This is a genomic window from Pedobacter sp. (assembly GCF_965249885.1).
GTDB lineage: Bacteria > Bacteroidota > Bacteroidia > Sphingobacteriales > Sphingobacteriaceae > Pedobacter.
The window spans coordinates 1,441,786-1,557,128 of sequence record NZ_OZ252254.1 but is presented as its reverse complement, the minus strand read 5'-3'; the positions used below and the strand labels follow the sequence as shown (position 1 = coordinate 1,557,128).

General features: G+C 38.4%; 97 protein-coding genes, 1 pseudogene and 1 riboswitch (2 of these 99 only partly in view). Of the genes and pseudogenes, 53 read left to right on the top strand and 45 right to left on the bottom strand.

The features are described from left to right. From ACY2A0_RS06585 to ACY2A0_RS06570, 4 genes and pseudogenes are all read right to left on the bottom strand, one after another. Positions 1-133 carry the 5' portion of a type III pantothenate kinase gene (locus ACY2A0_RS06585; protein ID WP_461788772.1) on the bottom strand. 605 nt of this gene lie to the left of the window's left edge, so only the first 133 of its 738 coding nucleotides appear in the window; its start codon is at positions 131-133; its stop codon lies beyond the left edge, outside the window. 182 nt (positions 134-315) lie between these two features. Beyond that, positions 316-1,293 (bottom strand): DUF6427 family protein, encoded by a 978-nt coding sequence (locus ACY2A0_RS06580; protein ID WP_461788771.1) that lies wholly within the window; start codon positions 1,291-1,293, stop codon positions 316-318. 88 nt (positions 1,294-1,381) lie between these two features. After that, positions 1,382-2,368 carry a glycosyltransferase family protein gene (locus tag ACY2A0_RS06575; RefSeq protein ID WP_461788770.1) on the bottom strand — a complete coding sequence of 329 codons (987 nt, stop codon included), beginning with the start codon at positions 2,366-2,368 and terminating at the stop codon, positions 1,382-1,384. A gap of 78 nt (positions 2,369-2,446) precedes the next feature. Further along, positions 2,447-3,298, bottom strand: a pseudogene (locus tag ACY2A0_RS06570) (UDP-2,3-diacylglucosamine diphosphatase). Between the two features lie 325 nt (positions 3,299-3,623). Here ACY2A0_RS06570 and ACY2A0_RS06565 point away from each other — a divergent pair. From ACY2A0_RS06565 to ACY2A0_RS06550, 4 genes are all read left to right on the top strand, one after another. After that, positions 3,624-4,697, top strand: a complete 1,074-nt coding sequence (locus tag ACY2A0_RS06565; RefSeq protein WP_461788768.1) for an acyltransferase family protein — start codon at positions 3,624-3,626, stop codon at positions 4,695-4,697. A gap of 46 nt (positions 4,698-4,743) precedes the next feature. Next, on the top strand, positions 4,744-5,250 hold the full coding sequence (locus tag ACY2A0_RS06560) for a GbsR/MarR family transcriptional regulator (RefSeq protein WP_461788767.1): 507 nt from the start codon (positions 4,744-4,746) through the stop codon (positions 5,248-5,250). Positions 5,251-5,331: 81 nt separating this feature from the next. Then, complete coding sequence (locus tag ACY2A0_RS06555; RefSeq protein WP_461788766.1) at positions 5,332-6,144, top strand: thiol-disulfide oxidoreductase DCC family protein; 813 nt, start codon at positions 5,332-5,334, stop codon at positions 6,142-6,144. Between the two features lie 11 nt (positions 6,145-6,155). Continuing rightward, positions 6,156-7,085 (top strand): TIGR01777 family oxidoreductase, encoded by a 930-nt coding sequence (locus ACY2A0_RS06550; RefSeq protein WP_461788765.1) that lies wholly within the window; start codon positions 6,156-6,158, stop codon positions 7,083-7,085. A gap of 3 nt (positions 7,086-7,088) precedes the next feature. Here ACY2A0_RS06550 and ACY2A0_RS06545 read toward each other — a convergent pair whose 3' ends face one another. From ACY2A0_RS06545 to ACY2A0_RS06535, 3 genes are all read right to left on the bottom strand, one after another. Continuing rightward, the gene (locus tag ACY2A0_RS06545) at positions 7,089-7,343 is read right to left on the bottom strand and encodes a DUF4834 family protein (protein WP_461788764.1); all 255 of its coding nucleotides are present in this window, start codon (positions 7,341-7,343) and stop codon (positions 7,089-7,091) included. A 106-nt stretch (positions 7,344-7,449) separates the two neighbouring features. After that, complete coding sequence (locus ACY2A0_RS06540; RefSeq protein WP_113638409.1) at positions 7,450-7,650, bottom strand: YwbE family protein; 201 nt, start codon at positions 7,648-7,650, stop codon at positions 7,450-7,452. A gap of 112 nt (positions 7,651-7,762) precedes the next feature. Next, the gene (locus ACY2A0_RS06535) at positions 7,763-8,362 is read right to left on the bottom strand and encodes a hypothetical protein (protein ID WP_427527653.1); all 600 of its coding nucleotides are present in this window, start codon (positions 8,360-8,362) and stop codon (positions 7,763-7,765) included. A gap of 191 nt (positions 8,363-8,553) precedes the next feature. On the opposite strand from ACY2A0_RS06535, the gene ACY2A0_RS06530 reads away from it, so the two are divergent. Together ACY2A0_RS06530 and ACY2A0_RS06525 are read left to right on the top strand one after the other, a co-directional pair. Beyond that, positions 8,554-10,992, top strand: a complete 2,439-nt coding sequence (locus tag ACY2A0_RS06530; protein ID WP_461788763.1) for a PIG-L family deacetylase — start codon at positions 8,554-8,556, stop codon at positions 10,990-10,992. Positions 10,993-11,170: 178 nt separating this feature from the next. Next, entirely contained in the window at positions 11,171-12,895 is a 1,725-nt protein-coding gene (locus ACY2A0_RS06525; RefSeq protein ID WP_461788762.1) for a sodium:solute symporter family protein, read from the top strand. A 376-nt stretch (positions 12,896-13,271) separates the two neighbouring features. Here the strand turns inward: ACY2A0_RS06525 and ACY2A0_RS06520 are convergent, their stop codons facing one another. After that, a complete protein-coding gene (locus ACY2A0_RS06520; RefSeq protein WP_461788761.1) occupies positions 13,272-14,117 on the bottom strand; it encodes a DUF2911 domain-containing protein in 846 nt (281 codons plus the stop codon). 172 nt (positions 14,118-14,289) lie between these two features. Between ACY2A0_RS06520 and ACY2A0_RS06515 the strand changes: the two genes are divergently transcribed. Then, complete coding sequence (locus ACY2A0_RS06515; RefSeq protein ID WP_461788760.1) at positions 14,290-15,111, top strand: SDR family oxidoreductase; 822 nt, start codon at positions 14,290-14,292, stop codon at positions 15,109-15,111. Between the two features lie 18 nt (positions 15,112-15,129). Here ACY2A0_RS06515 and ACY2A0_RS06510 read toward each other — a convergent pair whose 3' ends face one another. From ACY2A0_RS06510 to hutU, 4 genes are all read right to left on the bottom strand, one after another. Then, positions 15,130-16,440: an alpha/beta fold hydrolase gene (locus tag ACY2A0_RS06510; RefSeq protein WP_461788759.1), complete on the bottom strand. Its 1,311-nt coding sequence runs from the start codon at positions 16,438-16,440 to the stop codon at positions 15,130-15,132. 182 nt (positions 16,441-16,622) lie between these two features. Beyond that, positions 16,623-17,252 (bottom strand): hypothetical protein, encoded by a 630-nt coding sequence (locus tag ACY2A0_RS06505; protein ID WP_461788758.1) that lies wholly within the window; start codon positions 17,250-17,252, stop codon positions 16,623-16,625. Positions 17,253-17,437: 185 nt separating this feature from the next. Further along, positions 17,438-18,742: a voltage-gated chloride channel family protein gene (locus ACY2A0_RS06500; protein ID WP_461788757.1), complete on the bottom strand. Its 1,305-nt coding sequence runs from the start codon at positions 18,740-18,742 to the stop codon at positions 17,438-17,440. 27 nt (positions 18,743-18,769) lie between these two features. Next, a riboswitch (Fluoride riboswitch) is annotated at positions 18,770-18,835 on the bottom strand. A 147-nt stretch (positions 18,836-18,982) separates the two neighbouring features. Continuing rightward, a complete protein-coding gene (hutU, locus tag ACY2A0_RS06495) occupies positions 18,983-20,671 on the bottom strand; it encodes a urocanate hydratase (protein WP_461788756.1) in 1,689 nt (562 codons plus the stop codon). Positions 20,672-20,813: 142 nt separating this feature from the next. Here hutU and ACY2A0_RS06490 point away from each other — a divergent pair, with 142 nt between their 5' ends. Together ACY2A0_RS06490 and ACY2A0_RS06485 are read left to right on the top strand one after the other, a co-directional pair. Further along, positions 20,814-21,149, top strand: a complete 336-nt coding sequence (locus ACY2A0_RS06490; RefSeq protein WP_461791296.1) for a hypothetical protein — start codon at positions 20,814-20,816, stop codon at positions 21,147-21,149. Positions 21,150-21,256: 107 nt separating this feature from the next. Next, positions 21,257-23,560, top strand: coding sequence for a TonB-dependent receptor (locus ACY2A0_RS06485; protein ID WP_461788754.1), 2,304 nt, complete (start codon positions 21,257-21,259; stop codon positions 23,558-23,560). A 73-nt stretch (positions 23,561-23,633) separates the two neighbouring features. Here ACY2A0_RS06485 and ACY2A0_RS06480 read toward each other — a convergent pair whose 3' ends face one another. Both ACY2A0_RS06480 and ACY2A0_RS06475 read right to left on the bottom strand, forming a co-directional pair. Next, positions 23,634-24,290 (bottom strand): DUF1579 domain-containing protein, encoded by a 657-nt coding sequence (locus ACY2A0_RS06480; RefSeq protein ID WP_461788753.1) that lies wholly within the window; start codon positions 24,288-24,290, stop codon positions 23,634-23,636. A 106-nt stretch (positions 24,291-24,396) separates the two neighbouring features. Beyond that, positions 24,397-25,482 (bottom strand): DUF4407 domain-containing protein, encoded by a 1,086-nt coding sequence (locus ACY2A0_RS06475; RefSeq protein WP_427527675.1) that lies wholly within the window; start codon positions 25,480-25,482, stop codon positions 24,397-24,399. Between the two features lie 180 nt (positions 25,483-25,662). On the opposite strand from ACY2A0_RS06475, the gene ACY2A0_RS06470 reads away from it, so the two are divergent. Beyond that, positions 25,663-25,980 (top strand): rhodanese-like domain-containing protein, encoded by a 318-nt coding sequence (locus ACY2A0_RS06470; RefSeq protein WP_461788752.1) that lies wholly within the window; start codon positions 25,663-25,665, stop codon positions 25,978-25,980. Positions 25,981-26,064: 84 nt separating this feature from the next. Beyond that, a complete protein-coding gene (locus tag ACY2A0_RS06465) occupies positions 26,065-26,262 on the top strand; it encodes a DUF6358 family protein (protein ID WP_461788751.1) in 198 nt (65 codons plus the stop codon). 458 nt (positions 26,263-26,720) lie between these two features. Here ACY2A0_RS06465 and ACY2A0_RS06460 read toward each other — a convergent pair whose 3' ends face one another. After that, entirely contained in the window at positions 26,721-27,020 is a 300-nt protein-coding gene (locus ACY2A0_RS06460) for a helix-turn-helix transcriptional regulator (RefSeq protein WP_461788750.1), read from the bottom strand. Between the two features lie 236 nt (positions 27,021-27,256). Between ACY2A0_RS06460 and ACY2A0_RS06455 the strand changes: the two genes are divergently transcribed. The 9 genes from ACY2A0_RS06455 to ACY2A0_RS06415 all read left to right on the top strand — a co-directional run bounded on the left by ACY2A0_RS06455 (position 27,257) and on the right by ACY2A0_RS06415 (position 35,885). After that, on the top strand, positions 27,257-27,847 hold the full coding sequence (locus ACY2A0_RS06455) for a hypothetical protein (protein ID WP_461788749.1): 591 nt from the start codon (positions 27,257-27,259) through the stop codon (positions 27,845-27,847). Between the two features lie 237 nt (positions 27,848-28,084). Next, positions 28,085-29,206 (top strand): HlyD family secretion protein, encoded by a 1,122-nt coding sequence (locus tag ACY2A0_RS06450; protein WP_461788748.1) that lies wholly within the window; start codon positions 28,085-28,087, stop codon positions 29,204-29,206. A gap of 17 nt (positions 29,207-29,223) precedes the next feature. Next, entirely contained in the window at positions 29,224-31,380 is a 2,157-nt protein-coding gene (locus tag ACY2A0_RS06445; protein ID WP_461788747.1) for a peptidase domain-containing ABC transporter, read from the top strand. 105 nt (positions 31,381-31,485) lie between these two features. Continuing rightward, entirely contained in the window at positions 31,486-31,800 is a 315-nt protein-coding gene (locus tag ACY2A0_RS06440) for a hypothetical protein (protein WP_461788746.1), read from the top strand. Positions 31,801-31,901: 101 nt separating this feature from the next. Then, positions 31,902-32,081: a class IIb bacteriocin, lactobin A/cerein 7B family gene (locus ACY2A0_RS06435; RefSeq protein ID WP_461788745.1), complete on the top strand. Its 180-nt coding sequence runs from the start codon at positions 31,902-31,904 to the stop codon at positions 32,079-32,081. A 33-nt stretch (positions 32,082-32,114) separates the two neighbouring features. Next, entirely contained in the window at positions 32,115-32,309 is a 195-nt protein-coding gene (locus ACY2A0_RS06430) for a hypothetical protein (protein WP_461788744.1), read from the top strand. 551 nt (positions 32,310-32,860) lie between these two features. After that, positions 32,861-34,567 (top strand): carboxypeptidase-like regulatory domain-containing protein, encoded by a 1,707-nt coding sequence (locus ACY2A0_RS06425; RefSeq protein ID WP_461788743.1) that lies wholly within the window; start codon positions 32,861-32,863, stop codon positions 34,565-34,567. Positions 34,568-34,586: 19 nt separating this feature from the next. Further along, complete coding sequence (locus ACY2A0_RS06420) at positions 34,587-34,718, top strand: hypothetical protein (RefSeq protein WP_461788742.1); 132 nt, start codon at positions 34,587-34,589, stop codon at positions 34,716-34,718. Positions 34,719-35,000: 282 nt separating this feature from the next. Next, positions 35,001-35,885, top strand: a complete 885-nt coding sequence (locus tag ACY2A0_RS06415) for a lysostaphin resistance A-like protein (protein ID WP_461788741.1) — start codon at positions 35,001-35,003, stop codon at positions 35,883-35,885. A gap of 23 nt (positions 35,886-35,908) precedes the next feature. Here the strand turns inward: ACY2A0_RS06415 and ACY2A0_RS06410 are convergent, their stop codons facing one another. Then, positions 35,909-36,940, bottom strand: a complete 1,032-nt coding sequence (locus ACY2A0_RS06410; RefSeq protein ID WP_461788740.1) for a dipeptide epimerase — start codon at positions 36,938-36,940, stop codon at positions 35,909-35,911. A gap of 74 nt (positions 36,941-37,014) precedes the next feature. On the opposite strand from ACY2A0_RS06410, the gene ACY2A0_RS06405 reads away from it, so the two are divergent. Continuing rightward, the gene (locus tag ACY2A0_RS06405; protein WP_461788739.1) at positions 37,015-38,145 is read left to right on the top strand and encodes a hypothetical protein; all 1,131 of its coding nucleotides are present in this window, start codon (positions 37,015-37,017) and stop codon (positions 38,143-38,145) included. Between the two features lie 926 nt (positions 38,146-39,071). Beyond that, positions 39,072-40,031 (top strand): hypothetical protein, encoded by a 960-nt coding sequence (locus tag ACY2A0_RS06400; RefSeq protein WP_461788738.1) that lies wholly within the window; start codon positions 39,072-39,074, stop codon positions 40,029-40,031. Here the strand turns inward: ACY2A0_RS06400 and ACY2A0_RS06395 are convergent. Continuing rightward, complete coding sequence (locus ACY2A0_RS06395; protein ID WP_461788737.1) at positions 40,014-40,634, bottom strand: rhomboid family intramembrane serine protease; 621 nt, start codon at positions 40,632-40,634, stop codon at positions 40,014-40,016. The two genes, ACY2A0_RS06400 and ACY2A0_RS06395, sit on opposite strands and share 18 nt — an antisense overlap. Positions 40,635-40,666: 32 nt before the next feature. Then, the gene (locus ACY2A0_RS06390; protein ID WP_461791295.1) at positions 40,667-41,947 is read right to left on the bottom strand and encodes a glycosyltransferase; all 1,281 of its coding nucleotides are present in this window, start codon (positions 41,945-41,947) and stop codon (positions 40,667-40,669) included. A gap of 132 nt (positions 41,948-42,079) precedes the next feature. On the opposite strand from ACY2A0_RS06390, the gene ACY2A0_RS06385 reads away from it, so the two are divergent. Both ACY2A0_RS06385 and ACY2A0_RS06380 read left to right on the top strand, forming a co-directional pair. Next, positions 42,080-45,262: a S41 family peptidase gene (locus ACY2A0_RS06385; RefSeq protein WP_461788735.1), complete on the top strand. Its 3,183-nt coding sequence runs from the start codon at positions 42,080-42,082 to the stop codon at positions 45,260-45,262. A 111-nt stretch (positions 45,263-45,373) separates the two neighbouring features. Next, on the top strand, positions 45,374-46,126 hold the full coding sequence (locus ACY2A0_RS06380; RefSeq protein WP_461788734.1) for a class I SAM-dependent methyltransferase: 753 nt from the start codon (positions 45,374-45,376) through the stop codon (positions 46,124-46,126). Here ACY2A0_RS06380 and ACY2A0_RS06375 read toward each other — a convergent pair. From ACY2A0_RS06375 to ACY2A0_RS06320, 12 genes are all read right to left on the bottom strand, one after another. Further along, positions 46,119-47,018, bottom strand: coding sequence for a glycosyltransferase (locus tag ACY2A0_RS06375; protein WP_461788733.1), 900 nt, complete (start codon positions 47,016-47,018; stop codon positions 46,119-46,121). The genes ACY2A0_RS06380 and ACY2A0_RS06375 overlap by 8 nt on opposite strands. Positions 47,019-47,588: 570 nt before the next feature. Next, on the bottom strand, positions 47,589-47,999 hold the full coding sequence (locus ACY2A0_RS06370) for a GxxExxY protein (RefSeq protein WP_461788732.1): 411 nt from the start codon (positions 47,997-47,999) through the stop codon (positions 47,589-47,591). Between the two features lie 53 nt (positions 48,000-48,052). Beyond that, positions 48,053-48,814 (bottom strand): class I SAM-dependent methyltransferase, encoded by a 762-nt coding sequence (locus tag ACY2A0_RS06365; RefSeq protein ID WP_461788731.1) that lies wholly within the window; start codon positions 48,812-48,814, stop codon positions 48,053-48,055. Between the two features lie 16 nt (positions 48,815-48,830). After that, positions 48,831-50,609 carry a gliding motility-associated C-terminal domain-containing protein gene (locus ACY2A0_RS06360; protein ID WP_461791294.1) on the bottom strand — a complete coding sequence of 593 codons (1,779 nt, stop codon included), beginning with the start codon at positions 50,607-50,609 and terminating at the stop codon, positions 48,831-48,833. A 142-nt stretch (positions 50,610-50,751) separates the two neighbouring features. Then, the gene (locus tag ACY2A0_RS06355) at positions 50,752-51,399 is read right to left on the bottom strand and encodes a class I SAM-dependent methyltransferase (RefSeq protein ID WP_461788729.1); all 648 of its coding nucleotides are present in this window, start codon (positions 51,397-51,399) and stop codon (positions 50,752-50,754) included. Next, on the bottom strand, positions 51,396-52,727 hold the full coding sequence (locus tag ACY2A0_RS06350) for a flippase (RefSeq protein WP_461788728.1): 1,332 nt from the start codon (positions 52,725-52,727) through the stop codon (positions 51,396-51,398). The genes ACY2A0_RS06355 and ACY2A0_RS06350 overlap by 4 nt, the downstream gene beginning before the upstream one ends. An 18-nt stretch (positions 52,728-52,745) precedes the next feature. Then, positions 52,746-53,270, bottom strand: a complete 525-nt coding sequence (locus tag ACY2A0_RS06345; protein WP_461788727.1) for a DinB family protein — start codon at positions 53,268-53,270, stop codon at positions 52,746-52,748. A 44-nt stretch (positions 53,271-53,314) separates the two neighbouring features. Next, positions 53,315-54,004, bottom strand: coding sequence for a YjjG family noncanonical pyrimidine nucleotidase (locus tag ACY2A0_RS06340; protein ID WP_461788726.1), 690 nt, complete (start codon positions 54,002-54,004; stop codon positions 53,315-53,317). 35 nt (positions 54,005-54,039) lie between these two features. Continuing rightward, complete coding sequence (locus tag ACY2A0_RS06335) at positions 54,040-54,795, bottom strand: hypothetical protein (RefSeq protein ID WP_461791293.1); 756 nt, start codon at positions 54,793-54,795, stop codon at positions 54,040-54,042. Positions 54,796-54,799: 4 nt separating this feature from the next. Further along, positions 54,800-55,444, bottom strand: a complete 645-nt coding sequence (upp, locus tag ACY2A0_RS06330; RefSeq protein ID WP_461788724.1) for a uracil phosphoribosyltransferase — start codon at positions 55,442-55,444, stop codon at positions 54,800-54,802. Between the two features lie 76 nt (positions 55,445-55,520). Then, positions 55,521-56,831 (bottom strand): polysaccharide deacetylase family protein, encoded by a 1,311-nt coding sequence (locus ACY2A0_RS06325; RefSeq protein WP_461788723.1) that lies wholly within the window; start codon positions 56,829-56,831, stop codon positions 55,521-55,523. Between the two features lie 20 nt (positions 56,832-56,851). Next, positions 56,852-57,367: a DUF6702 family protein gene (locus tag ACY2A0_RS06320; protein ID WP_461788722.1), complete on the bottom strand. Its 516-nt coding sequence runs from the start codon at positions 57,365-57,367 to the stop codon at positions 56,852-56,854. A gap of 76 nt (positions 57,368-57,443) precedes the next feature. Between ACY2A0_RS06320 and ACY2A0_RS06315 the strand changes: the two genes are divergently transcribed. The 4 genes from ACY2A0_RS06315 to ACY2A0_RS06300 all read left to right on the top strand — a co-directional run bounded on the left by ACY2A0_RS06315 (position 57,444) and on the right by ACY2A0_RS06300 (position 65,530). After that, positions 57,444-58,028, top strand: coding sequence for a HupE/UreJ family protein (locus ACY2A0_RS06315; protein WP_461788721.1), 585 nt, complete (start codon positions 57,444-57,446; stop codon positions 58,026-58,028). 7 nt (positions 58,029-58,035) lie between these two features. After that, positions 58,036-60,405: a M1 family metallopeptidase gene (locus ACY2A0_RS06310; RefSeq protein ID WP_461788720.1), complete on the top strand. Its 2,370-nt coding sequence runs from the start codon at positions 58,036-58,038 to the stop codon at positions 60,403-60,405. A 187-nt stretch (positions 60,406-60,592) separates the two neighbouring features. Beyond that, entirely contained in the window at positions 60,593-62,635 is a 2,043-nt protein-coding gene (gene uvrB, locus ACY2A0_RS06305; protein WP_461788719.1) for an excinuclease ABC subunit UvrB, read from the top strand. A gap of 114 nt (positions 62,636-62,749) precedes the next feature. Further along, positions 62,750-65,530: an outer membrane beta-barrel protein gene (locus tag ACY2A0_RS06300; protein ID WP_461788718.1), complete on the top strand. Its 2,781-nt coding sequence runs from the start codon at positions 62,750-62,752 to the stop codon at positions 65,528-65,530. Between the two features lie 93 nt (positions 65,531-65,623). Here ACY2A0_RS06300 and ACY2A0_RS06295 read toward each other — a convergent pair whose 3' ends face one another. Beyond that, positions 65,624-66,040: an OsmC family peroxiredoxin gene (locus ACY2A0_RS06295; protein ID WP_461788717.1), complete on the bottom strand. Its 417-nt coding sequence runs from the start codon at positions 66,038-66,040 to the stop codon at positions 65,624-65,626. Between the two features lie 131 nt (positions 66,041-66,171). Between ACY2A0_RS06295 and ACY2A0_RS06290 the strand changes: the two genes are divergently transcribed. Next, positions 66,172-66,648 (top strand): nuclear transport factor 2 family protein, encoded by a 477-nt coding sequence (locus tag ACY2A0_RS06290; protein ID WP_461788716.1) that lies wholly within the window; start codon positions 66,172-66,174, stop codon positions 66,646-66,648. Here ACY2A0_RS06290 and ACY2A0_RS06285 read toward each other — a convergent pair. Continuing rightward, positions 66,635-66,916: an ATP-dependent Clp protease adaptor ClpS gene (locus ACY2A0_RS06285; protein WP_138723034.1), complete on the bottom strand. Its 282-nt coding sequence runs from the start codon at positions 66,914-66,916 to the stop codon at positions 66,635-66,637. The two genes, ACY2A0_RS06290 and ACY2A0_RS06285, sit on opposite strands and share 14 nt — an antisense overlap. 525 nt (positions 66,917-67,441) lie before the next feature. Here ACY2A0_RS06285 and ACY2A0_RS06280 point away from each other — a divergent pair. Beyond that, positions 67,442-68,488: a 3-oxoacyl-ACP synthase III family protein gene (locus ACY2A0_RS06280; RefSeq protein ID WP_461788715.1), complete on the top strand. Its 1,047-nt coding sequence runs from the start codon at positions 67,442-67,444 to the stop codon at positions 68,486-68,488. Positions 68,489-68,711: 223 nt separating this feature from the next. Next, a complete protein-coding gene (locus tag ACY2A0_RS06275) occupies positions 68,712-69,656 on the top strand; it encodes a Smr/MutS family protein (RefSeq protein ID WP_461788714.1) in 945 nt (314 codons plus the stop codon). Positions 69,657-69,679: 23 nt separating this feature from the next. On the opposite strand, the gene ACY2A0_RS06270 is transcribed toward ACY2A0_RS06275, so the two are convergent. From ACY2A0_RS06270 to dcd, 5 genes are all read right to left on the bottom strand, one after another. Beyond that, the gene (locus ACY2A0_RS06270) at positions 69,680-70,555 is read right to left on the bottom strand and encodes an SDR family oxidoreductase (protein ID WP_461788713.1); all 876 of its coding nucleotides are present in this window, start codon (positions 70,553-70,555) and stop codon (positions 69,680-69,682) included. 46 nt (positions 70,556-70,601) lie between these two features. Continuing rightward, positions 70,602-71,384: an enoyl-CoA hydratase/isomerase family protein gene (locus ACY2A0_RS06265; RefSeq protein WP_461788712.1), complete on the bottom strand. Its 783-nt coding sequence runs from the start codon at positions 71,382-71,384 to the stop codon at positions 70,602-70,604. A gap of 59 nt (positions 71,385-71,443) precedes the next feature. Continuing rightward, positions 71,444-73,696: a hypothetical protein gene (locus tag ACY2A0_RS06260; RefSeq protein ID WP_461788711.1), complete on the bottom strand. Its 2,253-nt coding sequence runs from the start codon at positions 73,694-73,696 to the stop codon at positions 71,444-71,446. A 7-nt stretch (positions 73,697-73,703) separates the two neighbouring features. Beyond that, on the bottom strand, positions 73,704-76,391 hold the full coding sequence (locus ACY2A0_RS06255) for a TonB-dependent receptor plug domain-containing protein (protein ID WP_461791292.1): 2,688 nt from the start codon (positions 76,389-76,391) through the stop codon (positions 73,704-73,706). Between the two features lie 208 nt (positions 76,392-76,599). Then, a complete protein-coding gene (dcd, locus tag ACY2A0_RS06250) occupies positions 76,600-77,136 on the bottom strand; it encodes a dCTP deaminase (RefSeq protein ID WP_461788709.1) in 537 nt (178 codons plus the stop codon). A 171-nt stretch (positions 77,137-77,307) separates the two neighbouring features. Between dcd and ACY2A0_RS06245 the strand changes: the two genes are divergently transcribed. From ACY2A0_RS06245 to ACY2A0_RS06210, 8 genes are all read left to right on the top strand, one after another. Then, the gene (locus ACY2A0_RS06245; protein WP_461788708.1) at positions 77,308-77,955 is read left to right on the top strand and encodes a 4'-phosphopantetheinyl transferase family protein; all 648 of its coding nucleotides are present in this window, start codon (positions 77,308-77,310) and stop codon (positions 77,953-77,955) included. Between the two features lie 101 nt (positions 77,956-78,056). Continuing rightward, positions 78,057-78,752: a lipoyl(octanoyl) transferase LipB gene (lipB, locus tag ACY2A0_RS06240; RefSeq protein ID WP_461788707.1), complete on the top strand. Its 696-nt coding sequence runs from the start codon at positions 78,057-78,059 to the stop codon at positions 78,750-78,752. Positions 78,753-80,161: 1,409 nt separating this feature from the next. Then, positions 80,162-81,286 carry a hypothetical protein gene (locus tag ACY2A0_RS06235; protein WP_461788706.1) on the top strand — a complete coding sequence of 375 codons (1,125 nt, stop codon included), beginning with the start codon at positions 80,162-80,164 and terminating at the stop codon, positions 81,284-81,286. Between the two features lie 9 nt (positions 81,287-81,295). Beyond that, positions 81,296-84,721: a hypothetical protein gene (locus ACY2A0_RS06230; protein WP_461788705.1), complete on the top strand. Its 3,426-nt coding sequence runs from the start codon at positions 81,296-81,298 to the stop codon at positions 84,719-84,721. Positions 84,722-84,749: 28 nt separating this feature from the next. Beyond that, entirely contained in the window at positions 84,750-88,370 is a 3,621-nt protein-coding gene (locus ACY2A0_RS06225; protein WP_461788704.1) for an RHS repeat domain-containing protein, read from the top strand. 1,463 nt (positions 88,371-89,833) lie between these two features. After that, complete coding sequence (locus tag ACY2A0_RS06220; protein ID WP_461788703.1) at positions 89,834-90,307, top strand: DUF5684 domain-containing protein; 474 nt, start codon at positions 89,834-89,836, stop codon at positions 90,305-90,307. Positions 90,308-90,316: 9 nt separating this feature from the next. After that, positions 90,317-90,649, top strand: coding sequence for a DUF2752 domain-containing protein (locus tag ACY2A0_RS06215; protein WP_461788702.1), 333 nt, complete (start codon positions 90,317-90,319; stop codon positions 90,647-90,649). Between the two features lie 3 nt (positions 90,650-90,652). After that, entirely contained in the window at positions 90,653-91,267 is a 615-nt protein-coding gene (locus ACY2A0_RS06210; protein WP_461788701.1) for an SGNH/GDSL hydrolase family protein, read from the top strand. Here the strand turns inward: ACY2A0_RS06210 and ACY2A0_RS06205 are convergent. Next, the gene (locus tag ACY2A0_RS06205; RefSeq protein WP_461788700.1) at positions 91,248-91,982 is read right to left on the bottom strand and encodes an RDD family protein; all 735 of its coding nucleotides are present in this window, start codon (positions 91,980-91,982) and stop codon (positions 91,248-91,250) included. The two genes, ACY2A0_RS06210 and ACY2A0_RS06205, sit on opposite strands and share 20 nt — an antisense overlap. A 207-nt stretch (positions 91,983-92,189) precedes the next feature. On the opposite strand from ACY2A0_RS06205, the gene ACY2A0_RS06200 reads away from it, so the two are divergent. The 6 genes from ACY2A0_RS06200 to ACY2A0_RS06175 all read left to right on the top strand — a co-directional run bounded on the left by ACY2A0_RS06200 (position 92,190) and on the right by ACY2A0_RS06175 (position 98,481). After that, positions 92,190-93,146, top strand: coding sequence for a stage II sporulation protein M (locus ACY2A0_RS06200; protein ID WP_461788699.1), 957 nt, complete (start codon positions 92,190-92,192; stop codon positions 93,144-93,146). Between the two features lie 11 nt (positions 93,147-93,157). Beyond that, positions 93,158-94,045 (top strand): hypothetical protein, encoded by an 888-nt coding sequence (locus ACY2A0_RS06195; RefSeq protein ID WP_461788698.1) that lies wholly within the window; start codon positions 93,158-93,160, stop codon positions 94,043-94,045. Then, complete coding sequence (locus ACY2A0_RS06190) at positions 94,032-94,811, top strand: hypothetical protein (RefSeq protein ID WP_461788697.1); 780 nt, start codon at positions 94,032-94,034, stop codon at positions 94,809-94,811. Before ACY2A0_RS06195 ends, ACY2A0_RS06190 begins: the two co-directional genes overlap by 14 nt. Then, positions 94,808-95,995, top strand: a complete 1,188-nt coding sequence (locus ACY2A0_RS06185) for a DUF4350 domain-containing protein (protein ID WP_461788696.1) — start codon at positions 94,808-94,810, stop codon at positions 95,993-95,995. The genes ACY2A0_RS06190 and ACY2A0_RS06185 overlap by 4 nt, the downstream gene beginning before the upstream one ends. 61 nt (positions 95,996-96,056) lie before the next feature. Next, on the top strand, positions 96,057-97,040 hold the full coding sequence (locus ACY2A0_RS06180) for an AAA family ATPase (protein WP_461788695.1): 984 nt from the start codon (positions 96,057-96,059) through the stop codon (positions 97,038-97,040). A gap of 94 nt (positions 97,041-97,134) precedes the next feature. Next, positions 97,135-98,481 (top strand): DUF58 domain-containing protein, encoded by a 1,347-nt coding sequence (locus ACY2A0_RS06175; RefSeq protein WP_461788694.1) that lies wholly within the window; start codon positions 97,135-97,137, stop codon positions 98,479-98,481. 266 nt (positions 98,482-98,747) lie between these two features. Here the strand turns inward: ACY2A0_RS06175 and mfd are convergent, their stop codons facing one another. Further along, positions 98,748-102,080 carry a transcription-repair coupling factor gene (gene mfd, locus ACY2A0_RS06170; RefSeq protein WP_461791291.1) on the bottom strand — a complete coding sequence of 1,111 codons (3,333 nt, stop codon included), beginning with the start codon at positions 102,078-102,080 and terminating at the stop codon, positions 98,748-98,750. A gap of 415 nt (positions 102,081-102,495) precedes the next feature. Here mfd and ACY2A0_RS06165 point away from each other — a divergent pair, with 415 nt between their 5' ends. Further along, complete coding sequence (locus ACY2A0_RS06165; RefSeq protein WP_461788692.1) at positions 102,496-103,578, top strand: hypothetical protein; 1,083 nt, start codon at positions 102,496-102,498, stop codon at positions 103,576-103,578. 64 nt (positions 103,579-103,642) lie between these two features. Here ACY2A0_RS06165 and ACY2A0_RS06160 read toward each other — a convergent pair whose 3' ends face one another. Next, the gene (locus ACY2A0_RS06160; RefSeq protein WP_461788691.1) at positions 103,643-104,674 is read right to left on the bottom strand and encodes a T9SS type A sorting domain-containing protein; all 1,032 of its coding nucleotides are present in this window, start codon (positions 104,672-104,674) and stop codon (positions 103,643-103,645) included. Between the two features lie 260 nt (positions 104,675-104,934). Between ACY2A0_RS06160 and ACY2A0_RS06155 the strand changes: the two genes are divergently transcribed. From ACY2A0_RS06155 to ACY2A0_RS06135, 5 genes are all read left to right on the top strand, one after another. Then, on the top strand, positions 104,935-105,243 hold the full coding sequence (locus ACY2A0_RS06155; RefSeq protein WP_461788690.1) for a DUF2752 domain-containing protein: 309 nt from the start codon (positions 104,935-104,937) through the stop codon (positions 105,241-105,243). 20 nt (positions 105,244-105,263) lie between these two features. Then, complete coding sequence (locus ACY2A0_RS06150) at positions 105,264-105,605, top strand: TM2 domain-containing protein (RefSeq protein WP_461788689.1); 342 nt, start codon at positions 105,264-105,266, stop codon at positions 105,603-105,605. A 172-nt stretch (positions 105,606-105,777) separates the two neighbouring features. Then, a complete protein-coding gene (locus ACY2A0_RS06145) occupies positions 105,778-106,875 on the top strand; it encodes a Nif3-like dinuclear metal center hexameric protein (RefSeq protein ID WP_461788688.1) in 1,098 nt (365 codons plus the stop codon). Next, a complete protein-coding gene (locus ACY2A0_RS06140; protein WP_461788687.1) occupies positions 106,875-107,618 on the top strand; it encodes a zinc ribbon domain-containing protein in 744 nt (247 codons plus the stop codon). Before ACY2A0_RS06145 ends, ACY2A0_RS06140 begins: the two co-directional genes overlap by 1 nt. Before the next feature lie 308 nt (positions 107,619-107,926). After that, entirely contained in the window at positions 107,927-109,273 is a 1,347-nt protein-coding gene (locus ACY2A0_RS06135; protein ID WP_461788686.1) for a tetratricopeptide repeat protein, read from the top strand. Positions 109,274-109,362: 89 nt separating this feature from the next. On the opposite strand, the gene ACY2A0_RS06130 is transcribed toward ACY2A0_RS06135, so the two are convergent. The 5 genes from ACY2A0_RS06130 to rsfS all read right to left on the bottom strand — a co-directional run bounded on the left by ACY2A0_RS06130 (position 109,363) and on the right by rsfS (position 114,131). Further along, complete coding sequence (locus ACY2A0_RS06130) at positions 109,363-110,433, bottom strand: 3-oxoacyl-ACP synthase III family protein (RefSeq protein WP_461788685.1); 1,071 nt, start codon at positions 110,431-110,433, stop codon at positions 109,363-109,365. Between the two features lie 129 nt (positions 110,434-110,562). Next, positions 110,563-110,871: a nucleotidyltransferase family protein gene (locus ACY2A0_RS06125; protein ID WP_461788684.1), complete on the bottom strand. Its 309-nt coding sequence runs from the start codon at positions 110,869-110,871 to the stop codon at positions 110,563-110,565. An 86-nt stretch (positions 110,872-110,957) separates the two neighbouring features. Continuing rightward, positions 110,958-111,602: a LutC/YkgG family protein gene (locus tag ACY2A0_RS06120; RefSeq protein ID WP_461788683.1), complete on the bottom strand. Its 645-nt coding sequence runs from the start codon at positions 111,600-111,602 to the stop codon at positions 110,958-110,960. Positions 111,603-111,662: 60 nt separating this feature from the next. Further along, the gene (ftsH, locus tag ACY2A0_RS06115) at positions 111,663-113,735 is read right to left on the bottom strand and encodes an ATP-dependent zinc metalloprotease FtsH (RefSeq protein WP_461788682.1); all 2,073 of its coding nucleotides are present in this window, start codon (positions 113,733-113,735) and stop codon (positions 111,663-111,665) included. Between the two features lie 21 nt (positions 113,736-113,756). After that, positions 113,757-114,131: a ribosome silencing factor gene (gene rsfS, locus ACY2A0_RS06110; RefSeq protein ID WP_461788681.1), complete on the bottom strand. Its 375-nt coding sequence runs from the start codon at positions 114,129-114,131 to the stop codon at positions 113,757-113,759. Positions 114,132-114,176: 45 nt separating this feature from the next. Here rsfS and ACY2A0_RS06105 point away from each other — a divergent pair, with 45 nt between their 5' ends. Then, the gene (locus ACY2A0_RS06105; protein ID WP_461788680.1) at positions 114,177-114,947 is read left to right on the top strand and encodes a biotin--[acetyl-CoA-carboxylase] ligase; all 771 of its coding nucleotides are present in this window, start codon (positions 114,177-114,179) and stop codon (positions 114,945-114,947) included. A gap of 38 nt (positions 114,948-114,985) precedes the next feature. After that, on the top strand, positions 114,986-115,343 hold the 5' portion of the coding sequence (locus ACY2A0_RS06100; RefSeq protein WP_461788679.1) for a protein-disulfide reductase DsbD N-terminal domain-containing protein. Its footprint extends 92 nt past the window's final position; only the first 358 of its 450 coding nucleotides appear in the window; its start codon is at positions 114,986-114,988; the stop codon falls past the right edge of the window.

The following is a 115,343-nucleotide window of genomic DNA, read 5'->3' as shown; positions in this document are numbered from 1 at the left end:
TAAACTTAGAAATGAATTCCAAGATTATTTCTTTCCCCAAGTGTTCATTTCGCTCGAAATGAATGAGTTCTTTTTTTGCGAATACAGCTAACTTGCTATATGTGTTACCAATATCTATAACTAGGTTAGGCATTAGTGCTAAGCGGCAAAATAATTATCTCGAACAAAATTAACCATCAACTCTATTTCCACTTCACAAAGCTAACCATCTTTGTCAAGTTTCGAGGAATCAATTTGTTAAAAAAGGTTAAAGAGGGATGCGAACTCTTGTTCTCCATATGAGAGATAATTGCCAACGATTATCGAAGTAACTCGTTAAACAAGTAAAAAATACTGAATGCAAATGATCAGAATGGCAAAAAGGGTTTCGTAAAACCATCTTTTTTTTGCCACTTGGAAATAATAAGCTAACAGCACTGCGCCTGAAGGCACGCCCAGCAGGAAATGAGCAACGGTTACACCTCGTTTAGTATAAAAGCTGAGCATGCATACTAAAAACATGAAAAATAGCATCTGAAATGCCTTCCGAGTGCTAATAAAGCTCCTAAAAAAATTATCTCTTAATTGGATCGCAGCTAAAACCATCGTTATGGACAATGGTATAAGCACCAAGTAATCATTAATGTTGATTTGTAGGTTGCTAGGGAATTTGTTTGTTAAGGGATGCCAAATATCAAAAAAGCGGTCTAAATGATCATTCCAGTAATAGTAAACAGCAACAAATAAAAAGATAGCTAAGAAGCCAAATACACCTGCAATCCATTCTCTCCAATTGAATGCCCTATACATTAAAAGACTTAGCCAAAGCATTAACAAGAGTAAAATGAAGGGAAAATAAATGAGCGTCCCAACCGCAATCAACATACCGGCATCAAACATAATGCTCATGGCTGATGACGTTTTTGATAGTTTTAGGAACTTGTCAATAATTATGATAATGAGGAAGTTACAAATTAAAGGTGAGCTCAAAACTAAAAATTGCATGAACAGACTTGTGCCAGTGATGTACAGTAATGCGGGCATGTAGCTGGGCTTTGGAAGTAGTGCATGATTGTTGACGATGCGGTTAAATATAAGGGATTGAACAAATACCACCACTGCAGCAAAAAATACATTTGACATTGGAGAGAGCGCATTGGGCGAAATGGATATGAAGATCTTGGTATAAGATTCTAAAATATCTAGGTCTAATTGAGAAGGCAGGTTGATGAAAATGGCGATGCGCATAAAAATAGTGTATGCCGCCAGCAGAAGGAGATTTATAGGTTGTAAACTTCTGAATTGATTAATCATGCCATCTTATTGCGTTAAAAACCCAGTAGTCAAAATTCGGAGTGATTTACTAACTGATTGCTTAACTTTTGCAGCAAAGTAAAGAAATTTATCTGGCAAATGTGTTCACGGTATGTGCAATAATCTCGGCTGTTTCGTCGGGGAAGTTGAAAACATGTTCCTGCGGATGATTCACAAATTCTTTTAACTTGGGAATCCAGTTTTTATCGCTACCCCAAATTACTGGTAGCCCAAATTGCTTCAGGGCAAATGCGTTGCATTGCTGTTCGTATTGAAAACGCATAGGCGCAACCAACAGCTTTTTGCCTAAGTGTAGTGCTTCGGCCGGTCCCTCAAAGCCGCCTCCGGTAAATAAGCCCTCACAACTTGCCATGCTTTGATTAAACTTTTCGTTGTTAATTGGTTCCACAAAAACATTGGCGTCTTGGTAAGCTGTTTTGGTATGTTTAGAGAAAACTTCCCAGCGCACCTGCGGAATTTCCTTCAGCACATTTACCAAGTCTTTATCATCTATTGCAGGGAGGTAAACCGTATAGTGTCCTAAATTGCTTTTGTTGAGTTGTCTAATTTCACTGCGAATGACAGGAGTGTAAATAAAATCATCGTACCTGTCGAAATGAAACCCAATGTGATGTGTAGTTGGGGCATACCTGCTCAAAATCAACTTTCCCCAGTCTATGGTTTTGGGACGAGGTACGTTCTTCGATTTGAAGGAAGCTTGGTGACTTAGCGACACACTTTCGATTCCCTGCATGCGGCAAGCCCAAGCAGAAATAGGTTCGAAATCGTTAAGTATTAAATTATAGTCACGTAATGGGATGGAATCCATGTCTTTTTTAAACTGGAAAAGATTCATGTTTTTCCAAGTTTTGTAATGATCTACTCCACCTTTTTTACCGAAAATGAAACTAAAGCCATGGAAATTATACTTTATTTCTTGCGCCAGTTTTACGTCTACCTGCGTTCCAGAAATCAGCAAATCCACCTCTCCATGTTGTTGTAAAAGAGGAACTATTTCTCTGGCTCTGCTTACATGTCCATTGCCAGTTCCCTGTATCGCATAAAGTATTTTCATTCGCTCCTAATATCACTATTTTTCGGCAGTATTTATAGTTTTTATTGAGTTCCGCTTATTCAAAACGGAATTGCTGTATCAGTCGATACCGAGTTTAATTTTTTGCAATAAGATATTTACGTCCAATTTTCCGTGAAGATCCTCCCCATCAGAAAGCTCTCCTTGTTCAACTTCATCTCTTATGAAATTTTTAGCCTCGTACTTAAAAATTTCCCATTCTCCATTATTGTATTCCAAGGCTGTTAGGTTTTCAACCCAATCTCCGCTATTCAGGTAAATTACTTTTCCGTCGTCGGTCAACACTTCCCTCTTTTCTGGGTGATGAATATGTCCACAAACAACGTAATGATACCCATTGGTTACGGCTAATTCTGCAGCTGTAGTTTCAAAACTATTGATAAACTTTACTGCATCTTTAAATTTGGCTTTTATCTTTTTAGAGAAGCTCATTTTTTCTCTGCCCAGTATTTTCAGGCACCAATTTGTAAAGCTGTTGATCAGGATCAAGCTGTCATATCCAATAGCACCCAACTTAGCTAGCCATTTAGAGTGCTGCATCGTGACATCAAAAATATCTCCATGAAAAAACCAAGCCTTTTTCCCATCTAGCTCCAATACCAATTTTCATTGCAAATGAAAGGAGCCCAAGTTCATGTCGGTAAATTTGCGCAACAGTTCATCGTGATTTCCTGTAAGATAATAAACGTTAACTCCCTCCACCACAAATTTCATCAGCTTTCGGAGAATTTTCATGTGTGTTTCGGGCCAGTAGCGCTTGCTGAATTGCCAAATGTCAATAATGTCTCCGTTTAATATCAGCGTTTTAGGCTTGATGCTCTTGAGATATTTCAGCAACTCTTTGGCGTGGCAACCATAAGTCCCCAAATGCACATCAGAAATTACCGCAATTTCTAATTCCCTTTTCTCCATAAATCTCTAGCAAATTAATCTTCGTCCTCGCCAACTGTTAACTCGTAAGGACTAAAGAAAAAAGCTAAAAAAGCAAGTACACATACAACAACAAACAATTCTAACATCTTGAAAGATTTTTGATATGGCTAAATTAATCCACTTCAATTAACTGATTGTTAAGCTACTATTATGTTTTTGAGGATTTTACGTGGGTTTTAAAGTTGGAAAAGCCGACATGCTAAATGTAAATTGTTAATGCTATTTTAAAAATTACTGAAATACTTTGAAGCCAACACCTAATTTAGCTGAATTGCCCAATTGTAAATTTTATTAGCCAATTAACATGAATCATTCTTCTGCATTACCTTTAACTACCAAAAAACATTTTGAAGTTTTAGATGGCTTAAGAGGCGTTGCAGCTCTTGCAGTAGTGGTTTTTCATTTTATGGAGATGTTTATTCCCAATCCTGAAAACGCAATAGCGCATGCTTACTTGGCAGTGGATTTTTTCTTTTGCCTTTCCGGATTTGTTATTGCGTATGCTTACGATGATCGGATGCAGCAAATGAGTATCGGCCAATTTTTCAAAGCTCGATTAATTAGATTGCATCCTTTAGTAGTTTTAGGTACCATATTGGGTCTGTTAGCTTTTGTATTTGATCCGTTTGGGAACCAATGGCAAGCCTATGGAACTGGGCAATTGTTATTACTTTTTTTAACGTCCATTTTGTTGATTCCTTATCCAATTATTGGAGAAAGAGCCTTTAATAACTTTGGTTTAAATGCTCCGGCTTGGACGCTATTTTGGGAGTACATCGCCAATATTTTATATGCACTAGTTTTACACCGCCTTAAAAGAAGGGTTATTCTAATTTTAGCTATTGTAGCAGCACTTACGTTAGTGTATGTAGCTAAGTCGGCAGGTAATATTAGTGGCGGTTGGTCGAAAGACAATTTTTGGCACGGTGGGGCTAGGGTAGCTTGTTCATTTCTATTAGGAATGTGTGTGTTTCGCTATCAATTATTTATCAAAAATCGATTTGGCTTTTTGCCATCAGCGTTGTTGCTGGCATTAGCCTTTTTTGTTCCTTTTAATGAGCACTATAACTGGCTTACTGAACCTATGCTGGTAGTGTTTTATTTTCCGTTGATTATTGCATTGGGTGCTGGCACAACTAACAGTACAAAGAGTAATTTAGTGTGTAAATTTTCAGGGGAGATTTCTTATCCACTTTATATCACGCACTATTTCGTGCTGTGGTCATTCCTTAATTATTATCAGGAAGCGCATCCAAGTAATCAAACACTTGCATGGGTAATACCAATGTTGATTTTAGGCCAAATTACCATTGCTTACTTAGCATTAAAACTTTACGATCTGCCATTGAGAAAATGGTTAAATAAAAATCTTCATTAATTTTCAAAAATATTTGAAAGTTTAGAAATTAATACTACATTTGGCTATGAAATTAGCTGAAGGTAAACAGAAATTCATTGAATCATGGGGAAGGTTGGGATCCGAATGGGGGGTTAACAGAACAATGGCACAAGTACATGCGCTTTTGCTTATTGCCCCTGAGCCGTTAACCACCGAGGAAGTGATGGAGCAACTGAATATTTCCAGAGGTAATGCTAACATGACCCTACGTGATTTGATTAACTGGGGGCTTGTTGAAAAGCAGCACAAACCCGGCGAACGTAAGGAATATTTTTTTGCTGAAAAGGATATTTGGACAGTAGCCAGACAGGTGGCTAAAGAACGTAAAAAAAGAGAGCTGGATCCCATGTTAAAAGTCTTGAATGAGTTATCGGCGGTAGAGGGAGATCAAAACGATAAGGAGTTTGCCGCTTTCAACAAATCAATAACTGATATCCACAAGCTGGCACGTAATTCCGATAAGATGATGGAAACAATGCTCAAAGCTGATGAGAGTTGGTTTTGGGGATCGATACTTAAAATTTTTAAATAAGCTATAGCAAATTAAAGCCGAAAAGGCTTTAATTTTTAACTAAAAGTTTCATTTTTTATTGAAAATTCAAAAAATTAAATCATGAAAACATTAGCCAATCATGTAATCCTATACGATGCCAACTGCCCTATGTGTCATCTTTACACAGGTGCTTTCGTTAAAACAAAAATGTTAGATAAACATGGTCGGGTGCCTTACCAACAGTTACCAGAACAATTATGCCCTTATGTTGATATGAAGCGGGCAATAAATGAAATCGCATTAGTAAACGTTAACACCGGAAAGGTTACCTACGGTGTGCAAAGTCTGCTAAAAGTGATTGGAAATGCAGTTCCATTTTTAAATCCGTTGTTCAGTTTTAAGCCATTTGTTTGGATCATGAGTAAAGCTTATGCATTAGTTTCTTATAATAGAAAAGTAATTGTGCCGGCCAAAGCAGCTCCAAATGAACTAATGCCAAGTTTTAAACTGCATTACAGGTTGCTGTATTTGATAATCAGCTGGTTGGTTGTAGCCTATGTTTTAACTGACTACGCCAAATTAATTAGTCCAGTTGTTCCTTTGGGTGGTAGCTACAGAGAGTACTTTATTTGTGGTGGGCAAATTCTTTTCCAAGGATTGGTTTGCCTGTGCTACAAACCCACCAAAGCTTGGGACTATTTAGGAAATATGATGACCATCTCACTAGCCGGAAGCCTATTGTTACTGCCCATCATTTGGATTGGCGCTATCTTCAACTTTAGTAACAATACCTACATCATTTTATTTTTAGCAACTGCTGGTTTAATGTTTTTGGAACATTTGAGGCGCTGTAGTTTATTAAGTTTAGGTTTGCTTTTAAGTGCTAGTTGGATGGTTTATCGTATGGCGGTTTTAGGTTTCATTGTGTATTAAAATTAGCTGATATGAAAAAGTTTGGAAAAATAGTTTTAACTGGAGGAAGCGGATATTTAGGAAAGGTATTGGCAAAGCACTACAGCGATTTGGCTACCGAGGTAGTCATTTTGAGCAGGCATCAAATTGCTTGCAGCGCAAACATCAGATGTGAAATTTGGGATGCCAAAACAAAAGGTAGTTGGGTTGATAGTTTAGTTGATGCTGATATGCTGATTAATTTGTGCGGTAAAAACGTTAATTGCAGATACAATGAGCAAAACAAGGCTGAAATCATCGCATCTAGGGTTACACCCACTCACTTATTAAATGCGGTGGTTAGTGAAATGCCACAGCCTCCTAAAGTTTGGATTAACGTCACCTCTGCAACTATTTATCGCCATGCGGAAGATTACCCACAAACTGAAGCCAACGGTGAGATAGGCTATGGCTTTTCTATAGAAGTTTGTAAGCAGTGGGAAGCAAGTTTTTTCGATGTTGCAACTCCTAAAACCCGCAAAGTGGCTTTGCGTATGGGCATTGTTTTTGGCAGGGCAGATGGGGCTTTCCCTCGATTATTAAACTTGGTGAAATTTGGCCTTGGTGGCAAGCAAGGTGATGGGAAACAAATGGTAAGTTGGGTGCATGAACAAGATGCTGCACTTTGTACGCAATGGATTTTGGAAAATGATATAATGAAAGGTGTGATCAATTGCACTGCGCCAAATATAGTCAGCAACGAAAGCTTGATGCAAAACATTAGAAACGCTTACGGCATTAGTTTTGGCTTACCCTGTCCCACTTGGATGTTAAGTTTGGGCGCATGGCTAATTGGTACCGAAACAGAGTTGATTTTAAAAAGTAGATGGGTTAAACCGCAGGTGTTGCTAGATAGTGGCTTCAAATTTCAATATCCTGAATTGCCTGCTGCCGTACGAGATCTGTTAAGTTTAAGGGTTTGATTGCTATTTAACCTCCTCGTAATCTACAAAATCGCCAAGGTTGTCCGTATTGCCTTTTTTCTTTTCCTTTTCGGGCATGTAGTCAATGGATATGCTACCTTCTGGACGGTTAGGGCGCTGCTGGTATTGCTGCTGTGCCTGCTGTTGCATATTTCCGAAAGCATTTCTAATTACCGCTGGAAAAATTAAACGCACCAATAACCTTATTACCCATAAAATGATAATTGCTGTGAAAAGAAAAGTTATAATAAATTTCATCTTTTTAAATCTCAGTTGTTACAAATATAGACTTAAGCCAATAGTTTTTGTTTCATCTTGCGGTTTTCATTGCAATTTCATTACAAATCAGCGGAGATGTTGTAAACTAGTTTTCCTCTACAATCTCACACACTCGTCCAATTTGTCCATCTTCTAATCGAACTTTGATACCTCTGGAATGGAACGCTGAAGAGGTCAACAAATTTTTAACTACGCCATAAGTAACGTTACCTGTCCGCTGATCTTTCTTAAGGATAATCCCAACTTCTAAACCAGGATAAATATCTTTTCTGTTTTGTCCCTGCATGTCTATTCCAATTTTCAAAATTGGGTCGAATTTAGAAATAATTATTGCTTGGGGGCTAATTTTGTATGCAATTAAGCCGTAAAGCCCATCGCATACAAAATTAAAACGCTTTTTATAGCAAAATCTTACTACTTACTTCTTTGTCGATGGTAATGTAACCCGGATATTTAACTAAGCCATTTCCAACTTTTATTGAAGGACGAATTTTTAAGGTTACCAAACCTTTTTGTTCTTTACCATTAGTAGCGCCGCCAATAAAAGCTCCAATATCATCAATCATTTTATTATCAGTTAAGAATTGATAAATATTGGCATTAATTTGAACCGGAACTTTAACGGCTTGTCCGGCACCAATGTTTACGCTTTGATTTACCGCACCGTTAAAAACTTCCTTTTTGTTAATTAGAACGATATAATCGAAGTTATTAATTGCCGCTAAAGCATTGGTTGGGTTGGTGATCTCTAAATTAAGTTGAGCTCTAAGCGGAATATCTTTTCTAAGCAGGCCTAAAGCAATACCCGGTATGCTCATGGCCTGCGTTGTTTTGCCTTCGATGATTTTTTTAACGTCAGAACCAGCGATGGTTACTCTATCTACATCCGAAATGCGGTAATCACAGTTTTCTAAAGCCTTTATTTGCTGCGCTTGTTTATTAATGCCACATGATCCCAAACCAAGGATAACGAAGCAGGCTAAAAGTAATTTTTTCATTAAAATAAGTTTTGTGTGTTGTTAAATAAGCCACAAATGCTTCTTGCTTTCCCCTCTTCCGTTAATCTACATCGCCTGAAAGTAGTTTAACATCTGTGGCTTGTAAAAATATAGTATCACTTACGCAAACAGCGTTCCATTTCTAAATCCTTTTACAAAAATTACCTAATTTAGCCATACAACCAAAATATATGAGCATCAAAAAAAATCTACTTTCCCTATTGTTCATCAGCTTATTAACACTTGCAAAAGCACAGCAAAACAGTTTCGAACGCCCGTTTAGCGCTGCTGATATAGCTCAAGGTATTGCGGGCTTATCGGTAAAAGGTAGCGTACTTTATATTGCTGCACATCCAGATGACGAGAATACCAGACTGCTAGCCTACTTAGCAAAGGAGGCCAAAGTGCGCACTGCATATTTATCTTTAACCAGAGGTGATGGCGGACAGAACTTAATTGGTAATGAGCAGGCTGAGCTTTTGGGACAAATTAGAACACAAGAACTTTTAGCTGCCAGAAAAGTAGACGGCGCTGAACAGTTTTTCAGTCGGGCAAATGATTTTGGTTTTTCTAAAACTTCAGATGAAACGTTTAAAATATGGGGTAAGGAGCAAATACTGGCAGATGCAGTTTGGATCATCAGAAAGTTTAGGCCAGACGTGATCATTACCCGCTTCCCAGAAGATAGTAGGGCTGGTCACGGTCATCATGCAGCATCGGCAATTATTGCTAGGGAAGCCTTTGTTGCTGCCGCCGACCCTAATCGGTTTCCGGAACAACTAAAAATGGGCGTTAAGGCTTGGCAGGCAAAACGAATTTTGTGGAACACCTATAATTTCGGAGGAAATAATACCACCGCTGCTAATCAGTTAAAAATTGACGTAGGCCTGTTTAACCCACTTTTGGGTCAAAGTTACGGTGAAATAGCGGCGATAAGCCGTACTAATCACAAGAGTCAGGGTTTTGGATCAACCTTGCAGCGTGGAGAAGCTATAGAATACTTTAGTCATACTGCAGGTGAGCCAGCAACAAACTCTTTATTTGATGGTTTGAACATTAAAGTTACTAATCAAGCCATACTTGATTTAATCGCTAAGATCCAATCGGGATTTGACGTAAATAAACCAGCTACCATTGTTCAAGATTTGCTTCGGTTAAAGAAATTGGCTGTAAACGAACCTGGTTTCAAACATCGGTTACTTGATGAATTGATTTTGGCCTGTACTGGTTTTTGGGCTGAAGCGGTTACTACACAACAAAGCTATGCCGTTGGCGATGAGGTGCCTTTTACCATCAATGCTATCTACAGAAATGGCGAAATTGCTCCGAAAATCAACTACTTAGCGGCAGCGCAAACGGTAGCGATGCAAAACAATAAAACGGCGACCATCAACTATCGTCTGCTTGCTGATTCGAACGCAATTGCACAACCTTACTATCTGCAAAAAGACCATCCAATAGGTTACTATAGTGTTAATAAACAGCAAGATGTTGGCTATCCAGAAAACCCGAATGCTTTGGAAGCGAAATTGGATGTAGACATTGGCGGAGAGCTGATTAGTTTGCGTCTTCCGTTAAGGTACAAATTTACAGATCCAATTAAAGGCGAGCAGTACCAGCCTTTGGTAATTGCGCCTAAAGTAACGGCTACTTTGAGCGATCAGGCCTATCTATTCCTTAACAATCAGCCAAAAAACATTGAGGTAAGTTTAAAAAGTTTTACGCAAAACGTAAGTGGTGAACTTATACCGGTTTTACCTGCCGGATGGAAAAGTAATCCTGACAAAATAGCTTTCAATTTTGCTCAAAAAGGTGAAAATAAGATAGTGACATTTAATGTTGTACCTTCCGCAAAATCAACTAACGCAACTGCCTTGAATTTGCAGGTTAAAATTAATGGACAGATGAGCAACAGAGGATATAAAGCCATCCGTTACGATCATATTCCAAACATCAATTTATTTCCAATGGCAGCCGCCAAGTTAACATTAGTCGATTTAAAAGTGGTTGGGAAACGTATTGGCTACATTGATGGCGCTGGAGATTTGGTAGCGCAAGCTTTACAGCAAGTGGGTTACGAAGTAGTACAATTAACTCCAAGCCAAATTATGTTAACTGATTTAGCATCTTATGACGCTATTGTTACTGGGGTGAGGTTTTTTAACGTGAGCGACGAGGCGAAGGAAGTATATAGCAAATTGATGGATTACGTGAAAAACGGCGGTGTTTTGTTGGAGCAGTATAACGTAAATAACGGATTAAAATCTACAAATTTTGGACCGTATCCATTTAAATTGGTGAACAAGAGAGTTACAGAAGAAGATGCGAAGGTTACGTTTACCAACGCAAATCATGCTGTGTTGAACTATCCAAATAAGATAAACCAAAAGGATTTTGAAGGATGGGTGCAGGAACGTGGATTGTATTTTGCAGATGAAATAGATGCGAAATATGAAACCGTTTTGAGTATGAGTGATACAGGCGAAGCGCCAAATGCCGGCTCGTTATTAGTTGCGAATTATGGAAAGGGTAGGTTTGTTTACACATCACTATCGTTTTTTAGGCAATTACCAGCTGGCGTACCTGGAGCGTTTAGGTTGTTCGCAAATTTATTGGCTAAGCCACAGTAGTTCGATGGAGGCGTAATTTATGACAAGGTTTTCAATAATAGGCAATATAAATTAAGATAATTACCAATATGGATGAACTCCCACCATTCGTTAAAAGCTGGAAACAGTTCTACTACCTTCTATTATTTTGGTTGGTAATCCTCATTGCTTTGTTTTACGCTTTTACTAAATATTTCGAATGAGCAGTTTAGATTGGGCGGTGTTGGCAATTACACTATTAGGCATTGTTGGCTACGGGGTGTACAAAAGTCGCGGTACTAAAAGCATGGATGCCTATTTACTGGGGAACCAAAGCATGCCTTGGTACACGGTTTGCCTTTCGGTAATGGCTACGCAGGCAAGTGCAATTACCTTTCTTTCGGCTCCGGGCTTGGCTTATTCGTCGGGTATGAGCTTTGTACAGTTTTATTTTGGTTTGCCCTTGGCGATGATTGTCTTGTGTATCACTTTTGTGCCGATTTTCCATCGTTTAAAAGTATATACTGCTTATGAATATTTGGAACAACGATTTGATTTCAAGACCAGGGCATTGACTGCATTCTTGTTTTTGGTTCAGCGAGGCCTGTCTACAGGAATCACCATTTATGCGCCGGCAATTATACTTTCTACCATCTTAAATATCAATGTTACCTACACTACCTTATTTATGGGTGGACTGGTGATATTTTATACCGTTTTTGGAGGAACAAAGGCTGTTTCTTATACGCAATTGCTGCAAATGAGCATTATTTTTTGTGGCTTGTTTGCTGCCGGGGTGATGGTGGTACATTTACTGCCTGAAAGTGTAGGCTTTGGCAAAGCGGTAAGCATTGCAGGTAAAATGGGACGTACCAATGCCATAGATTTCAATTTCAGCTGGACTAACCCATACAATGTTTGGAGCGGAGTAATTGGCGGATTTTTCTTGCAGCTATCTTATTTCGGTACTGATCAAAGTCAGGTGGGAAGGTATTTAACGGGCTCGTCGGTAGCGCAAAGCCGATTGGGTCTGTTGATGAACGGTTTAGTGAAAATACCAATGCAGTTTTTGATATTGTTAATTGGTATTCTGGTGTTTACGTTTTACCAGTACAATAAAGCTCCGCTATTTTTTAATAGTTACGAACTGCAGAAACTCGAAAAAAGCGAATACAAAGCTGAGCTGGCTCAAATTCAATTGAAGTACGACCAGCTGTTTGAGAAAAAGAAAATAGAGATTGAAAAACTGGATCAAGCACTAGCTAGTAATAACGATCAGTTAGTTGACAGGCAACGTGTGCTTGTGAAGCAATACGATGAGGACGGCAAAGGAATTAGAGAGGAGTTGACAACCTTGATAAAGAAAAACGATGAGAATGCCTCGGTTAATGATAACAATTACGTTTTCTTAAGCTTCGTTACTGAATATTTACCCAAAGGATTAATAGGATTGCTCATTGCGATTATCTTTTTGGCATCAATGGGTTCCACAGCGAGTGCCTTAAACTCGCTTGCCTCAACTACCGTGGTAGATATCTATAAAAGATTGATCAACAAGCAAGGTCAAGACCATGCTTATGTAAATGCGTCGAGGTGGGCTACCATTGGCTGGGGTTTAGTTTGTGTGATAATGGCCTTGTTTACCAGTAAAATAGGCAACCTCATTGAGTTCGTAAATATTTTAGGTTCTTTTATTTATGGGACTATTTTGGGAGTGTTCCTTGTAGCATTTTATCTGAAACGAGTGCAAAGTAAGGCGGTTTTTTATGCGGCTATTTTGGCCGAAGCGATTGTTTGTTTTTTAGGTTTCAAAGAGTTGGTGGCTTATCTGTGGCTAAACGTCGTGGGCTGTTTGGCTGTTGTTATTTTCGCATTGATTTTTCAGATGTTGACGGGTGAGAAATTAGTGCCTGTCAAGCAAGATGTTGCCAAAGTGGAGGATTAGGATTTAGATTAGAAAGTTCGTAAGTTTTCGCTCAGCGTACTTTGCGTGTACTTTAAAACTTTGCGTTAGATTTTTATGGGGTTGGTGTGTTATTTTTTAACGCAAAGTACGCAGCGTCTTCGCAAAGAAAAGAGAAGTTTTAAAGCGGAGGATTAGAATGTAGATTAAAACTTCGTAAGAGTTTGCTCTCAGCGTACTTTGCGATTACTTCAAAACTTTGCGTTAGATTTCTAATGGTTATTTGAAGTTTGGCGTGTTATTTTTTAACGCAGAGTACGCAGCGTCTTCGCAAAGAAAAGGGAAGGTAAAAAAAATGGAGAAACCCAGTTAAAGATTTCTCCACTTCTTTTAATCAGTTGAAATGACAACGAACGATTTATTTTTTCGTTTCTTCCAACAATTGAGTGTTCAAACGAATATACTCTTCGTTTTTAATTTTTGTAGCAATTTCAACACCTTCTTTTGCACTTTTAGCGGCACCGACTTTATCGCCCATTTTCAACTGCATACGGCCTTTCCAAAGTTTTACCCAAGGCGCATCAACCATTTCTTTCTCTGCCTCGTTCATCCAAGCTAACGCTGTTTTTAAATCTTTACCATTGTTAAAATAATAAAGTGCCGACTGGAAGTAAGGTTTTTTGTCTCCTTTCATTGCTTCTGCAATATTTGCCATAACCCTATCATCAAATGACGTAGTTAAGTTTACGGTCACCAACGTGTTTTCCCAAGCCAATTGTAGTTGTGCCGAAGTATCATAAACGCTTGCAAACTGGATAGTAAACGTTTCTACTTTGTCTTTTAACACTGATGGTTTTACTTTCACACGTAGCACATCATTTGCTTCGCTGTAAGTATACGCACCCCACTCTTTGGTTCCTTTGTTAAAAATGATGGTCCACTCTGTTTTACCGGGAATAGTAAATAAAGCATACTCGCCAGCTGCAAGGTCTTTGCCTTCTACTTTAACTGCCTCTGTAAATTTAACTACTGTAGCCGAATTTGCTCCTGTACGCCAAACCTTATCGTAAGGTTCAAGTGCACCAAAAATTTTACGCCCCTTTACATTTGGACGAGAATAAACCACGCTAATTTTGCCTAAGCCAAAATCTTGTGTTAAAGTTTGTGTGGTACTTGGTTGAGGAAGCTTTAAGCCTTGCGCTTGACTATTTTGTCCCAAGACAACCAATACAAATAGTACGAAAATGAGTTTGATTGATTTCATTTTTTTAAATGGTTTGATAAATTAATTTTTGAAGCAGTTTTGTGCTTGCAATGGCATAAAATTAAGTAATAATTATTTCGAGTTTATCATGCTTTTGTTATTTAGCGATCACTTGAGCTTGGTTTAGCAATTAAAGCATTGTGTTTTGGTGTGTAAATCCTATTTTGCGGCGATGGAAATTGAAAAAGTAAGTATTTTAGGCTGTGGATGGTTTGGTTTACCGTTTGCTAAACATCTGGTAGCCAAAGGTTATCAGGTTAAAGGCTCTACTACAAGCGAGCAAAAGCTAAGCGAATTAAAACATGATGGTATTGCTTCTTTTTTAATTGACCTGAACCAAAGTGGCGATTTGCCAGCCGATTTTTTCGACACTGATGTTTTGTTGGTGAATGTGCCGCCGAGGGCTAAATCAGCCGATGCGGTAAATTATGTGACCAAACTAAAACCAATTGCGGAGGCAGCGAAAGGAAAGATCAAGCACTTGGTTTTTATCAGCTCCACGGGCGTTTTTGAGGACGGCAATTTTACCGTAGATGAAACAGATTATCCGCAACCTGCTACAGAAGCCGGTAAAGTACTCTTGGAAGCAGAAAATTTATGGAAAGCCTATCCGCAGTTTTCAGTAACCATTATTCGTTTTGCTGGTTTGCTTGGTCCCGGAAGGAACTTGGCAAAGTTTTTTGCTGGCAAAACCGATATTCCTAATGGTAAAGCACCAGTAAACCTCATTACGCTGGATGATTGCATCGGCGTTTGTACGCACTTGCTGGAAACACAGAAGTTCGGTGAAATTTACCATGCTGTAGTGCCACATCATCCAAGTAGATTGGAATTTTACACCAATTTATGCGAAGTATCTGGTATGCAGCCGCCCCATTTTAAAGATGAGCTGCTGGAATGGAAACAAATTAATGCGGTTGCCCTGCCCGAAAAACTGGGCTACGTTTTTAAAGTTCAAAATTGGTTTGAATGGATGAAGCAACCAACGCTGTAACACGCTTAGCGAGGGTAACTACAATTCCTTAATCCAGTTGGAAAGATCCTCGATGGTACGTTGCTCAACGCTTGCAGGTGTTTGGTACTGCAGCATATTACCTTTCTCTTGCTGCTGACTAAACAAGTGGTTAAAATCTGGGTAGAATTTAAAGCTCACATTGGCGTTGCCGCTTAAAGCTTCTTTCCATAAATTGAAATCCGATTCTGGCACTTGGAAGTCATATCCTCCCTGCATGATGAAAATACGTTGTTTTAATTTCTTCGCAGTTTCTACTTGATTGTAATTGTTCAAATCTACCCAGTAGCTCGCAGGCAAGCCTAACAATAGCGAGTCGGGTTTCATATTATTTCCCAATTTATTGATTTTCGTTTTTTCTATCTCAGCAATAGCATTTTTTAAGTTTTGTTGCATGGCTGCGGTGGTGTCTTTACTTTGGGCTACCATGTATTTGTTTTGCTCAATGATGATGTCAGTAAGGCTTTTAGCTGGTGCTGCGGCTAAAATGATTCCTTTTAAATCTGGAGCTAACGTAGCAATACGCGGAGCCAACATACCGCCTAAGCTGTGCCCTAACACATAAATCTGTTTCTTGTCAACACCTTCAACAGTTTTGGCTAATTCGATGGCCTGTAGGGCATCGTCTAAAACTTCTTCTTTAACGGTATAAGGACCACTAAATTCGCCCGCATATAGTAGTGTACGTTTCACATATCTAACAGTAGCAATGCCATTTGCTGCTAACCCAGCAGCAATATCTTTGAAAGGCTTGTTTGGGCCAATGGTTTCGTCCATATCATTGGGTCCTGAGCCATGCACCAATACCACTATCGGAAAGCTGTTGCCATCCTTAGGCACCGTAACAACAGCCGCCAGCTGATGATTGCCAGACTTAACATACGTAGGAGTTTCTTTGAAAAGTGTTACATCAGCGTAACCTGGTGAGCGATAAGTCGCTAATTTAGGAGGTAAATGCATGCCCACCAACTTTTCAGCTTTATCAAATAGCAGTACAAAATCTTGAGCGCCATATTGAAACTCGCCACTTACTGTCACTGCATAAAACTCACCTTGATTTTTGCTGCCTGTGGCATCTAAAGCTTTCGCTTTTCCCAACTTTGATTCAATGTTGGTCCAAAACTGCTTTAAATTTTCAGCAGTAACTTTCGTTTTGCCTTCTTCAGAAAAATAGCTATGTGCTTCTTCAAATTTGCCAGCTACAAACAAATCGAAAAAATTATTGGCTTTGCCAAATAAGCTAAAAACATTTTGAGAAAAACTATGGAATGCAATTAGCATTAACAGCAACAGAAAAGCGCACTTCTTCATCAGTACAAATAGAATTAATTGGATACAAGAAAGTCAAATGTACTATTTTTTGAAAAAAATCAACGTTGTTTTTAGTTAAAAGAAGTTAAGTACAGTTGTAAGATGTTTTCGGCACATACACTCCTATACAAATGCAAATCGATTTCCAATAAAAAACCCCAGCATTACGTTGGGGTTCCTAGTTATATTTTTTCGCCTTTTTCTAGCTTTTCTTTTCTGTGCTCTTGCGATAGATAATGCAATAAGGTGTTTAACACAACAGCGTTCCAATCGTTATGCAAACTTACGTTGGTGTTCTTTTTCTTATCGTACATGTCCTGAACATGCAACACGCCTTTATCCAAGAAATATTTGATTTGGCTCCAAGGCACAATAGTTGTTTTTGTTTTGCCGAAAAACCATGTTTTGTACGACATTTCGAAGCCTTGATAATTGAACTTAGCAGCACCCACCTCCAATTGTTTTTGCTCGTTTAATTGCTCAATAAAATCATTTACCAAGTGTTTTTTTACATATTGCCATAAGCCCGACATGATATAGTAGTAAGTGTGGTCTTCCTCAAGCAACTCTTCCACTTTGCTGCTCTCAAACTGAACGCTTACGGTTTTTCCATCCTTGCTTTTTACATCAATGGTATATTTCTTTTTAATTGGTTTATTAACTGGGCCAATTAATGATACACCATATTTTACCGCGGCAACATCGTTGCAAGCAATTCGGGTTTGATTCACCTCGATAGCATCGGCTGTAATTTTTACTTTTTGTTTTGATGAAGGAATGACGATATCTACGTCGAAATTATGATGTTGCATGGGTTCGAATATACAGATATTTTAGAAATCAATGGGAGGATTTATTAAAAATTAGCTTAGCTTTTGATCAATTTAAGTTGCTTAAAACTAATGGTTAAACAACAACGGCGTTGTTAAGTTTAACTTTATTTTGTTAACTGAAAAGCGAAAGGGTTGGTGTAGATAATTGATTTGACAAGGCGTATTTAAAGATCATTAATCAGTTTGTTTTGATCTTTTGACCAACGTGGATTTTTAGCCTCGCCAATAATTTGTCGGCCGTAAATACCCGTATGGCCTGATAGAAAATAAGCTACAATACAAGCCACGGCTACATAAACCCCGCATTGACTGCCAAATAGTTCCAAGGCCATTAGCGTACATGCTAACGGTGTATTTGTAGCGCCCGCAAAAACGGCTACAAAGCCCATTCCAGCTAGTAATGCAACGGGTAATGGTAATACGACTGCTAAAGCGCTACCCAAAGTTGCGCCGATGAAAAATAAAGGTGTTACTTCGCCACCTTTAAAGCCCGCTGCTAAAGTAATTACAGTTAATGCTATTTTAATGGCAAAAGCATAAACTGGCATTTGTTGTTCAAACGAGGTTACAATAGTTGGAATACCTAAGCCAATGTATTGCGTTGTACCCATCGAATAAATGATCAGTGCTAAAACAGCTCCCCCTACTAATGGTCTAAACGGAGGATATTTAATTCGAGCCTTAAAAAACTGACCCGAAAATTTTAGTGTTTTGCTAAAGGTTGCGGCACAAATCCCGAAAACGATTCCAGCAATTACGGCGTAGCCTAAGTTTAGTAATGTGGTTGGTGGCACCGAAGGAATATGGTAAACAGTATGTTCTGCATGCCACAAATGCGTAACCTGATTGGCTAAAATTGCAGCGGCAAAAGCAGGGAAAATAGAATTATACCTCAATTTACCTACGAAAAAGAATTCCATCGCAAATATTGCTCCTGCTAATGGAGTTCCAAATACCGCTCCGAAGCCAGCTGCCACAGCCGCAATGATGAGCGTTTTTCTGTCTTCATCTGATAAGCGTAGTGGCTTGGTAAGTTGATCGGCGATGCCTCCAGCCATTTGTAGGGCGGTACCCTCCCGGCCAGCAGAACCTCCGAAAAGATGTGTAGCTATTGTTCCCAAATAAATGAAAACCGTCATTTTAAGTGGAATTTTTTGTGCAGGCTGATGAATGGTATCGATTAATAAGTTGTTTCCCCCTTCGATATCTTTACCATAATAATGATAAAGTAAGCCAATGAGCAAACCAGCTATTGGCAATAAGGCAATGAGCCACAAGTTTTGCTCACGGATTTGCGTTGCCCATTGTAAAGAGAAAAGGAAAAAGGCCGAAGCGCTACCTATTAAAATACCTAGTAAAGCAGTAATTGAAATCCACTTTGCCAAATAGGGAATAGCAGGAAATTGATTAAAAAACTTGCTAAAGCGATTGTTGCTTGCTTGCACTGGTTGTGTTTTTGTTGAAGACATACTGATCCTGATTAAATGTTAAAGCATTTATAACCAGGCGCCATCAGCTTTTTAGGGCGGTTCAAATAGGAAGACACCATTTCCTTATTACAAAGTAAACAAAAATTAAGCACAGATACACAGCTAATTTGTTTTCTTCTCGTCTTAGCCGCATTAATCCTCAAATTTCTACTGGCTCCTCTTTTCTAAATAAAAAAGAGAGCGACTTTTAGCATATTATCTGCGTATCTGTGGCTGGAACTATAGACCCAACCTGTATTTTCTTAACGTGTCCTGTGCAATATCATAGCCTGCATCAGCATGTCTTATTACGCCCATTGCTGGGTCATTGTGCAGTACTCGTTTTAATCTTTTGGCTGCATCATCTGTGCCATCTGCTACTATGACCATGCCTGCGTGTATCGAATAACCTATGCCCACGCCACCACCATGGTGCAAAGAAACCCAACTCGCACCGCCAGCGGTGTTAATCAAAGCGTTTAAAATTGGCCAATCGGCTACTGCGTCTGAGCCATCCAACATGGCCTCGGTTTCCCTATTTGGTGAAGCTACTGAGCCAGTATCCAAGTGGTCACGGCCGATTACAATTGGTGCTTTCACTTTGCCATCAGCTACTAATTTATTGAAAGCTAACCCAGCCTTTTCCCTTTCGCCTTGTCCCAACCAGCAGATGCGGGCAGGTAGGCCTTGGAAGGCAATGCGCTCTTGTGCCATGTTGATCCATCTTTTCAGGCTTTCATTTTCTGGAAAAAGTTCCAAAATCAGTTTGTCCGTTTCGTAGATGTCCTGTGGGTCGCCACTTAATGCTGCCCAGCGGAATGGACCTTTTCCTTCGCAAAACAACGGACGAATATAGGCCGGAACAAAGCCCGGGAAATCAAAGGCATTTTTGATGCCTACCTCCAATGCCCTGCCACGTAAATTGTTGCCATAGTCAAAAGTAATGGCGCCTCGTTTTTGCAACTCAAGCATTTGCTGCACATGCTTAGCCATGGTCGCATAGCTTCTTTTGGTATATTCTTCTGGAGCTTTGGTGCGTAAATCGGCAGCTTCTTCTACTGATAAACCTTCGGGAAAGTAACCAATTAACGGATCGTGTGCAGACGTTTGGTCAGTTAAGGTATCAGGCGTAATGTGTCTATCAATCAGTCTTTGCAGTAAATCCACTGCATTACAAACCACGCCGATGGAGATTGCCTTTTGTTCTTCTTTATATAACAGGGCTTTATCGATGGCTTCATCTATATCATAAGCAATTTCATCAATGTATCTTGTTTCCAAACGCTTTTTGATGCGCCATTCTTCCACGTCAGCAGCTAAGCATACCCCTTCGTTCATGGTAATAGCCAAAGGTTGTGCGCCGCCCATGCCGCCTAAGCCAGCGGTTACATTTAATTTACCTTTCAAACTCCCATCAAAATGCTTTTTTGCCAAAGCTGCATAAGTTTCGTAGGTGCCTTGCACTATGCCCTGCGAGCCAATGTAAATCCACGAACCTGCCGTCATTTGTCCATACATCATCAAACCTTTGTCTTCTAGTTCGTCAAAATGTTGTTGAGTTGCCCATTTTGGTACCAACTGCGAATTAGAAATCAAGACTCTCGGGGCATCTTTATGTGTCGGCAGCACACCTACAGGTTTTCCAGATTGGATGAGAAGTGTTTCATCTTCCTCTAAATTTTTTAAAGCTTTAATGATGAGTTCTAGGGCTTCTTTGTTTCTAGCTGCTTTTCCTCTGCCGCCGTAAACAATCAAGTCTTCAGGTCTTTCGGCAACTGCCGGATCAAGATTGTTCAATAACATACGTAAGGCGGCTTCCTGCACCCATCCTTTACAATTTAAAGTGCTACCCCTAGGAGTTTGGCTTTCTTTCAGGTTCATATATTTGGTGGTTATATTTGTTTTACTATCTAAGATGGCTTTTTGCATAGCACATTTGTATGTATAAAGACTCTCAGATGGCGTTGTTTGGTCATAGAAATCTAAAATCGTGGATTTAAATTTCAAATACCTTCATTGTTACAATTTCAAAAGTAGCGAATAATTATTATTTGATTAATTTTGTCGGACAATGCGATCTAGAAAGCGTAATTTCTTGAGACAATTTTTTGCTTTTGGCATATTGGCAGTTTTTACCCTGGCCATTACGCCTTGGGGCGCATTGCATCATCACGAAGAGGAAGCCGCTATTAACGAAAAACACTGTACGCATACTGTACACGTTAAAACATCTGCAGAGAACTGTTTAGTTTGTAAGGCGCATTTCGAAAAAAATTATACTAATGATTTTGATACCTTCCTGATTTACCTGAAGACTAATCCGATAAAGCTAATATTTAAATTGGCTGGAAAACCCTTCACCAGTATCATATCACGTTGTTTACGTGGCCCACCAAGCTTTTCATAAATCAATTTTATTTCTTGTTAATTTTTTGGCTGCCCTAAGCTGGGTCATGCTATAGATTAATTATTTATTTACTTCTCGGCTTAAGTAAGCTGGGCTATACTTTGTTTATGAAACGATCACACTTTCTAATATTATTAAGTTTATTTTTATCCATCCAAGCCTTTGCAAATACACTTGCAACCATTAAAGGAAAGGTTTTAGATGCTACAACACAAACGCCTTTAGCTGGCGCAACCCTGCATATTTCTGATTTAAAACTTTCGGTTTCTACTAATGCTAATGGCGAGTTTACCTTCAACAATCTTCCTGCAAAAGGAAAATTTTTATTAGAGGTACGTTATTTAGGTTACAAAACGTCATCTAAATTGATTGATTTATCATCTCAACAAGAGATTGTTTTTTCATTAGAACCATCGGCAATTGAAAGCGCCGAAGTGGTAATTACCGGAACTCCATTTAGTGCTAACAATAAAACTAACAGTTTGGCTGTGGTTTCTGTGAGTAGAGATAAATTGGCGCAATCTGCCGCTACGAATTTGGTAGATGCAATTGCAAAAGTGCCGGGTGTAGCCCAGGTAACTACTGGCGGCGCAATTTCGAAACCAACTATCCGCGGTTTAGGTTACAATAGAGTATTGACGATGGTTGATGGTGCCAGAGAAGAAGGACAGCAATGGGGTGATGAGCACGGCGTACAGGTTGACCAGTTTTCAGCGGCTCGAATCGAGGTGTTGAAAGGTCCGGCAAGTTTGCTTTACGGTTCAGACGCGTTGGGCGGTGTAATTAATATCATTGACGATCTGGTTCCTGCTGAAGGAACTTACAATGGGAGTTTTACCACCAATTACAACACCAATGGTGGCTTAACAGCGTCTTCTTTAATGATGCAAGGGAATACTAACGGTTTTGTTTACCGCGGCCGTGTTTCGTATAAAAATTCCTATGGTTTCGGTTACAAAGGTCATGTAGTACCAAATGCTGGCTTTAACGAAATCAATACTAGCGCCATGTTGGGTTTAAACAAAACTTGGGGTTATACACATTTGAGTTTATCTCGCTTTGCAACAAATATTGGATTAGTTGAAGAAGGGCCTGATGATAATGGCAACTACTTGGATGAAGATGGAAACGTAATTAGCAACAAAGAGGCAAAAAGCAGAAGCTTGAACCTTCCTTTCCAAAATATCAACCACTATCGTGCAGCTTTAAATAGCAACATTTTAATTGGCGGCGGGCAATTGAAATCTACGCTTGCTTTTCAGCGTAACATCAGAAAAGAATTTGAAGAGAGTAAGGATGAGCCAGGATTAAATTTAGGCTTAAACTCCTACACTTACGATGTGAAATATTCTTTTGCTAACGATGGTAAATGGGAGCCAACTATTGGCTTGCAGGGAATGTACCAAACCAACGTAAATAGTGGTGAAGAATTTTTGGTGCCTGATTATAACAGCAATAACATTGGTGCTTTTGCTTACTTAAAACGTAATTTCGAAAATGGTGCAATCAATGCTGGTGTGCGTTACGACTATAAAAAGATAGATGGTAAGGATTTGTTTGAAGATCACGGCGACCACCAAGACCAAATCTTTAGTGCATTTAACAACAGTTTTTCAAATTTAACGGGCTCATTAGGTTTCGCTTTTGATATTGCTAAAAATTTAAACTTAAAAGGAAATATTGGTTCGGGTTTTAGAGCGCCAAATATTGCCGAGCTAGGGGCTAATGGTAAACATGAAGGTACCTTCAGATACGAAATTGGCAACAGTGCCCTGAAACAAGAAACTAGCTTGCAGTTTGATCTAGGCTTAACTTATCAAGCAGAGAACATCACTTTAGGCTTAAATGCTTACAGTAATAAAATTTACAATTATATTTATTTGAGCAATCTAAACAGCGAAACTATTTCAGCTACCGACCATGATGGCAATAGCGAAACATTGCCAGTTTATCGCTATTTACAAACTGATGCAAATTTAGTTGGTGGCGAGGCTTCGGTAGATTTTCACCTGATTAAAGCCTTGCACTTTGAAAATACTTTTGCGTATGTAAAAGGAACAAACAATGCTACCAATTCGCCTTTGCCATTTATTCCGGCAGCTAGTTTAAATAATGAAATTAGGTTTGAGCCTAGCATTAAAGGTTTAAACGATAGTTTTATCAAAGTTGGGTTAACTAACGTATTTAAACAAGATAGGATTGATCAGTTTGAAACAGAAACTGATGGCTACACTTTGTTGGATGCCGGAGTTGGCACCTCGTTTAAAACTAAAAGAGGAAAATTAAATGTTTGGATTACCGGGCAAAACTTAACAAATAAGCTTTATTACAATCACTTAAGTCGTTACAAGTTAGCGGGTATTTTCAATCCAGGCCGCAATGTAAGCTTTGGAATTAGCTTGCCGTTGTAGGAAACTCTATCCAAAGTACTGATGAAAGACTTACGAAGGTTTCAAACCTTCGTAAGTCTTTTTTATTTGTTAACTATTTTACTCGAGTGAGTTTGATAGACATTGTTTTTACTTCCTTACCATCTTTGGTATCGAACATGTCCATTAGCTGAATATTATCATCTGCAAAGGTCAATGTTTCCCTAACCTTCATCACCTTGCCGGTCACAACGTCTGTAGCGCTACCCATTGAGGTAAGCATTTTAGTTGATTCTTTAAAAGTGCCTTCTAAGTACATTACCCCGGTACCCATGTTGTCCATCCAAGTACTTACATAAACTTTTTTTGCATTGTCATAACCTGTAGTGCCCACGCCTTCGAAAGGCATGCCATCAATTTGACCTTTATAGGTTGACTGCTGATAACGCCCACCTAAAATCATTTTGGTTTCTGCTTTGATGCCCGTGTTAGTAGATACGATTTCACCGCTAGGCGAATAAAACGTAATTTCAGCATTCCAGTTTCCTACCGATTGCGCCAGCATTTGATGCTCATTGCCGGGTTTCATATACGTTTCCCAAGCTTTAGCCGCAGTTGCCGAATCAATAGGTTTGGTTTGTGTAGTATCAACCATGTTGGTCATAGTATCAACTTTCATACTGTCTGTAGCTGCAGCTTTATCTTTTGTATCGTTGCTGCAGGCACTGGCTAGCAGCAATAATACACCTGCTGCCATCACTGAATTTCTCATTGCTTAAAAATTAGTTTAGATCTGGGTTAATTATTATGATTAACAAGATAGCCAAAACTTTAGTTTTAGTAAAAAAGAAATGAGGAGCTCAATTAAAAAGTGGCGGTTAACTATTTCTGAGTTCGTCTATTTTTTGCTGTGTTTTAATACTGATTCTAGTGTCCTGTATTTGATCAGCAACTGCAATTTCGGCATCTCGATCCTTATCTGATAAGTGAACCTGTACTTTCTCTGCATTTTCTATCGCATGGTCATAAGAACCTCTGGCACTCATCAGTTTCACAAAAACTGGCAAACACTCAAAAAAGATGAACAATAATCCGATAAAGGTAATCGCCAGTGAAGTGTTAAAATCCTTCGAGCCATCGGGATTGAAGCTTAATTGGCCAAGCGCCCAGTTTCTATCCGCAAAACCTGCAATGTTTGCTAAGCTATCCAGCTGTTTTGAGGTATATAATTTTTCGCTCATTAAACCGTCGAACTGTTTTCTGCCATCAACAAATTTTTCCATTTTTCTGATATCGGCATTCAGTGTATCTAAGTTTTGCTGACGTTGTTTGAGTTCGCTTTCCTTACGTTTAGCATAAGGTCCGTAGCCCATTACGCCCGAAGTTTCGGTGGTTTTATTTCCGAAAATCTCGTAATTTAATTTTTGTCTATCGCTTTTAATCCCAGAAGCTAAAGAATCTCTTTGCGCTTTAAGATCGTTTAGTTTGCCAATTTCTATGGTGTATTTTTTGTCGAAGGCTTTGTTTAGCGTGTCAATTTTGGAGCGTTGTCCATTGAGGTAGCTTACTTTCAGCTTCTCCTTGATCTCCTTGTCAAATATTTTCAGTTCTAGTGGCCTAGATATGACCATGCCAATCATGATGGCAAGTAAAATACGAGGAGTGGCTTGTAGCAATTGTTTGTTGGTGCTTGCGTTTTTATCCAAACTCCCTACAATATAGCGGTCCATGTTGAAGATAGCCAAACCCCAAATCAAGCCGAAAAATAAAGAAAACAGCCAAGCAAAATCTCCCCCTTTAAAAACAAAATACATGGCGTAACCGCCTGATAGAGCAGCAAACAAACCAGTAAAAAATATTGTGGCGCCAATGCCCATGTATTTGTTATGATCAGTTGGATGTTTTTCGAGCGTAGCTAGGTGAGCGCCGGCACAAAACCAAAGAAAGCGGGAAATGCGGTTCATGATAACCAAATTAAATAATCTATCATTAAACGACTGGCGAAGTTAAATGTTACAGTAGCCGGAAAATAAAATCTGTATAGGTTTCTACATCACATCAAAAAGTAAAAATAGCTTCGCAGGATTGCACTTAAGTTTATTAATGCCGTAATTCGTATCTTTGGTAATATCAAACTTAATACAATGAAAGAAGTTACAGTACAAGAATTAAAGCAAAAAATAGATAATAAAGAGCCATTTCAATTGATCGATGTTAGAGAAACATTCGAATACGAAACCTCTAACTTAGATGGATTGAATATCCCTCTAGGTGGCATTTTAATTGAGGCTGATCAAATTGACAGAGACAAACCAGTTATTGTGCAATGCAGAAGTGGCAAGCGCAGTGCTGCCGCAATTATGCAGTTAGAGCAGGTGCACGGTTTTGATAATTTATATAACTTAAAAGGTGGTATTTTAGCTTGGCAAGAAGCTTTTGACCCGAACATGCCAGTTTACTAATTTGAATGATTGAATTTTGGATGATAAAAGGATTACGTACCTAATGGTATTCGTTAATTCAAAATTCAATCAAGCCATTAAAATATGAAGAAGAAAATTTTGCTTAATGCATTTTACAACCTTGCGTTGATTATGTGCATTTTGGGTGCAATTTGGGCATATGAAAATAATAGTCCGTTAGTTTCCATTTTTCTAGTTGCCGCCCTTGCCGCTTTTCTTTATTTTAAAATAAAGCTTATTAAAGCACTTAAGCAAGAGTTTAAATCAGGCCCTCGAAAATGAGAGCGCCTACAATCTGCTTCCGCTTTCGGTAGCTTTTGATTATAGGCAATTTTAGAAGAAAACTTTTTTAATTTTTTTTAATCCACCCTGCCATTATCTGTTGGCTAGGGTGGCTTGTAATTTGGCTGAAGGCTTAAGGTAGAAAAGCCTTTTACAACCTGACCTCACTCAATTTTTCTAATCAATTAAGGTTGTTTTTCATGGGAATAATGTAGGATGGTGAAACTAAAATAATTACTCTTTGACGTTATGTAAAGAACTTTCACCCTAAATTTAATATAGGGTAAATTTGGTTAATACAGAGGTTACTCTTCTATTCTCTTAAATGAAAAGTAAAGAATAATATTCTTAAATTTTTGATTTTGAGTGTTTTGTAGAAATGCTTCCTAGAAGCGAGCCATTAAGCGATACTCAAATTTGCTTTGGCATTTATTCTTTCTTTGTTTAAAATATCGGCGCTAGCACGCCAGTTCCAAATCAGTATCGGAGACGTCATTACGCATGTAAGCTACTGCAAATCGTAAGCCTTCATCGCTGCCTTTCTCAAAAATTTCCGAAGCTAACGTAACGATGTCTCTCAGCGGAACTTTAAAGATGATACTCAATTTATGTAACTTCATAATATCAATACTTACACGCCCGTTTTCAATATTGGCCAGCGTGGCCACCGTTACGTTAAGTTTTTTGGCTACAAACTCCTGCTTGTAATTAAGGTGCTCTCTGAAAGCTTTGATAACTTTCCCGACTGCTTTTTTCATAGATTTTAGTTTTTAGGTGTAAAGCTAATATACCATGAACTTTAAATGATTTGCAAATTTTACCCTAAATTTTTTATAGGGCAGTTTTTTTTGAGCACATGTTTAAAAGCTATATTTTGGCCAAGCAGAAAATAATGGCAGCCGTGCAGCAATAAAATGCTTTTTTAAGAGTTATAACTCACACAGAAAATTGGGAACCCAAAAATCTGCTATCAACCTACGAAAAATTACATCCTATGAATAAAACCTTAGCCGCACTTTGTGTGCTACTTCTATGCATTGGCTTTAAGAGTTTCAGCCAAAATCAACCAACGCCAAACCGAATCCGTTTGGGTTATTTAGTAACAAGTAACATCAATTTTTTTAGCACTGAGAATTCAACTACAGATTTTAAAACAGATATTGGTTGGGGTTTAGGCGTTGTTTCTGTTTTAAATTTAAATCAATCGCTAACGCTAAGTTTAGCGCCAACGTTAAATTTTGAAAGTCACACGTTAGTTGATAAGGCTACTAATGCTACCTTGCAATTAAAAGATCAAAATTTGACCATTCCATTAAAACTCGATATCAAGCTTTTTAAAAATTTCTCTTTAATTAATGGTATTGAATATTTGATGGTGCAAAGCAAACAAAAGGAAGAAATTAAATTGATTAGGGATAATTTTTTAGTATCGGTAGGTGTTGCTTACGCTCTTAAGTTTAAATATTTTACGGCCGTTCCTGAAGTTTCTTACCGCATAGGTTTGAATAATGCAATAGAAGAAAGTGCATTGAACAGTTACGAAGTAAGAAGACGTGCTGTGAGCATCGGTGTTAAAATAATGTAGAATATTTTTTTAATGTCCGTAATTTCTAATAAGCCGATTTTTTAAGCGTTTTGTCATTCCGACGTTAGGAGGAATCTATACTTTGGCAATTGCTGGAATAGGTTCTTGAAATTCTTAAGAATGACAAAATGCAAATTATGCCTAATAACGGACAATCAAAGTATTTTTTTACCTAGAACTAACTATCTCGCTATACGTATAAAAATGATATAGCGAGTCATCATCACTACCTACCTTATGATTAATATTTCAGAAAATGCAATAGCTCACCTGCATCAAACACGTGTGAGAAGTCAACTCATTTATATCGTAGTTTTGCTTGCTGTTTCTGCAACATTTGTTTCTCTGCCATTTATATACACTTCTGTAAGTGTTAAAGGACAAGGAATTTTGCAGAGCGGTATAGAAAAAGTCGAATTGTTATCTCCTGCTAATGGCCGATTGATTTCGGTGAATTTGAGAGACAACCAAAAGGTGAAAAAAGGAGAAAAGCTGCTCATACTTGACGCTGGCCTACCTGCACAACAAAACCAGTTGCTAAACGAGCATACAACAGATTTAAATGCAAAGCTATCTGATGCTAAAAATCTTTTAAAAAATGCACAAATTCATCAATTAAGAACCGCTTCTTATCGAGCTAGCTGGCAAGAATATCAAACTCAGTTGGCAAAGGCTAAAATCGAAACAGAGCAAGCGTATAGAGTTTATCAGCGTTACCAGATACTCTATAATAAGCAAGCGGTTACACTTGCAGAATATGAGCAATATAAGTTCAACTATGAACAGGCTTTGAGTGGTCAAGAAATTATCCGTAAAAGATATAAAAGCCAATGGAACAATGAAGCTAATCAGTGGAATAATGAGCTTCGTGATCTTAAGAATCAGCAAGTTCAATTGAGGGAGCAGGAAAAGCAGTACACTTTAAAGGCTACTATTGATGGGTCTATCCAAAACCTCACCGGACTGCAAGTTGGGGCTTTTATTTATGCGAATCAAAAAATAGGGGAAATAAGTCCGGACAGCGCTTTAGTTGCCTTTTGCTATGTTAAACCAAGCGATATTGGCTTAATTAAAAAATTGCAGGCAGTTCGCTTCCAAATTGATGCTTTTAACTATAACCAGTGGGGAATGGTAATGGGTAAGGTAATTGATATTTCTGATGATGTTATTGTGCAAAATCAAACTCCGTTCTTCAAAGTAAAATGTGTACTCGATAAAGATTATTTGCAGTTAAAGAATGGTTATAAAGGGTACATCAAGAAAGGGATGACTTTTAATGCCAATTTTTTAGTAGCTGAGCGCAGCCTATATCAACTATTATATGATAAAGCAGATAATTGGCTAAATCCCAAAAAATAAAAATACATCTAAATCTTATGTCTAAATTAATCAAACAGAGAGATATCACTGATTGCGGTGCCGCTTGCTTGGCATCTATTTCTGCACATTACAAGTTAAAACTGCCGGTAGCAAAAGTTAGGCAGTATGCCAGTACAGACACTAAAGGTACCAACGTACTCGGCTTGGTTGAAGCCGCTACTAAACTAGGCTTTGAAGCTAAAGGTGTAAAGGGAACCTTGGATAGTTTGAAGAAAATTCCGCTTCCGGCAATTGCTCATGTCATCGTTAAACAATATTTGCACCATTATCTGGTAATTTATAAGGTAACCGATAAGCATATAGAAATTATGGACCCCGCTACCGGGAAACTAGAACGTAAAATTTTAGCTGAATTTACAAAAGAGTGGACCGGAGTTTTAGTGTTGCTATTGCCTGCCGAAACATTTAAAGCTGGTAACGAAAAGGTGGCAAACTCCACCCGATTTTGGCAACTGATAGCGTCTCATCAAAGCATTGTTTTTCAAGCGCTTTTTGGTTCTATAGTGTATACAGTACTGGGCTTATCAACATCTATTTTTGTACAAAAAATCACCGATCATGTTTTGGTAGATGGCAATAGAAATTTGCTTAACCTCATGAGTATCATTATGGTAGGTATTTTACTTCTACAGTTGTTCATTGGTACTACAAAAACCATTTTTACCATGCGTACTGGGCAACAAATTGATGTTCGATTGATTTTAGGTTATTACAAACACTTGCTCAAATTACCACAGCAATTTTTCGATACCATGCGTGTTGGTGAAATTATTTCCAGGGTTAACGATGCTGTGAAAATCAGGGCGTTTATTAATGACGTTGCTACAAGTCTAGTAGTAAATGTATTCATCGTCATTTTTTCCTTCGCTTTAATGTTTACCTACTACTGGAAACTAGCACTAATTATGCTGGCGGTAATACCAATGTATTTGCTGGTTTATTTGATCACCAATAAGCTCAATAAAAAGATACAGAGGAGACTAATGGAAAATGCAGCTGATTTGGAAAGCCAATTAGTTGAAAGTTTGAATGCTGTTGGAACTATTAAGCGCTTTGGTATAGAGGATTTTACAAATAACCAAACCGAAACACGCTTCATCACTTTGTTGCGCACCGTCTACAAATCAGGGAAAAATGGCGTTTTTTCAGGCACATCGGTTGAACTGATTTCGCAGCTGCTTACCATTGTTTTGCTTTGGATAGGCGCTGGTTATGTACTTGATAACGAAATTACTCCCGGCGAACTTTTTTCATTTTACACTTTGATTGGTTATTTCACGGGTCCTGCGGCAAGTTTGATTGGCTCAAACAAAGTGATACAAGACGCCATTATTGCAGCAGACAGGTTGTTTGAAATTATGGATTTGGAGGTGGAAGATGACACCGCAAATGTGCAACTTACGGCTGACCTTGTTGGTGATATCAAGTTTGAAAATGTGGCGTTTAGGTATGGCAGTAGGGCCACGGTATTTGAGGATTTAAATCTCACCATTAATGCGGGTACATTTACCGCTATTGTGGGAGAAAGCGGTTCAGGTAAAAGTACGCTGATGTCGTTGCTGCAAAACATTTATCCCATCCAACAGGGCAATATCATGATTGGCAATTATGCACTTAAATACTTTAACAACGCCTCTTTGAGAAAGTTGCTAGCGGTGGTGCCTCAGCAAATTGATCTTTTTGCAGGAAACGTAATAGATAACATTGCTGTTGGCGATGATGAGCCAAATATGCAACGTATTATTGAGCTGTGTACGCAGTTAGGTATCCTTTCTTTTGTGGAAAGCCTTCCGCAAGGTTTTAATACTTATTTGGGCGAGAATGGAACTACTCTTTCCGGTGGGCAGCGCCAACGCATTGCCATTGCCAGGGCGTTGTATCGTAATCCTGAAATATTGATTTTGGATGAAGCCACCTCTTCGTTAGATAGTGCTTCAGAACAATACGTGCAACGCACCATAGATTTATTGGTGCAGCAGCAAAAGACCATCATTGTAATTGCACACCGCTTAAGTACGGTTAAAAATGCCAATAAAATTATTGTGTTGGATAAAGGAAAAGTCGTAGAGGAAGGAACGCATGATGTATTGATCATGCAAAATGCACATTACAGCAATTTATGGAAACAGCAGTTTGGTAATTTGTCATCATAAGTTTATGATTTTGCTATCCTGAGCTTATTGTTTTGTCATCCTGAGCTTGTCGAAGGAGCTATAAAAGTTCACCAACAGAATACCTAAAAACCTAAATAACTACTCATGAAACTATTCGAATACATTGAACGGATTAACCTTTTGCATAAACTAATTAACAATCGTAAAACAGGTAACCCGGAGAAATTTGCAAAAAGACTTGGCATTTCTACCGTGAGACTTTATCAACTGATTGAAGAACTGAAAATTATGCAGGCACCTATTTGCTACTCTAAAAAAGACAAAACCTATTATTACTGCCGCAAATTTGAAATTTCAGCTAAACTGACTTTCACCCCGCTTGATGATGATGAATTAATTAACTTAAACGCGGGATTTTCAATTCAATCATTTGCCAATAATAATTTTTTTAAACTATAATTTTTCTATAACAAGCACATGTAATTTTAGGTTGTTGCAACAAAAAAGGTGCTTGCCGAAAAACCTTAAACAGAGTAGGCGTAAAATTAAAAACCTAAAAAATGAAAAACTTAAATTTGGAAAATCTTGGCGTTCAGGAGATGGATGCTAGAGAGTTGGAAGATGTCGATGGTGGCGTATTTCCTGTCTGGCTAATTGGTGTGGGAATATACCTATTTGATCAACGTGAAAAAGTAAAGCAAGGGTTGAAAGATGCTTTACACGATCTTACACATATCTAATAATTAAAATAAGTACTACTAAAATTCAGTGTGATGAAAAAAATAGATGAAATAAAATCAGTTAAATTATTATCTAACGAAGAGTTATTGAAATTTAACGGAGGCGGGCCTGGTGATGCAGCTTATGCCGTTGGTTATGGAGCAGTTATCGGTGAAGTAATGTTATTCGGGGGGCTTATTCCTGCAGGTTATTTAACCTACAAATTCTTAAAAAGAGCGTTGAAATAATTCTTTTTTTTTAAATTAGTAAAATGAAAAACAAAGTCACCAAAAACACATTTATCTGTTTTGCAATAGTTGTTGTCTACATAATCTTTTATAGACAGAGTTTTATAAATGGATTAAATGATGCTTGTAAAGATTTGTTCTCGGGATTTTAATTAGAAATCTCGCATAGCTATCGTTTTTGACTCGGGAGATTGTCGAATTTTTAGTAATCTCTCGAGTTTATTTATCGAGCTTGGTTTGAATATTCCCGGGACAACTATATTTCTTAGATATTCATCTGGTAAAAGTTTGCTGATTTAAAGTGCTTCGATTTCTATATTGCTTTCAATATCCCACTCTGATTTAAGTGCTCCAGAGAGTGTCACTTAAATCCATTTTGAAAACCACTGTGTCCTGACTGAGATATCTTGATGCAAAAAGTTTTACAGATGCGAATAGAAAAGAGTGCATTGAGCAGCGGTGAAATAAAAAGATGTGCTGTGAGCATCGGTGTTAAAATAATGTAGACGTAGGTCGATTATTTCTGTAGCCATATTCATAATAATAATTCTATGAAATTAAAACTGCTATTCACACTGATATGCTTCTTTTACGTACAAATTTCCCTTGCGCAAACGGTAATTATTAAAGGCACTGTAGCTGATAGTCAAAATCGCAAAGCGTTAATAGGAGTTACTATTAAAGTAGGCAGCCAAGCCACAAAAACAGACAGAAATGGCTATTTTGAAATTAATACGCCACTGAAAACGGTAACGGAGTTAGGAATTAACTTTAGCCATATTGGTTTCTTGAGCGTAAATTTAATCTATCAACCTCAACACGTTTATCAAGTTTACATGACTGAAAACAGCGCCGAATTAAGAGAGGTTCTTATTGCGCCAGGAGACGATATCATCAAAAAAGCCATTAAAAAGATCCCAGAAAATTATCCGGATAAGCCTACGATGATTAAAGGTATTTTGCGTATACAGAAATTAAGAAATAATTCGCAATATTTCCGATCAGATGCTGTGATAAAGGCCTACGTTCCACCATATACCAGTAACGAAAAAACAAAAGTCACTGTTTTGGCAAATCAATTGGATACAATTTATGATAAAACGCTTAAGTATATCCGAAACATTGATAGCTACAATGTGGTAGAGTTCGCAGATGTTGCGCATCGTAAAGAGCTTCTTTTTAAGCTGCTTAAAAGGAAAAAATTCGATTACCGATTAACCGGGAAGCAGATATACAATGGTCACAATGTGTTCATAATCAATAGCGTTTTGTTAGACACGGCAAAAAAATATAATAGACTAGAAGTTACCTTATATATTGATACTGCAACTTATGCCTTTGTTGCAAGTAGGCTCGCTTACTATGATATCCCGAGATTAGGGCCGTTTATTCCGCGTAAAGAAGCTATTTATCAGGCAGACTATGAGAAAATCGGACAGAAGTGGTATTTGACTGAAGCACATTATAAAGGCATAGCCGTTTATAGAGATGAAGAGCCCCAAACTACTTCTGACTTTATAAGAACCGAATTGGATACATTAAATGTGAAAGAATTAGCTTACAAAGATGTAGTGCAAAAGATGGACGACGTTTTAGTAATAGACAAACCAGCTAACCAATCGGATCAGAAAATAAGTGATAGTCTATTTAAGAAGTTTGAAGAAATCGGAAAAATAAAACCTATACCATTAGAAAAACTAGATACCATCAAAAGCAATAACATTAATGCCTCTATTAATTATAGGAAGTCTTTTGGTCGTAAAGTTTATGATTATATTAGGTCTGATAATATTAGGGCAAGTTTTGGCTTCTACAAGTTGCCCTTTGAATTAATTAGTACAGCTTATATCGTGCCCGAGAGTATCACTTACGGAAGAGGTTCTTCTTATAGCTTTAGATTGTATAAGGGCTTGTTTTTAAAATATGAGTACACGAGTAATTTCTATAACAGAAAAAAAATTAAGTTATCTACCACCGCTATTGATTTAGTTTATGATCTCATTACGCATACAAATCATAGAGAATTGATTTTCAATCCATTTGTAGGTTATCAATTGATTGACGTGAAGTTTGAAGGAAAAATAAAAAATTACAACACTATTAATTTTGGTTTGCGTACTTCCTATGAATTAAGTCACAAGGTTGCGCCGTTTGCTATAATCAACTTAAATACATCTTTAAAGGATTATACAATTAATACGCTTACAATCAGCCCAACTGGATATAGCGCTGGAATAGGAATAATAATTAAGATGTAATTAATTTAAATTAAATACCATGAAAAACAAATATCTAAAATTCGCTTTAATTGCACTGGCGGCAATCATGTTAATTTCACTGCTCTTCAATATTGATGATTTTATAAGAGGCTTTATTGATGGCTTTAAAGATGGCGTTGACGGAAAGTAGTTTCGACTGCTTAGTTATAAATTTCTGCAAACTTAGAAGCCCAAAATCTTATTAGATTCCACATAAAGGAAATAAAACTGAAGTATGAACAAATTTGAAAGAAAGGCATATTTGGCTTATCGGCTTCCGTTTATTTTAATTGGTATTTACGCAATCTTTAGAGTTGGTGGTCTGATTTTAGGATGCTTACTACGTTTATTGAATTAGTAATGGGTTGGTTTTCTGCATTGTAATGTCTTTTGAGGGTAATGGGCAACATAAACAGCATTACATTTTCTACCTATGAAAGATAAAAAAGGCAATTGGGTAACAACGTTAATCATGATCATCCCATATTTAATAATTATAGGGATAGCTCAGACAATAGCGTTTTATTTACTAGGCATTGATATTACTGGAGGTATCCCTAAAACCACCACCTTTCAACATTTCGTACTCTTGCTTTTTACAACAGCTGGAAGTTTTTTATCGATATGGTGTTTTACAAAATACATAGAAAATCAAAAGTTCAATAAAATTGGGTTGAACGTTGGCAGATTCTTCACTAAAGATATACTTCTAGGTCTTTTTACAACTTTGGTCCTATTTTTTACGAGCTTTTCAACCCTTTCATTGTTTGGGCAAACCAGCTGGCATATCAATAAAGAAATTGAGATTGATCAATTATTGTTGAGCATGGCCACTTTTGTATTAGTTGCAACTACGGAAGAACTTTTTACGAGAGGTTACTTGTTAGGAAATCTATTGATTTCTTTAAACAAGTGGGGCGCATTGGCAATATCGTCAATTATTTTTGCAGCATTTCACCTAGCCAATCCAAATATGAGTTGGTTGTCTTTCGTCAACTTATTTCTGGCTGGCATATTGCTTGGATTGCCTTATCTTTTTACTAAAAATCTGTGGTTCTCCATTGCCTTTCATTTTGGTTGGAATTTTTTTCAAGGCACTGTTTTCGGTTTTAACGTAAGCGGAAGAGATGGATTTAGTTTAATTTTACAAAGTCGTGTGCAAAACAATGCTTTTAATGGTGGCGAATTTGGATTTGAAGGATCGATTTGGTGTGTGATAGCTCAGCTAATTTGCATTTATATCATTTATCTAATTTTTAAAAATAGAAGAGTGGTTGAAGGTGATTCTCCGATAAATCAAGGTCAATCTTTAATTTAAATTCAGATATTGGTTAAATGCTATCAATCAAACAAACCCGCCTGCATGCCCGTTAAACCCAAGCCCGGCAAATCATTCAACACATATTTTCCGTCCACAAATTTTGGTTGATCAAAAGGATTATTGACCGTTAAGAAGGGTCCATCCAAATCAGCCCAATCGCAAAGAGGAGCCAAATGTGCACCAGCCAAAGTGGCAATTGATGTTTCGCTCATACAACCAATCAGCACTTTCATGCCCAACTGCCTAGCTTTTAAAATCGTTTGATGACCTTCATACATGCCGGTGCTTTTCATCAACTTGATGTTAATCCCGTGGTAAGCACCTTTCAAGCTATCCAAATCTTTCAAGCGCTGCATGGCCTCATCGGCCAACAAAGGAATTGGACTTCGTTCAGTAAGCCAAGCATTTCCTTCCAAATCATGTTTGTCCATCGGCTGCTCAATTAATACTACACCTTGGCTATGCAACCAGTAAATGAGGTCTATAGCTTTAATCCTGTCATTCCATCCTTGGTTGGCATCTACATACAAAGGCACATTAGTAACGCTACGGATAGTTTCAATGATTTCCTGATCGTTATCTCTGCCCAATTTTACTTTCACCACTTTAAAATCAGCAGCATCCTCCAGTTTTTTACGTAAAACTTCAGGCGTATCAATGCCAACGGTAAAAGAAGTTACCGGCATTTTTGCGGGATCAGCACCAAAAATTTCGTAGCAAGGTTTATTGAGTAGTTTTCCATTTAAATCATGCAACGCAATATCAATAGCTGCTTTAACTGCCGGATTGCCCTCCGCTAAGCTGTCCAAATAGCTGTTAATTGCTGCAAAATCAAACGGAAATCGAAATTTGTTCCAGTCTACCTTCTTTAAAAAGGCATGAGCTGTTTCGTAGCTTTCTCCCATGTAGGGCACCATACTCGCTTCGCCATAGCCCGTTTGTCCTTCAAAATCAATTTTTAAAAGCAAAAGCGGTGTGCTTGTACGGGTAAATTTTGCAATCGAAAATGCATGTTTTAATTCTAATTGAAACTCCTTGCAACTAATTTTCATTATAAATCGTCTATTCCTTTAAAAGCATACATAGCCTATATTATATTTGTCAAATTTTAAATTCGGAGGTGGCCATGAAAACTATTTCAAGATTACGGTATTTTCTTTATTTATCCATATTATTTGTTGGATGTACCACTGGAAAAAATGCATTGCAAAAAGGTAATTACGATGCTGCAGTTGAGAAAGCAGTAGATCGCTTGCGCAGCTCGCCTCAAAACAAAGAAGCGATGCAGGTATTGCCTGCCGCTTTTGATTTGGCAATTAAAACGCATCTACGCAAGGTTGATGAAGCTAAACTTTCTGCCGATGCGCTGAAATGGGAGAATATTTTATATCACTACCAAAGAATCAACCAGCTGAGTGACGATATCAACGCCTGCCCAAGTTGTTTGAATTTGGTTCCTAATCCGCCAAAATATGTAAAAGCTTACGAGGATGCCGTATACCAAGCTGCAGAAGCACGCTACTTGTTGGGTGAAAGAGCCTTGAGAGAGGGAACTAGAGAAAGTGCTAAAGTAGCCTATAACCATTTTTTGAAAGCACAGAATTTATATCCGGGTATGAAGGGGCTGAACGAAAAAATAGATGATGCTTATTGGGCTGCGGTGTTAAAAGTAGTGGTGCAACCTGCTCGTATTAATAGCAATACGTATAAACTGAGCAACGATTATTTTCAGCAACAAATTAGCAACTACTTAGCTACCTACCGTGGCAACACTTTCGTACGCTTTTACACTGAAGATGAAGCTTACAAGCAAAAATTACGTGCCGATCAACTTGTTGAACTTCATTTTGACGATTTTGTGGTAGGCCAAACTTACGTTAAAGAGCGTGTAGAGAAGTTGAAAAGAGACAGCGTAGTGATTGGTGAGGATAGAAGAGGAAAAATTTATGGTACTGTTACTGCAACTTATAGTGTTTTCGAGAAACAGGTGAGCTCATCAGGTCTACTCAACTTTGCAGTAATTGACTTGAAAACCAACAAAGTGTTGCGTAACCAAAAGTTGGCTGGTACTTATGTTTGGGTAGATAATTGGGCATCCTACAAAGGTGACGACCGTGCTTTGGACAAGCAACAATATGCGCTTACGAGAAAGCGTGAAACAATGCCTCCGCCTCCTGGAAACTTATTTGTTGAATTCACCAAGCCTATTTATGCGCAATTGGTAGATCAAATTAGTGGTTTTTACAGTAGGTATTAGCGATAATTTTATTTTGAAAAGCAGGACTAATGGTACTATCATCGTTAGTCCTGCTGTACGCTATTATCTTTTTGTTTTTCTGTGTTATCCGCGGGCTAGCCTGTCTCGAATTTTGGGGAGGAATCCATTTCTAAACTGCGCTACTTAAAGATGAAACAAAAAGTATAACCGCTTCCATCAGGTTTATTGTACAACGGCGCTGCTAATGATAAGAGTTGCCCTCTCTGCCCTTTGGGCATCTCTCCCAAAGGGAGAGAAAAGCGGGAGGCAAAGTAGTGCTTTAACGAAAACTTTGGAAAACCAACTTCGTGCACTTTGCGTGGCTTTTATTTCTTTGCGGTTAATTTTTTTGTCGCAAAGGTTTGGAGTATTCGCGAAGAACGCAAAAAAGTATAACCGCCTCCATTATGTTTGTTGTACAACGGCGCTGCTAATGATGAGATTACCCTCTCTGCCCTTTGGGCATCTCTCCCAAAGGGAGAGAAAAGCGAGTGGCAAAGGTAGTGCTTTAGCGAAAACTTTGGGTAACCAACTTTGCGCACTTTGCGTGACGCTTATTTTACTTTGCGGTTAATTTCTTTTTGTGGCAAAGGTTTGGAGTATTCGCGAAGAACGCAAAAAAGTATAACCGCTTCCATCAGGTTTGTTGTACGACGGCGCTGCTAATGATGAGAGTTGCCCTCTCTGCCCTTTGGGCATCTCTCCCAAAGGGAGAGAAAAGCGAGTGGCAAAGGTAGTGCTTTAGCGAAAACTTTGGGTAACCAACTTTGCGCCTTTTGCGTGTCACTTATTTTTCTTTGCGGTTAATTTCTTTTTGTGGCAAAGGTTTTGGAGTATTTGCAAAGAACGCAAAGGCTTTCTACAACAAACTCGTTGCGTTAATTATGACAATTAAATAATTCTAATTATCTGTAATATTGCAGCAAATGAATCATAGTCTTTATAATCCCTTCAAAACCTTTGATTTTAGGAACGAAAAATGCTTTTTAAGTGGCGACAATGCGCAGCCCTTAGCTATCCGTGTACTTCCAAATTGGCTCATCGAGATGGCTGGCTTAACTGGGCAGGAGCAAATCAAGCTGTTGGACGAAAGCATTAGAACTTACGAAAGTTTGGCTGTTCCAGTAAGCTCGGAAGTTTATGCCAGCGCCATCGTGCCGTTGGAACAAACAATAGAAGCTGCTTTTGAAAAAGGCTATGAAGGTGTTTCGGCTTTGCCAGAGTTGGCATTATTTCAGTGGATTGGTAAGTTAATGTACAGCTTTTTGTATATCGAAATGCAAGGCGCCATCCGCTTAAAACAACTTAGCGGTGATGGCATGAACATGTCACAAGGCTTGATGCATAAATTTGGAAATCTTCATTTAATGTTGCAGAGCATCTATCGTGAGGTAGAGTTTGAAAATTTCCAACCATGGTCTATCAAAGTAGTGCCGTTGGAAAATGCGGAAACTGGATTCAGCTTCAGAGATGAAATTAACACTTTAATTTTCTCGCTTAAATTTAAAGATTTTGGCATTGTAGCTTGCCTACAAGATAATGGCGCAAATAAAAGATATCATCAGCCACTGCTTAATGCAATAGAGGGCAAAGTACTAAGCGACCAACAATTTGAGGAATTAGCTGCTCGTTTTTTCTATTCGGCTTACTTATTTAATCGCTTACCAGAATACAACGTAATTGAAGCTAACGGCGTAGCCTATATTGATCCTATGCCATTAAGAGGCATACAAAACAAGCCTATTTTTGACGAGTGGCAGCATAAAACCTACGGGCAGGTATTGGAAAATTTTTGGAAGCCTTACGGGTTAACCTTATTCGAAATCATTAAAAACCCGCAGGCGCCAATGAGCTTTTTTGAAGAGTCTTTATTGCCAGATGCTTGATAATTGCCCAATAAAATGAGGGACAATGCCTGGGACTAAAATTACCGTTAAAATTAATCCCGATAATGCACCGAAAAAGTGGGCGTCGTGATTAATACCATCTCTTGCATTTTTGGACATGTACATGCAGTAAGCTAAATAAAGTACACCAAACAAAATTGCTGGCATCGGAATAAACATTACGCCTATTAAACTTACTGGAGCAAAAAGGATGTAGCTAAAAAGTACTGCACTAATAGCTCCCGAAGCGCCTAAACTGCCATAGCCTAAATCATGCTTATGGCGCATAGCTGTAGGGATATCACTTACCACCAACGAAACGAAGTATAAAACGGCAAACTGCCAATGCCCGACGGCGGCCTCTAATTGGAATGCAAAAAAATAAAAGGTGAACATGTTAAAAAACAGGTGCATCCAATCTGCGTGGATTAAACCGCTAGTGATAAACGTATAAAGCTTTTTGCCTCTAGCAACGCTGTAAGGATGCAACATGAATTTGCCGTACAACTGGTTGTCATTAAAAGCGTAGATGCTAGTGATAATGGTGAAAACAAAAATTATTGAGGCTACAGGAGCGGTGTTCCAATATTCTAAAATCGTCATTTAAGGTTAAATCTTTTAAAGTAGTAATTAAATTATTTTGGCATATCGTCCAACAATTTCAAATACACGGCTAAATGTTGTTCGGCCACAACCGTTGGCGAAAAGTGGGTTAAAATGCTACGGCGTGCTTCTTTCTGCACCTCTTCTTTTTGTTCATGCAGAAAAAGCCATTCAATACCATCGGCAAGGTCGCTGGCATCTTCATACTTGGCAAGGTAACCGTTTTGCAAATGTTTCACCATATCGGGTATGCCACCGGTGGTGAATGCTATTACCGGCGTCGCACAAGCTAAGCTTTCCATCACCGTATTAGGAAGGTTATCTTCTAATGATGGCGTAATAAAAGCATCAGCTGCTGCATAACATTTAGCTAAATGCTCATCTTTATTAATGGTTCCTAAAAAAGTGGTTTTAAATGGAAATTTCGGCACATTTTCTTCATCCTTATTGCCGAAAATTACCAGCTCAATTTGATCTTTAGGAATTTCTGGTCTGCGGGAAAGCTCAAACAAAGCATCAACTAAAAACTGTGTCCCTTTATGTTTGTCGTTTTTTGAAGGCATAAAACCGCTCATGATCACGAACTTTTCGGGCGCTATTTTCAGTATTTTTTTGGCCTCACTTTTTACATAAGGTTTAAACACATCTACTTCAATCGTGTTAGGGATCACGCTTATCTTTCTCAAACCCAACAAACTGCTTTCCTTAACAGATTGTGCCATCCAATGGCTTGGCGCCACCACGTGAAAATTCACTTGCGAATAGGCTTTTTGCTTGCGCTTCCAAGTTTGGTGAGAGATGTCTTTTGGACCGCTCATTTTCAGCAAAGGGCAGTTGCCACATTGCCGATGGAAATTTTCGCAGCTGTAACGTACGTGGCAACCTCCCGTAAAAGCGTTGCTATCATGGAAAGTCCAAACAATAGGCTTCTCTAAATCTGCTAATTCGGCTAAAAATTTAGGGTTTAAAAAACCGTGGTTTACCCAATGGATATGAATTACATCAGCTTCCTTAACCAACTTATTTTTAACCACACTTTTACCAAACCACTGCAAGGAAAACGGCGTTTTTACAGCTTTAGCAAAGGCTTTTGACAAATAGCGCTCGGCCATAATGTTAAACACGGCTTTGGCCTTTGCGAAAGGACTTTTGCTGAGGTTGATAATGTTGGGGTTATTACCAAATTGATAGTAAACCAATACTTTCGAATCCACGCCAATTGCGTTCAAGGCATCGCTTAAACGTAAGCAGGCTCGTCCAGCACCGCCATTACCATCGTATGTGTTAAGGTGTACAATTTTCAAAGCAATCAAAAATACATTTTATTGTTTAGGTTTGTAAAAACGTAACAGAATTTAACTAACTATTTAAAAATAAAATCATCTTATTTAGTTGTGCTTTTCTAATTTAAGCCTAACTATTTAATTGATTAATCTGTATTAAAAATGAAGATAAAAGTTTTTTTTGGTCGCTTGGCCATGGGCTTTTTGTTGCTGCCATCTTTGGCGAAGGCTCAAAATCAAACCTATTTTGCAAGTTATCCAGCCTTATCTCCAGATGCCCAAACCATTGTGTTCAGTTATGATGGGGATATATGGAAAGTGCCGACCAAAGGCGGTTTAGCCTCAAGAATTACGGCGATGCAGGGAGAAGAAATCAATCCTAAAATTTCTCCTGATGGCAAGTGGCTAGCTTTTTCTTCAAATCAATACGGTAATTTTGATGTGTATTTAATGCCAATGGCTGGTGGCGAAATTAAGCAGCTCACTTTCAATGAAGCAACCGATGAAGTGGATAATTGGAGTTGGGATTCAAAAACAATTTACTTTACTTCGGGGCGATATAACAACTACTCTAGCTATAAAGTGGGCATTAACGGTGGTACAGCAGTGCGTTTGTTTGATAATTACTTCAACACTACACACAACATCGCCGAAGCTCCAGACGGTAGCTTGTTTTTTAACGATACGTGGGAGAGTAGAAACTTTGCCAACAGAAAGCATTATAAAGGTGCTTTTAATCCAGATATTCAATCGTACAATCCAAAAACTAAATCTTATAAACGCTATACAGCATATTTAGGTAAAGATTTTTGGACAAGCATCGACCAAAAGGGGAATATCTACTTTGTTTCAGATGAGCTAAATAACGAATATAACCTCTACACTTTTATTAACGGGAAGAAAACCGTATTGACCAAGTTTGATACTTCCATTAAGCGTCCTTTTGTTTCGGCCAACGGCAGCGCCATCGTTTTTGAAAAGGATTATCAGCTGTTTGTTTATGATGTTGCTTCGAAAAAGGCAGAGAAAGTAAATATCAGCTCCTTTAGAAATCAGGTGTTAACCAAAGAACAAGAGTATGAAGTAAAGGCCAATATTTCGAATTTTGATGTATCGCCTGATGGCAAGAAAATAGCATTTGTTTCCAGAGGCGATTTATTTGTGAGCGATTCGGAAGGGAAATTCATTCGCCAAATTAGCACCAATGCGGGCGGTGTTTTCGAACGTGTAATGGAGTTAAAGTGGCTATCGGATAATAAAACCATTCTTTTCAATCAAACTGTGGATGGCTATCAGAATTGGTTTACGGTAGTTGGCGATGGTAAATCGGTAGCTAAACAAATCACTAAAGACAAGGCGAACAACCACGATATTTCTTTTAATAAAACCAAAACACAGGCAGTTTATTTAAGCGGCCGTAACCAATTGCGCTTAATGGACTTGAAAACATTGCAAAGCAAAACTGTAGTTACCGATGAGTTTTGGGCAATTCAAAATTCGGCACCAAGCTTTTCTCCAAACGATCAATATGTGCTTTTTACGGCCTATCGTAATTTTGAACAGGACATTTTTGTTCACGACATTAAGGCAAATAAAACGATAAATTTAACCAATACGGGTGTTACGGAAGCAAGTCCAGTTTGGTCGCCTGATGGCAAGTACATTTATTTTACTAGCAACAGAACTAAGCCTTCTTACCCTTTTGGCATGCAGGATGCCCACGTATATCGCGTGGCTTTGGATTTGTACGATGCGCCTTACAAAGCTGATAAATTTGATGAATTGTTTAAGGAAACCACACCTGCAACACCAGTTACCACACCTGCAAAAGACGTTAAACAAGCCGATACAGCAAAAAAGAAAACGGTTACGCCACCTAGCCCTAAACTAATTACTATCAATACAGATAGGATTTTGGATAGAGTAGAAACTGTTAGTCCGCTTTACGGCACGCAGTATTTAATTGATGTTTATGCCAAAGGCGATAAAACTTATGTGATTTACGCCTCTAGCCATGAAGGGATGCCAATGAGTACGTACAGAACGATCATCGAGCCCTTTGAAGCTAACAAAACTGAAAAAATAGCACCCGGTTCGTTGAGTACGGTTGAATCGGCAGGCAAGTATTTTGCCTTGGTGCGTGGAGCAATCAATAAATATAATATAGAAGCCAATAAGTTGGATGCCATTGAGCACAGCTATAAGTTTAGCCGAAACCTAAATGCCGAGTTTAGCCAAATGTTTTATGAAACTTGGGTAGGTTTGGATGAGAATTTTTATGATGATGATTTTCATGGCGTAGATTGGAACAAAATGAAAAGCCGATATGCTACTTATTTACCTTACGTTAACAACAGGTCTGATTTGAGGATTTTGCTGAACGACATGCTGGGCGAACTTAATTCATCGCACATGGGTTTTAATAGTTTTGGTGCCGAGGAACGTAAAAACATGAACTATGTGACTAACGAAACAGGTTTGATATTCAACAATGAGCAACCTTATAAAGTAGAAAGTATCGTTGCCCGTAGTAGCGCATCTTTGCTTGGCGGTAAAGTGGCCATAGGCGATGTTTTGACTCATGTAAATGGCGTTAAGGTAGATCAAACAGTAGATAGGGATTATTATTTCAGCAAGCCATCGCTTGATAAAGAAATGAGTTTGACGTTTTCTCGTAATGGTAAATCATTCGATGTAAATATCCACCCTCAAAGTGCTGCTACGCTTAAAATGAACTTGTATGATGAGTGGATAGCCAACAACAGAAAAAATGTAGAGAATTGGGGCAAAAATCGAATTGCTTATTCTTACATGAAAAATATGAGTACTGGCGAATTGCAAAGCTTTTTGCTGGATATGGTCGAGCAAGAGAACAACAAAGATGGTATCATTCTAGATTTACGTTACAATACCGGCGGTAATGTGCATGATGAGGTGCTGAAGTTTTTATCGCAGCGCCCTTATTTGAAATGGAAATATCGTGGTGGTATGCTCACTACGCAAAGTAATTTTGCGCCTGCAGTAAAACCTATTGTGTTATTGATCAACGAACAGTCTTTAAGTGATGCAGAGATGACTGCAGCCGGATTTAAGCAACTGAAACTCGGAAAAATCATTGGTACGGAAACCTATCGTTGGATTATCTTCACTTCAGCAAAGGGCCTGGTTGATGGTTCTTCTTATCGCTTGCCATCTTGGGGTTGCTATACAATGGATGGCAAAAACTTAGAAAAAGAAGGCGTGGCACCAGATATCTTTGTGAAAAACACATTTGAAGATAGATTGGCTGGTAAAGATCCTCAGTTGGAGCGTGCCGTGGCCGAAATCATGAAAGAACTGAAATAACTAATTGAGCAATAAAATAAACTTACGAAGTTTTAGAACGGCAAAGCCCTCAACTTTGCCGTTGAAACAATAAATAGTTAAGGTTAAACTTCGTAAGTTTACCCCTGCAAAATGGACAACTTATTAACCGACAGAAATTTTTGGGTAAACTATTGGGAAAGCAAAACTGGGCTTTCGGTAGCTATCCCAGCCAACTATTTGTTTCACCAACAGCTAAGTAACATCGTTAAAAGCAATAGTGTAAAAAGCGCAATTGAACTGGGAGGATTTCCTGGTTACTATGCGGTTTTTTTAAGGAAGTACTTGAAGTTGGATGTGACTTTACTTGATTATTTTGTTCACCAGCCCATTACGCATCAGCTTTTAAAAACCAATAACTTACAAAGTGATGATATCCATATCATTGAAACTGATTTGTTCAATTACACGCCAGAGAAACAGTATGATTTAGTACTAAGCTGCGGACTAATTGAGCATTTTAACGATACTGCTGATATCATTAACAGGCATATCGCTTTTTTAAAACCTGGTGGAACTTTATTTATTACACTGCCAAATTTTAAGGCGTTAAATGGCTGGTTTCAAAAAAACTTTGATCGGGAAAATTACGATAAGCATAATATCAATTGCATGGATCCTGCGTTATTAAAAACCATTGTCGAAAATGCAGGGTTACAGGTAAAACAAGCAGGCTACTTCGGGAAATTTAGCTTGTGGTTAGAAAACGAAAAAGAGAAATCTGCCAGCGTAAAACTGTTCAAGAAAACTACTTGGCTGGCAGGCAAAGTGCTTACAAAAATATTCCCTTTCGAGTCAAAGCAGCTATCGCCTTACATTATTATTGAAGCGAAAAAGATTAGCTGAAGCGTTGTTTAAGGTAACGTTTAACCCTATCCCAGAAGCTCCCTTTCCTATTGGCTAAAAATGCTTTAATGGCCTGATAAGCTTCTTTATTTTCGGTTATTTCTGTTGGAAATTGTGTAATTGGTTTGGGATTAATGATGACGTTGTAGATATCGTTAATACCTGAATGTACGCCTGTGCCATCGTGGCCAATATTGTTCACTAAGGACTGCGATGGGTTTAAGGTTAAGCCGCCACGTAAAAAGATGGAGGCATACCAACGAATAGCCCAAGAGTTGTTTTTGCCCTTCTTAAAATCTTGCATTTGCTTCCAGAAGTTCATGGTTCCTTCAATAGCAAATTCGTTTATTTTCTGTCTATCAAATTGAGCAATTAACTTGTCGATATTAGGTTCGAAATGTTGCCAAGCGCTTTGCCAAGTAGCCCATCCCCAGCTTGTTGCAGCTCTGTAGAAAAAGCTTTCAGGCAGATTGGGTTCTTTTAAATGATACATGTAAGCACCGATATGCATTACTTTTTCCTCATTTCGGTAGCGATTTAGTGCTTCGTTAAAGTAGGTTAGGGTATGCGGTGATGAAACCAAGTCATCCTCAAATACAATTACCTGCCCATAGTTGTTGTTGAGTTGCGTTACCCCTTCAATTACTGAATTGGCCAAGCCTTTATTGGTTTTGCTTTCAATAACTTTCACCGATTTGAAACCATCTACCGTTTTAATGAAGTTACGCACCTCATTTACCTGCTCTTCGTCTGAGTTGTTCTTTGGTCCATCGGAGAAAATGTAAAGGCGACTATCTGGAGCTAGAAGATTTTGCTGTAAGAACTTAATCGTACGCTCTGTGTGCTTCGGACGGTTGTAAACAAATAAGGCAATAGGAGCTAAGGCTTGCATTGGGCAAAAATACGTTAATAAACGAGATGGAGGGAAATTTTATGATGATTAAAACTATATAATTTCATTTAAGGAAACTAGTATTTTCCACTTTTTTAGATGGGGCATGTTAATAGTTAAACCATATAAGGCATATAATTTCATTTAAGGAAACTAGTATTTTCCACTTTTTTAGATGGGGCATGTTAATAGTTAAACCATATAAGGCATATAATTTCATTTAAGGAAACTAGTATTTTCCACTTTTTTAGATGGGGCATGTTAATAGTTAAACCATATAAGGCATATAAGTTCATTTAAGGAAACTAGTATTTTCCACTTTTTTAGATGAGGCGTGTTAATAGTTAAACCATATAAGGTATATAAGTTCATTTAAGGAACCAGTATTTTCCACTTTTTTAGATGAGGTGTGTTAATAGTTAAACCATATAAAGCATATAATTTCATTTAAGGAAACCAGCATTTTCCACTTTTTTAGATGGGACATGTTAGAAGTTAACCATGTAAGGCATATACGCCCATCGAAGGAAGAAACTTATATGCTCTTATATGCCTTATATGGTGAAAAAATCAAAATAACTCTTCGAAGTATTCATTAACGTATGTCTTTTGCCCTTCTGAATAAATATGTGTGCAATTGAAGTTAAGCATCAAACCCATGGGCTTGCGAAGCAATTTCATATAAGTAAGTAATTGCGCTTTGTGAATGGGAAGTACCGTCTCTACGGCTTTTAGCTCAACCACCAGCATATCTTCGACGATGAAATCACAACGCAGCGCAACATCGATTTCTGCGCCTTTGAAGTAAATGGGCAAATTCACCTCGCTTTTGAAGTTGATTTCTCGCAATGAAAGCTCATGTGCCAAACAACGTTGATAAATGTTTTCTAATAATCCTGGGCCTAAAGCCTTGTGCACTTCAATAGCTGCACCATTTACTTGGTAAACCAAGTCTTTTAGGTATTCTCTTTGTGTCATCATAGGAGGGATGTTTCTCCTAAAATACGAAACTCAACGTATTGATTTATGTAGTGCTAAAAAATCTTCACATCTTCATTAGATTTTTTTACCAAGACGGTATAAGCATTAGCCAATTCCTCCTGCTTCTTTCTGCCAAGTAGTGAGGCAATTATTGCTTTCAATCGGTATTCTAGCTTTACTTTAAAGGTTTTAATTGCGCTTCTTTTTATCTTCCTGTTGACGTAATTGTTGAATAAAGTAACTTCAGGTGTAATTACCGAACACTTATCTGCTACAATCTCAAATCCTTCACTTTTCAACAAAAAACGAAGTGAGGTTGGGGTGTACATATTAATGTGTCCGTAAGCTAAAAAGTGATTAATGCGCTCATCTACACCAAATTTATAGTCTCTAGGTACTTCAACTACAATGTTTTTCGCTACGCGTTTAAGCTCTCTAATTAGTAACCTTTCATGCTCCACGTGTTCTAATACATGAGCTAGGATAATCAAGTCGAAACTATCATCGGGATAAGGAATACTGTAGCCATCAAAAACTTGTACATCTTTTACGCTTTTTAACTTTCTCTCTTTGATTTTTTCAACACCGGAAGTCGCAATTTCCAAAGCATAGATTTCTGGTGCAAAGGCATACTGATCTAAAAAATGCAGTATACTGCCATCGCCAGCACCTACTTCAAGTACTTTTTGAGGTTTGATACTGTTGCAAACGGTGATGATGTTTTGTGCTTTATACTTTGCACCTAACATGCGCCAAGCTACATCATTGTCAGTGTAGAAATTTTGATAAGCCTTTTGGAAATCGGTGTTTAACATACTGTAAATATAACAACTATCTCAAAATTGTAACACTCCCAGTATACCTTGTTTTTGCCTTGTTTGCTAGGTCTAAAATGTAATAATAGCTTCCTAAAGGTAAGGGTTTACCATTCATAATTCCGTCCCATGGTGATATGAAATTATCGTTTTTAAACACCTGCTGACCATATCTATTGAAAATTTGCACTTTAGTACCTATGTAGTCTGATATGTTTCTAATTAGCCATTGATCATTTTTCCCGTCGCCATTTGGGGAAAATACGTTAGGGATAAAAATTTCTTTTAATACTACCACTTTGATTGTAGCCTCTGCAATGCAATTGCCGGCACCGACAACTGTAAGTTTGTAAATGGTTGTTGATTCTGGATTAGCTTTGGGATTTTTTACGTTTGGATTGTCTAGTCCAGTTGACGGAAACCATTTATAGCTTATAACATCACTATTCACCTGCGGATTAAGCGTTTTAGCGCCATCGTTTTCGATAAATACGATTTCATCTATCGTAACTTGAGGTATAGGATTAACCGTTATTGGTTTCGAAAGTGTAATTATACAACCTTTAACGTCTGTAATTGTAACATTATAGGTTCCGCTAGTAGTAAAGGTATTTGTGGCTTGGTTTGGCGTAAGTCCACCGTCCCAATTATAGTTAACACCACCAGTTGCAGTAAGCGTTACGCTATTACATCCAACATTATTTCCAGTAATATTAGTTTGCCCAGCGCCTATCATCACGGTTTTTGACATTGTAGCACTACAACCTTCCGCATTGGTTACTGTTACGATGTAAGTGCCACTAGTTGTAAATGTATTTGTAGCTTGGTTGGGGGTAAGTCCACCGTCCCACTGGTAGCTTACTCCTCCGGTAGCGGTTAAAATACTATTCGGACTACAGGCGGGGCTGTTATCAATTATGGTTATGATAGGCCCACTTTTTACGGTAACTACCTGATCAATCCTGTAGCTGCATCCTAAGGCATCAGTAACTACTACGTAATAATTTCCGCTACTTGTGAAGGTGTTAATTGCATTATTAGGAGTTTCTCCTCCACTCCACTGATAGGAAACACCTCCGGTGGCAACCAGAGTCACTTTACTGCATCCATTTTTTTCGCCAGAAACATTAGCCAAAGTAGACAAGAATTTAACTTCTTTAGATACAGATGTTTTGCATCCACTAGCGTCGGTAACAGTTACAATATATGTGCCTGGTTGTTTAAAGGTATTGGTTGCGGCATTTGGCGTTTCTCCCGCATTCCATTGATAGGAAACACCGCCTGAAGCAGTTAGCACAACTGCATCACAAGTTTTTACCTCATTTATTGCTATTTGGAAAGGCGGCGGTCTTAATCCCCAAGTAATATTGGTATAAAATTCTGGAGTTGTCGAATTGATCGTTACGCAATCGAAATCTCCAGGAAACATGATGATTGCGTAACCCTCTATGCCGGTCAATGAATAGCTATCATGGTATTCCATGCCGCCGCCATCAAATAATACAACGTAGGGCTTTGAAAAAGAGAGTTTGGATCGGATTCCACTACTGGCTCCAAGGGATGCTAACAATAATACTGGGTTGGTGACCTTTTTGGAGAAACACATTTCGGTAGTGCCACCAGCACCAGCTGCCCAAGTAGTTTGAGGTACCGTAGTATTTGGAATAGTAGCTGGGTAACTGGCAAATTTAGCATGATTATAAATCTGCGGTGTAGACGCAAAATTAAAATTTGAGGTCATTCTAACGTTCACAAGTCCTTCAGCGCCATTGTTGATTGATCCAGTAGCGCTCAAGCCTGAAAAGTTACTCCAAGTCGCCCAATTTATATTGTTGCATGCGTCTCTAACGGAATTATTAAAGTCGTTTGCGGCGGATAGGCTACAAGTAAGTAAAACAATTAAAACGGAATAAAGAGAGCGCTTAAACATACTTTAGTTATATTTCTAAACAATTAGCAGATTTATAGAAAACCGAAGTTGCTTTGTTGTAAAACAGCCCTGGAGAGATGCCAGAGAAAGATAATTCTTTAAATCCCTGCTGCTTTAAAAACTTTCTCCCCTCCTGATAATGCGCTCGTTCTGAGTCATCTAAAACAATTACACCATTTTCACTTAAAGCTGAAACCCCATGCTTGCAGCAGTTCACACGATCGCGTCCATCTACAATAATAATATCAAACTTTTGACCTAATAGTTTAGCTTTTTGACTGTACTCACCGTTTGTGTCAAGCTTAGTGAAGATCATTTCGGCATTAGGTGCTTTTTGATTAACAATTTTATTATACCAAGCTTGGTCATGCTCTACAGAAATTACGCTTTTAACTCTGTTAGCGTAAAATAGCGTCGAATTGCCAGAACCGTATTCGAAAATAGTCAAATCTTTATGTAGTCGTTCTTTAATAAAATCGATAAATGAATACGTTACCCAAGGTATTGGTTGATTATTCGCATCAACAGCTTGGTGGTGGTCAAAGGCTGTAAACCATCCAATAGATGATAGATAGCCTTTATGTCCATAAGATAAAAGAGCCGCTAGGCGTTTTGGTTTAGCTAGCAAGTTAGCTAGCGCTTTTATTTTGCTCAACGTTTAACAAGTCTTTGAAATAGTGTAACCAAAAATAATGATTTTAACATCATCACACCTTGCTTACTAGTTTTAGGAATAACTATTATTAAAAAAGTAGCAGAAAAATAAGCAACTAAAGTAGCTATAGCAGCACCCATGATCCCATATTTAGGGATTAGAAAGATATTTAAGCCGATGTTAACTATTGCTCCAAAAGAAGTGCGGGCTAATGAAATTTTGGTGTAGCCTTCTGCAATTAAATATTGGCCGCTAGCCGAGCCTAAAAATACAAAAATGCCAGCCCAAACATGTACCGAAAGCACATGAGCGCCACTCCAAAATTCACTCGTATAAATAATTTTATAGGCCAATGGCGATATAAATGTAGTAACAATGGCGATGCTCAGGCTAAGCCAAACCATTAAGTCGTACATGTTTTGTAGCCGCTTTTGATAACGCACTGGATCATCTCTCTTGGCATTCATAATGGCCGGAAAGACGGAAGTAACGATAGCTACCGGAATAAAATACCAGCTTTCGCTCAATTGTACCACGGTAGAGTAAATGCCCAATTCTCCCGAACCTAAATAATTATCTACCATCAGCTGGTCGATCTTCATGTACAATGAAACCAAAATTGCCGAAAAGGCCAACGGCCAAGAGTTGGCAAGCAGGTGTTTCGCTACGGATTTTTGATAATTCCAGCTAGACAAGCTGCCAGCCTTTTTGAAATAAAAATAAAGATAGCCAACCGATAAAATTACTGTATCAAAGAAAATGGCCCAAATGAACCAGCCTAGTGGGGCGTGGTTGATGATCAGTAAAAGCTTAGTTACGGCAGATAAGATGTTACCAAATACTTGAGTAAAAGTCACATACTTAGCTTGAACCGTCGCTTGGAAATAACTATCAGTAATATAAAAAGCTTGTGTAATACCACTTAAACCAACTATTAGAACGTAGCTTAAAGGTGTTTGCGTTGGTGTGAAGAAGTGCTGATTTACCCAATAGCCTACGTAAATTAAAGGCAACGCCATTAATCCACCTATCAACTTTAGCCTTAAAGCTGTTCCTAAAAGTTCATTTCGTTTTTCCGGATGTTTTAAAAGTTCCCTCGTAGTAAAACCATCTAACCCAAGTGCTGCTGCGGCTATGAAAAACGCAACAAAAGCTTGCGGATAGTTGAGTAAGCCATTTTGGTCTTTACCTAAATAGTTGGCAATGGCAAAGCCAACCAAAACCTTGATCAACAAACTGCCCACACGTGCCAAAATCAGCCAGCCGGTATTTTTAAAATACTTTTGCAGGGCATCTTGGTCAAAACCTTTAATATGGGGCAGTTTCATCGGCTCAAAGATGCGAAATTAGTGCTGTTGCGAAAAACTATTTTCAATGCGTTGCAGTTGCTGGTAGTGGTGTTTCAAGTGAATTTCTATAAACCGTAGCCATTGCTTGGCATTAAGATAGCCCAGCACAGGATGTTTTACTTTCATTTTGGGGTCAGCATCTTTAATTTTCGACTGCACGTTTGCCAGTTGAAGTTCGAAATCTGTAATAAGTTGCTGGGCAGCAGTAATGCTGATTTTCTTTACCCTCGCAGCTATCTTTGGTGGCGCTTTGTACTTTTTTCTAGGAGGAAACATCCCGAAAAACAGCACCAATTTCACTAAAAAAGCGGTGGGCTTTAGCTTGCCTTCGTTTTTTATACAGCTGTTAATGGCTAATACCGATAGCAAACTGGCATCAAAAATATGCGAATAAACTTCGCTGTAACTCCAGCCGCCAATAGGTGGTTCCAATTCGAATTGATCAGCACCAAAAGCACCTAGCTTTTTGCGGTAGGCTTCAGCTATGCTTAAAACAGATTGATATACTTTGTCGCTATTCATTAGCACATTTAACGTTTCTACAGTTAAAATCTTTTATTCTGAAACTAAAAGTGGTTCATCAACTCCTCCAAGTGGTGGATTTGTTGCTCAACGTCACTAGGTTTTTGGGCTTTAAACGGGTTGAAATAAATTGCTTTTATGCCAAAGTTCTGAGCACCATACACGTCGGCTTCAATGCTGTCTCCAATCATCACACTCTCGTATTTTTGTGCTTGTGCTAAATTAAGTGCATATTCAAAGATAGCCTTGTCGGGTTTGTTAACGCCCACATCTTCAGAAATCACTACATTTTTGAAATAAGGATTAAGGTTAGATACGCTCATTTTCGTGGTTACCGCTTCCTTAAATCCGTTTGAAATAATGTGCAAATGATACTTCTCTTTAAGATAAGTGAGCACTTTCTCCGCCCCTTCGAAAAGGTTTGTTTTAGTAGGACCTAATCTTACGTACTCTTCTTCAAAATCAAGCGGTATCAGGTCTGGTTTTACTCCAAGGTCAATGAAGGTCTTTCTAAATCTTTCCTGTCGCAAAGCCTCCTTGGAGATTTTGCCGAGGTGATATTGCGCCCACAGCTCGTGGTTATTGATGGTATAAGTAGCAATAAAGTTCTCCGCCGATGTTAAACCAATGTCTTCGAGTTTGTAGGTGTCGAATAACTCTAAAAGTGTCTCACGGGCATTACGGTCAAAATCCCAAATGGTATGGTCTAGGTCAAAGAAGATATGCTTAATCATGTTTTTTTAAGTAAGAGCAAAGTTAAGGATAATGATTAAAATAAGTATGTTCTATCATTTAAGTCAACGCTTAATGTTTTAGTTTCACCGTTGTTAGAAGAGTAGTGTAATGTGAGGATGTTATGATCTAAAATAATTTCGTTAAATTGCTGCTCAGGTACTGCCGCAGTTATTTTTTCTCGAAAAGGTACCTTCAAACGTTTCTTTTGATCAAGGTAGTTTATAATCAAATATTCTTGATTAGCCGAAAAATATACGATGAAATTAAATTCGTATTTTGATTCGTTATTGAATTTTTCGATACAAATTAGTTGATTAAATCGATCTAATATTTTGCCATTATATTTATCAATCAGTGTGTAAATACAAGGGCCATTGGCAGGGCATCCACTTCTAAACAATAAGCCAGATTTGAATTCTTTTATTAAATGATATCCAAGTCTAAAGGCATAGCCGTAGAGCTCTACAGGAACGGTATCTATTACGAATTTTTCTTTGTATTTATTATCAAGTGTTAGCCAAATCTTTTCGCAATTGTATCGCCAGTAAATGGTAGATTGGTTGGAGAAATGTGTGGTGTCACAAGAAACAGTCGCCTCATTCATTAACGAATCTTTGTCACAGAAACAATTAGTGCGTTCATTAATCGGAATTTGAACTTTCTTTTTTTCTACTGAAGTGTCGGTTTGCAACACCATAGTAATTTTACTATTTGCATCTTTTGTGTAATTACATGACGAGAAATAAATAGCGCAAGCAATTAAACAATTAAAGGCTTTTAATTTCATCACCAAATTATTGTTTTACACCGTAAGCCAAATCGCCAGCGTCACCTAGCCCAGGTACAATGTAACTTTTACTGGTCATTTCGTCATCAATGGCGCCTAGCCACAAATCTGCTTTTGGTAAATTGGCTCTTACGTGTTTTATACCTTCGGCACTTGCAATGGCAGCAACAATATGTAACTTATCTATTTTATAAGCACTTATTAACTGCTTGGCACAAAGTACGACACTTAACCCAGTGGCCAGCATTGGGTCAACCAAAATAACTGTTTTACCTTCTAAATCTGGTGCCGAAATATGTTCCATCTGTATAACAAAATCACCAGTTTTTTTGGTTTTACGGTAGGCAGTGATAAATGCAGATTCTGCTTGATCAAATACACTGAGCATACCTTGATGCATAGGTAAACCCGCCCTTAGGATGGTAGCCAGTACAGGCTGTTGTACTAATACTGCACTGTTGGCTATGCCAAGTGGCGTTTGTGTTTCAACCTCCTTGTATTTTAATGTTTTGCTGATTTCGAAAGCAAAAAAAGCACCCAGCCGCTCCATGTTTTTTCTGAAACGCATGGCATCTTTCTGAATTTGCTCGTCCCTCATTTCGGCAATAAAAGTGCGGGCAATGGAATTGTTTTTGCTTAGGTCGTATATCATATCTTAAACTTACGATTTTTAAGTTAAATTATGAGATAAATGCAGAGAGTGCTAAAATGTTCCGGTTGCTAACTAATTACTGTAGAGCCACGGCCAACATCTGCTCGTAAACCTGTTTCCATCCCTTCCAATGGCCAGTTTCAGAAAGACTTTCGTTGTGCCATAAGCTGTAAAAACTGCCGTCAACCATCTTTACGCTATTCACTAATTCCTCAATAAGTAAGATTGCCTGTTTTGGGGATAACTTGAGGTATTTGAGTAGTGTTACATCCATTACAGCAAAAGGGTAAACTTTAAGATGTGATTGCTTTTCCAATTGTAAATCGTACCAAAAAAATGGCGTACAGGTGCCAGCTCTAAAGCCCACTTCCGAAGCATAGCCCATTGTATAATCGTGGTTGATGCCAACTTTAATGAGTTGTAAATAAGTTTTGGGCAAATGAAGTTTCAGGTAATGCTGCCGCGATAAGTCGATGGTTTTATTTAGCAAACTATCCAGCACCAATTTTTCTTCCTTCAACTTTAACACATTGCTATTGGAAGCGTATGATGGATGTATCCCAACCTTGCCCTCCTTGGCAGTTGCCACAATCAAATCTTGCAGAAGCTCATCATTGGGATGGATATTCACGTCATGATTTTTATCTCCCTGATGGGATAACAGGAAAAAGAAAATGGGCTTTAAGTGATACCTTTGATGGATTTGCTGTAGGAATTGATAAGTGTCAAAAGGATCTTTGCGTTTGCCTAAGCCGGTGGTAATGATATTTTTAAGCCGCTCTGTATCGCCTTTGGCCAACGCTTTTAAAAGCCTGGCCGTGTTTTTTACTATGCCGCTCGATTTAAAATGATAAGCCCGATCAATATCTATGGTAGGTATAAATTCAAATTTGCGTGTGCCAAAATGCAAGTTTTCTAGTTTGCTGGCCAGTAAGTTTTTAAGGATGATGGCCCATTGGTCAACTACGGGAGTTCTAAGCAGTCCAAGTTCAAATTGTAAACTGGCTTTGGGCGGGAAGCGTAAATGCTCGTCAGGCGTGTAAGGCAAATACTCTTCGTATCTGCTTACAAAATAAAACGAAGCGGCAAAAACATCAAAAGGTAATGCGCTATCTTCTACTGCAAATGGTACTTTTTCACCACCAAAGGCTGAGATTTTAATGTTTGGTTTTTCAATGTTGTTTTTGGAAAGGAAGCCCGATGTTTTGAAAAAAAGCTCTTTTCCGATTGCTTGCGCTGCATAGCTAAATTTGGGCCCTTTATATGCTTCAAATTGACTGGTAACACTCGTAAGTTCTATATCGCATCGCAATATTTCCCTAAACATAAAGTTAAAGATGTACTTGATGCGTGGCGTAACCTGTGGGGTGTAAATGAGCAGTTGCATTATACTAAGATAGCTAATCTTTAAAAATTAATGATCATTTGCTTTTCTGGGAAGTTAACTTTTGTGCTTTTCCTTGCGCCATTCTTTTCTACATGGAGGATGTTCATTTGGTCGTCAAATAAATCATACAAAATGCCATTGCTTACCGCTAACTTTTTAAATGCGGCTATATTTTCTATCTCTAGGTAGATATTGGTTGCTTCGTGATCATTTTCAAACCCTATATAGTTTGGTTCAAATGATTTTCCATCAACTGCAAATTTCAAATTGGTGTTCACATAACTTTTTACCAGGGCATTCATTTCTTTAGCCTGATTTTTTGCGCTTAGGTCGATTTTTTTCTTGAAACGCTGGTTCAAAATGGTTTCAAAATCGTCAGTAAATATGCGGCAGGTAATTTCCAGCGACTTGCTTTTCGTGTTGTAAGCAATTTCAGTTGTACTTACATGAAAGGGATGTTTATATCCGCTAGCTTTGCCCAAAAATATTATTGGTACACTTACAAAAAGTAACAATTTTGACAATAACGCATTCATTTCCTAAACAACTTCTTAAAAATTAAACGAAACAATTTAACTTAGCTAACATTACGACGCTAAACTAAGTTTTATTATGCCCTTTTCCGATTTTTTGTTTTATTTTAAACTAGGCTGGTCACATATAGTTAGTTTAGATGCGCTAGATCACCAACTTTTCATTTTAGCATTGGTGGCAGTTTACACCACGCGGCATTTAAAGCAAATTTTGATTTTAGTTACTGCATTTACCATTGGGCACTCGGTTACTTTAGCGCTTAGTGTTTTTGATGTAATTCGGTTTAGTAGCAAATGGGTAGAGTTTCTAATTCCATGTACTATTTTTCTCACCGCCTTATTCAACCTCTTCCGTAAGGAAAAAATACAAAAAAAACTAGCTTTAAATTACTACTTGGCACTTATATTCGGTTTAATTCATGGGATGGGCTTTGCCAACTCGGTGCGGATGATGCTAGCCAAAGACCAAAATATTGGCTGGGGCCTGTTTGGTTTTAACGTGGGACTGGAGGTTGGTCAAGTGGTTTTCGTGGTTTTAATATTGGCAGTATCATGGTCAATGCTTAACTTGTTCAAAACCAAAAGAAGAGATTGGATTATATTTGTTTCATCGGCAGTTTTTGCTTTAGCTTTGCAAATGGCCATACAAAGAATACCTTTTTAGAAGAAAGATGATGAAGAAATTTTCTTATTTATCGCTTTGCGCAGTGTTACTGATGCAAACAGCAGTAGCTCAAAACATTCAAAATAATCCGGGTAGCAACCACGGAAATAAGTTTGAGCAATTGGGAACCATTTTGCCAACGCCTAATGAGCAGCGCACAGCAAGTGGAGCGCCTGGCGTGAAATACTGGCAACAACGTGCTGATTACGACATCAAATGCGAATTGGATGAAACTACACAAACTTTAAAAGGTAGCGAAACAGTTACTTATACCAACAATTCGCCCGACCCGTTAACTTACATTTGGTTGCAACTAGATGAAAATCAGCATAGCAGTATTAATAACGCTAACTACCAAAGTGCAAGTAAAATGCCGGAGCGTACAACCGATAAGCAAATTAGCGGCTTTGAGTTAAGCAATGCTGATAATGGTTACGGTTTCCGCATTTTGAAATTGACAGATGCGCTGGGTAAAAACTTGAAATATACCATCAACAAAACGATGATGAGGATAGAGGTTCCAATCCTAAAATCGGGACAAAAATTTGTGTTTAAGTTAGATTGGAGCTATAAAATTGCCGATAGGATTGCAATGGGCGGCCGCGGTGGTTATGAATATTTCCCAACTGATGGCAACTACTTATTTACGATGGCGCAATGGTACCCTCGTTTGTGCGTGTACAGTGATTTTCAAGGTTGGCAAAACCATCAATTTACTGGCCGCGGAGAGTTTGCATTAACCTTTGGTGATTTTAAAGTGCAAATGACAGTTCCTGCGGATCACGTGGTTGGTTCAACAGGAGAGTGCCAAAACTATGCACAGGTACTATCAGCGGGACAACTGGCTAAATTCAACAAAGCGAAAGTGGCTACATCGCCAGTAGAAATTGTAACGTTAGCTGAGGCAAAAGCTGCGGAAGCAAAAAAATCTACCGCGAAAAAAACTTGGATTTTCTATGCTAAAGATGTGAGAGACTTTGCTTGGACTTCATCGCGTAAATACATTTGGGATGCCATGAATCAAAATGTAGATGGCAAAAATGTGCTTTGCATGAGTTTCTACGGTAAAGAAGCCTACAATTTATACAGTAAGTTTTCGACAAAGGCAGTAGCGCATACCATCAAAACTTATTCTGATTTCACTATCCCTTATCCATACCCAGTGGCGCAAAGTATTGAAGCGGCAAATGGTATGGAATATCCAATGATTTGCTTTAACTACGGGCGTACAAACGAAGATGGAACTTATAGCGAAACTGTGAAAAATGGCATGTTAGGTGTGATTATTCACGAAGTTGGACATAACTTCTTCCCAATGATCATCAATAGTGATGAGCGCCAGTGGAGTTGGATGGACGAAGGTTTGAACACTTTTGTAGAGTACCTTACCGAAGAGCTTTGGGATAACAAATTTCCTAGCAAACGAGGACCAGCTTATACCATTGTGCCTTACATGAAGTTGCCAAAAGATCAATTGGAGCCTATCATGTCTAACTCCGAAAATATTGTTCAGTTTGGACCTAATGCTTATTCAAAACCAGCGACAGGCTTAAATATTTTACGCGAAACCATTATGGGTCGTGAGTTGTTCGATTACGCCTTTAAAGAATACGCAAAGCGATGGGCTTTCAAACATCCTACGCCAGCCGACTTTTTTAGAACCATGGAAGATGCAAGTGGCGAAGATTTAGATTGGTTTTGGAGAGGTTGGTTTTACAGCACTGATGCTTGCGATATCTCGTTAGATGAAGTACGTTACGCTAAAGCGGATTTTCCGAAGCCTGCAAAAACCATGAAGCAGCCAGCAAAAGTGGAGAAGCCGTTGCTAACCTATGATGATATCAGTAAAATTCGCAATAGAGAAGATAAACGCATTAAATTCTATACTGATCAGGATTTAGAAGCGAGGGATTTTTATTGGAAGTATGCCCGCGGCTTGGTACAGGTTGATAGCACCAAGGCTAAAACTGTTGAAGTGACTTTGCCGTTAGATGAGTTTACAGCTGATGAAAAAGCGAAGTACGCCAATAAGCATTTCTACGAGTTAAACTTCAGCAACAAGGGCGGCTTGGTAATGCCAATTATCGTAGAGTTTACTTTTAAAGATGGCACTAAAACTTTGGATAGAATTCCGGCACAAATTTGGCGCTTAAATGAAGTGAAAACTTCAAAGTTTTATGCACTTGATAAAGAAGTGGCCAGCATCAAGGTTGATCCTTTTAGAGAAACTGCTGACATTGACGAAAGCAATAATACTTGGGGTGCAACTGATGCTTCGCCTTCTAAATTCCAATTGTTTAAGTCAAAACAAGCGGCTGGCAGAGGGCAATCAGAAGGCATTAATCCAATGCAGTTTGAAGTAAAGAAAAGCAAGTAAGAATACGCTAATACAAAGATGAAAGTCTCAACATTGTTGGGACTTTCATCTTTTATAGTCCTTTCAAAGGCGAACGCTTATGGGTGATTAAGTGCAATTGGATTTTCAATATAAAATCTGAAACAAAAGAATTCAAAAACCTGTAGACCACAATTTAGGTTAATACCTAAACCGTATCTTTGTAATAATGAAGTTCAAACTCATATCAGAATATAAACCTACTGGTGATCAGCCCGGAGCGATAGATCAATTAGTGCAAGGCGTTAACGCTGGCGAGCATTATCAAACGCTGTTGGGCGTAACCGGATCGGGTAAAACTTTTACGGTGGCTAATGTAATTGAGCAAACCCAAAAACCTACGCTTATTTTAAGTCACAATAAAACTTTGGCGGCGCAGCTATATGGTGAAATGAAGCAATTTTTTCCCGAAAATGCGGTAAATTATTTCGTTTCCTATTACGATTACTACCAGCCCGAGGCGTATATGCCTACTACCAATACCTATATCGAAAAGGATTTGCAAATTAACGAGGAGATTGAGAAATTACGTTTACGCTCTACCTCTTCCTTAATTTCAGGACGTAGAGATGTGATTATCGTGTCATCTATTTCTTGTATTTACGGTATGGGAAACCCTGATGATTTTTCCAAATCAGTGTATCGTTTTGGGGTTGGAACCAGAGTGAGTAGAAATGCATTTTTACATCATTTGGTGGAAATTTTATATGCCAGAACTATCAACGATTTTAAGCGAGGAACTTTCCGTGTAAAAGGTGATACTGTAGATATTTATCCTGCCTACATGGATTATGCTTATCGCATTTCTTTCTTTGGAGACGACATAGAAGAATTATCAGCTATTGATCCGGTTACTGGAAAAACTATTGAAAAGTTAGAAGATATTGCCATCTACCCAGCCAATCTTTTCGTAACACCTAAAGACCGGTTTAACCAATCTATTTGGGGTATACAGGAAGAGTTAGAAGTTCGTAAAAACCAATTGCTTGGTGATGGTTTACTGTTAGAAGCGAAGCGTTTGGAAGAAAGGGTGAATTTCGATATTGAAATGATGAAGGAATTGGGTTACTGCTCAGGAATTGAGAATTACTCTCGTTTTTTCGATGGCCGTACTCCAGGTATGCGCCCCTTCTGTTTACTTGATTACTTTCCTGATGATTACCTGATGGTGATTGATGAAAGTCACGTAACTGTGCCGCAAATTAGAGCCATGTACGGTGGTGATAGATCGCGTAAATTATCATTAGTGGAATATGGCTTCCGTTTGCCTTCAGCGTTGGACAACCGTCCACTTAACTTTGAAGAATTTGAACGTTTAGCGCCGCAAACAATTTACGTAAGTGCAACTCCGGCCGACTACGAATTGCAAAAATCGGGAGGTGTAGTAATTGAGCAGGTAATTAGGCCAACAGGCTTATTGGATCCTTTGATTGACGTTAGACCGGCAATTAACCAAGTAGATGATTTATTGGATGAGGTGGATAAAACCATCAAACAAGGCGATAGGGTATTGGTAACTACCTTAACCAAACGCATGGCAGAAGAGCTTACCAAATACATGGATAGGCTTAACATCAAGTGTCGTTACATCCATTCGGAAGTAAAAACGTTGGAACGTGTGGAAATATTACGTGGCTTACGTTTAGGCGAATTTGATGTTCTAGTTGGGATTAACTTGCTGCGTGAGGGATTGGATTTACCAGAGGTGAGTTTAGTAGCTATTTTGGACGCCGATAAAGAAGGCTTTTTACGTTCTGATAGGGCACTGATCCAAACCATCGGTCGTGCTGCCCGTAACGACAGAGGACGCGTAATCATGTACGCTGATGACATTACCGAATCTATGGAACGTACGATTAGCGAAACCAACCGCCGTAGGGAAAAACAAATTGCTTACAATCTAGAACATGGTATTATTCCAAAAACGGTCGGAAAATCTAAGGAAGAAATTTTAGAGCAAACATCTGTTTTAGAGGTTTCGGAAAAACAAAAAGCCAGAGCAAAAGCTTATGTAGAGGTTGATGAAGTTAGCGTAGCCGCCGATCCCGTGGTGCAATACATGACCAAACCAGAAATGCAAAAAGCGATCGATAAATCGCGTAAAGATATGCAAAAAGCGGCCAAAGAAATGGACTTTTTGTTGGCAGCACGCCTTCGCGATGAAATGTTCGCTTTAGAAAAAGTATTTGAAGAAAGGTTCGGAAAGGCCTAATTATCAGCAGTTAATCTAAAACGGAATATCTACCTGTCATTCACTTTTAGTGTATTTTCTTAATTTGGTGCAACATTGGACGTTGGGCTGCGTCTTTTGGTTAAAACCACTCAAATGAAGAAAATTTTACCGCTGTTACTTTTCGTTTTTAGTTTTCAAATTGCTAACGCTCAAAAGGGAACAATCACTGGTGTGTTGTTAGATAGTGCCAACAAAAAAACGACCCTCAACTTTGCTACAATTTCTGTTTTTAAGGGGGCTGATACCGTATTGCATACCTACAAGCTGTCTGATGATAAAGGGGTTTTCAAGCTCACTAATCTGGCTGCAAATACAAAATATCGCTTAGTAATTAATGCTTGGATGTACAATGTGGTTCGTAAGGAAGTTTTCATTGATCCTGCGCAGCCTAATGTAAATTTGGGCAACATTTACCTCTCTGAGAAAACAAATAATTTGAACGAAGTGGTGATTCAATCCGAGCGACCACCGATTATTGTACGAAAAGATACCATCGAATTTAATGCCGAATCTTTTAAAACTTTGCCAAGTGCTGTGGTTGAAGATTTATTGAGAAAACTACCAGGTGTAACTATTGATGGTGATGGAGGGATCTTGGTAAATGGAAAATCCGTAAGTAAAATTTTGGTTGATGGGAAGGAGTTTTTTGGTGGCGACCAGCAAATTGCTACTAAAAATCTACCGGCAAATATCATTGATAAAGTACAGCTCACCGACGATCCTGAGGCTAAGCGTAGAGATCCGGATATTGTTGCTGGGAACATTCCTCAAATTATCAATCTAAAACTTAAAAAGGCCATTAAAAGCGGTGCATTTGGAAAGTTGTATGCTGGTGCTGGTCCAAAGGAATTGTTTGAAGCTGGCGGTATCATGAACTTTTTCAGAGATACCACACAAGTGAGTGTTTTAGCCTACGGTAACAATGCAAATAAGCCAGGGTTTAGCATTTCTGACGTGATGCGCATTGGTGGTTTTCAGCGTTCTGGGGTTAACTCTACGTCTATTAATTCTGATGGTGCCTTCAGTTTAAATGGAATTTCTTTTGGCGGCTCAATGAATGGTGGCGTACAAAAGTCGGCGGGCGGTGGCGCTAACTTTAATACCATCACCAAAAAAGGTGTTAAAATTAATGGCAAGTACTTTTTAGGTTACAGTGATAACTTTACTGATCAACAGACAGACGTGGATCAAACCTTGGCAAGTAGGAGGGTGTTTACCAATTCCATTTCTCAACAAACTAGTCGAAATTATAGTCACAATTTTGGGGGGCGCATAGAAGCAAAACTAGATAGCTTAACCAAGCTTACCATAGAGCCCAATATTTCCATTGGAATTTTGAATACCAATGGCCTGCTCAAAACATCAACCTTTAATAATCAATTACTGCTAGAAAGTAATGGCGACAATAATTCCAAGGTTAAAGGCAATACCGCCGATATCAACTTGAGTACAAGTATTTGGAAAGATTTCAAGAAAACAGGCCGCTCCTTAAATTTAACATTCAATTTTTCTAAAAGACAAAACTTAACTGATAGTTACAATATTAATGAAAGCAATTTTTTCATTCCAACAAAGCCAAGCGAGTATTTGGATCAATGGCGAGATAATAATGTTTCAAATTTGAATCTCAACGTTAACGGAAATTATAGCGAGCCAATTAGTAAAGTACTAACACTTAGTATTGCTAGCAGTGCCAACTTTTTAGATAATGAAAATGCCTTGGCAACCTTTATCAAAAATCCTAATAACCAAGCATATGATATTCCTGTTCCGCTACTTAGCGAAACGGTAAATCAAAGTGGTTTCAAAACCAACAACCGACTAAGTTTGAGATGGAAAATCACCAAAGACTTAAATGTGCAGCCAGGTTTTGTTTTTAATACTATTGATTTAAAAAATGAATTTACGAACAACCAAGGGTTTGATCAGCATTTCCAATTTTTTGCACCTCAACTAACCATCAGATATAAAAGCTTCAACTTTAGCTATTCTCCATCTTTTAGGGAGGCCGATGTAAGATATCTACAGCCGGTAGCCAACAATACCAATCCGTTTTTCATCCAGAATGGAAACCCAAATTTAAGACCTTCGAAAACGCATCAGGTGAATATGAACCTATATAAGTATGATACACAAAAAACTTTAAGCTATAACCTATACTTGGGAGGTAGCGTACAAAATGATGGAATAATCATGTCCAGAACGGTAACAGATGGTGGGGTACAAACTACTACGCCTGTTAACCAAAATGGCATTTGGCAGTTCCATAGCAACGGTAACATTTCAAAGGATTTTAAAGGAACTAAGAAGCAGTTCACTTTAAGCACAGGCTATTGGGGAAATTACAATCAAAGTTATGTGATTGTAAACAGCGTGAAAAGTAAGAGTGTACTTATTAATGGAGGTCCTCGGTTAGGAGGTCGCATTAACTTAAACGACAAGTTTGAATTAGGCGAAACTTACAGCTTTGGTTTTAACAGCAGTAATTACGAAAGTGATTTCTTTAGAGACTTAAATTACTACAACCACAACAGCGATACAGAAATGATTATTCGCTTCCCAAAAAAAGTAGTTTGGGAAACCAATTACAAACTACAGTATAACACCCAAACACTCAACGGGCAAAGTAATACGCTTAATTATTGGAATGCTGCAGTTACATTTCTATTCCTTAAAAATGATAGACTACAACTGAAATGCAGCTTTAACGATATTTTAAATACCAATAACCGCCGCTACGTTTACATTACCGAAAATACTGCAAGGGATTTGAGGATAAACAATATTGGTAGGCACGGACTCTTTACTTTCACCTATAACATTCAAAACTTTGGAGGTAAGATTGGTGGTAAAGATACCATGTTTAGATTTTAGGATGGTTAATAGTTAATTAGATGAAAAAGGCCGTGGATGCGGCCTTTTCTTTTTTTAAAAAGAATTCAACAGCGTTAAACGCGTTTAAATTGCTTATAACAATTCAGATTCTAACGTGATATCTGTATCAAGTAATTTGGAAATAGGACAGTTGGCTTTTGCATCAGCTACCAACTCGTCAAACTTTTCTTGAGATAAACCTTCAGCCTTAACTTTCACCACCAAGTGGATATTGTCAATAGCACCTTTTTCGGGGTTTAAGTTAACCGTAGCTTTGGTTTCAATGCTTTCTGGGGTAATACCTTCGCCAGAAATGTTGAAGCTTAATTTCATGCTAAAACAGCCAGCATGTGCCGCAGCTACTAGTTCTTCTGGGTTGGTGCCAACACCTTCTTCAAATCTGCTTTTGAAAGAATACTGTGTATCTTGTAAGGTAGTGCTTTGCGTGGTTAAAGTACCTTTTCCATCTTTGCCTGTGCCATTCCACAAGGCGGTTGCATGTCTTTTCATATTTTAAATTATTTAGAATGATATGTTTTGTGAGTAATAAAACTATACAAATTTACTGAGCGTTTTTTCAACTAATGTTTTTATAAGGTTAATTGTTTTAAATTTAACTTTAATCTTTTAAAACTCAAATTATGACGGCTAACGAAAAATTGATACACCAATTCTATTCAGCATTTCAACAAAAAGATTATGAAACGATGCAAAATAGTTACAGCGAAAGTGCTGTATTCAACGATGCTGTGTTTGTCAATCTTAATGCCATGGAAGTTCGAGCGATGTGGCAAATGCTGATTTCAAGAGGAGGGGATATGAAGTTGAACTTTGGCAATATTAAGGAAAATGGTGATAACGTTAATGCTTATTGGGAAGCGCACTACACCTTTACTGCCACTGGCAAAAAGGTAGTCAATAAAATAAATGCTGAGTTTGAAATTAAAGATGGTAAAATAGTAAAGCACACCGATAGGTTCGACTTTTATAAATGGGCAAAACAAGCTTTCGGCTTTGGGGGCTTTATATTAGGCTGGACTAACGCTTTCAAAGGGAAGGTACGTCAAACTGCTAAAAAGAAATTAGATGATTATTTGCAGAAACTTAATCGACAGTAACTGTCAATCCTTCCTGCTGTAATATCTTGCGGTACACTTCCATTTCGGTAAATGAGCCCTCTAAAATGGCGCACTTACCCTTATTGTGCACTTCCCAAGCAATTTTTTCAGCTTGGTTTTCGCTGTAGTCCAAATAACGCATCATACACCAAATCACATGGTCAAAAGTATTTACATCATCGTTCCATAAAATTAAACGATGCACCGTTTTAAGTGAAGTTAATATTTCCTCAAGTGTGAAGGTTTCTTCTTTGGTTTCTGTTGACATAACGCAAAAATACAAATTAGTCCCGACAAAATTTTCGGCAACCATTTTAGATTTACGATTTGGATAGAAAACATTTGATTAAGATGTTGTTTTATATTTTTTGAAAAGCAAAACCTATGGTTCTTCGGTTGCGCCAGTCCCGCTTTTCGTTAAAATCTTTTTGTTAGGCACTGCAGTTAAATAGTTGTCATGCTGAGCTTGTCGAAGCATCTATTAGGCAAAATGCTTCGACAAGCTCAGCATAACAGGAACAAAAAGTATTTCCGCTACAATCGGGTTTGTAGAACCAAGACCCGTACTAATTGCAAACTTTGACAAACCTCAAGCAAGAAGGATAGACTTTGCGTTCTTTGCGAAACCCTTCCTTGTCTTTGCGTGAATAATAACCGCAAAGATTTTAAAGCTTTCGCGAAGTGGCGCAAAGGGAAAACCGATGTTGCAATCCTTCGTTTGTGCCGGTCAATAGTAATTCGTCAATCTAAAATCGTAAATTAACCTATCTTTGTTTATCAAACCACCCAAAATATGTACAGGTCAAAAATAGCTGGTATTGGTCACTACGTACCTAAAAATGTGTATACAAATAACGATTTGTCCAAGTTCATGGAAACTAGCGATGAGTGGATCCAAGAGCGTACTGGAATTAAGGAACGTCGTTTCGCAGATCGGTACGAAGAAACTACCACTACAATGGGCATCGAAGCCGCTAAAGTAGCAATGGAACGTGCTGGCATAACTACAAGCGACATCGATTTTATCATCTTCGCCACACTAAGTCCTGATTATTATTTTCCGGGATGCGGTGTATTGCTCCAGCGAGAAATGGGGATGAAAGAAGTAGGTGCTTTAGATATTCGTAACCAATGCTCAGGTTTTGTATATGCTTTATCTGTGGCTGATCAGTTCATAAAAACGGGGATGTATCAAAATATTTTGGTGGTAGGCAGCGAGAAACATTCGTTTGCAATGGATTTTGAAACACGCAGTCGCAATGTATCTGTAATTTTTGGCGATGGTGCTGGAGCGGCAGTTTTACAACGAGCAAACAAGGATGGACAAGGTATTTTAAGCACACATTTGCATAGTGATGGTGCCGATGCCGAAATTTTAGCAATGCACTATCCTGGAGCGCATGCCAACAAATGGTTGAAAGATAAACCAGCGTTTCCGGATCAGGAATTGGGCGGACTTTTTATCACTACAGAGCAACTTGAAAGCGGGGCTGCGTTACCTTACATGGATGGCCCAGCGGTTTTCAAAAAAGCAGTAGTTAAGTTTCCAGAAGTAATTAACGAGGCACTTAGCGCCAATAATTATACTGCAAAGGACATTGATTTGTTAGTGCCTCATCAGGCTAATTTGCGCATTAGCCAGTATGTACAGCAGTTGTTAGGTTTAAGCGACGATAAGGTGTTCAACAACATTCAAAAGTACGGCAATACTACCGCTGCTTCCGTTCCTATTGCACTAAGTGAAGCTTGGGAGGCTGGGAAAATTAAGGAAGGTGACTTAGTTTGTCTTGCCGCATTTGGCTCTGGTTTTACTTGGGCAAGTGCGCTAATAAAATGGTAATTTGATTGACGATTTTAGATTTACGAATTACGGTTTGTTGAAGTAAAGTTGCTCTGTCATTTTCCTAGCTCGCTTATCTTATGCAATTCATAAGAAATTATATCTTCTGACATCGGACATCCGATATTAGATTGCTTATCTTTATGCGATTCATAAGAACTTATATCTTCCGACTTCGGACATCCGACTTCAGGGACTAAAATCTAACTACTAACAACTAAAAATGTTCAAAATAGGCGATTACGTTCGTTTCATCGACGAAAAAAGAGAAGGTTATATTACCAGAATTATTGATAGTGCCTCAGTTGGTGTTACCGATGAGGACGGCTTTGAAATTCCGGTAGCGGTAGGTAATTTGACGTATGTGCATGGGCATCATAGCAATGCGGATACCGCAAATAACGCAATGCCTGCTACAAAAGTAGACGAGCAATTTGTTGAAGATGGAGTTTATTTAGCCGTTGCAGAAGACAATAAAGGATCGGTGGTTGCTCATTTCACTTTGGTGAATCGTACGTCGTTTCAATTGCTGCTAACCTTGAAAACTGAAAAAGGAGGCATCTTCAAAGGAGACTTTGCCGGTGTCATCCAACCCAAAAGTAGTGTGCAAGTTTATACCGCCAACCTTGGCGATTTAGATAACTGGCCTAGTTTCACCTTTCAATCTTTATTTTTCAGTACTGGCAATGTTGCACCTAAAAAACCTCTTGAATTGCACAAGCGATTTAAATCAAAAGATTTTAGTGGTGCAAAAAATCAAATTAACGAAATCAATAAATATGGCTGGCTAATCAGATTAGATGAAGCGCCTTTGGTAATTGACGCACAAAAATTGAAAGAAAGTTTTTTCAGTGTAAAACAAGAAAAGCCAAAAGTACTTAAGCCAGCATCAGAAGTTGATTTACATATTGAAAAGCTACGTGATGACCATCATTTTTTATCGCAGAGCGAAATTTTAGAAATACAATTGAAGAAGTTCCAAGAAGTACTAGATGCCGCTATTGTACATCAAATGCAGTCCATCGTTTTCATTCATGGCGTGGGTAATGGCACCTTGCGTAATGCAATCCATAAGGTAGTCAGCAAGCATCCGCAAGTACGTACATTTATGGATGCAAGAAAAGAGAAGTTTGGGTATGGAGCTACGGAGGTGATTTTTAAAGTGTAGAAAAGTGCAGTAATAAAACTGCATTAACTCCCCTTAGCGCCTCTAGTCATTTGCTCCAACATATCCCACATTTCAGATGGAATTGCCTCCAAGCCGTTCATTTGGCCAGCGCCTTGTAGCCATTCTCCGCCATCAATGGTAATTACTTCGCCGTTGATATAGTTAGAGAAATCGCTAACTAAAAAAGCCGCTAAATTGGCTAGCTCTTGATGATCTCCCACACGTTTTAGAGGTACACGGTTTTTAAAATCGAACTTCTCCGCTAAATCTCCCGGAAGCAACCTGTCCCAAGCACCTTTAGTAGGGAATGGTCCTGGTGCAATAGCATTGGTGCGAATCCCGTATTTGCCCCACTCTACTGCTAAAGATCTGGTTAGCGCCAATACACCGCCTTTCGCACATGCAGAAGGTACAACATAAGCAGAACCAGTAAAAGCATAAGTAGTGACAATATTTAACACACTAGCCGCTTGTTTTTGCTTGATCCAATATTTGCCAAATGCTAAAGTGCAATTTACAGTACCTTTAAGTACAATATCAATAATGCTAGAAAATGCGTTAGCTGAAAGACGCTCGGTAGGAGAAATGAAGTTGCCCGCGGCATTGTTTACCAATACATCAACACTGCCGAATTTTGCTATAGTTTCAGTCAATACGTTTTCAACTTGAGCGGCATCTCTAACATCGCACTGTACAGCTAAAACCTTACCTCCAGTTGCCACTTCCATTTCTGTAGCTGTTTTTTGCAGCACATCTAACTTACGGCTAGTAATTACTAGGTTGGCACCTAACTTTAGAAAATAAGTGCCCATCGCTTTGCCAAGTCCGGTTCCACCACCAGTAACTACAATAGTTTTGCCTTTTAAGGCATCATCTTTTAACATGGGTTGGTTATACATTTGCTAGTATTTAGATATTAGTATTTAGAAAAGCCGCTTTTTAATTTTAACTTTTCGCCTTTAGCCCGTCTATCAATGATTTTAAAATAGCCCTTGTAGCTGGCGACCACCACTGTTGCAACATCACTTCTAAGTCTTCACTTTGATCAGCGCTTGTAGCGGCGATGAGATTCTTGCGTAGGTTCAACTTGCTTTGTTGCCAAGTGTTAGCCTCGAAAGCCATGTACTTGCGAACTTTCCTTTCGGCAGCAGTTAAAATACTTTCTGGTTTCACCACTTCGTCAACTAAACCAACGGTTAAAGCTTCGTCTGGGGAAAATAATTTACCTTCTAGCAAGTTTCTGTAAGCATTAGCCTTACCCAGCCAAAAGGAATACATCGAGAAAATACTATTAGGAACGATGATGCCCACAGGAACTTCATTTAAACCTATAATGTATTTTCCTTCAGCCATCACACGGGCATCGCAAGCTAAGGCAATTACGCAGCCCCCAGCAGGGCTGTGACCATTAATTGCTGCTACCAGAGGCTTTTTAAAAGCGGTAATTTTTGCGGTAAAGTCAAGAAATAAATGCCAAAAACGCTTTGCTTCGTCTTCGTTATAATGATAAAGTTCAATTAAGTCCAAACCTGCAGAGAAAAAGTTATCTCTTCCGGTAATAATCACACCGCCAATATTATCATCTTCCGCTATATTGTGAAGCATGTCACTTAATTCGGTAACCATTTCTCGGTTTAGCGAGTTGGATTTACCTCTGTTTAACGTGATAATGGCAAGTCTGTCTTTTACGGATGTGGAAATTGTATTCATACCTCTTAGCTCTATCATTTAGTTTTATAAAGCTAAGAGGTTTGAGTTTATTATGCAAGCATAAAATTGAGGGCCTCCTATTTTACTTCGTAAGTGACTACTTTTCTGGCAAAATTTCCATCCGCATCAATGCCGTTTATTATAATTTTATAAAATCCTGGGGTGTTAAGATTGGCGTAAGTAATGGTTGCTTTCCCGCTGATATCAGTAATGATATTTGGATTCCAAAATATAGTGCTATAAGTAGGGTTAGATGTATTTGTGCTCTGGTGGAAATCTGGAGTTTTTGAAAAGCCCCTTGGGGATACTACTACTGGCTTGCCTATGGAACTGATGTTTTGCCCTGCATTTCGTCCTCTTTTGGTGGTAATAATGATTAAGCCTCCTGGAGCACCGTATACGGCAGAATACTCCGCAGATTTAAGTACCTCTAAACTTTCTACATCATCTATAGTTAAGTTTTCCACTCCTCCAGCGTTAGGCACGCCGTCAACCATAATAACTACGGGGTCGGGACTAGATAATAAGCCTTCTTCATCTACGTTGGCTGCATTCCTTCTGAGATAATATTTAAAATCAGTAGGATCTCCAATACGTTGCAGAGATGGCACGTTGGTATCTATAAATTGCTCAAGAGAAACAGATCTCTCCATATCTTTTGAATTAAAAACATGGTCTGCCATACCTGGTCCATTCATATTCGACGACAAGGGCGACGCCTTGCTGGTTTTGCCCACAATTTCAACTTGTTTTAATGTAGTGGCTTTTTTATCTGGGTTGGGCGTTGCTACTTTATTTATGTTGGTATTCGTACCTTGTGTTGTCAAATTATTTTGATACTCGAGGTTATGAAAATTCGTCGAGTCGGCATCTATCGATACCTGAAATGCCCCATTTGCTTTTATGGCAAATCTAGTGCCCTCAAAAAAATTAACTGGCGAGAAAGTAAAGCGACCATCATTGTCACTAATCGCATCCATTGTAGTAAACGGTCCAGTAATGGAGTAAAGAGATACTTTAACACCTTTGCTAGGTTTTTTATCTCGTAATACTTTCCCATTTATTTCGAGATTTTTCTCGGGCGTGTATTTCTGTGTGACAGCTTTGGTTTCAAACGGAGGTTGCTCAAAATGTTGACTTAACACAATGTCATCGTAATCTTTCCAGTTCCCTTGGTCGCTCTGCGGATCAAAAGCTTTGTTGCTATAATTAACCGCTACCGAAAAGCTTCCTCTAATTGGCGCAGCATTCTGGCTTGCAGACAACGTAAAAGTGGTTTGGTCTTTAGCGTTGTAGGTTTCCTTAATATCCGGAATACTTACTGTTATCTTGTTTAATGAAGAATTGATCGCAATTGGCCTTTCGGATAAAACTTCGTTTTTGCTGGAGACTAGCGAAATACGTAAAGTGCCCGATACAAGATCATTCAGAGGAATATTGATGATGCTCGTTGGCTTATCGGCTGGAATATTTGTGCTCAACAAAACTTCATTTTCCTTTTTTACATTTAAGGTTATAATACCCTGTTTAAGTAAGTCCTGCGTTAAGTACACCCTCATAGATACTCTATTGGTATCAATATCTCTTACACTAACCAACGCTCCAGAAGTTTGAACTGTTGGCAATTGCTGCTTTATGGTCTCCCCGTTTTCAAGCGTTATACTGGCGAAATATTTTTCGTCTTTTTTTGGAGTGATGAAAACATGGGTTAAACTGTTCTTTCCTACATTAAATGATGCTAATTCATCTCCCGATTGGTTGATAACTAAACCTTTTTCAGTTTTTAATTGTGCCTCTATTTTTAGGACTACCTTTGTTGGAATGCCGTCTATTAATCTACCTCCTTCTGGGAAAAAGTTAATTGCAGATTTGTTTGCTAGGGCCGTTTGACCTAAAGTTTGCCCCTGTATTTGAAGTGTCTTGTTATAAAAAGATGATGGTATATTTCTCATCCACTTGGTATAAGCCCTAATGCTATATTTTTTTTCTTGGCTTAAACCAGTTGTTTTTAACATCCCCCAAGACACGCCGCTTTGCAATGGAAGTGTTAATTGTTGTACCGGATTTCCATTATCTTCTATAAGTTCTACATACAAAATACCACTAATTGCTGTTGGTTTGTTATCCTTAGCAATAGTTACATAGGCCTTAAACCAAATATCATCGCCTATCGCATAATATGGCTTGTCTAGATGCAGATCAACCTTTTCTTGGCTGTCTGCATTTAAAATTTCACTTGATGTTTGGTTCGATTGGTTTTTATCCTGCGCATCAGCAGTTTCTATTAACACCGCTAAAAGTAAAAGCGGAAGAAAGCGTTTGTAATCCATCTACTTATTATTTTACCTCGTACGTTAACACTTTTCTTGCTAAATTTCCCTGCACGTCAATACCTTCAATTACCACACGATAAATTCCCGGTACATCGGTGTTGAAGTAAGTAAGTTTTGCTTTGCCATTAGGATCGCTAACCATTTGTGGTTCCCAAAATACGGTTGTTCTTAAGTCGGGTCTGCTATCTGGTTTAACATCGTATTTTGGAGAATAAAATTCTCTCACTACCGAATAACCTTTTGGAACGTAGCTAATTAATCCTGGTGTGTAACTATTTACTGATCTCATTCCATCGCCACGTTTGGTGTTGATAACAATTACACCGGAACCTCCTTGCATGCCGTAAATAGCGGTTGTGCCTATGCTTTTCAAAACTTCAACAGTTTCAATATCCTGTACTACGATATCATCTAAATTGAAGGAGTCACCATCCATCAGCATTCCATCTAATGATATTCGCATAGGACTCTGCCCGCCTCTGGCATAAGCTTGCCCATCGCGTATTTGTACTCCAGCAATACGACCTTGTAAGTATTGTGATAATGAGAATGCGGTTTCTAAATCTTTAGCCGTAATTACCGCATCCGCATTTCCTGCGCCGCCAATGTTTGATGAGTTATAGGTCGGTTTTTTCTTCTCAACAATATTTACAGCGTCTAGCAAAATGGTTCGGTTTAACAAACCACGTTTGGTCTGGTCATCAAAGTATTTGCCGCTGGCATCCAAATATCCAGCTAGAGCTTGATTAATGTTTACTTCGATATCGCCAGTGTTCGGATTTTTATTTACCGTTTGGCCCGGAACAATATCCATTTCGATTTCTACATATTTCTTGTCTTTTTCAGTTCGGGCTTGCACTACAAATTTGGTACCATCCAAAAATTCAATCTTATCGAAATTGAAATGACCTTTTTCATCGGTTAACGTGTCAGTCATAAAAAATCCGCCAGAGAAAGAAACTAGGCTCACTTTGCCTTTTACCACTGGTTTGCCACCTTTAATTACTGTTCCGCTGATCTGCAGCTTTTTTTCTGCTGGAAATTTTTCTGTCGATTCTCCAGACACCACTTGTTTCCAATCTACTTTGCGCCATCCTTGGGTAAGTAGTAAATTGTCCAGTTCAAACCTGGTGTTTCTATCGTTATTAAGGAAATAGTGATTGGGTTTTTCAACGTAACCAGCCAAGTCGGAAGTTAGCAGTAACTTGGTAAGGATATTAGTTTCGTTCTCAGGATCGGGTTTAACGGCCGCGGTATTGGTCACTGCCACGGAAAAACTGCCCTGTACGGGTTTTCCATCGTTGGTAGCGGCTAATGATAAATCAACCTTACTTCTTTTTGCGTAATTTTCCTTAAGATTTTCGGGCTTTACATCTATTTTATCGTGTGTGTTGTTTACGAAAACAATTCGTTCATTTAACGGTATAAAGGAAGAAGAAAGAAGAGATAGCTGGATGATTCCGGAGGGAAGGCTGTCTTTAGGAACCGATAACGATGTTACCTGTTTTGCTGAAGAAACTGGAGTTGAAAAATAAACCACACCGTTGTGCTGGGCTAAAAGAACGTAATCCTCCTTGTTCAATAATTCTTCTGAAATATAGATTTTTAGCGACAGTTTATTACTATCTAAATTGCCTACTGACAATACTGTGCCACTTTTCTCGGCAACGGGTAAGCTCATCGTTTTGCTTGCGCCATTGCTGAACGTAAGCGTAGCCTTATAAGTTTCTCCTACAGCCGGATTGATGAAAAAAGATCCGATTCCCAATTTATTTGTTTCGAACTTTGATACTTCGATCCCTTCGCTATTTACAATAACCCCGCTGGTGAATTCGCCCAGTCCACTGCTGTTTATAGCCTTAACACCCAGTTTATTAGGTAGTCCGGCAACTAGCTTTCCGCTTTCCGGTAAAAACTGTACATCAATTTCGGTGTTCGTGGTTTTGAGTGGTATTTCTTTGGTAATTATTTGCTTATTAGGAAGGGTGATATTTGCAATAATATGTCCGCTTTTCAACGCATCAGGTTGTTTGTTTATCGCAGTAACAATAATTTCGCCACGAGTATTGGTGGTGCCTTTTCCTCTTTCTATAGTTTTGCTGCCCAATTTTACCTCGTAATTTACCGGTGCGTTGGCATAAGGTAGGTCTTGCTTATCTGTAAACTGTATTGTTGTGGTTACTTTTTGCTGGTTGTTTTCTGTTGATAAGACATTGTTAGATTTCGTAAATACCTTATTGGCCCAAGAATTACCGATTTTGACCGTTTTGTCAAAAAAGAAGTCCGAGCCCGCATTACGCATCCACTGGGTATACGCTCTGATGCGATAATTTCCCTCTGTTAACGAGTCGGTTAGCTTGAAATCTCCCCAGGCAATGCCACTTCTCATCGGAAGTTTGAGCTGTTTGGTTAATGAGTCTTTTTCGTTGATCAGTTCCACATAAAGCAAGCCGCTAATTGTAGAGGGCAATCCTGTTTTGGCATTAATGGTGTAGGCCTTGAACCAAATATCATCGCCTACTGCGTAATAAGGTTTATCTAAATGCAGGTACACCTTCTCTTGGGCGTTTTTCCCAGATACCTCATCAAGTTTTTTAACCAAGCCAGTTAGGTTCGCATTTTGCGCCCAAGTTAAAGAGGAGCTCAATATGCCTAATAGCACCAAGCCCAGTTTGAAAAATTTAGTTTTCATTCAGTTGTTTCATGTTAAGTCGCTACGAAACTTACTGGACTTTGGAGTGCGTGAATCCGTTGGTTTCATTATCAATAAAATTTAAGTCACTTGCCTAAAGGCATTCTTCGGTTTGTTTTGTTTGAGGTTTATAAAACTTAATTTACGAATTGACTTTGTTAAATTACTAAATATAGACTATCATTTTAGTTACAAGGTTCAAAAGTTTTTAAAAATTATTTTTCCACATCATACTTTCTACTGGACGGGTAGTTTTGTGGTTGTATTTAGCGCTGCTTTTGGCATTGTACATATTGTCAATTTGTCCTTCAACTACAAAATAAATCAGTTGTCCGATAGGCATTCCAGCGTAAATCCGCACTGGCTGAACGCATGAAATTTCCAGCGTCCAAGTGTTGCAGAAACCCACATCGCCTTTGCCTGCTGTAGCATGTATGTCAATCCCCAATCGGCCGGTACTGCTTTTCCCTTCCAAAAAAGGCACGTGGTTGTGAGTTTCTGTATACTCTACGGTAACACCTAAGTACAAAGTGCCAGGCTGCAATACAAACCCGTCCTTTGGGATTTCAAAATGCTCAATCTTGTTGTGACTTTTGGCGTCCAAAACGCGATCCTTGTAAGTGGCTAAATATTTGCCCAAGTGTACGTCATAAGAGTTGGTACCTAAACACTCCGGTTTAAATGGTTCTATGATGATGGTACCTTTATCAATCTCTTCGAGTATGCGTTTGTCTGATAGTATCATTTTATAGTTTTTTTCGACTAAATTAGGGTAAAATTAGGAAAGGGCAAAGGGTAGAATGCCGGCATTTTTAACGCTTTAATTATAGTGGTAAACATTTGCTTACGTTTAAATCTATTGCGTCCGTATAATGCTAAAATTTGCTTACTTTTGTACTGATTTTCTAAATAGAGGATGCCCATAGTTTTTGATTTAAAAATTGATGAACATACCGAGCTTTCGGTGTGGAAAATAGAGGAAAGCCACGACCAACTCCTGTCTGGCTTGCAACTCAAACAACACGAGATTGATGTCATTGAATCTTTTAAGAGTGATAAGAGAGCTCTGCAGTGGTTGAGTACTCGTTTGTTGCTACGAACTATGCTAGATACCAAAGAGTATATAGATTGCCAAATGGATGACCATGGGAAACCCTATCTGGTGAATTACGATTATCACATTTCCTTAAGCCATTCTTATGATTACGCAGCCGTGATGATCAGTAGAGATAGCACGAAAAAGGTAGGCTTAGATATGGAGATGATCAAGCATAAAATCAAGCTGGTTAGGCATAAGTTCCTATCAGACGTGGAGCTTGCCCAAAAACAGATTGGCAATAATATTGACGGTTTGTACGTATGCTGGTGCGCTAAAGAGGCCATCTATAAATGGCATGGTAAAAAGGAGTTGGAATTTAAAAGAGATATTCATATCAAACCATTTAAACTGCGTGAGGAAGGAGATTTACATACTTTAGTAGAACTACCTGAAGGCACTAGAGAACTAGAAGTGAATTACTTTAAAACGGTAGATGGGTATATGCTAGCTTACGTAATTGGGTAGGAAATGAATGAATTTTGAATGAGTAAATTAGAGAATGACCAAACGTACATCTGCTATAGGTCTAACTACTAATGTCTAACTACTAAATACTCAACAAAAAAATGAACAAAAAAGTAAAATATATTGATTGGGGCTTGACTGATTACCAGGAGGCGTGGGATAGACAGGAGGCTGTTTTTAACGAAACGGTAGCTTTGAAAACGAAGAATAGAACTGAAAATACAGCTGTTGAAACGCCCAATTATCTTATTTTCAACGAGCATCCACATGTGTATACTTTAGGTAAGAGCGGCAAGCCCGAAAACTTGTTGCTAGATGAGCAAGGTTTAAGCGATAAGCAGGCTACTTATTATAAAATTAACCGAGGTGGGGATATTACTTATCACGGACCTGGTCAAATTGTAGGGTATCCCATCTTGGATCTTGATAATTTCTTTACGGATATTCACTTGTACTTGCGTACATTGGAAGAAGCCGTCATTTTAACCTTGGCTGATTACGGCATTGCAGCTGGTCGATATGAAGGATACACCGGTGTTTGGCTTGACGCAGATAATGAAAAAGCGAGGAAAATATGTGCCATGGGCGTTCGCTGTAGCCGTTGGGTAACCATGCATGGATTTGCCTTTAACGTGAATGCAGATTTGGCTTACTTTAAAAACATTGTGCCCTGTGGCATTGATGATAAAGACGTTACCTCTATGCAGCGGGAGTTAGGTCGAGAACTGGATATGGAAGAAGTAAAGACAAAATTGAAAGGGCATATTGCTAAGCTTTTTGAAATGGAGTTGGTTTAGAGCGTATCACATTAAGTTGAGGAGTTTTGGCATTCTAAGCATAGCGAAGAAACTTTTTGAAACCTTGCTAATTAGAGGGCCTGAAGCTCAACATAAAAAAGCTTTATAACGTGAGTTCGGTATAACAAGCATAGGTTAGGATTGAAACCAGCCCAAGCACTATTTCCTCGTTTAGCCTAAAATCATCTTGGCTGATGCCGATGACAACATTTTGCCCAAGCAAAAACTTTAATAGTATCAGGCGCAGTCGTCGCTTTTTAACTATGATCTTTAATTTTTTTGAATGTATAAACGAGCTACGCTAATGCTTCGGTTTTGCATACTTTTTTCAGCTACAGGAAAAAATTTTTTCCGCCAAGCGACAGAACCTTAAAAAACCAACATTTCATCCGTTAACCACTGAATATAATACTTAAATTCATTTTTTATTCAGAACTCACGTCAATTAGCTGCTAAACATAATGAGTTTACGCTGCTCTGTTTCGGATAAGTATCTTACCCGCTTCGTAATAGCTCTCCTTCGATGTATACAATCAACCTAATACAGTATGCGTAGGTTTCGATACGCCTCTCAGATACCTTTTTAAGGTCGAAGCAATATATAAGAATGGTGGGCCAAACGTGAGCGACTCGTATCTGTTTCCAACGGAAAAATTCTATAAAAATGAACCAATAAAGTAAATACGGAAGTGGATGACAAGGACTTTACACAATCTGTTGCTGAGATATTGAATAATTTGTATATTAGGAATCAATACATTAGCAAAATAGATGCCAATTTTTTGAGGGGTAATGGCGAGCAGATGACCGTCAAGGTCAGACATTATGTCATCACAATGGGATTGATTTATCATATCGATACTTGAATATTTATAATCTTTCTGCTATAATGACCCAAGGTAGCGGTACACTTAACGCAACGTCTTTGGGCTTTGTATAGGCACCGTTTACTTACAATAACTTTTGTTAAGTGCATGTTTTGTTTTGCCTTTTGCACAGTAAAACTGAACTTTACTGTTGGCGGTTTTGGTAATTGGCAACGCAAAATCACACTTAACTACTGTATTTGTGCCGATGTGATGGATGATCTATACTTGTTTGCGGCGCCTTATTTATTGTTTTTTGGATTGATCAATTAAGGCACGGGTTGGGCAAGGCTCTTTTCTCCGGTATCAAGTAGAACTCAAGGTAATAGCAACTTATAATAATTTTGCGTAGATTTTCTACCATGTAGAGCTTACAGGACGGTTAATTATGGACTTTCGCACACTGGGCGATAAATTTTCTTAGCCTTATAAATAAACAGGCACACTAGAAAAGAATTTTTAGGCTTGTTTTTTTTTGAAAAAAATGCGGTCCCTATAGCTAGGTTGTCAGACTATCTAATAAAACCATCTAAATCTCAATTCATGAAATCTAAATTATTCCTCACGCTTCTGACATCCCTATGTCTATCAGTGAGCTATGCACAAAGTGTGGTCATCAACAAAATCTACAATTCTGGGGTAACTTCCCCTGCTGGTCAAGGTGATGTTATCGAATTACTGGTCATCCAAGACTATTTGGACATGCGTAATATGATAGTCAAAGACTTCTATGGAGGGAATGCCACAGCTACTACGTTGGCTGACGGTGCTGCGATTAAATTCAAAAATACCCCTTTTTGGAGCTCCATGAGAGCTGGAACGTTGATTGTATTAAGAAGATGGCCTGTTGGTTATACCGCATATGTACAGGACGAGGACCCATCGGACAAGGTGTTGGATCTTAGAATTGGAGATACAGATTATTTAAGCTATGAAAGTATGAATGACTCCTTTAATATTACTAACTATGATATGGTAATGATCAAAACAGGTACAATTACTGGTATAGAAAACGCCATACATACTTTTGCCTTTGGGATAAATAGCAGTAATGTGACCTATAATGCCGTTACCGGTCCAAAAATGTATACCTATAGAATCAGCCCCACTGGTAATAATGAATTTCTTTATACTAAAAATAATACCATCTCACTTGCGGACTATAATGCATTAGAAGGGATTAATAGCTCTTCTGAGACCCAAATTTCCTTAACTTGGGGTGCGGGTTCTGGCGCTAATAACATTGCTTTTATCAATAGTCTTCGCAACTTAGATCATTTATACGTTCATAAAAATGGTAACGAGGAAATCGGGGGCATCAAGACTTTCACGGGTAACGTTTCTATCGGTACCAGCGATTCAAAGGGCTACAAACTGGCCGTTGCAGGGAATATGATTGCCGAAGAGATTAAGGTGAAACTACAGGGCAACTGGCCCGACTATGTGTTTGCGAAGGGCTATCAGCTACCTAGCTTGGCTGAGGTAGAGCAATTCATTAAGACGAATAAGCACCTGCCGGGCGTACCTTCAGAAAAAGAGGTAAAGGCTACGGGCGATATCTCTCTGGGCGAGATGAATAGGATCCTGTTGAAGAAAGTCGAAGAGCTTACGCTCTACCTAATCCAACAGCAAAAAACCATCGATAGTTTATTGAAGGATAAAAAATAGGCGGCACTTATGTTGAGATCTATTTTGATGGCTGTGCTCATGCTGGGAGCATTAGTACAGGTACGTGCACAAGAACTGGGCTCGAATGTAGTTCAAAATCCTACTATCGGTGATGCAGTAAGTTCTTTTTTCAATACACCCAAGGCGCTTTCCAAAGGACAGGTATCCAAAAGTTACCCTTTGTTTACCAAGAACATGAATGCCTTTACCTATAATCTTTCCTTTGATTATGACGGTGGCAATGGTTTAAAAATCTACAATCCAGGAAGTATCATAGGCAAGGGCTGGAAAATGGATGTGGGTGGCATGATTGTGCGAGAAAAAAGGGGTAGAGCAGATGAAGACCATTTTAATTACGGTGGCTATAGAGATCCAGAGACTGGTAATTTGATCAATAATCATGATTACACGGGCTCATTGTTCTTGAAGTCGACACAAGAATTTCAGTTGCCTGATAATCAAGTTTATCTATTTGATATAAACGGAAATGACACACTCTCTAATATATACTTTAATTATATTGACAATGCAAAAGACGTCTTCAGTTTCAATTATATGGGAAGATCCGGGAAATTCGTATTGTTTAATCAAGATGGTGTCATTAAGGCTCAGACTTTCCCAACTTTAAATATTAAAATTAATGTTTATTTTGATTATGAACTGAATAAAGACACGCTGGCATTTTCTGGAAAGCAAACACCTACCATTGGGGCTTTTACAATCACGGATGAATATGCAAACACCTATTTTTTTGAAAAGGCAGATATTACCTACGAAAGTTTGAGTGATGGGCAGACTGTAAAAGACAATCCTGAAATAGATGCTTGGCAGTTGAAAATGATCATTCCGCAGTATCCGGTAGTAGGTGAAGAGCGTAAATTTAGAAATGCCATTGTTTTCGATTATTATAAAATTAATCTAAAGGAAGTTATACCTTCTCTTGGGACTGGAATGAAATACCCTGTGATTACAAAATTACCTCAACGTTATAATTATTTTGTAGAGTATTACGGTGAACGAGATTTTTCTGCCAGTACAATCATATCCACTCCTAAATCTATCACATTTCCGGATAGTACTTTCATCAAGTTTAATTATGAGTATGAGTTTACCTCAGGTAAAAACCAAGGTCAGCAAATTGGATTGTTAAAGGATGTGGAGATCTTTAAAAATCACAACATTTTAACCAAAAGGTACGATTTTAAGTATTATTCTCCTAAGTTGAACAATGGTAATCTTAAATATGAGTCGCTAGTTTATAATCAGAATAGCTACATCAGTCCTCGTCAATTTTATAAATGGTACCTAAAGTCCTTTGATGATAACGGAAAACAAGTAAATGGTTTTGAATATTATCATGATAATATTGCTAACGAAGAAATAATGATTGCTGATCCCAATAAGGTAATGAAATCAGCAGACCATTTTGGCTATCCAAATGGTGATATGAACAACTTCCCGACGACGCTTTCCAACTTACCGTTAGATAATAGATTACCCAACTCAACTTTTACACATATGGGTATGTTAAAAAAGGTTAATTATAGAAATGGTGGCTATGAACATTTTATTTATGAACCGAATCAACGAGATAGTTTGGGGTCAACGATGACCATAGGGGGGATAAGAATAAAAAGGCATAGTATTATAGATCCTACTAATTCAATGAACAATAAAGTAATTGAATATAGTTATAAGAATACGAGCGACACTACGAAGTCTTCAGGTTTTTTTGGAAACACTCCTAAATTAGTGAAATACTTTCATAATTACCAATCTGCTTATCCGGCACCCATCAATACCGACTATTATATTGTAAATGGTCTAGGTCATAACTCAATTAGTGCTAATTTGATTGGATATAATGCGGTTAAGGAAAAACAATTCCAATTCAATGGAAGTGGTTATGAATTGTACAAAAGCATACAGTACACTTACACTGGAGTAGACGACATACATAATGATTTTAAGCCTACGCATTATGATTATCCGGTTGATATTTATATGGATATGCCTCTTTGGGTTGTAGGCCATGTGAAAAATATAATAGAATATAATAAATATAATAAGATTATAAGGGAGCAGATCAAAGAATATGAAATTTCACAATTTCTAGATTCCAGATCATTAAAAGTGGATGTTTATGGACTAAGCCATGCTTGGATCCCTTATGAAGGCGTGTATAATATTTCTAAAAAATATATTGTACAAAACTTCTATACCGCAAAAGGATATGTGAATTTAATTAGTAATACGATAAGAGAATACGATTTAAATAGTCCAGTAACGAAATATACTTCTAAAAGCGAACTTTACGAATATAATGTTTATAATCAGTTATATGCTAAAATTATTTGCGAGAATGATTGCATGGGTATGGGAAGTTACAAAAGTACATATTACTATTACTACTTAGACGATTATAATCTACCGACCTTAATAGAAAAACATAAGTATTTTAAAGAAGGGACGAATAATAATTATACTAGGAGACTTTTAGAGGCTAAGGCGTATGAATATGTTAAAAGTCCTTTGGTGCTCTCACATACCGACTATAATTATTTATCCGAAGATGCTACCTTGCCGCTTAGTCGTTTCCGCTTATCTAAAATTTATAATTCCAAGCTAACCGGACCTATGATGGAGAGTATTCCTGCTTATAACAAAACACTTAATGTGCAACCGGGCAGAGGCTTGGAGCTGGTAGGAGAAAAAAATATCAATAGCTATGGTAATTTGTCGACGGAGGTTGACGAGTTTGGGGTGAAGACACATTACCTCTATGATAAATATCAACAGCTTATCGCAACTTTTAATAATGGTGAATATGATCAGTTCAAGTATTTTTCATTTGAGGAGAATGAACGGAATACTGATTTTGATGAAACTGGTTACGATGGGAATGATATGTTCAATAATACACATCTCAATCTTCAGGGTAGCAATGTCATTACCAATTCAGATGCTATTAGTGGAAAAAATGTTGTCGGCAATGACTTTCGTATTTATATGCCAGTAGGTAGATATCATATCAAAGTTTGGGCTAAGGGAAATGGAAGTTTAATTGTATATAACGGAAACTCCGCAAATTTGGATCCTAGCTGGCAAGAAGGTGAAATCCCCTCTAACTTAAGTGCAGATTGGAAATTGTATGATTTTGAGGTAGAAATAACCTCGACATTTAATAGTATTATGTTCCTGCTTTCTAATGCACGAGTTGACAACCTAATGATCTTTCCTGAAAATGGCAGCATTACGGCCACAGCCTATCTTTACAATACCTCATCATTATCGGACTATTTCCTACGTACCTACAATACGGCCCCCAATGGTATGATCAGCATCAACGATTTTGATCAGGAGGGAAGGCCTATCGGTACACGCGACTATAAGAAAAATATCAGGGAAAGCAAAGTGTACGTAGGGCCCCAATAATAGCATTAATTAACCTCAACAAATAGTCATGAAAATTTTCTTCAGTTCACTGTTGCTGTTATGCGTCATCTCGCTGGCGGTGCGGGGCCAACAATATACCAATGGGCAGCCGCTTACAGGACAAAATATAGCGGATGCCTATTATCACGAGCAGGAAATAGTGCTCAAACCCAATTTTAGCGCCATAGCGGGCTTTTCGGCGTTGATCAAGCCCTTGCCCAATAATTATATGCTAGAGCTTAGCCGCCCCTCTGTCATCAGCCAGCGGGTTAGGAGACCAAACATTACGAATCTAGCCACTGTAAACGCCTCCTCATCGCCCACTGTAACTAGGACCTACGATTTCCAGGATGCCTTTGGGCGTACGATGCAGACCGTGGTAAAAGATTATCACACCTTGGGTAGCGATCTGGTACATCCCTATACCTTTGAGATGAGTGCCAGTAAGCAAAAAAGTTACCTTCCCTATACCGCCGCCTATAACGGCGATAGCTACAGGGTTGATGCCATAAGGGGCGATGGGGGCTATGATAACAGTGGACAACGGCAATACTATCTTAACCCTCCTGAGGGCGTGGCCACTGCGGGCAGTAACGGCAAAGCATTTGCCGAAATAAGGACAGAAGATTTCGGGGGCAGACCCTTGGAACAGGCCGCTGCTGGCGTGCACCATTTATTGGGCAGTGGCCATACGGTCACCAATACCTATACCTTTAACAGTGGCGAACTGCGAAAATGGGAAATGGCCACAACGGGCTTATCTACACCCGGCTATTATGATCCCAACATCAACGGTATCCGCAAGACAGTGACCACAGATGGCGATGGCCAGGTTAGTATGGTCTATAATGATTTGGAGGGCAGGTTATTGGCCAGTGTAAAGATGCTCAACGGCAATGCACTCACTACTTATTATGTCTATGATGTCTTTGATCGTTTGGCATATGTGGTCCCACCGTTGCCTGTCGAACTGGGCACGCCCAGCGCCATTGCCGATACAGACGAAGTATTTAAGAACTTTGTATATGCCTACAAGTATGACAAGCATGGAAGGGTAATCGAAAAGCATGTGCCGGCACAGGGATGGAGCAGTGTGGTGTATAACAAGCGTAACCAGATGGTGCTGACACAGAGCGCTGTACAACAAGTACAGCAAAAATGGTCCTTTGTGAAGTATGATGGGGCTGGTAGGCCTGCATATAGCGGTATTTACAGTACTACGGCTGATCGGGAAACGCTGCAGACCTTGGCTAATACGTATAGCGGAGCCTTATATGAGAGTGCCACGCCTGCTATGGGAATGGGCTATAGCAACACTAGCTTTCCCATTATAAATAGTACAACAGGTTCAGAAACCTATGCCTATAACTATTATGACAGTTATGGGGTACTCGCCAATGTCAATATCAATCAGCAGACCAACAGCAGTATATTTAAGCTGCCGACGGCAGACACGCTATTGAAAGCACCTGCTGGGTTAGTTACAGTAAGCCTCAAAAAGGTGGTGGGCACGACAGATTACCTGATGAGTGTAATGTATTATGATCAGGAAAGCAGGTTGGTGCAGTTGACCGCACAAAATTATTATGCCAATAAAAAACACATTAACAACTATGATCTGGCAAACACTGTGTTCAATTTTGAAGGTACAGTACATCAAACTACGAGCATACAATCTGTAGATGCGGCTACACCGCTATTGACCAAGTTAGAGACTTTTAACCAATATGATCATCAGGATAGGCTATTGGAGGTTTCGCAACGTATTAATAACGGTAGTACTATGGTTATAGAACGTTACAGCTACAATGCATTGGGCCAATTGGCTAGGAAGAAGGTGCATTCTACAGACGGCGAACATTTTTTGCAAAATTTCAACTATCGATATGATATCGGAGGCCAGTTAATCATGCTGAATAATCCTAAAAATCTTATCGATGAGGACGATGCGAGCAAGACTGACGTGTTTGCCTTTAAACTGTACCGAGAAGACGTAGGCACTACAGGGTCCACACCAAGATATAATGGTAACATTGCCGCGGTGAGCTGGCAGACCAAAGTGCCCTCGCTGCTTACTGGCACCATTACGCAGGACGAAAAGACCTTTGCCTACACTTACGACCAATTGGGGAGGTTGATCGATGCTCAATACAAGACCGCTACGATAAGTAATTCCTTTAGGGAACAATTGAATTATGATGTATTGGGGAATATCACCTCGTTGATCCGAAAGGACAAGCAGGGAGGCATACTTAACCAGTTAAACTATAATTACGGAAGTACCATCCGCAAGCAGCAACTGGCCGATGTATCCGATGTAGGAAGCGAAGCCTACACCAGCAGCTATACCTACGATGCCACGGGCAGGTTAAAAAGTGATACTTATACACAAGCTACCAATATCGCTTATAACGACTTGGATAGGATAAGTGCGGTTAGCCTTTCTGGCTCGCACCAGATTTCCTATCTTTACGATGCGGCTGGCAATAAGCTGTATAGAGAGGCCAGTGGTACAAGTGGGGTTGACAAACAATATTATGTAAACGGCAGCGAATACGATACCAATGGCAACTTATTGTTTATTCGAACGTTCTTTGGCAGGTTGGTGCCCAATGGCAGTGGAAGTTTTACGTATGAATATTTTATTAGAGACCACTTAGGTAATATAAGGAGCATTTATGCCGATAGGAATGGTAATCTTCAGGTAGATGCAAATGAAATTAGCGATGTAACAGACTATTATCCTTTTGGCAAGCCGTTAAACTATGGCTTTAGCTATGCGGCCACTCCATTGAACAGCTATGGCTTTGGGGAAAAGGAACAGCAGCCTTGGACAGCGTATCTGGACTTTGCCAATAGACAGTATGACGCCAACATTGGTAGATGGTTGAGTGTTGATCCATTGGCGGAACTGTTCTTCAATTGGGGGGGGTATAATTATGTTCTGGGTGATCCGATCAATATGGTCGACAATGACGGAAGGTACGCCGTTTCAGTACACTATAGTATAACATACAAAACACTTTTATCCCTAGGTTATTCTAAAAAAGAAGCAGATCTATTTGCTCATTATTCTAGCACATATGCTGATCACCCTCCTGCTAAGGCAATTTTTTTTGATTCCACACTTCATCCGCTAGAGACCAACGACCATAATTATAGAAAAGGGATTGACTATAGTAAAACTGCAGAATCTCAATTGGAGAAAAATAGCCGTTGGCATTCTATGATGAGCGATGCCGAAGCTGAGGCTGGGATGACGGAGAGACAAGCGTTATTTAGAGGGTTGAAGTTCGGCTGGGACAATGTTTTTGCTTCTAAGGGAAGTAATTTGGAAAAATATGGGCAAGGGATACATGCCTTACAAGATGCAGTTGCACATAGAGGAGCTAGAACAAATCATCATCTTGGAGTAAATACCGTCTCTGTTGCAATGTTTTACAACGATTTATATGGATCGACCAAGGATGCAGAAGCTTTAACAAGATCAGCAGCCGTAGTTGCTGGACTGATGGCAGGTAGAAACGTGAAGTTCGAAAAAGACGAAATTATGAACTTCCAAGGGATGTCGGGAGACCAGCTAGAAAGTGCGATAAAGTTATTGTTAAACAAAGGTTATACTGGAACAATTTATTTTGAACAACAATGAGAAGTTATGTTAAAACTTTACTGTTTTTTATGTTTTTTGTAGTTGCGTTTATTATGTTGATAGCTCATGCATCAGGACATCATATACCACTTAGAACAAATTTAACATATGGAGGGATTTTATTTGTTTTAACTCTTATTTACCTTTATGTAGAATTCTCACGGCGAAATTCGGATTAATTATTAAATATAAACTATTTTCTGCCTAACCGTTCTTTGTTAGGCTTGTGCCCAATGGCAGGGGGCTTTACGTATGAGTATTTGATCAAAGAGGTATCTATTCCGATAGGAATGGCAACCAAGAGGTAGATGCAGATGAGACCAGCGATGTAACGGATTACTATCCTTTTGGAAGGTCGCTAACTATAGGGGCTAATTATGCCACTATGCGTTTGAACTCTACAATGGAAATGAAGGTTTAAATGAATTACTTGGACTTTTTGGTATGTGAGATAACGGTGAAAAGGATAAAAGAATTATTAAAAGAGAGTGTTGGATAGCCGGCGATTTGGAAAGTTTGATACTTATCTGAGGTTCTGGTAGAGCTGCGTTCAATTATTTTTCAGAATGGGAATTGTTGGAGAGGTGCCGGATATACTGCCTTGACTATTAGTGATGTCTTTTTAGTAAAGACTGCGGTAATCGCAGTTGTAAGAGAACAATCAACATGCACTTAAACAGGTTGTTAAAGATCCTGATTTACGGCTATGGAGGCTTTTTTAGCAAATACTAGTAAAAAAAAGATACCAGCTTTAATGAGAGGAAAGGAAAGAGGGCGATCGAGCATTTAGCTCTGGTAGAAATTTTGAAGAGAAAGTAAATATTACATTAAATGAGTTAAAACATTAAATCGTATGTGTAAGAACAAGCAAAAATGGGTAAGCTTACGTACAGTAGAGTTAATTCAAGAAAAAAAATACATGAATGTATTTCATATTGCAAATTAATTACGAGATTCAGATAGTCTTATTAGCAAAAATCATTTATACTAATTTTAAATGCCAATCCTACGTAAATTGATCATGTAAACTGAAAATATGGTCATGAAGAATTGCCAACTTTGTCAAATAAATAGGTAATTGCTCTTTGAATATTTAGCTTTTAACCCACAGTTGGCAATATCCCAACTGTAGGTTGTTAATGATTAATCTTTGCTTATTTTATTTCCCAATTTGGTGCAAGTCTTGTGTTTGGGTTTGATGGTTATATGACTTGGGTAATGTATTAGATTTGCCGATGGCATGTAAAAGCTGTTCTTAATAATAAAAAAAACAATTTTTATAACATTATATGACAAAATTGAAAGGGCATATTGCTAAGCTCTTTGAAATGGAGTTGGTTTAGCATCAAATTATTTTAAGATTTTTCCATTTTAACGTTTTTCAGTTTGAGAAAGTTTCCTTGATCATTTTGATTTTAAATAGTAATCCATAATTTTAAGTAATAAACTAAACCAACTAAATTATGGATTATTCTTCTCAGTATTCTTCAGAAAGTGTAGGCATTTTGGCCGCCGGAGTTTTCGGCACTATCATTTTCATTTCTCTTATTTTCACTTTGCCTATTGTTGTAGGTATGTGGAAAACCTTCCAGAAAGCTGGCAAACCAGGGTGGGCGTGTTTGATTCCCATTTATAACACTTACGTTATGATCGAAATTGTTGGAAAGCCAAGCATCTGGTTGCTATGGTGTCTGCTTCCTTGCATAAACTTTATTTTTTACATATGGTTAACTAACCTAATCAGTAAAAGCTTTGGTAAAGATGAGGGTTTCACTGTTGGTCTATTGTTATTAGGATTTATATTCTGGCCTATTTTGGGTTTCGGAAGCGCAAAATATTTAGGCCCTTCGGCTGCTGAAGCGCAGCAGGGGCGTTTTGGCGGTGGCTTTAACAATCCGAACGATCCTTTTAATCAACCTCCGGCAAATCAATTTTAATTATTGCACGTGCTAAATATTTATAAAATATCCGCTTTGCTATTTACAGGCAGGGCGGATATTTTTTTGCTGCCCTGCCCGTTTAAGTACGCATTTGGTATAGATTGCCCTGGCTGCGGTTTTCAGCGATCTGTTGTTGCATTGTTGGAAGGTGGCTTTTATAAGAGCTTGCAGTTATATCCGCCCACAATTCCTTTTTTATTGAGCGTATTGTTAGGAGCTGGTGCTTGGGTGTTAAAGTTGGATACCAATGCAAAATGGTTAAAAGCAATGTACTTTTTCACTGGTTTTGTAATGTTAGGGAATTATCTTTACAAAATCGTTTTTCATCAGTTACACTAAAATATGGCACAACAAATTTCCTATCTAGCACTTGGCGATTCTTACACCATTGGAGAAGCCGTTGAGCAATCGGCATCGTTCCCTTACCAGTTGGCGGCGCTACTTAGAGAAAAAGGGTTTGAAATTGAGGAACCAAAAGTAATTGCCAAAACCGGGTGGACTACGGATGAACTAAAACAGGCAATAAAACAGGAGCGAATTACCGAAACATATGGTTTAGTTACACTGCTCATCGGCGTAAATAATCAGTACCGTGGCTACTCACCGGAAGCATACAAGCAAGAATTTAATGAATTGTTGAAAATGGCTGTAGGATTTGCGGGAGGTACAAAACAAAACGTATACGTAGTCTCCATACCAGATTGGGGCGTCACGGAGTTTGCCAAACAAAGCGGCAGGAATTTGCAAACCATAAGTGAGGAAATCGATGTTTTCAACGAAATCAATAAACAAGTTACCACTGCAAATGAAGTTACTTATGTTGATATCACAATAGCGTCCAGAGCGGCCGTAAATGACAACTCACTTATCGCCAACGACGGCTTGCATCCATCTGGTAAAATGTATCAGCATTGGGCGAAGGAACTTGTAGTTGCAATTACACGGCCCTCGAGGTAATTTGGATGTAATCCGAAGAAACTGTCTTTAAAAACTGCATTTCGTTCATCCCCTCTGGAATAGAAATACCCAAAAATTCCGAAACTTTAGCAGCCATGGAATAAATTAGTTCGGTGTTGTAGGTGCGGTAATAGGTTCTAATCACTTCGTGTACCAGCTCAATATCCCTATCGGCTAGCAAATGTACGCTAGAGAATTGTGGTACATAATCTTCGTTGGTTGGGTGAAAAGCAATATGCTCAATTTTTGTTGCTGGCTGCGTTTTGATCACTGTGGTGCCTGCTACAACATCTCCAATACGTTGTTTTTTCTCGGAAACCGCTACGCACAAAAAGCCTAATAAGTTGGCGGACAAAGTAAAGTCAATTATTCTGAAAATCCATCTAATAAAATATTGGCCTGTACTGGCTTGAGAACCATCAATGCTAACAACTTTAATCTTCATTAATTTTTTGCCTACACTTTGGCCGTTGAAAAGCACCTCACATACAAGGTCATAAAAAGCATAGCAAGCTAAATAAATGATAATGGCAACAATGATCGCTTTTTCACCGAGACCACTAAATGAACCAGCAATGCCGCCAAAAACAACGACAAGATATAATGCTACGAAAATAGCAAGATCAATAAGGTATGCAGCAACTCTTTCGCCTAACCCTGCTACAGGATAATCAATAGCTACGTGTTGGCTCGTATTAATTTGTACGGTCTCCATACTCAAATATAAAAATTATGCTTTCAGTATGGTGGTTTAACACAATAATTTTAAACTTCTATTTTGTTTAGCGAAGCAATTACGTTTGTGCAGACATTTTACTAAAATCCTGATGCCCTGACGGGGCGCTAGATTTTTAAGTTGTAATGCTTTTTTTGCAGGTTGATTTTTTTATTTTATTTTAACGGCAAATATGCAAACTGTCTGATGAAAGAAGCGCTCTTCGTTAAACAAAATTCAGAAAAATGGAAAAGCTACGAGGGTTTAAAAACAGACAATCCCGATGAGCTTGCACAGCGTTTCGTTGATATCACCAACGACTTAGCCTATGCTAAAACTTTCTATCCAAAGTCTAAAACAACTGCTTATTTGAATGGCTTAGCGGCTACCCTGCATCAATCCATCTATAAAAATAAAAAAGAAGAAGCTGGTCGCATTGCTAGGTATTGGAAGTATGAACTGCCTATGTTGTTCTATAAGTACCGCAGACAAATTCTTTATTCATTTATCTTTTTTGTCTTAGCGATGTGCATCGGCATCCTTTCTGCAAAGTACGACGAAAGATTTGTGCGATTGATACTAGGCAATCAGTATGTGAACATGACCAACGACAACATTGCTAAGGGTGACCCTTTTGGCGTATATAAGCAAGAAAATGAAGTTTTAATGTTCATTTATATTGCCGCAAATAATACTTGGGTTTCTTTTGTGATGTACGTTAGCGGCGTGTTTTTTTCCATAGGGCCGGTTTATCATTTGCTGCGAAACGGCATTATGTTAGGTGCGTTTGAGTACTATTTTTTCAGCAAAGGCCTAGGCTTACAATCTGTTTTGGTAATTTGGATACACGGCACTTTAGAAATTTTGTCGATCGTAGTAGCCGGTGGGGCTGGCCTAGTATTGGGGCATGGTTTGCTATTTCCTAAAACATACACCCGCTTACAAGCTTTTAAAAGAAGTGCCAAAGATGCCACAAAAATTGCGATTGGCATTATCCCAATTATTTTACTGGCAGCTTTTTTTGAGTCTTTTATAACACGTCACACCGAAATGCCAATTTGGCTTAGCATATTTATTTTGGCAGCTTCACTAATTTTTATGGTATGGTATATTGTAATTTATCCGTACTTGCTCCATAAAAGAACCACAGAAAATTTAAGTTAACGCATTGCTATATGAATGAGAAAATTGAATTTAGGCAAATCAGAGAGTTTGATGGCATGATATCTGGAACGTTATTGTTTATCAAGCAAAACTTCAAGCCGTTACTTAAATCTGTAATGTACTTATGCGGTTTTTTTATGTTGGCTGGCATCATCTCTACCGTATTTACTGATGTCCAAATCAATGGTTTGTCTCAAAATTTTGAAGACGGCGATTACAACGAAAACGTATCATCATGGAGTACCCTTCATATGATGAGATTGATCCTAAGAGGTGTTTTTATGGTGTTAAATTACACTGCCCTTTACACCTGCGTACTTAGTTTCGTAGCGCTTTATGTGGAAAAGGGTAATGTAGCACCTACCGTGGATGAAGTTTGGAGTTACTTTAAGTATTATTTCTTCAGGATGATGTGGGGTGGGATAGCCATATCTGTTTTATGGGTAATATGTTTCGTATGCTGCTTTATCCCAGGGATATACGTTACCCCTGCCTTGTTTGTTTTTTACGGCGTGGTTGTGTTGGAGAATCAGGATTTCTCTACTGCATTTAGTAGGGCGTTTGCCTTGGTTAAAAATAATTGGTGGATTACTTTCGCTACGATTTTTGTAATGCTTATAATCACTACATTATTTACTAGTATAACACTTATTCCTTCGTATATCATCATTTTGGGCAGCTACTTCTCACAGGGAGGGGAAGCTATGCAGCAGGGGTTTCAAATATTTATAGCTGTATCTCAACACTTGAGTCAAATATTTTTGATTATCCCTTTGGTAACTACCGCCTTCATTTACTATAATTTGGTAGAGCGAAAAGAAAGTTTTGGTTTAATGAACCGCATTTCTGAATTCGGGAAAGGCTCAAATCAAGTAGCGCAAGCTGATGAAGAATATTAGTAAGCGTTTTTCAGTACTTCTGGTGTTAGGAGCTTTTTTGCTGCTTAATTCAACTTTGTTGGCACAAAAACCCAAGTTAAACGTATTCAAAAAAGTAGCTAAGGATACCATTGCCTTGCGTTTAGATAGCAGTAAAACTAAAGTAAGGCAGTTTGATGGTAAGGCAATTGAGCGATATAAGGAACAAAAGGAGTTTCAGTATGGCGAACCTGATGCACAGCAACTAAATTGGTGGGAACGATTTTGGAAAAACTTTTGGGATTGGATTGATCGGTTTTTTGGGAGTGATGAAATGCCGAAAAAATCGAAAGCTTGGCCTGCTGTGATTAAGTACACGGTAATTGCCATTGTAGTGTTAGCAGTTATCTTCATCATTTTTAAGCTAGTTGGGGTAGATTGGAAAATTTTCTCGAGAAAGTCAAAAGAAGTAGATGTGCCCTACGATGAAAGCTTGGAAAACATACATGAAATTAGTTTCGAAGATGAGCTTTTGGTTGCTAAACAAAACCAAAACTACAGATTGGCGGTGCGCTTGCTCTACCTACGCACATTAAAATTGCTTAGCGATAAGAGCTTGATTGAATGGGAGGTAAATAAAACTAATGCAATTTATGTGAGAGAGTTTAAGCAAAATGGAGGAAATGATGTTTTTGCAAGTTTAACTTACCAATTTGAATATGTTTGGTATGGCGACTTTAGAATCGATAAGTCCGTTTTTGAGATGATTCAAGCTTCTTTTGAACAATTTAAAGATCAGATCAAATGAGCGGACTAAGAAAATATCTAATTTTTGGAGCCATTTTGTTGGGCTTGTATTTTGTTGCACAATACACAAAACCAAAACCAATTAATTGGGATAAAACTTTATTGCCGGAAGATAAAATTCCTTTTGGAACTTATGTTCTTCGTCAACAAATTGCTGATGTTTTCCCGAAATCTGAACAGATTGTGGCTAGGGGTGATGTTTTATCTACCTTAAATACTGTTCCTGAAACATCATCAACTTATATCATCATTGCTCCAAGCGTACGCCTGAGCGCTGCAGAGCTTAAAGCGATGAAAAAGTACATTCAGGCTGGCAATAATGTGCTAATTGCTGCTTTTGAAATGACAGATGCCGTTGAAGATTCACTTAAGGTTAGTTTGGCGGGGTCATTTAGGTTCAGTAAGAAGAAATACCCAATCAATTTTACTTCGCCTTATTTAAAAAGAGAGCTAGATTACTATTTTGAAAAGGGAATTTCTGCCAATTATTTTACAAGTATTGATACTGCAAAAGCAGTTGTGTTAGGTAGGAAATATGAGGAGGTCCCTAACTTGGTTCAATATCGATTTGGCAAAGGTAGTTTATTGTTGTGTGCCAATCCTCAACTTTTTACCAATTACAGTTTGCTCAACGAAAATGGCGCTGACTATGCAGCAAAAGTACTGTCGTATTTGCCGCAATCCAAAGCGCTAATTTGGGATGAACATTTCTCCCGTCCAGTGGTGAATAGTGAGTCGCATTTTAGAGTGCTTTTCAGTTATGAGCAGTTGCGGTGGGCTTATTATTTAGCGTTAGTAGGGCTCATCATCTTTGTATTGTACGAGATGAAACGCCGGCAGCGAATTATCCCAATTATCGATCCTTTAAAAAATACTTCAGTGGAATTTGCCAAAGTAGTTGGAAGGGTCTACTATCAGCAACGAAATCACAATGACATCATCGATAAAAAGATCAATTATTTTTTAGCCTACCTAAGAAATAAGTACAGGTTGAAAACTACCACTTTAGATGAGGAATTTACAACAAGCTTAATTAAAATCACAAATATAGATGAAGCATTGATCCGGCAAATCGTTGCATTTATAAATACTTTCCAAAAGCAGGATAAAAAAACTAAAACTAACGACAATTACTTAATACAATTTAATAAACTAATAGAACAATTTTATAAGCTGGATAGGTAGTAAGATTTCTCGTCATTGCGAGGCACGAAGCAATCTCCAGCGTATGATATAAAACAAAAACATGGAACAAGAACAAGAAATGTTTAACCAGCGCACTGATTTAAGTGAACTAAGCCAAGCCGTTGAGCAAATTAGGACGCAGTTGGGAAAAATTATAGTGGGTCAAACGGCAACTATCGATTTACTGATAGCAGGTTTATTAGCTAACGGACATCTTTTATTGGAAGGTGTACCGGGTGTTGCTAAAACCCTGAGCGCAAAATTGGTGGCCAGAAGTATTTCGGCGACATTTTCGAGGATCCAGTTTACACCCGATTTGATGCCTTCAGATGTGTTAGGTACTGCTGTTTTCAGTCCAAAAACTGCGGAGTTTCAATTTAGGCAAGGGCCAATTTTTGGCAACATCATTTTGGTAGATGAGATTAACCGTGCACCAGCTAAAACACAATCTGCCTTATTTGAAGCCATGGAGGAACGCCAGGTAACTGTAGATGGCAACACCTACAAAATGGAAGAACCTTTTATGGTTTTGGCTACACAAAATCCAATTGAACAGGAGGGAACTTATCGCTTACCAGAAGCACAGCTGGATCGTTTCTTGTTTAAAATTGAAATTCAATATCCATCCCTTGAAGAAGAAATTGAAATTTTAACACAGCAGCACCAAACTGATACATTACACCAGCTTGAAGATATCAAGCCTGTACTTAATGTAGCGCAAATTAGTGCATTAAGAGCTACAATTAAGGCACTACATGTGGAGGCTAAGTTGTTGGCCTATGCCGCACAAATTGTTAATGAAACGAGACAGAATAAAGCTTTGTATTTGGGGGCGTCGCCAAGGGCATCTTTGGCAATTATTAACAGTGCAAAGGCTATTGCTGCTATGTCGGGCAGGGATTTTGTAACACCAGATGATATTGTAAAGGTAGCTACACCAGTATTGGCCCATAGGGTAATGCTTAGTCCTGAAAAAGAGATGGAAGGGCTTACCACGGGAGATATCATTGCTCAAATAATTAAAAAGATCGAGGTGCCTAGGTAAGCTCTTTCGTCATTGCTAGGCACTAAGCAATCTTACAAAGTTATAGCCGCTTTAGGATTACTGCGTGCCTCGTAACGACGGCAAAATGAAAACAATGAAAAAACTATTTAAACAGTTCTACACCAATCTGTTTTTAGAGAACAGGCTTTTTATAGCGTTGGGCATTTGCTCAGCGTCGTTTCTTTTTGCCTTCTTTTTGCCCATCTTGGGCGATGTGCCTTATATCGCCTTTGGTGTTGTAGTAACTTTGCTGCTTATCGATATTTACCTGTTGCACGCCGCTAAAAAGACTGTTTTTTTGAGGAGAGATGTGCCTGAAAGATTAAGTAATGGAGATGATAACGAACTTAAGATCTACCTTGAAAATTTTTACCCGTTTCCAATATCAATAGGTATTATTGATGAAATTCCATTTCAATTTCAAAAAAGAGATTTGTGGTTCAATACCAGCTTAAAACCTAAAGAGCAAAAAATTATCAGTTACCTTTTGCGGCCAACTAAACGAGGCGAATATGAATTCGGTTTAACCCGACTGTTTGTTAAATCTCCACTAGGCTTGGTGAGCAGACGGTTTAATGTAGAAGGAACTGGAATGGTTCCAGTTTATCCATCTTTTCTAAAGCTACGAGAATATGAGTTAATGGCCATCTCCAACCGATTGGTTGATGTAGGTATTAAAAAAGTGAGAAGGGTTGGCAATAGCATGGAATTTGACCAAGTAAAAAACTATGTTGCTGGTGATGATATTAGAACCATCAATTGGAAGGCAACCGCACGCAAAGCGGATTTTATGGTTAACTCCTACATTGAAGAGCGGTCGCAACATATTTATTGCGTAATCGATAAATCGAGAGCGATGAAAATGCCTTTTGAAGAGATGAGTTTGTTGGATTATGCCATTAATGCCAGTTTGATTTTATCAAGTGTAGCGTTATTAAGGCAAGATAAAGCGGGATTAATCACTATCGCTGAAAAAACAAAAAATGTAGTGCTTGCTGATCGAAGGCCGATGCAGCTGAATAAAATCATGGAGGTGCTCTACAAAGAGAAAACCCGTTATCTGGAAACAGATATGGAAGCACTTTTTGTGAGTTTACGCTCCGTATTGAAGCAACGAAGTTTAGTGGTGTTTTTCACTAATTTCGAGAGTATGTCTGCTTTGGAAAGGCAGCTTCCCTACCTTAAGCGTATCGCCAAATATCACCTGCTTTTAGTGGTGTTTTTTGAAAATACAACATTACGTAGTTTAAGCGATGATGATGCAAAGGATGTGGAAGGCATTTACATTAAAACCATCGCCGAGAAATTTGCTTACGAAAAACGTTTAATGGTTAAGGAGTTGACTAAACATGGGATTTTGAGTTTGCTTACTGCTCCGCAAAACCTTACTGTTAACGTGGTAAATAGATATTTAGCAATTAAAGCAAAGCAGCAGATATAAACATTCCTAATTGATAGGTAGCTTAAAATGTCGAGAATGCTAAGAGTTACAAGAGAGTGGTTCTTGTCCGATGTTTTTTTAATCGCCTTGTTATGTCGAGGTTACGAGACATCTATTGTTGAACAAAATAGCTCCTTCGCCTCGCTAAATGCGCCGAATAATAAGCACACACTACCATTCCTAACCGCTATTCTCTCCCTTTGGGAGAGATGCCCAACGGGCAGAGAGGGCAATATGCCTAACCACCTCTAAAAACCGATAAGAAATTAAATCAGCTCCAACATTTCCACTGCTTCATCAATATTAGTGATGTTATCAAACGAAATACGCAAGCTATCCTTTACTTCTTTCAAATTACATAAACGAGGATGCAATTGAGCAAAAGCCAGTACCCTGTTAAACGTTTCCGAATCAAAAAACTTCGATTGCTTATCGCTTACAAAGTAGCCTCTCAAGATATTTTTCTTGTAACTAACTTTCTCGAAACCTAGTTTTTTGGCTATCCACTGTAAACGTACTACCTTAAGCATAGCCAAAACCTGTTTAGGTACGGGGCCAAACCTATCTTTCATGCGTTGCTCGAAAGCTTGAATTTGCAGCTCGGTTTCCAGCTTAGAAATTTCTGTATAAAGGTTGTATCGCTCGGTGATATTGGTAACGTAGCTATCAGGAATGTGCATTTCAACATCAGTATCCACCTGCGTAAAACTCACGTAAGGCCGCTCAGGTTGATCTTTAAATAAATCTTTAAATTCATCGTCCTTCAATTCCTGTATAGCCTCGTCCAAAATTTTGTTATACATTTCGAAGCCAATTTCTGCTATAAAACCACTTTGCTCGCCTCCTAGCAAGTTACCGCTACCACGTATATCTAAATCTCGCATAGCGATATTAAATCCGCTTCCCAGATCAGAAAATTCTTCGATGGCACTCAAGCGTTTACGAGCCTCATCAGTTAGGGTAGAGAGCGGCAAGCTTAATAAATAGCAGAAGGCTTTTTTATTCGAACGTCCAACACGACCACGCATTTGGTGCAAATCGCTCAAGCCAAACATATGTGCGTGATTAATGATAATGGTATTGGCATTAGGTACATCCAAGCCGGTTTCGATGATGGTTGTAGCAACCAAAACATCAGTTTCGCCATTAATAAAATCCAGCATGACATCCTCCAAGGCATCACCTTCTAGCTGTCCATGAGCAATGCCGACGCGTGCTTTAGGCACCAACGTTTGTATCAAGCCTGCCAATTGCTTCAAATCCTGCACCCTATTGTGTACAAAGAAAACCTGTCCGCCTCGGTCTAGTTCAAATTGTATTGCTTCTTTCAGCAATTTATCATTAAACACATGTAGTTCGGTAGTTACGGGTTGCCTATTAGGCGGTGGCGTATTGATGATTGATAAATCTCTAGCGCCCATCAAAGAGAAATGCAGTGTACGCGGAATTGGCGTGGCAGTTAGAGTCAACGTATCTACACTCACTCGTAAAGCACGCAATTTTTCCTTTGCCGCTACACCAAATTTTTGTTCCTCATCAATCACCATCAACCCCAAATCCTTAAACTTCACATCTTTACTTAACAGCCGGTGGGTACCAATAATGATGTCAATTTTTCCCTGTGCCAGCTTTTCTAGGCTTTCCTTAATTTGCCTGCTAGTTTTAAAACGGTTGATGTAGTCTACAGTACAAGGAAAATCCTTTAAACGAGAAGAAAAAGTTTTGAAATGCTGCAACGCCAAAATAGTAGTTGGTACCAATACTGCCACTTGTTTGCCATTGGCTACGGCTTTAAAAGCGACACGTAAGGCCACCTCAGTTTTACCAAATCCAACATCGCCACAAACCAAACGATCCATTGGATGGGGTGCTTCCATGTCACGTTTTACATCTGTTGTTGCCTTCATTTGATCCGGTGTGTCTTCGTAAATAAACGAAGCTTCCAATTCGGTATCCAAATAACTGTCTGGTGCATACGCGGTGCCTACTTGTGCCTTACGCATGGCATAAAGCTTAATCAAGTCCCGGGCTATGTCCTTTACTTTTTTTTTAGTGTTTTTTTTTAGTTTGTCCCAAGCTTCCGTTCCAAGCTTGTTCATTTTTGGCGGCGTGCCATCTTTGCCACTATATTTCGCAATGCGATTTAGCGAATTGATGTTTACGTACAGCAAATCATTATCGGCATAAATTAGCCTAATCATTTCCTGCATTTTGCCATTGGTTTCCACTTTTTCCAGACCAGCATATTTACCGATGCCGTGGTCAATGTGGGTTACAAAGTCGCCGGGTTTCAAATCCCTAAGCTCCTTTAAAGTGATGGCTTGGCTTCGCTGATAACCTTTTTTGAGTTGATATTTGTAGAAACGATCGAAAATTTGATGGTCTGTATAAAACGCTACTTTCTGCGTAAAATCCACGAAACCCTCACGTAATGGAATGTGGATAGGGATGAACTTTACCGTTTTATCAATATCATCTAAAATAGCATATAAACGTTCAATTTGTTTGGTAGAGTTACTGAATATAAAGTTGTTGACACCTTGTTTCTCATTCTCCTTGAAATTATGGATCAACAAATTGAAATCTTTATTAAATGATGGCTGGGGTTTCGTATCGAACTCGAAAACATGATCTGTTTGGTAGAAAAACTGTTTTCCAAATTCCACCATTGTAAAATCGTGAAATAAGTCGGATAACATTTTCTCATCAGTAAATGCGAATTTCGGATCAAGCCAATTTGGGTTTTGCTGCTTTTCAGCTGCTGATAATGCCTTCCAAAGCTCCGTGGCTTTTTTGTATCCGCTTTTTACCACATCAAGTGCAAACGCCACATCTTTAAACCACAGTTGCGTATCGTTTTCAATATAATCTAGCAAGCTGATGTTGTTCTCAGTTAAAAATTTAGCTTGAACATTAGGAACGATGGTAAGATGCTTAACGTCATCTACCGAAAGTTGGCTTTCAATTTCAAAAGTACGTATGCTTTCTACAGTATCACCAAAAAACTCAATGCGGTAGGGCAAATCGTGTGAAAAAGAGAAGATATCTACAATACCGCCCCTAATGGAAAATTGGCCAGGTTCGTAAACAAAATCCGAGCGTTCAAAATCATATTCGAATAAGAATTCGTTGATAAAATCGATACCCAAGCTAGCGCCAACAGTAATTTCCAAGGTATTTTTCTCCAACACGCTGCGGTCAATTACTTTTTCCGCTAAAGCTTCAGGGTAGGTAACCACTATCTTCCCGTATTCCGACTGATGGTTAAGCTCATTGAGCACTTCTGCTCTAGCCAGCACATTTGAAGTATCAATTTGTGTAAACTCGAAAGGTTTACGAAATGAAGAAGGAAACAATAGAATTTCCTTACCTAGTATGCTTTCCAAATCGGAAGAGAAATAGGCTGCCTCTTCACGGTTAGGCAATACAAAAAGCTGGGGTTTGTGCTGTAAAAAATAGGTGGTAAGCGCAATAACGGCATCGGATGAACCCACCAATCCCTTGATTTGAGTTTTGCTTTTGCTAATATTTAGCGATTTTGCAATGGCCAAAACTCGTTGGTCGGTCTTAAATCTATTAATTAAATCTCTAACGTTCACTATTCAAAGATACAGTTATTAGTTGGAAGTCTGATGTGCGAAAGATTTTTCAATTGAAAGCACCTTTCTATCGGATAGATTGCTATGATAATTCGTTCTAACACTATCAAACGCCTTTAGCATTACTTGTGAAACGTTAAACCTAATGCAAATTCTTCAGTAAGTACTTTTTTTTCGTGTTAGTGTTTTTACCTATTTCTGTAAGTAGTAGTACTTGATTTTAAGGTGTTTAGCCAACGATTTTTTCGGCCAAATGTTACCTGCTTAACTAGAACGACTCCTTATGCAGCGCTTAAATATATTTCTTGATGTAATACAGGCATTGGCACCGTAATGCCCAAATCATCTGCAAAGTTAGCGCTATCACTTTTCCTATGAACCCAATTAACATTTTCAAACCTAAAATTTTACTACTATGCAACATTTAAAACTAGAACAGCTTTTTAAAGGCTCAAACAGCAAACTCTTTGTTGTTACCTTGTTATGTTTCGCTTTTTTATTTTCCACTAGGCTCAACGCACAAAGCTATACGTCCAACTTTACCGATCCTACTGGCAATTTTTCAGCTACCTCACCTTCGGGAGCAAGTTGTGTAGCGCCAACATTAAATGATGCTGCTAACGTAGCAGACGCAGATCTGAACAACTATTTGTTGATATCTGGTTTAATCAATGCGCCGCTTACTTGTACTGATGCATTATATACCATTCGTGCTAAACTTAATTTCCCAAATGGCACCACTTTCGCTCCTGTTGGCTACGCAGCTGGTTTCAGGGTACAGTTTTCCTCAGTGCTTTCCTTATCGCTATTGCAAAGTAACATCACCTTGCGTACCTATTTAGCGGGTGTCCCTCGCGAAACAGTTAATGGGGCAACTATCCTTAATTTATCTTTATTGTCTGGCGGTGACATTGTGCCCTTGTATTTTAATGCTACCCAAACCTTCGATGAGGTGGAGTTAATTATTAATAGTGCGGTGTTGCCACTTAACGTTGGTGTTGATTACCGTGTGTATAGTGCCTTTGGATCTATTGATGTTTTACCAGTTAGCTTCGGCAATGTGAATGCGAAAATACAATCAGGCAACCTTAGTGTAGACTGGAACACGCAAAGTGAAGATAATAATGACAAGTTTATTGTACAGGCATCAAGCAATGGCAAAACTTGGACAGATTTAGGCACAGTGGTTAGTAAGGCTCCAAATGGTAAATCAAGTGTTGATTTGAAATATAACTTTACAATGCCTTGGACAGGCACTTTAATGGCTGGCTTTGGGTTATTGGGACTATTATTAGTGCCGACATTCAAGAATCGTTGGTTAAAAGGATTAATGGTGCTAGTTGCTGTATTAATGATTGCCTCATGTGCTAAAGAAAGAGATGGTTTTGGTGATTTACAAAACGATACTAGCGGGAATAACCCAGTATACGTTCGTGTAGCGCAGATTGATAAAGACGGGAAAGCAAGCTACAGTCAGGCGGTAGTAGCTAAGCGCTAATTTGATAACAAAAAAAGGTAGCCACAATAATGAGGCTACCTTTTTCTAAATTGTGAGTATGAATCTATCTAGACACCTTTAAGAAAGATTTTTTTTGTCCAGCTTGCTCTACAAAATAAACGCCATCTTTAAATAAACTTACATCGATGCTGTTTGTCCCAGCTTTCAAATTCTTAGAGAAAACAGACTTGCCTTCTATGTTATAGATGGTTACCAATTCATTCTTCTCCGAGTTGATAAATACTACCTCCTTAGCCGGAGATGGATATACGTTAATACTGCCTAATGATTCTCTTTTCAAACTTACCAGGATGTCGCCATGGGTAAAAGTGCCATCGTTATCACTTATTTTTAGTCTATAAATATTATCACCATTTAATGTCGAACGATCTGTAAAGCTATAGTTGTTACTTCCTGAAGTACCTTTAGCTGTTACTTTACCTACAGTTTGGTAATCTTTGCCATCGGTGCTTCTTTCTATCAAAAAGTTGTCGGCATTTATTTCGCTTTGCGTTTGCCAGCTTAAAACATTGTTTACGTTTAGTTTTTTACCAGTGAAGCTTACGAGTGTTAACGGTAATACAACAGTAGAAAAAGTTGTAGTGGACCCCGAGACTGTGACATTGAAAGGACCATTAACCGTTGTGGATGAAAACGAATAAGAAGAGTTGGCATTAGTCTTATTGTAGATAATGGTTTCGATATTTGACGTGAGCTTTGCACCGGTAAATACCTTAAAGGTAGATTTAGGATTAAGATAAATTTGTCCGTATTGTGATTCATCTCTAAATTCTCCGCCAGATAAAATTTCAATAGCAACGGGGTTAATTAGTACAGGTTCAGTACCTTGTAAGATAAGCTTTCCAGTAACCCTGATTGTACCTGCATTATTCCAATTGTTAAACATATTTCCATTTATACCTACGTTGTGTGTAACAGTGATTCCCGCTGGAATAATAGCGATATCGGTGGCTTGTGGGACACTTCCGCCCCACGTAGCGGCAGTTGACCAATTACCGTCGGTTATAGCAGTTAAAGTTGCTGCAAACATTTTCGTGCTGCAAGAAAGAAGTAAAAGAAGTAAAATTTTTTTCATAAAATTTATTAACGATATAAAATTGCCGTAAAGCTAGCTATTTAAAACTTATATGTTTGATGTTAAATTATCTACATCAGGATTTTCCGTAGTCTGCAATTGTAACAGGCATTATCTCGGTAGAAAATTTGAATAAAGAAATAAACTAATCATGGCAAACTTCCTTTTGGTCGGTTTTTATTTCCCGTTGGTCGAAAACGCCTTTAAAACTAGTAACAATAGCCTTATCATTGCCTCTAATTAACAAATACAGAGAAACAATGATGAGCAGAGCAGGAAAATATGTAGAAGTTGTTTTTTGGGTTTTAGCGCTAACGTTATTGGCCACCGCTGATCCTCACGAACATCATTTTACACTATGTCCACTAGCAAATTTAGGTTTCGATTGGTGTCCGGGATGTGGTTTGGGAAGATCAATAACGGCCATCTTTCACGCTGATTTTAATGCAAGTTTTAGGCAACATTGGTTTGGCATTCCAGCTTTATTGATTATCCTCTACCGCATTTTTCAGTTATGTAAACAATTGATTATTAAACAAAAAGACTATTTTAATTATAAGGAGGTTTAGCCATGTTCGATCAAAACTTTATGTCATTACCAGGTATCAGTCCTGAAGAATATTCATACTTACAGTCAGCAACACAAGGTTTAAATGAACAACAGTTGCGTACATTTTTAATGATCTACTCTAGCAAGAGAAAAAATCCGTCGGATATATTATTACTTTGCTTAATAGGGTTTTTAGGCTTCGCAGGAATACACCGTTTTGTTGTAGGGCAAATTGGAATGGGCATACTTTATTTCTTAACCGGTGGTTTGTGTATGATTGGTACCATCGTTGATTTGATAAACCACAAGCAACTTGCATTTGAGTACAACCAAAAAATGGTTTTCGAAAGCATGCAAATGGTAAGAATGAGCAATTTCTAAAAAAAAATCACACACAAATGTCAATCCCTACGGGCTAAAACCTGTAGGGATTTTTTATAGCCCTCTAAATCTCCCCTGAAGGGAGACTTTCATCGCTGGTTATCTCCCTTTGGGGAGAGATGTCCAAAGGACAGAGAGGAGCTGTTTAGCTAATTTTCATTACTTTTACTCCATGAAGCTGTCCGAAATCACCAATTTCCTAGAATCCATAGCACCATTGAATTATCAGGAAGATTATGATAATGCGGGTTTGATTGTTGGAAACCCCAGCCAGGAGATTAATGCTGCTTTGGTATCGTTAGATTGTACCGAGCAAATAGTAGATGAGGCAATAGAAAAAGGGTGTAATCTGATTATTTCGCATCATCCTATTGTTTTTAAGGGGTTGAAAAAGCTTAACGGAAAAAACTATGTGGAGCGAGTGGTTTTAAAAGCAATCAAAAATGACATTGCTTTATATGCTATACATACTAATTTAGATAGTGTGCAAAATGGCGTTAATGCAAAAATCTGCGAACAATTGGGTGTAATAAATCCTAAAATTTTGGTGCCTAAATCGGGCATTCTAAAAAAGTTGGTCACCTTTTGCGAACATAAGGATGCTGCCCAATTGCGTGAAGCTTTGTTTAGCGCCGGTGCGGGAAATATCAGTAACTATAGCGATTGTAGCTTTAATGCTGAAGGTATTGGTACTTTTAAAGGCAATGAGTTGAGCAATCCTACCTTGGGGCAGCAAAATGTTAGAGAATATGCAAATGAAACCAGAATAGAAGTTATTTTTAAAACGCAGGATGAGCGTAAATTGCTTACCGCTTTGTTTCAGAACCATCCTTATGAAGAAGTAGCCTATGATATTTATGCGTTAGAAAATCAGCTTCAAAATGTTGGCTCCGGCATGGTGGGAGATTTAAGTAATGCTTTAACTGGAATTGACTTTCTGCAAATGGTGAAACAGCAAATGAAAGCCAGGGCAATTAGGCATACAGCAATCATCGATAGGGAAATTAAAAAAGTGGCTGTTTGTGGTGGTTCAGGGAGTTTCTTGCTCAAAAATGCAATAGCTGCTGGCGCAGATGCCTTTGTTACAGCAGATTTTAAATACCATGAATTTTTTGATGCCGAAGGAAAAATAATGATTGTTGATATCGGACATTTTGAAAGTGAACAATTTACATCTAATTTGTTGATAGATAATATTCAAGAAAAATTTCCTAACTTTGCAATCCGTTTAACGGAGCATAACACAAACCCCATAAATTATTTCATTTAATGGAACAAACAGTAGAGCAGAAGCTAAAGGCTTTATACGAATTACAAAACATACATACCAAAATTGATAAAATACGCCAAATTAGAGGTGAATTGCCAATTGAGGTTGCCGATTTAGAGGATGAGGTAGCTGGTTTGGAAACCCGTATACAAAAGATTAAAGCGGAGTTGGATGATACGGAAGATGCAATTGTAACCCGTAAAAATATGATCAAAGAGGCTCAAACTTTGATTAAAAAATATGATACTCAATTAAAAGAGGTTAAAAACAACCGGGAGTATGATGCTTTAACTAAAGAGATTGAAATCCAAAATTTAGATATTCAGGTAAGTGAGAAAAAAATCAGAGAATTTGGTTTCGACATCAATAACAAAACCGAAATTTTTGAAAAAGCTCAGGCAAATTTGGATTTGAGAAAAGGTGATTTGGAAGCTAAGCGTTCTGAGCTTGAAACCATCACTTCGGAAACTGAAAAAGAAGAGCAAGACTTACTAAAGAAAGCAGAAAAAGCTCAAGAAAATATCGAAGATCGTTTATTGTTTGCTTACAATAGATTGAGAAAAAATGCAGTAAATGGCTTAGCTGTAGTAACTATCGAAAGAGATTCTTGCTCTGGATGTTTCAACAAAATTCCGCCTCAACGCCAGTTAGATATCCGCCAGCGTAAAAAAGTAATTGTTTGCGAACACTGCGGCCGTATTTTGGTAGACGAGGCTTTAACCCATGAATTGGCAGAAGCTTAATCAGTACACAACCAACCAAATATAAAATTGAAGTCCCGATTTACGTCGGGATTTTTTTTTACTGAAAAAAAGCCTTTCCTTAAAAAAGGTTTTTGAAAACAAGCAATTATTAAATGCGTTATATAGCTTTGTTTACATCAAATTACTAACTCAGTTTTATGCCCTTTAAGCCAATAATTCGTTTATGTTTACTGCTCTTCATCTTTATATCAAATCCTTTTTTTGCTTCAGCTAATTTCGATTTTAACGCTAACTGCTTAAAAGCCTATCAAAATATTTTCGAACTAAAGCTTAACACAGCCCGGCAAATGGTTGCAGCTGAGAAGAAGATTCACCCTCGGAATTCCATCGTACCACTGTTAGAAAATTACATTGATTACTTTTATTTGATTACTACTGAAAGTAAAGCAGAGTTTGAACGACTGGAAAGCAGCAAGTCTAGCCGTTTAGATCAAATTAGTAGTGACGATAAAGCATCACCTTACTATTTATATGCACAGGCAGAAATTAACTTACAGTGGGCTTTGATTAGAAGTAGGTACGGAGCCTATTTTGCTGCAGCTAGAGAAATTAATAAGGCTAACGGATTATTGAAAGATAATCAAAAGAAATTCCCAGGGTTTCATTTAAATCTTAAAGGCCTAGGGTTAATTAATGTAGTATTTGGAGCATTGCCAGATGGTTTCATGAAATCTACCTTATCCACTTTTGGGGTAAAAGGTGATGTGCAAACTGGTTTAAATCAGTTGGATAAATTAGCTGAAAATCTTCCTAAATCATCTTATGAACCGTTTTACGATGAGGTAGTATTTTACTATGCCTACATCTTAACCGATGTTGCAAAGAGTGCACAAGCTTACAGCAAAACAATGAAGTACACAGCAAGAATAGCGGATAGCAGTTTGCTAAAAACTTATCTTCAAGCTTACGTTTGTGCTAGGAATGGTAAAAATGATCAAGCAATAGAAATACTAGAAAGCAGACCGAAAGGCGTTGTTTACCAATCATTTGCCTATCTTGATTATCTGCTAGGCGTGGCCAGGTTAAATAAACTAGACTTTGGTGCTTCTGCTAGTTTCAATCAATTTCTACAACAGAATAAGGGTGTCAATTACGTAAAAGACACCTATTTGCATCAAGCATGGATTTCTCTTTTAAAAAACGATACCGGAAGCTACCAGAGTTTGATTGGTAAAGTAAAAAATAGCGGCGCAACTTATGCGGAGAAAGATAAGCAAGCGTTAAATGAAGCCAACTCTCCAATGCCAAAAATGGAGTTATTAAAAGCACGTTTACTTTATGATGGCGGTTATCTCACCAAAGCGTTGGCTGTGTTGGGAGATATGAAACAGGATGAGCTTAAGTCTGCAAAAGATAAAACGGAGTTTGCTTATAGAATGGGTCGCATTAATGATGATTTAGGAAAGGATGATGCTGCGCTGTCGCATTACCAAGCAGCAATCAATAACGGCAAGGACTTGAAATATTATTATGCTGCTAAAGCTGCTGTTCTGGCAGGCCTCGTTTGTGAGAAACGAAAAGACTTTGGTAAAGCTAGAAATTATTTTAATACAGCAATTAGTATGAAAGACCATGAATATGAGTCTAGCATAGAAAATGAAGCAAAGCAGGGCTTGAAAAGAATTGGCGGTTAAGCCCTCTCTCCCTTCCGGCAGCTAGCTTAAAGGGAGAGAAGGCAATATTTAAAATCATGCAAGTCTTCCACTAGAGGAAGATTTATCGACTAAAACTTATAAACTATTGCATTGATGTGCATGCCTGCACCAACGGATGCGAAAACAGCATAGTCGCCGTTATTAATTTCGTAGCCATCGATTTTGTTCTTTAAAACCAAGTCTATCAACGTAGGAACGGTAGCAACTGAGCTATTGCCTAGCCAAGAAATTGTCATAGGCACTAATTTTTCTGGTACGGTGTCTTCTCCGTAAAGCTTAAATAGTCGCTTCATAATGGCGTGATCCATTTTACCGTTAGCTTGGTGGATGAATACCATTTTTATACGCTTAACGTCAATACCAGATTTATCTATAGCTTGCTTGACTAGTTGAGGTACGGTAATTACTGCAAATTCATATAATTTGCGGCCTTTCATTTTGATATAGGCATTGCCGCTACTGTCATAAGGATTGTTACTGTGGCCCATGGTTAACATCTCGGCATGACTTGCGTAGGTTTGGGTTTTGTGCGATAAGATGCCTACAGGTTCTTGACTTTCTCTGGCTTCTAAGATCGTAGCTCCAGCACCATCTGCGAAAATCATACTATCCCTGTCATGCGGGTCAACAATTCTGGATAAAGTTTCTGAACCAATCACTAAAACTTTTTTAGCGTCACCAGATCTAATTAAGTAATCAGCCTGTATCATCCCCTGCACCCATCCAGGGCAACCAAATATTAAATCAAAAGCAACACAGTCAGGATTATTTATACCTAGTAATAATTTAACCTTCGCAGCTAAAGCAGGCAACATATCAACCCGATTGCTCCCAACTTTTACGTCCCCAAAATTATGGCAGAATAAAATATAGTCTAAACTTTCTTTATCAATTCCGGCATCTTCAATTGCCTTTTGCGCAGCAATTAGCCCTATATCGTGGTTAAGTTGACTGTCGTCGATGTATCTTCTCTCGTTAATTTCAGTGATGTCGGCGAATTTTTGAATAATTTCTTCGTTCTCTTTATCAATCTTAACACCACCATCAAAGAAGCTGTGCTCAATAAAATGTTTACCAGCAATTACATTGGTAGGAATACAACTGCCCGTTCCAGTAATCACCGAATAGATTTTGTTCATTGTCATAAATTTACACTTTATACCAGTTCGGTATTTAGTATAAATCTATGATTTTTTATGTTTTAAACAAAATCGTTAACTAAAAAATGAAAGGTAGTTTCATCTAAAATATGTTTTAGCAATTCGATATTAGAGAGCAACATATTCGGCATTTCTTAAGATGTGAGGGCCAATGTGCTTACTCAGTGATTGAGGTGTCACAATTTCAACTCTGCGTTCAAGTAATTCTTCCAAGTAAAAAGATAAGGCAATGAAGTTATCGTAGTTCTTCTTTTCGGGTACAAACTCAACCAAAAAATCAACATCACTTTTATCTGTCGGCTTATCGGAAACAAAAGATCCGAAAATACTTAGTTTAGCAATGCCGAAAGATTTAAGTTTATTACTGTTGTTTTTAAGGCGTGTTATTAATGTTTTTTTATTTTCTATCGCTGCCATATAACAAATATAAGTATTTGATTTCGGATAAATCCTAACCATATTTATCGTTCGGGAGCTATGTAAGGCTGATAATTATTGGTCTTTTAACTAAAATCATCAACCAAAAAAACAAAAAGCTCTTTTGGGCCGTGTGCTCCCAATACCAATGTTTTTTCAATGTCGGCGGTACGGCTGGGTCCAGTTATAGTGCTAACCATAGATGGGATTTGGTTGCCATATTTGTTTTTCAGCAGCTGGAAAGCATCTTTTAAATCTAGAACTAGCTGGCCTGTGCGGGCAATTACTATGTGTTGGTGCGGAAATATGCTTAACCTTCTGCCTGCAGCATTATTGTTGCTCACCATTACAGATCCGTTTCTTGCAATTAGCGCCTCGCACATGGTAATACCAACTTCAGCTTGCTCGAAGTCTTTATCTGTTTGATAGAAGGGAAATTCGTAAGTGCTTAACAGTGCTTGGAGTTCGGGTTCCCAACAATAAATTTTACGCCACTTGAACCTGTCAGCAAGTTCTAGGATGTTCTCGATGAAATCCACACCGTTTTCGCAGAAGATGAAATTCCCAGCCACAGCAGTCAATTGCTCTGCAAATAAAATCTCTAATTCCTCCTCATTGCGTTGGTATAAAGGGCTTTCTTCCAAATTTGGATAAGGATTATCTCGCTTTTCAAGCAATGCTTTCCTTATTTTTTTCAGCATCAGCTCTTTCGGTGTGATGTTTTCTTTCATTGTTGCAAAGGTAATTTAGTATCCGTTCAAAAAAAAATCCTCCGAAGAGGATTAATTTTATTATTGTTCAATGTCCTTATTTTCAGGCTTGGGATTTTCAACTCCAGCCACCGCCGTATCGGTGATTGCTTCCTTATATGCATCTGCGGCTAGAAGTTCTGTACTTTCTTTATCAAAAGGTCTTTTGCCAAAAATCTCTTCCAAATCTTCCTTAAACAACACCTCCGATGTCAGTAATTTATCTGCTAATTTCATCAAGTTTTCTTTGTTGTCAGATAAAATTTGCAGTGCTCTTTGGTACTGTTCCTCAATAATCTTACTCGCTTCTTCGTCAATAATTCTAGCGGTAGCTTCGGAATATGGCTTGGTAAATGTTTCCTGACCTCTCGAATCATAATAAGAAATATTACCTAGCTTATCGTTTAAGCCGTACATAGATACCATTGCGTAAGCCTGTTTGGTAACTTTTTCTAAATCACTAAGTGCGCCCGTGCTGATTTTGTTGAACATGATTTTTTCAGCTGCTCTACCACCCATGGTGGCGCACATTTCGTCTAAGATCTGTTCTGTAGTGGTAATACTACGTTCTTCGGGCAAATACCAAGCCGCACCTAAGGATTGACCACGAGGTACAATGGTTACTTTGATTAGTGGGTGTGCGTGTGGCAACAACCAAGAAACAGTTGCGTGTCCGGCTTCGTGGAAAGCAATGGCGCTTTTTTCTTCTTTAGTTATGATTTTGTTTTTCTTCTCTAAACCACCAATTATTCGATCAACAGCGTCCAAGAAATCTTGTTTGGTTACTGATTCGTGGCCTTTTCTGGCAGCAATTAATGCAGCTTCGTTACAAAGGTTAGCAATATCAGCACCAGAGAAACCTGGCGTTTGTTTAGCCAAGAAGTTGATATCGATGTCTTTCTCTAATTTAATAGGCTTCAAGTGCACATTAAAAATGGCCTTACGCTCATTGATGTCAGGCATGTCTACATAAATCTGCCTATCGAAACGCCCCGGACGTAATAAAGCGTTATCCAAAACATCAGCTCTGTTGGTGGCTGCAAGGATAATAATTCCAGAGTCGGTACCAAAACCGTCCATTTCCACTAGTAACTGGTTCAAAGTGTTTTCGCGTTCGTCATTACCGCCCATCACACTACCTTTACCACGGGCACGTCCAATAGCATCAATTTCATCAATAAAAATGATACATGGCGCTTTATCTTTAGCCTGTTTGAACAAATCGCGTACACGTGATGCACCAACGCCTACAAACATCTCCACAAAATCAGATCCTGATAGAGAGAAGAAAGGAACTTGGGCTTCTCCGGCAACTGCTTTAGCCAACAAAGTTTTTCCTGTACCCGGCGAACCTACTAAAAGTGCCCCTTTAGGAATTTTACCTCCCAAATTGGTATATTTTTTTGGGTTTTTAAGGAAGTCAACAATTTCCATTACTTCGGTTTTAGCTTCTTCCAAGCCTGCAACATCATTAAAAGTAATGTTTACCTGACTTTCTTTGTCAAATAGTGTAGCTTTTGATTTTCCGATGTTAAAGATTTGGCCTCCACCGCCGCCGCCACCACCGCTCATCCTGCGCATCATAAAGATCCACAGACCAGCAAATAATAATAACGGTAATATAAAATTAATGAAGATACCTCCCCATGGATTAGATTTAGAAGTCGTCTCAACCGGAACTTGATTTTCCGCTGGAACGTTAGCCTGAGATTTTTCGAGTTTTTTGGCTAATAAATCTGCCGAAGCTTCATTGAAGTATACCATTGGGCCAGTATCTTTTCCGAAGCTGCTTTTGGTTCTGAATTTATCGTATTTTGGGTCTTTCTTTTTGTTTTCTTTGATGTACACTTCAACGCGTTGCACATCATCCAATTTGTAGGTTACCAGCTTCTGTACATCACCAGGAACGAGCATTTCCTGCTCAAAAGTTTTGTAAGATACTTGTTTTGCGTTATCAGTAGTGAATAAAAAATTAACCGCAAACAAGCCGATAATGATAGCTGCATACACCCAAAAAATGTTAAATTTCGGCGTTTTTTGAGGACGTTTAGGCAAGTTAGGCAATCGCTTACCTGGTTTGTTTGATTTATCGTTAGAGTTGTTTTCCTGTTTCATGTTAATAAAATGTTTTTAAGGTTATGCACTTTTAAAAGAGGTGGTTTCTGCATCTCCCCATAAATCTTCTATTCCGTAGAAGTCACGTTTCTCTGTTCTAAATATATGAACAACAATATCTAAATAGTCTAATATAATCCATTCAGCATTATCAAATCCTTCTTTTCTCCACGGATTAGTCTTGGTAAGTTTGTAAATCTCATCTTCTACGCTATCGGCAATTGCTTTTACTTGTGTAGAAGAATCTGCGTTGCAGATTACAAAGTAGTCGGAAACTGAACTGCTCAGCTCCCTTAGGTCCAATCTCACTATATCGTTTCCTTTTTTTTCTTGAATGCCTTGTACGGCTATTTCAGATAGGTATGTAGAAAGGTTTTCATTTTTCTTTTTTACCATTAAAAAAATTAATTTTGGTCTTCAATTAAGTATAAAAATCAACACTTGCAAAATAACACTTTTTCAACATTATTTGTTGGTCAAAATCTTATCAAATTATCAGCGGTTGATTCAACTAATAATTATCTAAAAAACTTATTGTCAAATTCCGAGCCATTGCCCGAAGGTACTGTAATAATGGCAGACCACCAATACGCTGGTCGAGGTCAGCAAGGTAACGTTTGGAAAGCTGAAGCAGGAAAAAGTTTAACGTTTAGTTTGTTGTTAAGGCCAAGCTTTTTGCCAGTACACCAGCAGTTTGATTTGAATATGTTGGTTTCTATTGCGTTAAACAATGCTTTGCTTAAATATCTACCAAATCATTTAAGTGTAAAATGGCCTAACGATATTTATATTGGAGACAGAAAAATAGGTGGTATTTTAATTGAGAACGTGATTGCTGGCAGTTCAATTAAACAAAGCATAATTGGCATAGGTATTAACGTAAACCAAATAAGTTTTGATGATGAGTTGCAGGATCGCACGGCATCCATATCGCAAATTTTACAACAAGATGTAAATTTAATGGTGCTTTTAACGGAAATTTGTACTCAAATTGAACAGTTGTACTTAAAATTGAAATCTGGGAGAAGTACGCAATTAAAAGAGTTGTACGTTAGTAAGTTGTACAGATTAAATAAATTGAGCACTTATAGCGCTAATGGACAGATTTTTGAAGGGATGATTGAAGGGGTAAGTGATGCGGGACTACTTAAGATTAGGGTTGGAGATGGCACAACGAGGGAGTTTGGATTTAAGGAAGTAGCTTTTATTTAATTTTAGCGAGAAATTTTGACTAACTATATTATAAACACATGAAAAAAATCACATTAATTTTTGCGATGGTAGTAATGGCTACCGTTAGCGCTTTCGCACAATTAGAAAACCCAGTAACTTGGCAATATGCTGCAAAGAAAACTGGAAAAAATGAGGCTACTTTGTATATCAAGGCAAACATTGATGGCAACTGGCATATTTATTCACAAAATATAAAGCCGGGTGGTCCAAATAAAACGCAGTTTGCATTTACGCCATCTAAGGATTTTTCGCTAGTTGGTAAAACGTTGGAACCTAAGCCAATTACCAAATACGAAAAAGTATTTAAAATGGACGTAAGCTATTTCGAAAACGAAGTTGTATTTACCCAAAAAATAAAGCTTAACAAAGCTGCTA

Excerpts from the sequence above, each read along its gene's own strand:
- ACY2A0_RS06580 (WP_461788771.1), bottom strand. The coding sequence starts at position 1,293 with ATGATTAATCAATTCAGAAGTTTACAACCTATAAATCTCCTTCTGCTG.
- ACY2A0_RS06575 (WP_461788770.1), bottom strand. The coding sequence starts at position 2,368 with ATGAAAATACTTTATGCGATACAGGGAACTGGCAATGGACATGTAAGC.
- ACY2A0_RS06565 (WP_461788768.1), top strand. The coding sequence starts at position 3,624 with ATGAATCATTCTTCTGCATTACCTTTAACTACCAAAAAACATTTTGAA.
- ACY2A0_RS06560 (WP_461788767.1), top strand. The coding sequence starts at position 4,744 with ATGAAATTAGCTGAAGGTAAACAGAAATTCATTGAATCATGGGGAAGG.
- ACY2A0_RS06555 (WP_461788766.1), top strand. The coding sequence starts at position 5,332 with ATGAAAACATTAGCCAATCATGTAATCCTATACGATGCCAACTGCCCT.
- ACY2A0_RS06550 (WP_461788765.1), top strand. The coding sequence starts at position 6,156 with ATGAAAAAGTTTGGAAAAATAGTTTTAACTGGAGGAAGCGGATATTTA.
- ACY2A0_RS06545 (WP_461788764.1), bottom strand. The coding sequence starts at position 7,343 with ATGAAATTTATTATAACTTTTCTTTTCACAGCAATTATCATTTTATGG.
- ACY2A0_RS06540 (WP_113638409.1), bottom strand. The coding sequence starts at position 7,650 with ATGCAGGGACAAAACAGAAAAGATATTTATCCTGGTTTAGAAGTTGGG.
- ACY2A0_RS06535 (WP_427527653.1), bottom strand. The coding sequence starts at position 8,362 with ATGAAAAAATTACTTTTAGCCTGCTTCGTTATCCTTGGTTTGGGATCA.
- ACY2A0_RS06530 (WP_461788763.1), top strand. The coding sequence starts at position 8,554 with ATGAGCATCAAAAAAAATCTACTTTCCCTATTGTTCATCAGCTTATTA.
- ACY2A0_RS06525 (WP_461788762.1), top strand. The coding sequence starts at position 11,171 with ATGAGCAGTTTAGATTGGGCGGTGTTGGCAATTACACTATTAGGCATT.
- ACY2A0_RS06520 (WP_461788761.1), bottom strand. The coding sequence starts at position 14,117 with ATGAAATCAATCAAACTCATTTTCGTACTATTTGTATTGGTTGTCTTG.
- ACY2A0_RS06515 (WP_461788760.1), top strand. The coding sequence starts at position 14,290 with ATGGAAATTGAAAAAGTAAGTATTTTAGGCTGTGGATGGTTTGGTTTA.
- ACY2A0_RS06510 (WP_461788759.1), bottom strand. The coding sequence starts at position 16,440 with ATGAAGAAGTGCGCTTTTCTGTTGCTGTTAATGCTAATTGCATTCCAT.
- ACY2A0_RS06505 (WP_461788758.1), bottom strand. The coding sequence starts at position 17,252 with ATGCAACATCATAATTTCGACGTAGATATCGTCATTCCTTCATCAAAA.
- ACY2A0_RS06500 (WP_461788757.1), bottom strand. The coding sequence starts at position 18,742 with ATGTCTTCAACAAAAACACAACCAGTGCAAGCAAGCAACAATCGCTTT.
- hutU (WP_461788756.1), bottom strand. The coding sequence starts at position 20,671 with ATGCAAAAAGCCATCTTAGATAGTAAAACAAATATAACCACCAAATAT.
- ACY2A0_RS06490 (WP_461791296.1), top strand. The coding sequence starts at position 20,814 with ATGCGATCTAGAAAGCGTAATTTCTTGAGACAATTTTTTGCTTTTGGC.
- ACY2A0_RS06485 (WP_461788754.1), top strand. The coding sequence starts at position 21,257 with ATGAAACGATCACACTTTCTAATATTATTAAGTTTATTTTTATCCATC.
- ACY2A0_RS06480 (WP_461788753.1), bottom strand. The coding sequence starts at position 24,290 with ATGAGAAATTCAGTGATGGCAGCAGGTGTATTATTGCTGCTAGCCAGT.
- ACY2A0_RS06475 (WP_427527675.1), bottom strand. The coding sequence starts at position 25,482 with ATGAACCGCATTTCCCGCTTTCTTTGGTTTTGTGCCGGCGCTCACCTA.
- ACY2A0_RS06470 (WP_461788752.1), top strand. The coding sequence starts at position 25,663 with ATGAAAGAAGTTACAGTACAAGAATTAAAGCAAAAAATAGATAATAAA.
- ACY2A0_RS06465 (WP_461788751.1), top strand. The coding sequence starts at position 26,065 with ATGAAGAAGAAAATTTTGCTTAATGCATTTTACAACCTTGCGTTGATT.
- ACY2A0_RS06460 (WP_461788750.1), bottom strand. The coding sequence starts at position 27,020 with ATGAAAAAAGCAGTCGGGAAAGTTATCAAAGCTTTCAGAGAGCACCTT.
- ACY2A0_RS06455 (WP_461788749.1), top strand. The coding sequence starts at position 27,257 with ATGAATAAAACCTTAGCCGCACTTTGTGTGCTACTTCTATGCATTGGC.
- ACY2A0_RS06450 (WP_461788748.1), top strand. The coding sequence starts at position 28,085 with ATGATTAATATTTCAGAAAATGCAATAGCTCACCTGCATCAAACACGT.
- ACY2A0_RS06445 (WP_461788747.1), top strand. The coding sequence starts at position 29,224 with ATGTCTAAATTAATCAAACAGAGAGATATCACTGATTGCGGTGCCGCT.
- ACY2A0_RS06440 (WP_461788746.1), top strand. The coding sequence starts at position 31,486 with ATGAAACTATTCGAATACATTGAACGGATTAACCTTTTGCATAAACTA.
- ACY2A0_RS06435 (WP_461788745.1), top strand. The coding sequence starts at position 31,902 with ATGAAAAACTTAAATTTGGAAAATCTTGGCGTTCAGGAGATGGATGCT.
- ACY2A0_RS06430 (WP_461788744.1), top strand. The coding sequence starts at position 32,115 with ATGAAAAAAATAGATGAAATAAAATCAGTTAAATTATTATCTAACGAA.
- ACY2A0_RS06425 (WP_461788743.1), top strand. The coding sequence starts at position 32,861 with ATGAAATTAAAACTGCTATTCACACTGATATGCTTCTTTTACGTACAA.
- ACY2A0_RS06420 (WP_461788742.1), top strand. The coding sequence starts at position 34,587 with ATGAAAAACAAATATCTAAAATTCGCTTTAATTGCACTGGCGGCAATC.
- ACY2A0_RS06415 (WP_461788741.1), top strand. The coding sequence starts at position 35,001 with ATGAAAGATAAAAAAGGCAATTGGGTAACAACGTTAATCATGATCATC.
- ACY2A0_RS06410 (WP_461788740.1), bottom strand. The coding sequence starts at position 36,940 with ATGAAAATTAGTTGCAAGGAGTTTCAATTAGAATTAAAACATGCATTT.
- ACY2A0_RS06405 (WP_461788739.1), top strand. The coding sequence starts at position 37,015 with ATGAAAACTATTTCAAGATTACGGTATTTTCTTTATTTATCCATATTA.
- ACY2A0_RS06400 (WP_461788738.1), top strand. The coding sequence starts at position 39,072 with ATGAATCATAGTCTTTATAATCCCTTCAAAACCTTTGATTTTAGGAAC.
- ACY2A0_RS06395 (WP_461788737.1), bottom strand. The coding sequence starts at position 40,634 with ATGACGATTTTAGAATATTGGAACACCGCTCCTGTAGCCTCAATAATT.
- ACY2A0_RS06385 (WP_461788735.1), top strand. The coding sequence starts at position 42,080 with ATGAAGATAAAAGTTTTTTTTGGTCGCTTGGCCATGGGCTTTTTGTTG.
- ACY2A0_RS06380 (WP_461788734.1), top strand. The coding sequence starts at position 45,374 with ATGGACAACTTATTAACCGACAGAAATTTTTGGGTAAACTATTGGGAA.
- ACY2A0_RS06375 (WP_461788733.1), bottom strand. The coding sequence starts at position 47,018 with ATGCAAGCCTTAGCTCCTATTGCCTTATTTGTTTACAACCGTCCGAAG.
- ACY2A0_RS06370 (WP_461788732.1), bottom strand. The coding sequence starts at position 47,999 with ATGATGACACAAAGAGAATACCTAAAAGACTTGGTTTACCAAGTAAAT.
- ACY2A0_RS06365 (WP_461788731.1), bottom strand. The coding sequence starts at position 48,814 with ATGTTAAACACCGATTTCCAAAAGGCTTATCAAAATTTCTACACTGAC.
- ACY2A0_RS06350 (WP_461788728.1), bottom strand. The coding sequence starts at position 52,727 with ATGAAACTGCCCCATATTAAAGGTTTTGACCAAGATGCCCTGCAAAAG.
- ACY2A0_RS06345 (WP_461788727.1), bottom strand. The coding sequence starts at position 53,270 with ATGAATAGCGACAAAGTATATCAATCTGTTTTAAGCATAGCTGAAGCC.
- ACY2A0_RS06340 (WP_461788726.1), bottom strand. The coding sequence starts at position 54,004 with ATGATTAAGCATATCTTCTTTGACCTAGACCATACCATTTGGGATTTT.
- upp (WP_461788724.1), bottom strand. The coding sequence starts at position 55,444 with ATGATATACGACCTAAGCAAAAACAATTCCATTGCCCGCACTTTTATT.
- ACY2A0_RS06325 (WP_461788723.1), bottom strand. The coding sequence starts at position 56,831 with ATGCAACTGCTCATTTACACCCCACAGGTTACGCCACGCATCAAGTAC.
- ACY2A0_RS06320 (WP_461788722.1), bottom strand. The coding sequence starts at position 57,367 with ATGAATGCGTTATTGTCAAAATTGTTACTTTTTGTAAGTGTACCAATA.
- ACY2A0_RS06315 (WP_461788721.1), top strand. The coding sequence starts at position 57,444 with ATGCCCTTTTCCGATTTTTTGTTTTATTTTAAACTAGGCTGGTCACAT.
- ACY2A0_RS06310 (WP_461788720.1), top strand. The coding sequence starts at position 58,036 with ATGATGAAGAAATTTTCTTATTTATCGCTTTGCGCAGTGTTACTGATG.
- uvrB (WP_461788719.1), top strand. The coding sequence starts at position 60,593 with ATGAAGTTCAAACTCATATCAGAATATAAACCTACTGGTGATCAGCCC.
- ACY2A0_RS06300 (WP_461788718.1), top strand. The coding sequence starts at position 62,750 with ATGAAGAAAATTTTACCGCTGTTACTTTTCGTTTTTAGTTTTCAAATT.
- ACY2A0_RS06295 (WP_461788717.1), bottom strand. The coding sequence starts at position 66,040 with ATGAAAAGACATGCAACCGCCTTGTGGAATGGCACAGGCAAAGATGGA.
- ACY2A0_RS06290 (WP_461788716.1), top strand. The coding sequence starts at position 66,172 with ATGACGGCTAACGAAAAATTGATACACCAATTCTATTCAGCATTTCAA.
- ACY2A0_RS06285 (WP_138723034.1), bottom strand. The coding sequence starts at position 66,916 with ATGTCAACAGAAACCAAAGAAGAAACCTTCACACTTGAGGAAATATTA.
- ACY2A0_RS06280 (WP_461788715.1), top strand. The coding sequence starts at position 67,442 with ATGTACAGGTCAAAAATAGCTGGTATTGGTCACTACGTACCTAAAAAT.
- ACY2A0_RS06275 (WP_461788714.1), top strand. The coding sequence starts at position 68,712 with ATGTTCAAAATAGGCGATTACGTTCGTTTCATCGACGAAAAAAGAGAA.
- ACY2A0_RS06270 (WP_461788713.1), bottom strand. The coding sequence starts at position 70,555 with ATGTATAACCAACCCATGTTAAAAGATGATGCCTTAAAAGGCAAAACT.
- ACY2A0_RS06265 (WP_461788712.1), bottom strand. The coding sequence starts at position 71,384 with ATGATAGAGCTAAGAGGTATGAATACAATTTCCACATCCGTAAAAGAC.
- ACY2A0_RS06260 (WP_461788711.1), bottom strand. The coding sequence starts at position 73,696 with ATGGATTACAAACGCTTTCTTCCGCTTTTACTTTTAGCGGTGTTAATA.
- ACY2A0_RS06255 (WP_461791292.1), bottom strand. The coding sequence starts at position 76,391 with ATGAAAACTAAATTTTTCAAACTGGGCTTGGTGCTATTAGGCATATTG.
- dcd (WP_461788709.1), bottom strand. The coding sequence starts at position 77,136 with ATGATACTATCAGACAAACGCATACTCGAAGAGATTGATAAAGGTACC.
- ACY2A0_RS06245 (WP_461788708.1), top strand. The coding sequence starts at position 77,308 with ATGCCCATAGTTTTTGATTTAAAAATTGATGAACATACCGAGCTTTCG.
- lipB (WP_461788707.1), top strand. The coding sequence starts at position 78,057 with ATGAACAAAAAAGTAAAATATATTGATTGGGGCTTGACTGATTACCAG.
- ACY2A0_RS06235 (WP_461788706.1), top strand. The coding sequence starts at position 80,162 with ATGAAATCTAAATTATTCCTCACGCTTCTGACATCCCTATGTCTATCA.
- ACY2A0_RS06230 (WP_461788705.1), top strand. The coding sequence starts at position 81,296 with ATGTTGAGATCTATTTTGATGGCTGTGCTCATGCTGGGAGCATTAGTA.
- ACY2A0_RS06225 (WP_461788704.1), top strand. The coding sequence starts at position 84,750 with ATGAAAATTTTCTTCAGTTCACTGTTGCTGTTATGCGTCATCTCGCTG.
- ACY2A0_RS06220 (WP_461788703.1), top strand. The coding sequence starts at position 89,834 with ATGGATTATTCTTCTCAGTATTCTTCAGAAAGTGTAGGCATTTTGGCC.
- ACY2A0_RS06210 (WP_461788701.1), top strand. The coding sequence starts at position 90,653 with ATGGCACAACAAATTTCCTATCTAGCACTTGGCGATTCTTACACCATT.
- ACY2A0_RS06205 (WP_461788700.1), bottom strand. The coding sequence starts at position 91,982 with ATGGAGACCGTACAAATTAATACGAGCCAACACGTAGCTATTGATTAT.
- ACY2A0_RS06200 (WP_461788699.1), top strand. The coding sequence starts at position 92,190 with ATGAAAGAAGCGCTCTTCGTTAAACAAAATTCAGAAAAATGGAAAAGC.
- ACY2A0_RS06195 (WP_461788698.1), top strand. The coding sequence starts at position 93,158 with ATGAATGAGAAAATTGAATTTAGGCAAATCAGAGAGTTTGATGGCATG.
- ACY2A0_RS06190 (WP_461788697.1), top strand. The coding sequence starts at position 94,032 with ATGAAGAATATTAGTAAGCGTTTTTCAGTACTTCTGGTGTTAGGAGCT.
- ACY2A0_RS06185 (WP_461788696.1), top strand. The coding sequence starts at position 94,808 with ATGAGCGGACTAAGAAAATATCTAATTTTTGGAGCCATTTTGTTGGGC.
- ACY2A0_RS06180 (WP_461788695.1), top strand. The coding sequence starts at position 96,057 with ATGGAACAAGAACAAGAAATGTTTAACCAGCGCACTGATTTAAGTGAA.
- ACY2A0_RS06175 (WP_461788694.1), top strand. The coding sequence starts at position 97,135 with ATGAAAAAACTATTTAAACAGTTCTACACCAATCTGTTTTTAGAGAAC.
- ACY2A0_RS06165 (WP_461788692.1), top strand. The coding sequence starts at position 102,496 with ATGCAACATTTAAAACTAGAACAGCTTTTTAAAGGCTCAAACAGCAAA.
- ACY2A0_RS06160 (WP_461788691.1), bottom strand. The coding sequence starts at position 104,674 with ATGAAAAAAATTTTACTTCTTTTACTTCTTTCTTGCAGCACGAAAATG.
- ACY2A0_RS06155 (WP_461788690.1), top strand. The coding sequence starts at position 104,935 with ATGATGAGCAGAGCAGGAAAATATGTAGAAGTTGTTTTTTGGGTTTTA.
- ACY2A0_RS06150 (WP_461788689.1), top strand. The coding sequence starts at position 105,264 with ATGTCATTACCAGGTATCAGTCCTGAAGAATATTCATACTTACAGTCA.
- ACY2A0_RS06145 (WP_461788688.1), top strand. The coding sequence starts at position 105,778 with ATGAAGCTGTCCGAAATCACCAATTTCCTAGAATCCATAGCACCATTG.
- ACY2A0_RS06140 (WP_461788687.1), top strand. The coding sequence starts at position 106,875 with ATGGAACAAACAGTAGAGCAGAAGCTAAAGGCTTTATACGAATTACAA.
- ACY2A0_RS06135 (WP_461788686.1), top strand. The coding sequence starts at position 107,927 with ATGGTTGCAGCTGAGAAGAAGATTCACCCTCGGAATTCCATCGTACCA.
- ACY2A0_RS06130 (WP_461788685.1), bottom strand. The coding sequence starts at position 110,433 with ATGAACAAAATCTATTCGGTGATTACTGGAACGGGCAGTTGTATTCCT.
- ACY2A0_RS06125 (WP_461788684.1), bottom strand. The coding sequence starts at position 110,871 with ATGGCAGCGATAGAAAATAAAAAAACATTAATAACACGCCTTAAAAAC.
- ACY2A0_RS06120 (WP_461788683.1), bottom strand. The coding sequence starts at position 111,602 with ATGAAAGAAAACATCACACCGAAAGAGCTGATGCTGAAAAAAATAAGG.
- ftsH (WP_461788682.1), bottom strand. The coding sequence starts at position 113,735 with ATGAAACAGGAAAACAACTCTAACGATAAATCAAACAAACCAGGTAAG.
- rsfS (WP_461788681.1), bottom strand. The coding sequence starts at position 114,131 with ATGGTAAAAAAGAAAAATGAAAACCTTTCTACATACCTATCTGAAATA.